The 112,821-nt window shown below is 71.1% G+C and carries 111 protein-coding genes, 3 tRNA genes, 1 rRNA gene and 1 riboswitch (1 of these 116 only partly in view); of the genes, 66 read left to right on the forward strand and 49 right to left on the reverse strand.

From position 1 onward, the window contains the following. Positions 1 to 176 precede the first annotated feature (176 nt). Positions 177 to 293, forward strand: a 5S ribosomal RNA gene (gene rrf, locus H036_RS0111960). 107 nt (positions 294 to 400) lie between these two features. Then, positions 401 to 1,525 (forward strand): tetratricopeptide repeat protein, encoded by a 1,125-nt coding sequence (locus H036_RS0111965; RefSeq protein WP_017935024.1) that lies wholly within the window; start codon positions 401 to 403, stop codon positions 1,523 to 1,525. A 90-nt stretch (positions 1,526 to 1,615) separates the two neighbouring features. Here H036_RS0111965 and H036_RS0111970 read toward each other — a convergent pair whose 3' ends face one another. Further along, the gene (locus tag H036_RS0111970) at positions 1,616 to 1,798 is read right to left on the reverse strand and encodes a hypothetical protein (RefSeq protein ID WP_017935025.1); all 183 of its coding nucleotides are present in this window, start codon (positions 1,796 to 1,798) and stop codon (positions 1,616 to 1,618) included. A 75-nt stretch (positions 1,799 to 1,873) separates the two neighbouring features. Here H036_RS0111970 and H036_RS25390 point away from each other — a divergent pair, with 75 nt between their 5' ends. Both H036_RS25390 and H036_RS0111980 read left to right on the forward strand, forming a co-directional pair. Further along, complete coding sequence (locus H036_RS25390) at positions 1,874 to 2,032, forward strand: hypothetical protein (RefSeq protein ID WP_017935026.1); 159 nt, start codon at positions 1,874 to 1,876, stop codon at positions 2,030 to 2,032. 211 nt (positions 2,033 to 2,243) lie between these two features. Continuing rightward, on the forward strand, positions 2,244 to 2,774 hold the full coding sequence (locus H036_RS0111980; RefSeq protein WP_051068677.1) for a DUF3145 domain-containing protein: 531 nt from the start codon (positions 2,244 to 2,246) through the stop codon (positions 2,772 to 2,774). Between the two features lie 51 nt (positions 2,775 to 2,825). Here H036_RS0111980 and H036_RS0111985 read toward each other — a convergent pair whose 3' ends face one another. The 7 genes from H036_RS0111985 to H036_RS0112015 all read right to left on the reverse strand — a co-directional run bounded on the left by H036_RS0111985 (position 2,826) and on the right by H036_RS0112015 (position 9,966). Then, entirely contained in the window at positions 2,826 to 3,353 is a 528-nt protein-coding gene (locus H036_RS0111985; RefSeq protein ID WP_017935028.1) for a hypothetical protein, read from the reverse strand. Positions 3,354 to 3,444: 91 nt separating this feature from the next. Then, positions 3,445 to 4,929, reverse strand: a complete 1,485-nt coding sequence (locus tag H036_RS0111990) for an acyl-CoA carboxylase subunit beta (RefSeq protein ID WP_081615534.1) — start codon at positions 4,927 to 4,929, stop codon at positions 3,445 to 3,447. Continuing rightward, positions 4,929 to 6,188, reverse strand: coding sequence for a beta-ketoacyl-[acyl-carrier-protein] synthase family protein (locus tag H036_RS0111995; protein WP_017935030.1), 1,260 nt, complete (start codon positions 6,186 to 6,188; stop codon positions 4,929 to 4,931). The genes H036_RS0111990 and H036_RS0111995 overlap by 1 nt, the downstream gene beginning before the upstream one ends. Before the next feature lie 30 nt (positions 6,189 to 6,218). Then, on the reverse strand, positions 6,219 to 6,467 hold the full coding sequence (locus tag H036_RS0112000) for an acyl carrier protein (protein WP_017935031.1): 249 nt from the start codon (positions 6,465 to 6,467) through the stop codon (positions 6,219 to 6,221). Positions 6,468 to 6,528: 61 nt separating this feature from the next. Beyond that, on the reverse strand, positions 6,529 to 7,530 hold the full coding sequence (locus H036_RS0112005) for a beta-ketoacyl-ACP synthase III (RefSeq protein ID WP_017935032.1): 1,002 nt from the start codon (positions 7,528 to 7,530) through the stop codon (positions 6,529 to 6,531). Further along, on the reverse strand, positions 7,530 to 8,714 hold the full coding sequence (locus tag H036_RS0112010; RefSeq protein ID WP_017935033.1) for an acyltransferase domain-containing protein: 1,185 nt from the start codon (positions 8,712 to 8,714) through the stop codon (positions 7,530 to 7,532). Before H036_RS0112010 ends, H036_RS0112005 begins: the two co-directional genes overlap by 1 nt. An 85-nt stretch (positions 8,715 to 8,799) precedes the next feature. Next, entirely contained in the window at positions 8,800 to 9,966 is a 1,167-nt protein-coding gene (locus H036_RS0112015) for a PucR family transcriptional regulator (RefSeq protein WP_017935034.1), read from the reverse strand. A 150-nt stretch (positions 9,967 to 10,116) separates the two neighbouring features. On the opposite strand from H036_RS0112015, the gene H036_RS22670 reads away from it, so the two are divergent. Further along, positions 10,117 to 11,088 carry an alpha/beta fold hydrolase gene (locus H036_RS22670; protein WP_051068678.1) on the forward strand — a complete coding sequence of 324 codons (972 nt, stop codon included), beginning with the start codon at positions 10,117 to 10,119 and terminating at the stop codon, positions 11,086 to 11,088. Between the two features lie 79 nt (positions 11,089 to 11,167). Here H036_RS22670 and aceE read toward each other — a convergent pair whose 3' ends face one another. After that, positions 11,168 to 13,948 carry a pyruvate dehydrogenase (acetyl-transferring), homodimeric type gene (gene aceE, locus H036_RS0112025; protein WP_017935036.1) on the reverse strand — a complete coding sequence of 927 codons (2,781 nt, stop codon included), beginning with the start codon at positions 13,946 to 13,948 and terminating at the stop codon, positions 11,168 to 11,170. Between the two features lie 346 nt (positions 13,949 to 14,294). On the opposite strand from aceE, the gene H036_RS0112030 reads away from it, so the two are divergent. From H036_RS0112030 to H036_RS0112045, 4 genes are all read left to right on the forward strand, one after another. Continuing rightward, entirely contained in the window at positions 14,295 to 14,732 is a 438-nt protein-coding gene (locus H036_RS0112030; RefSeq protein ID WP_026145989.1) for a DUF3052 domain-containing protein, read from the forward strand. Continuing rightward, positions 14,729 to 16,357, forward strand: a complete 1,629-nt coding sequence (locus H036_RS0112035; protein ID WP_017935038.1) for an AMP-binding protein — start codon at positions 14,729 to 14,731, stop codon at positions 16,355 to 16,357. Before H036_RS0112030 ends, H036_RS0112035 begins: the two co-directional genes overlap by 4 nt. After that, positions 16,354 to 16,821 carry a peroxiredoxin gene (locus tag H036_RS0112040; protein ID WP_017935039.1) on the forward strand — a complete coding sequence of 156 codons (468 nt, stop codon included), beginning with the start codon at positions 16,354 to 16,356 and terminating at the stop codon, positions 16,819 to 16,821. Before H036_RS0112035 ends, H036_RS0112040 begins: the two co-directional genes overlap by 4 nt. A gap of 235 nt (positions 16,822 to 17,056) precedes the next feature. Beyond that, positions 17,057 to 17,133: transfer RNA gene (locus H036_RS0112045), tRNA-Val, on the forward strand. Between the two features lie 119 nt (positions 17,134 to 17,252). Here the strand turns inward: H036_RS0112045 and H036_RS0112050 are convergent. Beyond that, positions 17,253 to 18,494, reverse strand: coding sequence for a flavin-containing monooxygenase (locus H036_RS0112050; protein WP_036488315.1), 1,242 nt, complete (start codon positions 18,492 to 18,494; stop codon positions 17,253 to 17,255). A gap of 163 nt (positions 18,495 to 18,657) precedes the next feature. On the opposite strand from H036_RS0112050, the gene H036_RS22675 reads away from it, so the two are divergent. The 4 genes from H036_RS22675 to H036_RS0112070 all read left to right on the forward strand — a co-directional run bounded on the left by H036_RS22675 (position 18,658) and on the right by H036_RS0112070 (position 21,932). Further along, positions 18,658 to 19,587: a LysR family transcriptional regulator gene (locus H036_RS22675; protein WP_017935041.1), complete on the forward strand. Its 930-nt coding sequence runs from the start codon at positions 18,658 to 18,660 to the stop codon at positions 19,585 to 19,587. A 73-nt stretch (positions 19,588 to 19,660) separates the two neighbouring features. Next, on the forward strand, positions 19,661 to 20,110 hold the full coding sequence (locus tag H036_RS0112060; protein WP_017935042.1) for a RidA family protein: 450 nt from the start codon (positions 19,661 to 19,663) through the stop codon (positions 20,108 to 20,110). Then, positions 20,107 to 20,775, forward strand: coding sequence for a DUF1028 domain-containing protein (locus H036_RS0112065; RefSeq protein WP_017935043.1), 669 nt, complete (start codon positions 20,107 to 20,109; stop codon positions 20,773 to 20,775). The genes H036_RS0112060 and H036_RS0112065 overlap by 4 nt, the downstream gene beginning before the upstream one ends. 5 nt (positions 20,776 to 20,780) lie before the next feature. After that, on the forward strand, positions 20,781 to 21,932 hold the full coding sequence (locus H036_RS0112070) for a M20 family metallopeptidase (RefSeq protein WP_017935044.1): 1,152 nt from the start codon (positions 20,781 to 20,783) through the stop codon (positions 21,930 to 21,932). A 45-nt stretch (positions 21,933 to 21,977) separates the two neighbouring features. Here the strand turns inward: H036_RS0112070 and H036_RS0112075 are convergent, their stop codons facing one another. From H036_RS0112075 to H036_RS0112090, 4 genes are read right to left on the reverse strand one after another with little or no spacing between them, the layout of a single operon-like run. Continuing rightward, positions 21,978 to 22,508 (reverse strand): hypothetical protein, encoded by a 531-nt coding sequence (locus H036_RS0112075; protein ID WP_017935045.1) that lies wholly within the window; start codon positions 22,506 to 22,508, stop codon positions 21,978 to 21,980. Further along, positions 22,499 to 24,532: a primary-amine oxidase gene (locus H036_RS0112080; RefSeq protein ID WP_017935046.1), complete on the reverse strand. Its 2,034-nt coding sequence runs from the start codon at positions 24,530 to 24,532 to the stop codon at positions 22,499 to 22,501. The genes H036_RS0112075 and H036_RS0112080 overlap by 10 nt, the downstream gene beginning before the upstream one ends. Beyond that, positions 24,529 to 26,058 (reverse strand): APC family permease, encoded by a 1,530-nt coding sequence (locus H036_RS0112085; protein WP_017935047.1) that lies wholly within the window; start codon positions 26,056 to 26,058, stop codon positions 24,529 to 24,531. The genes H036_RS0112080 and H036_RS0112085 overlap by 4 nt, the downstream gene beginning before the upstream one ends. Positions 26,059 to 26,086: 28 nt before the next feature. Continuing rightward, entirely contained in the window at positions 26,087 to 27,745 is a 1,659-nt protein-coding gene (locus H036_RS0112090; RefSeq protein WP_017935048.1) for an amidohydrolase, read from the reverse strand. Between the two features lie 137 nt (positions 27,746 to 27,882). Between H036_RS0112090 and H036_RS0112095 the strand changes: the two genes are divergently transcribed. The 7 genes from H036_RS0112095 (at position 27,883) to H036_RS24430 (ending at position 35,548) form a co-directional block, all read left to right on the forward strand. After that, entirely contained in the window at positions 27,883 to 28,488 is a 606-nt protein-coding gene (locus tag H036_RS0112095) for a TetR/AcrR family transcriptional regulator (protein ID WP_017935049.1), read from the forward strand. A gap of 140 nt (positions 28,489 to 28,628) precedes the next feature. Next, positions 28,629 to 30,260 carry an MFS transporter gene (locus tag H036_RS0112100; RefSeq protein WP_017935050.1) on the forward strand — a complete coding sequence of 544 codons (1,632 nt, stop codon included), beginning with the start codon at positions 28,629 to 28,631 and terminating at the stop codon, positions 30,258 to 30,260. A 142-nt stretch (positions 30,261 to 30,402) separates the two neighbouring features. Continuing rightward, complete coding sequence (locus H036_RS0112105) at positions 30,403 to 31,839, forward strand: purine-cytosine permease family protein (RefSeq protein ID WP_017935051.1); 1,437 nt, start codon at positions 30,403 to 30,405, stop codon at positions 31,837 to 31,839. Next, positions 31,836 to 32,240, forward strand: coding sequence for an aldehyde dehydrogenase family protein (locus H036_RS26135; RefSeq protein ID WP_332308795.1), 405 nt, complete (start codon positions 31,836 to 31,838; stop codon positions 32,238 to 32,240). Before H036_RS0112105 ends, H036_RS26135 begins: the two co-directional genes overlap by 4 nt. Then, positions 32,191 to 33,324 (forward strand): aldehyde dehydrogenase family protein, encoded by a 1,134-nt coding sequence (locus H036_RS22680; protein WP_332308799.1) that lies wholly within the window; start codon positions 32,191 to 32,193, stop codon positions 33,322 to 33,324. Before H036_RS26135 ends, H036_RS22680 begins: the two co-directional genes overlap by 50 nt. Further along, positions 33,317 to 34,900, forward strand: coding sequence for a GMC family oxidoreductase (locus H036_RS0112115; RefSeq protein WP_017935052.1), 1,584 nt, complete (start codon positions 33,317 to 33,319; stop codon positions 34,898 to 34,900). The genes H036_RS22680 and H036_RS0112115 overlap by 8 nt, the downstream gene beginning before the upstream one ends. A gap of 87 nt (positions 34,901 to 34,987) precedes the next feature. Beyond that, positions 34,988 to 35,548, forward strand: coding sequence for a TetR/AcrR family transcriptional regulator (locus H036_RS24430; protein ID WP_017935053.1), 561 nt, complete (start codon positions 34,988 to 34,990; stop codon positions 35,546 to 35,548). On the opposite strand, the gene H036_RS22690 is transcribed toward H036_RS24430, so the two are convergent. Further along, complete coding sequence (locus H036_RS22690; RefSeq protein WP_157417322.1) at positions 35,522 to 36,298, reverse strand: phosphatase PAP2 family protein; 777 nt, start codon at positions 36,296 to 36,298, stop codon at positions 35,522 to 35,524. The genes H036_RS24430 and H036_RS22690 overlap by 27 nt on opposite strands. Before the next feature lie 126 nt (positions 36,299 to 36,424). On the opposite strand from H036_RS22690, the gene H036_RS0112130 reads away from it, so the two are divergent. Next, entirely contained in the window at positions 36,425 to 37,624 is a 1,200-nt protein-coding gene (locus H036_RS0112130; RefSeq protein WP_026145991.1) for a PQQ-dependent sugar dehydrogenase, read from the forward strand. A gap of 18 nt (positions 37,625 to 37,642) precedes the next feature. Here H036_RS0112130 and H036_RS0112135 read toward each other — a convergent pair whose 3' ends face one another. Genes H036_RS0112135 through H036_RS0112165 form a run of 7 tightly spaced genes read right to left on the reverse strand, consistent with a single transcriptional unit; the run spans position 37,643 to position 43,028 of the window. After that, complete coding sequence (locus H036_RS0112135) at positions 37,643 to 37,858, reverse strand: ferredoxin (protein WP_017935056.1); 216 nt, start codon at positions 37,856 to 37,858, stop codon at positions 37,643 to 37,645. Continuing rightward, positions 37,855 to 39,048, reverse strand: a complete 1,194-nt coding sequence (locus H036_RS0112140) for an NADH-ubiquinone oxidoreductase-F iron-sulfur binding region domain-containing protein (protein WP_017935057.1) — start codon at positions 39,046 to 39,048, stop codon at positions 37,855 to 37,857. Before H036_RS0112140 ends, H036_RS0112135 begins: the two co-directional genes overlap by 4 nt. Then, positions 39,045 to 39,650, reverse strand: coding sequence for a hypothetical protein (locus H036_RS22695; RefSeq protein WP_017935058.1), 606 nt, complete (start codon positions 39,648 to 39,650; stop codon positions 39,045 to 39,047). The genes H036_RS0112140 and H036_RS22695 overlap by 4 nt, the downstream gene beginning before the upstream one ends. Then, positions 39,647 to 40,570, reverse strand: a complete 924-nt coding sequence (locus tag H036_RS22700; RefSeq protein ID WP_017935059.1) for an FAD:protein FMN transferase — start codon at positions 40,568 to 40,570, stop codon at positions 39,647 to 39,649. Before H036_RS22700 ends, H036_RS22695 begins: the two co-directional genes overlap by 4 nt. Then, positions 40,567 to 40,929 (reverse strand): hypothetical protein, encoded by a 363-nt coding sequence (locus tag H036_RS24435; RefSeq protein WP_017935060.1) that lies wholly within the window; start codon positions 40,927 to 40,929, stop codon positions 40,567 to 40,569. The genes H036_RS22700 and H036_RS24435 overlap by 4 nt, the downstream gene beginning before the upstream one ends. 57 nt (positions 40,930 to 40,986) lie before the next feature. After that, positions 40,987 to 42,348: a HAMP domain-containing sensor histidine kinase gene (locus H036_RS0112160; RefSeq protein ID WP_017935061.1), complete on the reverse strand. Its 1,362-nt coding sequence runs from the start codon at positions 42,346 to 42,348 to the stop codon at positions 40,987 to 40,989. Next, a complete protein-coding gene (locus H036_RS0112165; protein ID WP_017935062.1) occupies positions 42,345 to 43,028 on the reverse strand; it encodes a response regulator transcription factor in 684 nt (227 codons plus the stop codon). Before H036_RS0112165 ends, H036_RS0112160 begins: the two co-directional genes overlap by 4 nt. A gap of 125 nt (positions 43,029 to 43,153) precedes the next feature. Here H036_RS0112165 and H036_RS22710 point away from each other — a divergent pair, with 125 nt between their 5' ends. Beyond that, positions 43,154 to 43,870, forward strand: coding sequence for a CHAD domain-containing protein (locus H036_RS22710; RefSeq protein WP_017935063.1), 717 nt, complete (start codon positions 43,154 to 43,156; stop codon positions 43,868 to 43,870). Positions 43,871 to 43,888: 18 nt separating this feature from the next. Here H036_RS22710 and H036_RS0112175 read toward each other — a convergent pair whose 3' ends face one another. After that, positions 43,889 to 44,572 (reverse strand): hypothetical protein, encoded by a 684-nt coding sequence (locus tag H036_RS0112175; RefSeq protein WP_157417324.1) that lies wholly within the window; start codon positions 44,570 to 44,572, stop codon positions 43,889 to 43,891. A gap of 72 nt (positions 44,573 to 44,644) precedes the next feature. On the opposite strand from H036_RS0112175, the gene H036_RS0112180 reads away from it, so the two are divergent. From H036_RS0112180 to H036_RS0112190, 3 genes are read left to right on the forward strand one after another with little or no spacing between them, the layout of a single operon-like run. After that, the gene (locus tag H036_RS0112180; protein WP_017935065.1) at positions 44,645 to 45,781 is read left to right on the forward strand and encodes a Nif3-like dinuclear metal center hexameric protein; all 1,137 of its coding nucleotides are present in this window, start codon (positions 44,645 to 44,647) and stop codon (positions 45,779 to 45,781) included. Between the two features lie 24 nt (positions 45,782 to 45,805). Beyond that, positions 45,806 to 46,546, forward strand: coding sequence for a zinc ribbon domain-containing protein (locus H036_RS0112185; protein WP_017935066.1), 741 nt, complete (start codon positions 45,806 to 45,808; stop codon positions 46,544 to 46,546). Positions 46,547 to 46,554: 8 nt separating this feature from the next. Next, positions 46,555 to 47,724 (forward strand): bifunctional RNase H/acid phosphatase, encoded by a 1,170-nt coding sequence (locus H036_RS0112190; RefSeq protein ID WP_017935067.1) that lies wholly within the window; start codon positions 46,555 to 46,557, stop codon positions 47,722 to 47,724. A gap of 9 nt (positions 47,725 to 47,733) precedes the next feature. On the opposite strand, the gene yaaA is transcribed toward H036_RS0112190, so the two are convergent. Then, positions 47,734 to 48,510: a peroxide stress protein YaaA gene (yaaA, locus tag H036_RS0112195; protein WP_017935068.1), complete on the reverse strand. Its 777-nt coding sequence runs from the start codon at positions 48,508 to 48,510 to the stop codon at positions 47,734 to 47,736. Between the two features lie 19 nt (positions 48,511 to 48,529). Here yaaA and H036_RS0112200 point away from each other — a divergent pair, with 19 nt between their 5' ends. Next, positions 48,530 to 49,978, forward strand: coding sequence for an RNB domain-containing ribonuclease (locus H036_RS0112200; RefSeq protein ID WP_026145993.1), 1,449 nt, complete (start codon positions 48,530 to 48,532; stop codon positions 49,976 to 49,978). Here H036_RS0112200 and H036_RS0112205 read toward each other — a convergent pair. Beyond that, on the reverse strand, positions 49,965 to 50,600 hold the full coding sequence (locus H036_RS0112205) for a hypothetical protein (RefSeq protein WP_017935070.1): 636 nt from the start codon (positions 50,598 to 50,600) through the stop codon (positions 49,965 to 49,967). The genes H036_RS0112200 and H036_RS0112205 overlap by 14 nt on opposite strands. 99 nt (positions 50,601 to 50,699) lie before the next feature. On the opposite strand from H036_RS0112205, the gene H036_RS0112210 reads away from it, so the two are divergent. Both H036_RS0112210 and H036_RS0112220 read left to right on the forward strand, forming a co-directional pair. Then, entirely contained in the window at positions 50,700 to 51,254 is a 555-nt protein-coding gene (locus H036_RS0112210; protein WP_017935071.1) for a sigma-70 family RNA polymerase sigma factor, read from the forward strand. A gap of 113 nt (positions 51,255 to 51,367) precedes the next feature. After that, positions 51,368 to 53,623 (forward strand): copper resistance protein CopC, encoded by a 2,256-nt coding sequence (locus H036_RS0112220; protein WP_198289967.1) that lies wholly within the window; start codon positions 51,368 to 51,370, stop codon positions 53,621 to 53,623. 14 nt (positions 53,624 to 53,637) lie between these two features. Here the strand turns inward: H036_RS0112220 and H036_RS0112225 are convergent, their stop codons facing one another. From H036_RS0112225 to H036_RS25715, 5 genes are all read right to left on the reverse strand, one after another. Beyond that, entirely contained in the window at positions 53,638 to 54,606 is a 969-nt protein-coding gene (locus H036_RS0112225; RefSeq protein WP_232421854.1) for a cytochrome c oxidase assembly protein, read from the reverse strand. 60 nt (positions 54,607 to 54,666) lie between these two features. After that, positions 54,667 to 55,386, reverse strand: a complete 720-nt coding sequence (locus H036_RS0112230) for a YcnI family copper-binding membrane protein (RefSeq protein ID WP_017935074.1) — start codon at positions 55,384 to 55,386, stop codon at positions 54,667 to 54,669. Between the two features lie 104 nt (positions 55,387 to 55,490). Then, positions 55,491 to 56,345 carry a sulfurtransferase gene (locus H036_RS0112235; protein ID WP_017935075.1) on the reverse strand — a complete coding sequence of 285 codons (855 nt, stop codon included), beginning with the start codon at positions 56,343 to 56,345 and terminating at the stop codon, positions 55,491 to 55,493. A 37-nt stretch (positions 56,346 to 56,382) separates the two neighbouring features. After that, complete coding sequence (locus H036_RS0112240) at positions 56,383 to 56,862, reverse strand: DUF421 domain-containing protein (RefSeq protein WP_017935076.1); 480 nt, start codon at positions 56,860 to 56,862, stop codon at positions 56,383 to 56,385. Next, positions 56,862 to 57,380 carry a hypothetical protein gene (locus H036_RS25715; protein WP_017935077.1) on the reverse strand — a complete coding sequence of 173 codons (519 nt, stop codon included), beginning with the start codon at positions 57,378 to 57,380 and terminating at the stop codon, positions 56,862 to 56,864. Before H036_RS25715 ends, H036_RS0112240 begins: the two co-directional genes overlap by 1 nt. A gap of 99 nt (positions 57,381 to 57,479) precedes the next feature. Here H036_RS25715 and H036_RS0112250 point away from each other — a divergent pair, with 99 nt between their 5' ends. The 14 genes from H036_RS0112250 to H036_RS24440 all read left to right on the forward strand — a co-directional run bounded on the left by H036_RS0112250 (position 57,480) and on the right by H036_RS24440 (position 70,823). After that, positions 57,480 to 57,719 (forward strand): hypothetical protein, encoded by a 240-nt coding sequence (locus H036_RS0112250; RefSeq protein ID WP_017935078.1) that lies wholly within the window; start codon positions 57,480 to 57,482, stop codon positions 57,717 to 57,719. Further along, complete coding sequence (locus tag H036_RS0112255) at positions 57,716 to 58,150, forward strand: hypothetical protein (RefSeq protein ID WP_017935079.1); 435 nt, start codon at positions 57,716 to 57,718, stop codon at positions 58,148 to 58,150. The genes H036_RS0112250 and H036_RS0112255 overlap by 4 nt, the downstream gene beginning before the upstream one ends. Positions 58,151 to 58,205: 55 nt before the next feature. Beyond that, a complete protein-coding gene (locus H036_RS22715; protein ID WP_017935080.1) occupies positions 58,206 to 58,445 on the forward strand; it encodes a hypothetical protein in 240 nt (79 codons plus the stop codon). A 72-nt stretch (positions 58,446 to 58,517) separates the two neighbouring features. Continuing rightward, positions 58,518 to 59,543, forward strand: a complete 1,026-nt coding sequence (locus tag H036_RS0112265; RefSeq protein ID WP_017935081.1) for a GGDEF domain-containing protein — start codon at positions 58,518 to 58,520, stop codon at positions 59,541 to 59,543. Then, a complete protein-coding gene (locus tag H036_RS22720) occupies positions 59,540 to 60,901 on the forward strand; it encodes an amidase family protein (protein ID WP_017935082.1) in 1,362 nt (453 codons plus the stop codon). Before H036_RS0112265 ends, H036_RS22720 begins: the two co-directional genes overlap by 4 nt. Before the next feature lie 128 nt (positions 60,902 to 61,029). Further along, the gene (locus H036_RS0112275; protein ID WP_017935083.1) at positions 61,030 to 62,160 is read left to right on the forward strand and encodes an ROK family transcriptional regulator; all 1,131 of its coding nucleotides are present in this window, start codon (positions 61,030 to 61,032) and stop codon (positions 62,158 to 62,160) included. Positions 62,161 to 62,243: 83 nt separating this feature from the next. Next, positions 62,244 to 63,587 carry an extracellular solute-binding protein gene (locus H036_RS0112280; RefSeq protein WP_036488285.1) on the forward strand — a complete coding sequence of 448 codons (1,344 nt, stop codon included), beginning with the start codon at positions 62,244 to 62,246 and terminating at the stop codon, positions 63,585 to 63,587. A gap of 24 nt (positions 63,588 to 63,611) precedes the next feature. Next, positions 63,612 to 64,601: a carbohydrate ABC transporter permease gene (locus H036_RS0112285; protein ID WP_017935085.1), complete on the forward strand. Its 990-nt coding sequence runs from the start codon at positions 63,612 to 63,614 to the stop codon at positions 64,599 to 64,601. Further along, positions 64,598 to 65,482 (forward strand): carbohydrate ABC transporter permease, encoded by an 885-nt coding sequence (locus tag H036_RS0112290; protein ID WP_017935086.1) that lies wholly within the window; start codon positions 64,598 to 64,600, stop codon positions 65,480 to 65,482. Before H036_RS0112285 ends, H036_RS0112290 begins: the two co-directional genes overlap by 4 nt. Further along, the gene (locus H036_RS22725; RefSeq protein ID WP_017935087.1) at positions 65,479 to 66,918 is read left to right on the forward strand and encodes a glycoside hydrolase family 3 N-terminal domain-containing protein; all 1,440 of its coding nucleotides are present in this window, start codon (positions 65,479 to 65,481) and stop codon (positions 66,916 to 66,918) included. The genes H036_RS0112290 and H036_RS22725 overlap by 4 nt, the downstream gene beginning before the upstream one ends. Beyond that, complete coding sequence (locus H036_RS0112300; protein WP_232421855.1) at positions 66,915 to 67,820, forward strand: ROK family protein; 906 nt, start codon at positions 66,915 to 66,917, stop codon at positions 67,818 to 67,820. The genes H036_RS22725 and H036_RS0112300 overlap by 4 nt, the downstream gene beginning before the upstream one ends. Further along, positions 67,820 to 69,055, forward strand: a complete 1,236-nt coding sequence (nagA, locus tag H036_RS22735; RefSeq protein WP_081615539.1) for an N-acetylglucosamine-6-phosphate deacetylase — start codon at positions 67,820 to 67,822, stop codon at positions 69,053 to 69,055. Before H036_RS0112300 ends, nagA begins: the two co-directional genes overlap by 1 nt. Beyond that, positions 69,056 to 69,841 (forward strand): glucosamine-6-phosphate deaminase, encoded by a 786-nt coding sequence (locus H036_RS0112310; protein ID WP_017935091.1) that lies wholly within the window; start codon positions 69,056 to 69,058, stop codon positions 69,839 to 69,841. A gap of 112 nt (positions 69,842 to 69,953) precedes the next feature. Continuing rightward, positions 69,954 to 70,823: a glycosyltransferase family 2 protein gene (locus H036_RS24440; protein ID WP_017935092.1), complete on the forward strand. Its 870-nt coding sequence runs from the start codon at positions 69,954 to 69,956 to the stop codon at positions 70,821 to 70,823. 212 nt (positions 70,824 to 71,035) lie between these two features. On the opposite strand, the gene H036_RS24445 is transcribed toward H036_RS24440, so the two are convergent. After that, positions 71,036 to 71,413 carry a hypothetical protein gene (locus H036_RS24445; RefSeq protein ID WP_157417330.1) on the reverse strand — a complete coding sequence of 126 codons (378 nt, stop codon included), beginning with the start codon at positions 71,411 to 71,413 and terminating at the stop codon, positions 71,036 to 71,038. Positions 71,414 to 71,420: 7 nt separating this feature from the next. Between H036_RS24445 and H036_RS0112325 the strand changes: the two genes are divergently transcribed. Then, complete coding sequence (locus tag H036_RS0112325; protein WP_020485879.1) at positions 71,421 to 74,405, forward strand: right-handed parallel beta-helix repeat-containing protein; 2,985 nt, start codon at positions 71,421 to 71,423, stop codon at positions 74,403 to 74,405. A 26-nt stretch (positions 74,406 to 74,431) separates the two neighbouring features. Here the strand turns inward: H036_RS0112325 and H036_RS0112330 are convergent. The 4 genes from H036_RS0112330 to H036_RS0112345 all read right to left on the reverse strand — a co-directional run bounded on the left by H036_RS0112330 (position 74,432) and on the right by H036_RS0112345 (position 75,782). Then, positions 74,432 to 74,506, reverse strand: a tRNA-Val gene (locus H036_RS0112330). A 29-nt stretch (positions 74,507 to 74,535) separates the two neighbouring features. Continuing rightward, positions 74,536 to 74,611: transfer RNA gene (locus H036_RS0112335), tRNA-Gly, on the reverse strand. 50 nt (positions 74,612 to 74,661) lie between these two features. After that, on the reverse strand, positions 74,662 to 75,099 hold the full coding sequence (locus tag H036_RS0112340; RefSeq protein ID WP_157417332.1) for a hypothetical protein: 438 nt from the start codon (positions 75,097 to 75,099) through the stop codon (positions 74,662 to 74,664). A 95-nt stretch (positions 75,100 to 75,194) separates the two neighbouring features. After that, positions 75,195 to 75,782 carry a TetR/AcrR family transcriptional regulator gene (locus tag H036_RS0112345; protein WP_232421856.1) on the reverse strand — a complete coding sequence of 196 codons (588 nt, stop codon included), beginning with the start codon at positions 75,780 to 75,782 and terminating at the stop codon, positions 75,195 to 75,197. 145 nt (positions 75,783 to 75,927) lie between these two features. Between H036_RS0112345 and H036_RS0112350 the strand changes: the two genes are divergently transcribed. From H036_RS0112350 to H036_RS0112380, 7 genes are all read left to right on the forward strand, one after another. Continuing rightward, the gene (locus H036_RS0112350; RefSeq protein WP_017935096.1) at positions 75,928 to 77,388 is read left to right on the forward strand and encodes an APC family permease; all 1,461 of its coding nucleotides are present in this window, start codon (positions 75,928 to 75,930) and stop codon (positions 77,386 to 77,388) included. 28 nt (positions 77,389 to 77,416) lie between these two features. Continuing rightward, positions 77,417 to 78,514: an agmatinase gene (speB, locus tag H036_RS0112355; protein ID WP_017935097.1), complete on the forward strand. Its 1,098-nt coding sequence runs from the start codon at positions 77,417 to 77,419 to the stop codon at positions 78,512 to 78,514. Then, positions 78,511 to 79,887, forward strand: a complete 1,377-nt coding sequence (locus H036_RS0112360) for a flavin monoamine oxidase family protein (RefSeq protein WP_017935098.1) — start codon at positions 78,511 to 78,513, stop codon at positions 79,885 to 79,887. The genes speB and H036_RS0112360 overlap by 4 nt, the downstream gene beginning before the upstream one ends. 150 nt (positions 79,888 to 80,037) lie before the next feature. After that, entirely contained in the window at positions 80,038 to 80,478 is a 441-nt protein-coding gene (locus H036_RS24450) for a DUF2269 family protein (protein WP_017935099.1), read from the forward strand. Between the two features lie 2 nt (positions 80,479 to 80,480). Further along, on the forward strand, positions 80,481 to 81,866 hold the full coding sequence (locus H036_RS0112370; RefSeq protein ID WP_017935100.1) for an FAD-binding oxidoreductase: 1,386 nt from the start codon (positions 80,481 to 80,483) through the stop codon (positions 81,864 to 81,866). An 82-nt stretch (positions 81,867 to 81,948) separates the two neighbouring features. Then, entirely contained in the window at positions 81,949 to 82,494 is a 546-nt protein-coding gene (locus tag H036_RS0112375) for a hypothetical protein (protein WP_157417334.1), read from the forward strand. 160 nt (positions 82,495 to 82,654) lie between these two features. Next, positions 82,655 to 83,068, forward strand: a complete 414-nt coding sequence (locus H036_RS0112380) for a LapA family protein (protein ID WP_017935102.1) — start codon at positions 82,655 to 82,657, stop codon at positions 83,066 to 83,068. 11 nt (positions 83,069 to 83,079) lie between these two features. On the opposite strand, the gene H036_RS0112385 is transcribed toward H036_RS0112380, so the two are convergent. Continuing rightward, complete coding sequence (locus tag H036_RS0112385) at positions 83,080 to 84,018, reverse strand: S1C family serine protease (RefSeq protein WP_017935103.1); 939 nt, start codon at positions 84,016 to 84,018, stop codon at positions 83,080 to 83,082. A 105-nt stretch (positions 84,019 to 84,123) separates the two neighbouring features. Here H036_RS0112385 and H036_RS0112390 point away from each other — a divergent pair, with 105 nt between their 5' ends. The 3 genes from H036_RS0112390 to H036_RS22750 all read left to right on the forward strand — a co-directional run bounded on the left by H036_RS0112390 (position 84,124) and on the right by H036_RS22750 (position 86,152). Continuing rightward, entirely contained in the window at positions 84,124 to 84,858 is a 735-nt protein-coding gene (locus H036_RS0112390; RefSeq protein WP_017935104.1) for an alpha/beta hydrolase family protein, read from the forward strand. Continuing rightward, positions 84,858 to 85,565 carry an alpha/beta hydrolase gene (locus tag H036_RS0112395; RefSeq protein WP_017935105.1) on the forward strand — a complete coding sequence of 236 codons (708 nt, stop codon included), beginning with the start codon at positions 84,858 to 84,860 and terminating at the stop codon, positions 85,563 to 85,565. Before H036_RS0112390 ends, H036_RS0112395 begins: the two co-directional genes overlap by 1 nt. Positions 85,566 to 85,666: 101 nt before the next feature. Continuing rightward, positions 85,667 to 85,814: riboswitch (cyclic di-AMP (ydaO/yuaA leader) on the forward strand. Further along, positions 85,814 to 86,152, forward strand: coding sequence for a transglycosylase family protein (locus H036_RS22750; protein ID WP_017935106.1), 339 nt, complete (start codon positions 85,814 to 85,816; stop codon positions 86,150 to 86,152). (Overlaps the previous riboswitch by 1 nt.) An 88-nt stretch (positions 86,153 to 86,240) precedes the next feature. On the opposite strand, the gene H036_RS0112405 is transcribed toward H036_RS22750, so the two are convergent. Both H036_RS0112405 and H036_RS0112410 read right to left on the reverse strand, forming a co-directional pair. Next, positions 86,241 to 86,435, reverse strand: coding sequence for a DUF1059 domain-containing protein (locus H036_RS0112405; RefSeq protein ID WP_017935107.1), 195 nt, complete (start codon positions 86,433 to 86,435; stop codon positions 86,241 to 86,243). A gap of 100 nt (positions 86,436 to 86,535) precedes the next feature. Further along, entirely contained in the window at positions 86,536 to 87,951 is a 1,416-nt protein-coding gene (locus H036_RS0112410; RefSeq protein WP_017935108.1) for an MFS transporter, read from the reverse strand. Positions 87,952 to 88,131: 180 nt separating this feature from the next. Between H036_RS0112410 and H036_RS0112415 the strand changes: the two genes are divergently transcribed. The 10 genes from H036_RS0112415 to H036_RS0112465 all read left to right on the forward strand — a co-directional run bounded on the left by H036_RS0112415 (position 88,132) and on the right by H036_RS0112465 (position 96,051). Next, complete coding sequence (locus tag H036_RS0112415; protein ID WP_017935109.1) at positions 88,132 to 88,605, forward strand: MerR family transcriptional regulator; 474 nt, start codon at positions 88,132 to 88,134, stop codon at positions 88,603 to 88,605. Continuing rightward, positions 88,602 to 89,012, forward strand: coding sequence for a (R)-mandelonitrile lyase (locus tag H036_RS0112420; protein ID WP_017935110.1), 411 nt, complete (start codon positions 88,602 to 88,604; stop codon positions 89,010 to 89,012). The genes H036_RS0112415 and H036_RS0112420 overlap by 4 nt, the downstream gene beginning before the upstream one ends. Before the next feature lie 48 nt (positions 89,013 to 89,060). Next, positions 89,061 to 90,101 (forward strand): NAD(P)-dependent alcohol dehydrogenase, encoded by a 1,041-nt coding sequence (locus tag H036_RS0112425; protein WP_017935111.1) that lies wholly within the window; start codon positions 89,061 to 89,063, stop codon positions 90,099 to 90,101. A 79-nt stretch (positions 90,102 to 90,180) separates the two neighbouring features. After that, positions 90,181 to 90,519 carry a TraR/DksA family transcriptional regulator gene (locus H036_RS0112430; RefSeq protein ID WP_017935112.1) on the forward strand — a complete coding sequence of 113 codons (339 nt, stop codon included), beginning with the start codon at positions 90,181 to 90,183 and terminating at the stop codon, positions 90,517 to 90,519. Positions 90,520 to 90,557: 38 nt separating this feature from the next. Next, positions 90,558 to 90,875, forward strand: a complete 318-nt coding sequence (locus H036_RS0112435; RefSeq protein WP_017935113.1) for a hypothetical protein — start codon at positions 90,558 to 90,560, stop codon at positions 90,873 to 90,875. 36 nt (positions 90,876 to 90,911) lie between these two features. Then, positions 90,912 to 91,730: a hypothetical protein gene (locus H036_RS0112440; protein WP_017935114.1), complete on the forward strand. Its 819-nt coding sequence runs from the start codon at positions 90,912 to 90,914 to the stop codon at positions 91,728 to 91,730. Between the two features lie 147 nt (positions 91,731 to 91,877). Next, entirely contained in the window at positions 91,878 to 93,032 is a 1,155-nt protein-coding gene (locus H036_RS0112445; RefSeq protein ID WP_198289968.1) for a class I SAM-dependent methyltransferase, read from the forward strand. A 392-nt stretch (positions 93,033 to 93,424) separates the two neighbouring features. After that, entirely contained in the window at positions 93,425 to 93,655 is a 231-nt protein-coding gene (locus H036_RS0112455) for a hypothetical protein (protein WP_017935116.1), read from the forward strand. Positions 93,656 to 93,718: 63 nt separating this feature from the next. After that, entirely contained in the window at positions 93,719 to 95,272 is a 1,554-nt protein-coding gene (locus H036_RS24920) for an ABC transporter substrate-binding protein/permease (RefSeq protein ID WP_081615541.1), read from the forward strand. Next, on the forward strand, positions 95,269 to 96,051 hold the full coding sequence (locus tag H036_RS0112465) for an amino acid ABC transporter ATP-binding protein (RefSeq protein ID WP_017935118.1): 783 nt from the start codon (positions 95,269 to 95,271) through the stop codon (positions 96,049 to 96,051). Before H036_RS24920 ends, H036_RS0112465 begins: the two co-directional genes overlap by 4 nt. Positions 96,052 to 96,093: 42 nt before the next feature. Here H036_RS0112465 and pip read toward each other — a convergent pair whose 3' ends face one another. The 3 genes from pip to H036_RS0112480 are packed head-to-tail and all read right to left on the reverse strand — an operon-like array spanning position 96,094 to position 98,691. Continuing rightward, entirely contained in the window at positions 96,094 to 97,050 is a 957-nt protein-coding gene (pip, locus tag H036_RS0112470) for a prolyl aminopeptidase (RefSeq protein WP_017935119.1), read from the reverse strand. Between the two features lie 55 nt (positions 97,051 to 97,105). Beyond that, positions 97,106 to 97,897, reverse strand: coding sequence for an SDR family NAD(P)-dependent oxidoreductase (locus H036_RS0112475; RefSeq protein ID WP_017935120.1), 792 nt, complete (start codon positions 97,895 to 97,897; stop codon positions 97,106 to 97,108). Further along, the gene (locus H036_RS0112480) at positions 97,894 to 98,691 is read right to left on the reverse strand and encodes an alpha/beta hydrolase (RefSeq protein ID WP_017935121.1); all 798 of its coding nucleotides are present in this window, start codon (positions 98,689 to 98,691) and stop codon (positions 97,894 to 97,896) included. Before H036_RS0112480 ends, H036_RS0112475 begins: the two co-directional genes overlap by 4 nt. A 218-nt stretch (positions 98,692 to 98,909) precedes the next feature. Here H036_RS0112480 and H036_RS0112485 point away from each other — a divergent pair, with 218 nt between their 5' ends. Then, positions 98,910 to 99,695 (forward strand): SPFH domain-containing protein, encoded by a 786-nt coding sequence (locus H036_RS0112485; protein WP_017935122.1) that lies wholly within the window; start codon positions 98,910 to 98,912, stop codon positions 99,693 to 99,695. On the opposite strand, the gene H036_RS0112490 is transcribed toward H036_RS0112485, so the two are convergent. After that, entirely contained in the window at positions 99,667 to 100,425 is a 759-nt protein-coding gene (locus tag H036_RS0112490) for an SDR family oxidoreductase (protein ID WP_017935123.1), read from the reverse strand. The two genes, H036_RS0112485 and H036_RS0112490, sit on opposite strands and share 29 nt — an antisense overlap. Before the next feature lie 100 nt (positions 100,426 to 100,525). Here H036_RS0112490 and H036_RS0112495 point away from each other — a divergent pair, with 100 nt between their 5' ends. Beyond that, a complete protein-coding gene (locus H036_RS0112495; RefSeq protein WP_017935124.1) occupies positions 100,526 to 101,374 on the forward strand; it encodes a helix-turn-helix transcriptional regulator in 849 nt (282 codons plus the stop codon). 72 nt (positions 101,375 to 101,446) lie between these two features. On the opposite strand, the gene H036_RS0112500 is transcribed toward H036_RS0112495, so the two are convergent. After that, positions 101,447 to 103,159 (reverse strand): cation:proton antiporter, encoded by a 1,713-nt coding sequence (locus tag H036_RS0112500; protein ID WP_017935125.1) that lies wholly within the window; start codon positions 103,157 to 103,159, stop codon positions 101,447 to 101,449. Between the two features lie 31 nt (positions 103,160 to 103,190). Further along, positions 103,191 to 104,111: a LysR family transcriptional regulator gene (locus tag H036_RS0112505; protein WP_157417336.1), complete on the reverse strand. Its 921-nt coding sequence runs from the start codon at positions 104,109 to 104,111 to the stop codon at positions 103,191 to 103,193. 71 nt (positions 104,112 to 104,182) lie between these two features. Here H036_RS0112505 and H036_RS0112510 point away from each other — a divergent pair, with 71 nt between their 5' ends. Next, entirely contained in the window at positions 104,183 to 105,394 is a 1,212-nt protein-coding gene (locus H036_RS0112510) for an MFS transporter (protein WP_017935127.1), read from the forward strand. A 6-nt stretch (positions 105,395 to 105,400) separates the two neighbouring features. Here the strand turns inward: H036_RS0112510 and egtD are convergent, their stop codons facing one another. The 5 genes from egtD to H036_RS0112535 form a co-directional block, all read right to left on the reverse strand. Further along, positions 105,401 to 106,384 (reverse strand): L-histidine N(alpha)-methyltransferase, encoded by a 984-nt coding sequence (gene egtD, locus H036_RS0112515; protein WP_017935128.1) that lies wholly within the window; start codon positions 106,382 to 106,384, stop codon positions 105,401 to 105,403. After that, positions 106,381 to 106,893: a hypothetical protein gene (locus H036_RS0112520; protein ID WP_017935129.1), complete on the reverse strand. Its 513-nt coding sequence runs from the start codon at positions 106,891 to 106,893 to the stop codon at positions 106,381 to 106,383. The genes egtD and H036_RS0112520 overlap by 4 nt, the downstream gene beginning before the upstream one ends. 3 nt (positions 106,894 to 106,896) lie before the next feature. Next, entirely contained in the window at positions 106,897 to 108,189 is a 1,293-nt protein-coding gene (egtB, locus tag H036_RS0112525; protein ID WP_017935130.1) for an ergothioneine biosynthesis protein EgtB, read from the reverse strand. Between the two features lie 52 nt (positions 108,190 to 108,241). Beyond that, entirely contained in the window at positions 108,242 to 109,657 is a 1,416-nt protein-coding gene (locus H036_RS25720; protein WP_232421858.1) for a lytic transglycosylase domain-containing protein, read from the reverse strand. 281 nt (positions 109,658 to 109,938) lie between these two features. Beyond that, positions 109,939 to 112,821, reverse strand: the 3' portion of a protein-coding gene (locus H036_RS0112535) for an EAL domain-containing protein (RefSeq protein WP_017935132.1). The gene runs 150 nt beyond the window's last position; 2,883 of the gene's 3,033 nt are visible here — the last part of the coding sequence; its start codon lies beyond the right edge, outside the window — the gene reads right to left on this strand; its stop codon occupies positions 109,939 to 109,941.

Raw genomic sequence — 112,821 nt, forward strand, 5'->3', positions numbered from 1 at the left:
TACTAATAGGCCGAGGGCTTGCCTTACAAATGCTCAACAAAACTAACAAACACTGCTACGAAGTGTTATTGCGTGTTCGCGTCCACGAACCAACTGTTTCATCGCTCACTGATATGTGAATAGTGGCAGACGATGTAATCCATGTTTTTCCCCCATTGTGTGGGGGTCGATAGGGTTACGGCGGTCATAGCGAAGGGGAAACACCCGGTCCCATCCCGAACCCGGAAGTTAAGCCCTTCAGCGCCGATGGTACTGCAACCGGGAGGTTGTGGGAGAGTAGGACGCCGCCGGACAAACATTCGCGTAGGGGCCACCGTAAGGTGGCCCCTACGCTGCATTTAGGCCCGGTTCGGGCTTGGTGATGATGGCGCGAGGCGCGCCGGTGAGGAAGGCTGTGTCCATGGCAGAGGAGCGACGGGGCGGAGGACGTCCCGCTCAGGGTTCGGGGTCAGGGCGCACGGGCGGCCGCCCGCAGGGCGGTTCCGGCAAGCCACGCTCGGGCGACAAGCCCGGTGCGGGGAAGAGCTATGGCAGCTCGGAGCGTAGCCGGGGCACCACGCCGGGCCGCGATGGTGGCCGCGATGGCGGCGGCCGGGGCGGCTCCCGCGACGGTGGCGGCGACTTCCGGCGGTCCGATCGCGACGGCGCCCGTGACGGAGCGCGCACCGGCGGCTCCCGCGGTGGCGGCCCGCAGGGTGGTTCGAAGTCCGGGCCCAAGGGTCCTGGCAAGGGGCCCGCGAAGGGCGCGAGCAAGAGCTCGTCGTACGCAGGCAAGAGCAGCGCGGGCCGTGGCGGCGAGCGCCGCCCCGTCGAGCGCGAGGTGCGTAGCTCGGACCAGGCTGCCTACGACGGCCCCGACCTGCCGGCGGAGATCACCGGCAAGGAGCTCGATCGTGCCGTGGCCAGCCATCTGAAGGGCCTGCCCGAGAAGTTGGCGGCGCGGATCGCGCGCCACCTGGTCGCGGCCGGTATGTACATCGACGACGACCCGGAGCTGGCCTACCAGCACGCGAAGGCTGCCAAGGCTCGCGCCCAGCGCATCGCGGTGATCCGTGAGGCGCTCGGTGAGGCGGCCTATGCAGCCGGGCACTACGCCGAGGCGCTCTCCGAGCTGCGTGCGGCCAAGCGGATGAACGGCGCGACTGCATACCTGCCGATCATGGCCGACTGCCACCGCGCGCTCGGTCACCCGGAGCAGGCGATCAAGCTCGCCCACAGCCCGTCGGTGGTGAACTTCAAGCCCGAGGCGAAGGCGGAGATCACGCTCGTCGAGGCGGGCGCCCGGCGGGACATGGGACAGCTGGACGCCGCCCTGCGTGTGCTCGAGCTGTCGCCGCTGACCAACAAGACGCGCACGTCCTGGGTAGTACGGCTGCGCTACGCGTACGCCGACACCTTGGAAGCAGCGGGCCGGCTTAACGAGGCGCTGACGTGGTTCCACCGGACCCACGCCATCGACGCCGACGACATCACCGACGCCGCCGACCGGGCCGCCGATCTCGAGCGCCGGGTCGGCGACGAGTAGTCGCAGGAAGCGGACGCGCAGGCGTTCGAGCCACGGGCCGTGGTGTTCGAGGATCCTCGAACACCACGGCCCATGGTGTCTCAGCAGCAATCAGTCACCGGCGATCGACTGGCTGCCGGGCCACCAGGTGGGGAGCAGCGCGATGTAGAGCCGCATGAACTCCTCCCCCTGCGGCTCGGACTGCTGCACCCACCCCTCCAGAGGGCCCACCGTGCCGTCGGCGATGAATCGTGTCACCGCTTCGTCGACCGCCGCCGGGGCCAGGCCCCGCACGGGGCGTCGATGGCCACGTCGGGCTGCTCGAGCAGCAGTCGGCAGCTCTCCCGCAAGTGACGGCTGAGGATCGCGATGGCCCCCGGGTTCGTGAACACCCCGGCGGTCAACGAGAGCCTCGACGAGGCCACTCGCACGGCGCTCGCCGCCAAGCACGCCCTCGATCGGCTGGCTGAGCCCGAGGAGATCGCCGAGCTGGTCGCGTCCTGGCCAGCGACGCCGCGAGCTTCGTGACGGGCAGCTATCACCTGTCGACGGCGGCTACACCGCGAGCTGAGATTTCGACTGGCGCGCGTGAGGGCCGGATGCGCTGGCATTCGGCCCGTACGTGCGTCACAATGGCCCCACAACTACATATGTGTCATTCAGGCACCGTTGGTCGCACTGTTCCGTCGCCAGACCGCTGGGGAAGGCGTTGCTCGCGCCGGAACGAAGGAGAACAACGGTGACTGGATACACGACATCGCACAGCGCCACCCGTACCGCGACGAGGGGTGTGCTCTACGTGCACTCAGCGCCGTCGGCGCTGTGTCCGCACGTCGAGTGGGCCGTCGGCGGGGTTCTGGGTGTCGCTGTGAACCTGGACTGGACTCCGCAAGGAGCCCAGGCCGGTACCTATCGAGCCGAGCTCTCGTGGAGCGGCACGGTGGGATCTGCTGCTGCCGTCACGTCGGCGCTCAAGGGCTGGAACCATCTGCGGTTCGAGATCACCGAGGAGCCGACGTCCGGCTCTGAGGGTGCTCGATTCTCCTACACCCCCGAGCTCGGCGTCTTCCACGCCGTCACGGGGCTGCACGGCGACATCATGATTCCCGAAGACCGGTTGAAGGCAGCAGTGGTGAAGGCAGCACTGGGCGAGACCACCCTCATGCTCGAGATCGACAAGCTCCTCGGCAAGCCGTGGGACGACGAGCTCGAGACCTTCCGGCACGCCGGCGAGGGCGCTCCGGTGCGATGGCTTCACCAGGTCGTCTGAGGGCACGCCCCGAGGACCACACGTAGGAGAGGCACCACCGAGCCGAACGGCTCAGTGGTGCCTCTTCTTGTGCTTGGCGTGCTTGTGCTTGGCGTGCTTCTTGTGGACGGTCAGCGTGAACGTGTCTGACCGCACCGCCGTGGTGGTGGTCGGACCGGCGCCGTCGTCGGTGTAGAGCGTGCCGTGCAAGGTGAAGGTGCCGGGCACGGTGTTCGAGCGGCAGATCGTCAGCTTCTTGGTGCCGGTCTCCGGGTCGGCACCCGACAGGATGACGTCCGAGCCCTGGGAGACTCCGCGCGGGTCGGTCACGAAGATCTCCAGGTCGTACTCCTGGTCGGAGGGGACCGTGAGGGCATAGCCGTAGGAGTAGCGCTTGCAGCCCTTGCGCAGCTTCTGATCGGCCGCGTGCAGGCTTGCGCTGGTCGGCGTCGCGCTCTGGGCGGTCACCGGGCCCCCGCTGCCGAGCAGGCCGTCGAGCAGTGACCCGAGCCCGCCGTCACCGGCGCTCAGGAGACCGCCGAGAAGGGCGACGCTGACCACGCCGTGGTAGATGCGCTGCTGCTTTCCGAGACCGTGCATGAGTCCTCCCTGGACCGGCGACTTTCAGGTCCAACGCGACAACGCGGTACGTGGTTACGCACGTACCGCGCTGCCTGGGAGGGGGAGAGGGTCACAGAGGGATGTTGCCGTGCGCTCCACGGTGTACGCCGTCGGCCTGAATGGCGTCGTGCAGCGCCTGAGCGATGGTGCTCCGGGTCGCAGCGGGCTCCACGACCGCGTCCACGACGCCGATCTCGACGGCCTTGTCGACGCCGCCCGCGATCCGCTCGTGCTCGACGGCCAGCTCCTCCTCGACCTGCGGCCGGATCTCCGGGGAGACCTCGGCCAGCCGGCGCCGGTGAAGGATCCGCACGGCCGCCACGGCGCCCATCACGGCCACCTCGGCACCCGGCCAGGCGAAGACCTTGGTCGCGCCGATGGAGCGGGCGTTCATGGCGATGTAGGCGCCGCCGTACGTCTTGCGGGTGATCAGCGTGATCCGGGGGACCACGCACTCGCCGAAGGCGTGCAGCAGCTTGGCGCCACGGCGTACGACGCCGTCCCACTCCTGGCCGACACCGGGCAGGTAGCCCGGCACGTCGACCAGCACGATGAGCGGTACGCCGAAGGCATCGCACATCCGCACGAACCGCGCGGCCTTCTCCGCCGAGGCGGAGTCGAGGCAGCCGCCCAGGCGCAGCGGGTTGTTGGCGACCACGCCGACGGTCCGCCCGCCGAAGCGGCCCAGGACCGTGGCGATGTTGGGCGCCCAGCGGGCGTGCAACTCCTGGGTGCTGCCCTCGTCGAGCAGCGTCTCGACCAGCGGGTGGACGTCGTATGCGCGCTTCTTGGACTCGGGCAGTACCTGGCTGAGGTCGATGTCCTCGACCTGGTCGACCCGCAGACCGCCCTGGTCGCCGAGCAGCGAGGCCACGGAGCGAGCCCGATCGAGGGCCTCCTGCTCGCTCTCGGTGAGGATGTGCACCACGCCGGAGCGGCGGCCGTGCGGCTCAGGGCCGCCGAGCCGGAGCATGTCGACGTCCTCGCCGGTGACCGAGCGGACCACGTCCGGGCCGGTGACGAAGATGCGTCCCTCGGGGCCGAGGATGACCACGTCGGTCAGCGCCGGGCCGTAGGCGGCGCCGCCGGCAGCGGGCCCGAGCACGACCGAGATCTGCGGGATCTTGCCCGATGCCTGCGTCATGACCTGGAAGATGCGGCCGACGGCGTGCAGCGAGAGCACGCCCTCCGCGAGTCGGGCGCCGCCGGAGTGCCACAGGCCGATGATCGGAACCTGGTCGGTCAGTGCACGGTGATAGGCGTCGACCACCACCCGGCAGCCGACATCACCCATCGCGCCGCCCATCACGGTGGCGTCGGAGCAGAACGCCACCACGGGCGCCCCGTCGACGGTGCCGCGGACCGCGAGCATCCCGGAGTCGTCGATCGCCGAGAGCAGCTCGATCGAATCCTCGTCGAGCAGCGCGGAGAGCCGCGTCAGGGGGTAGCGCGGGTCATCCTCGCGCGGCGGCTTGACCGCTTGCCGGGGGGCGGGGCCGGTGTCGGCCCGGTTGGCCGCGGTCACAGCACCGTCCTGAGCCTGTCCAAGGGACATCAGATGCTCCCGAACGCGACCGCGACGTTGGCGCCGCCGAACCCGAAGGAGTTGTTCAGCGCGACCACGTCCCCGGCCGGCAGGTCGCGTGCCTTGGTCGGGATGTCGAGCTCGACCTGGGGGTCGAGGTTGTCGAGGTTGATCGTGGGCGGCGAGACCCGGTCACGCAGCGCGAGCACGGTGGCGACGGCCTCGAGGGCGCCGGCACCGCCGAGCAGGTGGCCGGTCATGGACTTGGTGCTGGTGACGACCACGTTGGCGACGTGCTCGCCGAGGGTCGCGTGCAGCATGAGCCCCTCGGCGATGTCCCCCTGCGGGGTCGAGGTGGCATGTGCATTGACGTGCACGATGTCGGAGATGCTGATCTCCGACTCAGCGATCGCGCGCAGGATCGCTCGTGCGCCGCCTCGCCCGGCCGGGTCCGGCTGGGCGATGTCGTGCGAGTCGGCGGTGATGCCGGCGCCGAGCACCTCGGCGTAGATCCGGGCACCACGGGCCTGGGCGTGCTCGAGCCGCTCCAGGACGAGTACGCCGGCGCCCTCGCCCAGGACGAAGCCATCCCGGCCGGTGTCCCAGGGGCGACTGACGGTGGTCGGGTCGCCAGGGTTCTTCGAGAGGGCCATCATGTTGGCGAAGGCCGCCATCGGCAGCGGGTGGATGGCCGCCTCGGTGCCGCCGGCCACGACGATGTCTGCCCGGCCGAGCCGGATCTGGTCGACGGCGTGTGCGAGCGCCTCGTTGCCAGAGGCGCACGCCGAGACCGGCGTGATGACCGCGGAACGGGCTCCGACGTACAGGCTGACGTTCGCCGCCGGGGCGTTGGGCATCAGCATGGGCACCGCGAGCGGGGAGACCCGCCGCGGACCCTTCTCCCGGAGAGTGTCGTAGTTCTCCAGCAGCGTGGTGACGCCGCCGATGCCGGAGGCCATGGCCACGCCGACGCGGTCGCTGTCGAGGTCAGGCTCGGCCTCGGAACCGGCCGCGCCCGAGAAGCCGGCGTCACGCCAGGCCTCCATGGCCGCGACCATCGCCAGCTGCGCCGAGCGGTCGAGGCGGCGTGCCTTGACGCGCTCGAGCACCTCGGTGGGCTCGACGGCGATCCGGCCCGCGATCTTGACGGGCAGGTCCTCGACCCAGGGCTCCTCGATGGTGCGGACCCCGGAACGGCCCTCGAGGAGGGCCTCCCAGGTGGACGGAACGTCTCCGCCGACCGGGCTGGTCGTGCCCAGACCGGTGATGACGACTCGGGTGCGGCTCATGTGCTCTCCGGGAGATGGGTGGGGCGGGTGTCAGGCGGCCTGGGCGCGCTCGATGTAGCTCACCGCGTCGCCCACGGTCTTGAGGTTCTTGACCTCGCTGTCGGGGATCGTGACGCTGAACTTCTCCTCGGCGGCGACGACGACCTCGACCATCGAGAGCGAGTCCACGTCGAGGTCGTCCACGAAGGACTTGTCGAGCTGGACGTCGTCGACGTCGACACCGGCGACCTCGTTGACGATCTCGGCGAGCTGGCTGCGGATCTCTTCGGTGGTGGCCATAGGGCGACCTTTCTCTTCAGCGGGTGTGGAAACCCAGGGGTGAACTGTGGGTGGGTGTGGATCAGGGGACGACGACGACCTGGGCTGCGTAGACCAGTCCGGCGCCGAAGGCGATGAGGAGCGCGGTGTCGCCGGACTTGGCGTCGCCCTCCTCGATCAGCCGCTCGAGGGCGAGTGGGATGGAGGCGGCCGACGTGTTGCCCATGGTGGCGATGTCGCGGGCGATGGTGACCGACTCGGGCAGCTTCATCGAGCGGGCCAGAGCATCCACGATGCGCATGTTCGCCTGGTGCGGGACGAAGCAGTCCAGCTCCTCCGGCGTGACGCCGGCCCTGTCGAGCGCCTCGAGGCCGATCTTGGCCATCGCAAACGAGGCCCACCGGAAGACCGGGTTGCCGTCCATCGCGAGGTAGGGCTGCTCCATCGGCTCGGCAGCGTTGCCCCAGGTCAGCCAGTCGACGTTCTGCCGGATCAGGTCCGCCTGCTCGCCGGCAGAGCCCCAGACGACCGGGGCGATGCCCGGCTCGTCGCTGGGACCCACGATGGCGGCGCCGGCGCCGTCGGCGAAGATGAAGGCGGTGCCGCGGTCGTGCAGGTTGGTCAGGTCCGAGAGTCGCTCGACGCCGATCACCAGGACGTGGCGGGCGCTGCCGCCACGCACGAAGTCGTTGGCCATCGCGATGCCGTGGCAGAAGCCGGCACAGGCGGCGGAGATGTCGAACGCTGCGGGATGGTCGGTGCCCAGCTCGTCGGCGATCAGCGCTGCCACCGACGGCGTCTGCAGCATGTGGCTGACGGTGGCGACGATGACGCAGTCGATCTGCTCGGGCTCGAGTCCGGCGGCCGCCAGCGCCTTGCGCGAAGCGGCGACGGCCATCATCTGCACCGTCTCCTCGGGCGTCGCCCAGCGCCGCTCGGTGATGCCGGACCGGGTCCGGATCCACTCGTCGCTGGAGTCGATCGCGTCCACGATCTCGCTGTTCGGCACCACCCGGCTCGGGCGGTAGCCACCGACAGCGAGGATGCGGGCGTGGGGCGCCCCGGCGGCCTCCCGGAGCGCCATCAGAGGACACCCTCCGGGTGCAGGCGCAGCAACGGCTGGCCGGGCGAGACGAGATCGCCGTCCTCGACGAGCCACTCGACGACCTGGCCGCCGTGCGCAGCAGGTACGTCGACGCGGTCACGCAGGCTGGCGATCGCGCCGATCACCGCGCCGGCGGGCAGCAGGTCGCGGTCGCGAGCCTCCTCGGCGAGGTGGAAGGTGCCCTTGGTCGGGGCGACCACCATCCGCCAGGTCGGGCTGGTCTCGATCTGGCTCCGCTCGCCGTGCTTCTCGCAGAAGGCGCGAGCGGCGTCGAGCTGGTCGGGCGTCTTGAGGGCGAAGGTCTCCACGCCCTTGAGCGCACGCTTGGCGATGCCGGTCAGGGTGCCGGCCGGCGGCATCTCGAGGATGCCGGTGACACCGAGATCGGTGAACGTCTCCAGGCACAGGTCCCAGCGGACCGGGCGGGCGATCTGGCCCACGATGCGCTCCAGCACCTGGGAGCCCTCGTGCACGATGCGTCCGTCCCGGTTGCTGACCACCGGGGTGCGGGGGTCGTGCACCGAGACGCTGCGGGCCAGTCGCGAGAGACGGTCCACGGCCGGGGCCATGTGCGAGGTGTGGAACGCGCCGGCGACCTTCAGCGGCATCACGCGTGCCTTGGCGGGCGCGTCGTCAGCGAAGGCGGCGAGCTGCTCGAGGGTGCCGGCCGCGACCACCTGGCCAGGGCCGTTGTCGTTCGCGGCGGTGAGGCCGTGCTCGGCGATCTTGGCCAGCACCTCGTCGCGGTCACCACCGAGTACGGCGGTCATCCCGGTCGGCGTGACGGCGGCGGCCTGGGCCATCGCCCGGCCACGCTCACGCACCAGCACCATCGCCTGCTCGCCGCTGATCGCCCGGGCGCCGGCGGCAGCGGTCAGCTCGCCGACGCTGTGGCCTGCCACGGCGCCGATCATCGCGAACGCGTCGGCCGGGTGCGGGAAGAGCTCGAGCGCGGCGACCAGGCCGGCACCGACCAGCAGCGGCTGCGCGATGGCGGTGTCCCGGATCGTCTCGTCGTCGGCCTCGGTGCCGTAGTGGGCGAGGTCGAGACCGGCCACGGTGGAGAGCCACTCGAGCCGTCCGGCGAAGAGCGGATCCTCGAGCCAAGGGGTGAGGAATCCGGAGGTCTGAGCGCCCTGACCCGGCGCGACAATGACGAGCACGTGTCCACTCTGCCGGTCTACCTGGGGGTAGGCGCGGCTGAAGCAGACGAACTTGTCGCCCGCGATTTTGTAGGTGTCCTACAAATCAAGCGTCTGCTTGGCGCCCGAGGATCAAGGCGATGGTGAGCGCGAAGGCGTCGCGGGGTTGCGACGGTTGCAATCCGGTGATGTCACCGACCTGGCGCAGTCGGTAGCGCACCGTGTTCGGGTGCACGAACAGCACCCGCGCCGCCGCCTCGAGGTTCCCGCCCGCGTCGAAGTACGCCGTCAGCGTCTCGACCAGCGCCGCCCGATCCCGGACCGGCCGGTAGACCTCGTCGACCAGTGCGGCGCGGGCGTCCTCGTCACCGGCCAGCGCGCGCTCGGCGAGGAGCTCGTCGGCGAGCACCGGCCGGGGTGCGGTGGGCCAACCGGGTGAGGCCCGGTGCGCCGCCATCGCGCCGGTGGCGGACGCGTGGGCGCCGGCCATGTCGGGGGCGACCGGACCGGCGACCACCGCACCGGGTCCGAAGACGTCGGCCACCGCGGCCGCGGCAGCGTGCGGATCGGTCACCTCGCCCAGCACGATCACCAGTCGCTCGCCCTGCACGGCGCAGAGCGCGTGCAGCCGTGCGCTGCGGGCGTGACGGCGTACCTCCTCGAAGAGGTCGTTGTCGTCGCGGTCGCTGGGCGCGGTACCGAGCACGACCATGATCGAGCCGCGGGCGCCCCAGCCGAGCGCGCTTGCGCGGCCGAGGACCGCTTCGTCGGGGTCGGCACGCAGCACCGCGTCCACGATCAGGGCCTCGAGCCGCGCGTCCCACGCACCGCGCTGCTCGGCAGCCCGGGCATAGACGGCAGCCGTCGCGAACGCGACCTCACGGGCGTAGTAGCCGATCGCGGTGCGCACCGCAGCGGCCTCGTCAGGGGGCAGTACGTCGTCGATGCTCTGCTCGACCACGTCGATCGAGAGCCGGATCAGGTCGACGGTCTGCTGCAGGGTGATCACCCCGGCCAGCGCGCGCGGTGCGGCACCGAAGACGTTCGCGGCCAGGTCGGCCTTGACGGTGGTGCGGACACCCTCGGCGTACCACTGGACGAAGCCCTGGATGCCGGCCTGAACGATCATGCCGACCCACGAGCGCTCCTGCGCGGACAGCGTCGAGAACCAGGAGAACTCCGTCTCCATCCGCCCGGTCGCCGCCGTCGCCAGGCGCCCGGTGGCGCGCTGCAGAGCGCGGGCTCCGGGGAGGGCGGTGGTGGGTGAGGTCACCCGCAGATCCTCCCACTCGGGTGTGTCGTTTCGCGCTCCGGTCGGGTACCGGGGTGCCGATAAGACTCCCCTCGGGTTCGGAGTAGTGATTGAATCACCGGACTGGACAACTGGTCAGTAATCCTGGTCCGGTGGTGGGAAGGGGAACCCATGGCAGGGACGACGTCGGTGGGGCCGGCGGCGACACGGACGATAACGGTGCACGGGCACCGCCGCGCGTACGCCTTCGGCGGCCAGGAGATCGGTACGGCGCCGGCGCTGCTCCTGCTGCACGGGCTGGGCTGCAACAGGCACACCTGGGACCCGGTGTGGGACAGGCTGGCCGAGAAGTACACCCTGATCGCACCGGACCTCCTCGGCCACGGGGAGTCCGACAAGCCGCGCGGCGACTACAGCCCCGGCGGCTACGCCAACGGCATGCGCGACCTGCTGACCATCCTCGGCATCGACAAGGTGACGGTGATCGGGCACAGCTTCGGCGGCGCGGTGGCGATGCAGTTCGCCTACCAGTTCCCCGAGCGCACCGAGCGCCTGGTGCTGGTCGACGCGGGCGGCCTCGGCCGGGAGGTGACAGCGCTGATCCGAGCGATCGGGCTGCCGGGCTACCAGCTCACCCTCGGCCTGCTCACGCTGCCGGTGGTGCGTCAGGTCAACACCGGCCTCCTGCGGACGCTGAAGGCCACCGGGCTGCGCGACCTGCGCGACCTGGACGAGGTCGCCGCCATCCTGGAGACGTTCCGGGATCCTCGCAGCAGGTACGCCGTGCACAAGCTGGTGACAGGGGTGATGGATTGGCGCGGCCAGAACATCACCATGCGTGACCGCGCCTATCTCACCGAGCTGATGCCGCTGTGCGTCGTCTGGGGCGAGGACGACCGGGTGCTGCCGGCGAGCCACGCGCAGGTCGCGCGGGAGTTCGCCCCGACCGCGCAGGTCACCGTGATGCGCGACGCCGGCCACTTCCCGCACAAGGATCAGCCCGACGCCTTCGCCGGCCTGGTCGAGGACTTCATCGCCTCGACCGTTCCCGCGACGTACTCGCGCGCGCGGTGGCGGCGCCTGCTCAAGGGCGGGGGACCGCCGCATCTATCGTCCGTAGAGCCCGCCTCCGAGCTGGCCTGAGACGTGAGGAAGGGCTCCCCGGGATGTTCTGGGGAGCCCTTCCTCAGTTCCCGCTACCTGACACGCGCCGTCGGGCATGTCAGGCGTCGCCGCCCTCCTGGCGGACGCCTTCCATCGTGGTCGGGTCGTCGATCCGGTAGGTCTCGAACGCCTTCGTGACGACCGAGCGGTCGATCTTGCCGGCATCGGCGAGGGCCTGGAGCGACTGGACGACCACCGACTGGGCGTCGATCTGGAAGAAGCGACGCGCGGCCGGGCGGGTGTCGGCGAAGCCGAAGCCGTCGGCACCGAGGACCCGGTAGTCGGCCGGCACCCACCGTGCGATCTGCAGCGGAACGGCCCGCATGTAGTCCGAGACAGCGACCACCGGGGCGTCCGAGCCGGACAGCTTGTCGGTGACGTAGGCGGACTTGGCCTGCTCGGCCGGGTTGTTGAGGTTCCACTTCTCGGCAGCGATGGCTTCGCGGGCCAGCTCGTTCCAGGAGGTCACCGACCAGGTGTCGGCGATGACGCCCCAGTCCTCGCGCAGGAGCCGCTGTGCCTCGGCCACCCAGGGGAAGCCGACGCCGGAGGCGAGCAGCCGGACCCGCGGGCCCTCACCCCCGCCGACGGAGACCTGGTGGATGCCCTTGAGGATGCCCTCGACGTCGACACCCTCAGGCTCGGCCGGCTGAGCGACCGGCTCGTTGTAGACGGTGAGGTAGAAGATGACGTCCTCGCCCTTGCCGTCACGGCCACCGGTGCCGTACATCCGCTCGAGGCCGCTGCGCATGATGTGCGCGACCTCGTAGGCGAACGCCGGGTCGTAGTGCACGACCGCTGGGTTGGTGGCGGCGAGGAGCGGGCTGTGCCCGTCGGCGTGCTGCAGGCCTTCGCCGGTCAGCGTGGTGCGCCCCGCGGTCGCGCCGACGAGGAAGCCGCGCGCCATCTGGTCAGCCATCGCCCAGATCGAGTCGCCGGTGCGCTGGAAGCCGAACATCGAGTAGAAGATGTAGAACGGGATCATCGTCTCGCCGTGGGTGGCGTAGGAGGAGCCCGCCGCGATCGCCGAGGCCATCGCACCGGCCTCGGAGATGCCCTCGTGGAGCATCTGACCCGAGGTCGACATCTTGTAGGAGAGCAGCATGTTGCGGTCGACGCCCTCGAACTGCTGACCCGCCGGGTCGTAGATCTTGGCCGAGGGGAACATCGCGTCCATGCCGAAGGTGCGGTACTCGTCCGGCGCGATCGGCACGATCCGCTTGCCGATGCCCGGCTCGCGCATCCAGTCCTTGAGCAGCCGCACGGTCGCCATGGTGGTGGCGATCTTGTTGGAGCCCGCGCCCTTCTTGAGATCGGCGTAGACCTTGTCGCCGGGCAGCTCGAGCGCTGCCGCGTCGTTGGTGCGCTTGGGCAGCGAGCCACCGAGGACACGGCGGCGCTCCATCATGTACTTGATCTCCGGCGAGTCCGGACCCGGGTTGTAGAGCGGGAACTTGCCGGTGGCGGCGTACTTCTCCTCGATCTCCTGGTCGGTGACCGGGATCCCGAGGCGGTCGCGGAAGCGCTTGGCGTCCTCGACGGTGAGCTTCTTCATCTGGTGGGTGGCGTTCTTGCCCATCAGGGCGTCGATCGTCCAGCCCTTGATGGTGTGCGCCAGGATCACCGTCGGCTGGCCGACGTGCTTGGTGGCCGAGTCGAAGGCGGCGTACACCTTGCGGTAGTCGTGGCCGCCGCGCGGCAGCTTCTCGATGTCGCGGTCGCTGAGGTGCTCGACCATCTGGCGCAGGCGCGGGTCGGGACCGAAGAAGTGCTCGCGGTTGTAGGCGCCGTTCTCGACCGAGAAGGTCTGGAACGCGCCGTCCGGCGTGCTGTTCATCTTGTTGACCAGGGCGCCATCGACATCGCGAGCGAGCAGGTCGTCCCACTCGCGTCCCCAGATGACCTTGATGACGTTCCAGCCGGCGCCGCGGAAGTTGGCTTCCAGCTCCTGGATGATCTTGCCGTTGCCGGTGACCGGGCCGTCGAGCTGCTGCAGGTTGCAGTTGACCACCCAGACCAGGTTGTCGAGCTCCTCGCGCGCTGCGATGCGCAGCGCGCCCATCGACTCGGGCTCGGCCATCTCGCCGTCGCCGAGGAAGGCCCACACCCGCTGGTCGGAGGTGTCCTTGATGCCGCGGTTCTGCAGGTAGCGGTTGAACCGCGCCTGGTAGATGGAGTTGATGCCGGTCAGGCCCATCGAGACCGTGGGGAACTCCCAGAAGTCCGGCATGAGGCGCGGGTGGGGGTAGGAGGACAGACCCTTCCCGACGCCGTGCTGGACCTCCTGGCGGAAGCGGTAGAGCGCCTCCTCGGAGAGCCGGCCCTCGAGGAACGCACGGGCGTAGATGCCCGGGGAGGCGTGCCCCTGGATGAAGACCTGGTCGCCGCCGCCAGGGTGCTCCTTGCCGCGGAAGAAGTGGTTGAAGCCGACCTCGTAGAGCGAGGCAGAGGACTGGTAGGTGGCGATGTGGCCACCGACCTCCAGGCCCTTGCTGTTCGCGCTGGAGACCAGCATCGCGGCGTTCCAGCGGATCATCGAGCGCACCTTGCGCTCGGTCTCCTCGTCGCCGGGGAACCACGGCTCCCGCTCCGGCGGGATGCTGTTGATGAAGTCCGTGCTCCGCAGGGCAGGTACGCCGATGGCGCGCTCGCGGGCGCGCTCGAGGAGTCGGAGCATGACGTAGCGCGCCCGGTCACGACCGCGCGCGTCGACCATGGAGTCGAAGGAGGCCAGCCAGTCGCCGGTCTCGTCCGGATCGATGTCTGGCAGCTGGGTCGGCAGGCCCTCGTGGATGACGGTGGCCGGCGTGCCGGAAGGAGGGGTGGTTTCTTCGGTCACGTTTGAATCGTGCCACTCGGCGGGGCATCGGAAAATTTACTGATGAGTACGCGGGCCAGGCATGTCATCCCGGCCTGCGGGCACAGGCGGGTTCGCGAGCGTTCCACAGCCTGGAGGTGGGCGTCGAAACGGGCGTGATGATGGGCGTGGAGGCGGGCGTCGAACGGCCGAGACGGCGGCGCCGTACGCACGCGAAGCAAGCCCGCGGCTGACCGGCCGCGGCGGATGGAGGGTCCCGGCGGAATGGACCAGGGTTGCGCCCCCGGCCGTTCTCCGCTGGACTACTCACCACTGCGACCCTTTCGTCGCGGCGAGACAGACGATGGCAACAGATGCGGAGGACGACGTGAGTGCGACCGCGGGTGGAGGATCCACCCAGACAGGCCCTGCGAATCTCGCAGAGCGCCTGGGTATCAAGGCCGGCATGGTCATCCAGGAACTTGGCTGGGACAACGACACCGATCACGAGCTCAGGGTCGCGATCGAGGACGCACTCGACGCCGAGATGGTCGACGGTGACTACGGCAACGTCGTCGACACGGTGCTCCTCTGGTGGCGCGACGACGACGGCGACCTGGTCGACGGCCTGGTGGATGCGCTGACCGACCTCGTCGGTGGGGGCTCGATCTGGCTGTTCACGCCGAAGGTGGGCCGCCCAGGTGCGGTCGACCCGTCGGACATCACCGAGGCTGCGCCGATCGCCGGCCTCTCGCAGACGACCACGGCAGCGGTGAGCAAGGAGTGGGCGGCGACGCGGCTTCTCGCTCCGAAGAACGTCGGATGATCCTGCGCCCTTCCGCGGCACTGGCCAAGGCCGTGTCCGCGGGATCCGGCGTGCGCGTGCTCGCCGGGTCCGGTGTGGTCAAGCCGTTCTCGCCGACGGTGCTGGCCCGCCTGGCGAAGGCGGTGCACGCCTGGGGCCTCGGCCCCGCGGGTGGCTTCACCATGCTGGCCACCCGCTATCCCGACCGCGTCGGCATCGTCGACGAGCTCGGCGAGATCACCTACGGCGAGATCCACCGCCGTACCAACGTCCTGGCCCGCGCCCTCGCGGCGCGCGGCGTCGGCGAGGGTGACGGCGTCGCGGTGATGTGCCGCAACCACCGTGGCTTCGTCGAGGCCACGGTCGCGATCGCCAAGCTCGGCGCCGACGCGCTCTACCTCAACACCGCGTTCGCCGGCCCCCAGCTCGTCGACGTGCTCGCGCGGGAGAAGCCGCGCGTGGTCATCCACGACGAGGAGTTCACCGGGCTGCTGGCCGGCGCCGAGATCGAGCAGCGGGTCATCGCGTGGACCGACAGCGAGGCACCCTCGCTCCAGGCCGAGACCCTCGATGCGCTCGCCACCGACGGCGACGATCGTGACCTGACGTCGCCGTCGCGACACGGTCGGATCATCATCCTCACCTCCGGCACCACCGGTACGCCGAAGGGGGCGCCGCGCAACGAGGCCGGGATCGACGCAGCCATCTCGCTGCTGTCCCGGATGCCGCTCAAGGAGGGCTGGCGCACCCATATCGCAGCGCCGCTGTTCCACACCTGGGGTTTCGCGCACCTGATGCTGGCGATGCTGCTGGGCTCGACGATGGTGCTGCGCCGGCGCTTCGACCCGGCCGAGGCGCTGGAGGTGACGCAGGGCTGCGACTCGCTGGTGGTGATCCCGGTGATGCTGCAGCGGATGCTGACGGTCGAGGGCAGCTTCGACCTCTCCTCGCTGCAGGTCGTCGCCTCCTCGGGCTCGGCGCTGCCCGGCGATCTGGCGCTGGAGTGGATGGACCGGTTCGGCGAGAACCTCTACAACATCTACGGCTCGACCGAGGTCGCCTACGCCTCGATCGCCACGCCGGGGGACCTGCGTAGCGCGCCCACCTCGGCGGGCAAGCCGCCGTGGGGGACCGTCGTACGGATCCTGGACCCGGTCGGCCGGGAGGTCCCGCCGGGCGAGCCGGGCCGGATCTTCGTCGGCAACAGCCTGCTCTTCGAGGGCTACACCGGCGGCGGTGCCAAGGAGGTGGTCGACGGCCTGATGTCCTCGGGCGACGTCGGCCGCTTCGACGCCGAGGGCCGTCTCTACGTCGAGGGCCGCGACGACGAGATGATCGTCTCGGGCGGCGAGAACGTCTTCCCCAAGGAGGTCGAGGACTGCCTCGCACGGCACCCCGACGTCGTCGAGGTCGCTTGCGTCGGCGTGGACGATCCCGAGTTCGGCAAGCGGCTGCGTGCCTTCGTGGTGGTCTCCGGCGAGGCCGGCGAGGACGACCTCAAGGGCTGGGTGAAGGACCACCTGGCGCGCTTCAAGGTGCCTCGTGAGATCGTGGTGCTGCCCGAGCTGCCGCGCAATGCGACCGGCAAGGTGCTCAAGCGGGAGTTGTTGGACTGGCTGGACACGGCAGGGGAGGGCACGGCGTGAGCGGGCTGCAGATCGGTGGACCGGCCCCGGACTTCACCCTGCGCGACCAGTTCGGTCAGGACGTCACGCTCGCCTCCTACCGCGGCAGCAAGGCCGTCGTGATCTTCTTCTACCCCTACGCCTTCTCCGGGGTGTGCACCGGCGAGATGGCCGGCATCCGCGATCGGCTCGACGAGTTCATGACCTTCGAGACCGAGACGCTGGCGATCTCGTGCGACCCGATGTTCGCGCTGCGAGCCTTCGCCGACGCGGACGGGCTCAACTTCCCGTTGCTCTCGGACTTCTGGCCGCACGGGGAGGTCGCTCGTGCCTACGGCGTCCTCGACGAACGGTCGGGTGCGCCCCGGCGCTCTTCGTACGTCATCGACAAGCAGGGCCGGGTGCGCTGGGCGGTGCACAACGCGAATGCCGAGGGTCGTGACCTGGACGAGCACCTGCGCGAGCTCTCCGCGGCGCTGTCCTGACGGTTCTCACGAGGCCGCGAGCACGCGCGCGGTCCCAGAGGTCTAGACAGGTGGGTCCCAATCTTGGCGGGCTTTCGCGTGCGATCAGGGCAGACCTGTTACATTTCAACTGTTGAGCCGGTGGCGACCCGAGACGGCACCGGCTCAACACTCCATTTCGGCCACGTACGGCGGTGGCAACGGGTCCATTTGGCCCTGCACGTCGGTAAGACCGTAGGCTGTGGCGTCGCGTCCGGGACGCATAGCTCAGTTGGTTAGAGCGCTTGCCTTACAAGCAAGATGTCGGGGGTTCGAGTCCCTCTGCGTCCACCAGCGACGAAGCCCGTGACCTGCGTTCGTGCAGGTCACGGGCTTCGTCATTGCTGCCCTGCTCAGGATCAAAGCTTCGGCGCGTGCCATGCACCGACGTCTCGAGCCTGGCGACGCCGCCGCTAGGAGCGGTAGGCCAGGTAGCCGCGCTGGGTGGCGATGTGGTCGGCGACGTACCGAGCGTCGTGCCACACGCCCCAGATGAAGCTCGAGCCGCGTCGGGAGAGCCACGGCAGGCCGAGGAAGTAGACGCCGGGCTCGGTCGAGACGCCGCGACGCTGCTGGGGGCGGCCGCGCTCGTCGAAGGCGTCGACCTGCAGCCAGCTGTAGTCGGTGGCATAGCCCGTCGCCCAGACGATCGCGCCGATGCCGTCGAGGTCGAGGGCGAGCAGCGGGTCGGTGACGCGCTGCGGTGCGGGGCCGAGCACCCGGGCCTCGGGCTCCTCGGGCAGGTCGATGCCGTTGCGCTCGACGTAGGCGTCGGCGGCATCGAGCAGCGCGAGGTAGGTGGCGTCTCCGGCCGCGATGTTCGCGCCGAGGTCATCCACGAAGCGCAGCACGCCGTCGTCGTAGGAGGCGGTCATGCCGACGAGCTCGATGCCACGTGCGGCAAGGTCGCGGAAGTCGACGGTGTGCCCGCCATGGGCGCCGCTCACCGCGATGGTGACGTGCTCAGCGCCCGCCGGGGGCGTCTCCAGGTCCCACAGCCCGAGCACGCCGAGCCACCAGCAGAAGTCGCGGCCGCGGTAGCTCCGCGGCGGCCGGTCGTGCGGCCCCACGGAGAGGTAGACATCCCGTCCCGCCCGGCGCAGCTCGTCGGCGATCTGCACGCCCGACGACCCGGCGCCGACGACGAGGACGGCGCCCTCGGGCAGTTGCTCGGGATTGCGGTAGGCGGCCGAGTGCAGCTGTGCCACCGGGGCACCGGCGGGCACGATCGGGGGCAGGACGGGCCGCTGGAAGGGGCCCGTCGCGGCCACCACGAAGCGAGCATCGATCGTTCCCTCCGAGGTCTCCACGTGGAAGCCCGGCCGGCCGGCGTGCCGGCGCACCGACGTCACCTCGACGCCGCACCGGATCGGTGCGGCGATCTTCTCCGCGTAGGCGACGAAGTAGTCCGCGACCTCGTCCTTGGTGGCGAAGCTGTCGGGGTCGCGGTCGAGGAACTCCAGCCCTGGGAAGCGGTCGTGCCACGCTGGGCCGTTGGCGACCAGCGAGTCCCAGCGGCCGGTGCGCCAGCGCTCCGCGATGCGATCCCGCTCCAGGACGAGGTGGGGCACGCCGAGCTCGCTCAGGTGCTCGCTGATGGCGACACCGGCCTGGCCGGCGCCGACGACGAGGACCTCCACTTGTTGGTTCGACATGCTGACCTCCATGGTGAACGGCAATCTGACGGTGCTGAAGCTCCTCCGGCATCCTCATCGCGTCCCAGGTCGCCTGTCCAACAGATCTTCATGGCGTTCTAGTTCCGTTCTATCGATTCAACTCCTAGACTGCTGCTCCCACGCGAGACGGCAGGAGGTGCCCGTGCCGCAGTACACCCTCAGGCAGCTGGAGTACTTCGTCGCCGTGGCCGAGGCGGGCAGCGTGACGGCCGCTGCACAGTCGATCCACCTGTCCCAGTCCGCGCTGTCGACCGCGCTGGTCGAGCTCGAGCGCGCGCTCAACGTGCAGCTGCTGATGCGACACCACGCTCGCGGCGTCACGCTGACGCCGGCGGGAGAGCAGCTGCTCGCCGCCAGCCGGCGGCTGCTGCGGCAGGCCACCGAGCTGGCCGACGAGGCTCGCGGGCTGGGCAACGAGGTCACAGGCACCCTGCACCTGGCCTGCTTCGGCGTGCTCGCGCCGTACCTCCTGCCCGAGCTGCTCGCGGAGGCGGCGGCCCGGCTGCCGGGGCTCGAGGTCAACACCAGCGAGGTGGACCTCGCCGAGCTCGCCGATGGCGTGGCGAACGGCCGCTTCGAGCTGGCCCTGGGCTATGACATCGTCGGCGACCAGCGTCTGGAGACGTCCCGGCTCTACACGCTGCGACCCTACGTCCTGCTGCCGCGCACGCATCGCCTGGCCAAGCGAGCGAAGGTGGACCTGGCCGAGCTCGCCGATGAGCCGCTGGCACTTCTCGACCTTCCGCACAGCCGCGACTACTTCGCCGGCATGTTCGGCTCCGTCGGGCTCTCGCCGAGGGTGCGATTCCGTACGACGAGCAGCGAGACCTGCCGCGCGATCGTGGCCCGAGGCCTCGCCTACACGGTGCTCAACGCCCGTCCCCGCGACCGCAGTGGCGCCGACGCCCAGGCAGTGGTGGCCGTCGACATCGCGCACGAGGCGCCCTCGCTCGACGTCATGCTGATCAAGGCTGCCGGCGTGCGGCCGACGCGGCGGATGGCGGTGATGGAGGAGCTGATCAACGGGCTCGTCGAGCGTGGATCGATCGAATCGATGTTCGGTGCCAGTTAGATCGTCTCGACAGGACGTGTCGTCGTTCCTACGCTCAGGGTGACCGTCCACCATCCGCGGGAGGCACCAGTCCATGTCGCAACCATCCGAGCCCATCGTCGTCGGTGGCCACACCAGGATCCGGCCGTTCAACACGCGTGACACCTATCCCGAGCAGAAGCTCGAGAACGATCTGTGTCAGGCCGTGGTGGCCGGCAACACGGTCTACGTCCGCGGTCAGATCGGTCAGGACCTCGACACCAGTGAGTCGGTCGGGATCGGCGACGTCGAGGCGCAGACGGAGCGGGCGATGGCCAACATCGACATGTTGCTCAGCGAGGCCGGTGCCCGGATGGAGCACCTGGTGAAGCTGACGATCTACATCGTCGACCCGCGCTACCGGGAGACGGTCTACCGCACCATCGGACGCTGGACGCGCGGCGTCCACCCGATCTCGACCGGCATCGTCGTCTCCGCGCTCGCCCGCCCCGAGTGGCTCGTCGAGGTGGACGCCATCGCCGTGATCCCGGACGAGGCGCGATGACCTTCTCGGTGCTGGCGACGGACGGTAGCGGCGCTGTCGGCATGGCCGTCACGTCCTCCAGCCCCGCTGTGGCCGCACGCTGCGTCCACCTGCGTGCGGGGGTCGGCGGCGCCGCATCCCAGAACGTGACCGATCCGCGGCTCGGCACCGTCCTCCTCGACGCCCTCGAGCGCGGGCTGGGCGCCGAGGCGGCGCTGGCCGACGTCGTCACCGACCGCGAGCTGATCGAGCACCGACAGCTGACGGTGCTCACGGTCGGCGGCGAGGCGGCCGCCTACTCCGGGGCGAAGGCGCTCGGCGTGCATCACCATCGCCTCGGGACCGGTGTGGTCGCCGCCGGCAACATGCTGGCCGGCACCGAGGTGATCGATGCTGTCGTCGAGGCCTTCGAACGCTCGTCCGGCGAGCTCGAGGAGCGGCTCCTGACGGCACTTGAGGCAGGCCTCGCCGCCGGTGGTGAGGCGGGACCCGTCCAGTCGGCCGGGCTTGCGGTGGTGCGGCAGGTGCCGTGGCGGGAGACCGACCTCCGGGTGGACTGGAGCGACCGGCCGCTGCTCGAGCTGCGCGCGCTGCTGGAGCGCTGGCTCCCGCAGCGTGACGACTACGTGACCCGCGGGCTGAACCCGGAGGCGGCGCCGACGTACGGCGTGCCGGGGGACGAGTGAGCGCGATGACCGCCGACCTCAAGCAGCACGCACAGCGGGTCGTGACGGGTGACGCCGAGCGGCTGATCCGGCTCTCGGAGACCCTGCACGCCCACCCCGAGACCGCCTGGGAGGAGCACCGCTCGGCCCGGTGGGTGGCCGACACGCTGGCGGAGGCCGGCTTCGACGTCACCCCGGCCTATCTCGGTCTGGAGACGGCCTTCCTCGCCACCTACGGAAGCGGCCCGTTCCGGCTCGGCCTGTGTGCCGAGTACGACGCCCTGCCGGGGCTCGGGCACGCGTGCGGGCACAACCTCATCTCTGCGATCACCGTCGGCGCGGCCCGCGCGCTCGCACCGCTTGCCGACGCCGCCGGCCTGAGGATCGAGGTCTACGGGACGCCTGCCGAGGAGGGTGGGGGCGGCAAGATCGAGCTGCTCGAGCGGGGTGCCTTCTCCGGGCTGGACCTGGCGATGATGGCCCACCCGGCGCCGGTGGACGTGGCCGAGGCCGAGCCGTTCGCGGTGTCGCACTCGCACATCTCCTACCAGGGTCGCGCCGCCCACGCCGCGGCGTACCCCGAGCAGGGTGTGAACGCCGCCGACGCCTTCACGATCGCCCAGGTGGCGATCGGGCTGCTGCGCCAGCAGCTGCCGCCGACCGTGCGCGTGCACGGGGTGATGACCAACGGGGGAGAGGCGCCCAACGCGATCCCGGCCCGCACCGAGGGCCGCTGGTACGTCCGCGCCGAGAGTCTCGCCCAGCTGGGCGAGACGGAGGCGAAGGTGTGGCGCTGCTTCGAGGCCGGTGCGCTGGCGAGCGGAGCCGCACTCGAGATCATCCCGGAGAGCAAGCCGTACGCCGAGTTCCGCACCTTCCGGCCGGCGCTGGACGCCTACGTGCGCAATGCAACCGAGCTGGGACGCGTCTTCGACAGCGGGACCCCGGCCCGGCGGATGAACCGGGCTTCGACCGACATGGGCAACGTCTCGCAGGTCGTCCCGGCGATCCATCCCTACGTGGGCATCGCGTCGCTCCCCGCGCTCAACCACCAGCCCGAGTTCGCCGCCCACTGCGTGGGCGGCGACGCGGAGCGGGCCGTCCTCGACGCCGCCACCGCGCTGGCCTGGACGGCCCTGGACGTCAGCGCCGGCCGCCAGGCGGACGCCGCACGATGAACGCCGGCGGGGCCGAACGGCCGAGCCCCGCCTCGTCGTGGTGGCTCACACGAGACTCATCGCGCCCATCCCGGCAAGCATCAGCGCCCCGGCACCCCAGCCGAGCGGACTGCGCCGGGGGGTGAGGAACCAGCTGACGAAGATCCAGCCCAGCACGACCGTGACCACGACAAGGAGCGGCGAACCGGTGCCGCCGGCCTGGGCCGACATGTCCATCGCCCCGCTCATGGTGCCGCTCACGGTGTCGCTCACCCCGGCCGACGCGGTGCCACCCCGATGGTCCATGCCGGTCATCGACCACGCTGCAGCGACCAGCATCACCGCACAGGCGACGGAGTCGATGGCCGTCGCTCGACGCGCGTGGTCGCGGTGCCGCAGCACCACGAACCCGACGGCGCACAGCACCGCGGCGATGGCGACGACGGCCACCTGGCTTCCCATCCAGAAGCCGAGGGCGACCATCGCCGCCAGCATCACCAGGTGAGCCGCTCGGCTCGCCCGGTCGCGCGCGTGCACCAGCATGACCGCGGCAGCGAGCAGGCAGGTCGCCGTCGGCAACAGGTGCGTCAGTGGCATGTCCCGCTCTCCCCGTGGGCGCCCTGCGACTCGGACGCGCAGTGGGCACCGCGCGGGCGAGGCGCGTCGAGGGCCGGGTTGCGGTCGAAGAATCCGGCAGGCTTGAGGGTGAAGCCGGTGTAGTCGACCGGCATGATCGGCCAGTCCTCCGGTCGCGGGAAGTGCGTGAGCCCGAAGGTGTGCCACACCACGATGTCGGTGCCGTCGATGTCGCGGTCGGCCTGCGACCAGGTGTCGATGCCGGTGGTGCCGGCGTTCTGGTTGACGAAGCGGCCGGAGGGATAGCGCTCGGACTCGTCCTGCGCCGTGACCCACAGGTGCTTGGTGGTGAAGGCGGCGCGCCGGGCGATGGAGGAGGTGGGGTCGGCGAGCAGCGTCGGCTGCCCCTCGGGGTGCAGGGTGTAGCCGACCGGCTGCCCGAGCGCGTTCGCGACGCGTGGGTTGACCAGGTGCCAGGTACGGCCGACCGACCCGTCCGCGAGCCGAGCACCCTCGGCCTCGGTGCGCAGCCGGGTCGCCTTGCGGGTGAAGGCGTTGCCGTACGGGTTCTCCGAGGAGATCGGCACGCGGACGGCGTCCACCTCGTCGACGGCGTTGCCGACGCCGTCGATCATCAGGTCCAGGCGGGCGGAGAACAGGTGCTGGTGGTACGGCGCCCCCACGCCCGGAGCGATCTCGCTCGCCCAGGGGTATCCCTCGCCCGGGTAGGCGGAGGCGAACACGACACCGGTGGCCTTGCACTCGAGCTCGATGGTGCCGTCGAGGTAGAGGTACCAGTAGAAGCCGTAGTCGTAGTTGCCCACGGTGATGAAGAACGAGATCACCAGCCGGCGCTGACGGCGGGTGGAGCTGGTGCCGTTGTAGGCGTCGGTGTGCTTCCACAGCACGCCGAAGTCCTCCTCGTGCATGCAGATCGCGTTCTCGATCCGCCGAGGACGGCCGTCGTCATCGGCGAGCACGGCGTCGAAGTAGTGGATCTCGCCGAGGCAGTCGCAGCCGAGCGCAAGGGAGTTGGCCTCCTTGCCCAGCGAGTACTCGCCGGCGTCGAAGTAGTTCTGCCAGAAGCGGACCGGCGAGGGATCGCCGTACGGCACGACCATCTCGGCCACCGAGGCCCGGTAGACGATCGGGCGCACCCGGCCACCCTGGCTGAGGTCACGGAAGCCGAGCTGGTGCAGCGTCAGGCCCTCGACCTGGTCGAAGCCGACCCGGAACTCCCAGTTCTCCCAGCGGACCAGGTCACCCTCGAGGGTGAAGCTGGCGCCCTCGGGCTGGGTGATGTGGATCGGCCGCTGTGACTCGCGCTGGGGCGAGATGCCCGGGCCGGCCTCGAAGTCGGCCCGCTCCATCGGGATCGGGAAGTCCCCCTCGTCGATCAGCTCGACGACCTCGGCGGTGTTGAGGTCGACGTAGGCCACGATCCCGTCGATCGGGTGCGCCCAGACGTTGTCGTCGTCGTCGAGCTGCAGGAACGACAGGCATCGGACCAGTCGTCGGCCCTCCTCGCCGGGGAGCTCGAAGTGCCCGGCGCTGAGCGCGGAGATGCGGATCCGTTCGGGAGCGGTCAGACCGCGCCGTGCCATCGCCTCGCACCAGGCCGGGTCGTTCCACAGGATCCGCTCGACCAGCTCGAACTCCTCGCTCATGATCGGCGGCTGGCCCTCGGTGAGGAGGTCCACGGCGCGTCGCTCGACCACCCGTTGCTCGCTGAGGGAGGTGACGACCTCGGTCACCCCGCCGTCGGCGCGGTCGAGCAGCACCGAGCGCACCCGCCGGTCCCACTGCTGGCCGGGCTGCCAGGCCAGCACGTCGGCCTTGCTCGGCTCGTCGAGCTGGACCAGCGGGAACCGGGTGGCCGCGCCGATCAGGCCGGCCTGCTCCAGGATGCTGCGGTTGAGCTCGATCTCCTCCGCGCCGAGCCGGTCGAGTGGGTGCGTCGGGTGGCCGCCGGCAGCAGGCGTCCCGGGGGTCGGGGCCGTCGTGCCGATGTCGGCACCGGTCTCGGTGTGGGCGATGGTGCTCATGCCAGGGCACTCCTGTCGTCGGTGGCGTCGGGTGCAGCGCCTGAGGTCGGGTGGTCGTGGGGTACGGCGCGGCGCACCGGGGCGCCGAGGATGTAGCCGACGATGCCGAGGACCAGCAGCGCCACCAGGGTGCCGATGGTGAAGAGCTCGAACGTGGTGCGGCTGACGCCCCAGGTGCCGGTGAAGTCGTAGTCGGTGCCGAAGAGCGGCTCGAGGGTGCCGGGGAAGACAGCGACCCAGGAGCCGAGCAGGATCCAGGCGAAGCAGAGCCAGCCCATCAGGCTGAATCCGCGGTCGGAGACCGGCACCCGGAAGGGGCGTGGGCGCTGCGGGTCGACGCGTCGCAGCTTGATCGCCGCCGGGATCACCAGCAGGTAGGAGAGCAGGAACGTGGTGATCGCGATGGTCAGGACGACCGCGAAGATGGAGCCGGCGTGCCCGGTCAACTGCATCGCGACGAGCATGAAGACCGTGGCGACCACGCCGGAGAGGAAGTTCACCCGGACCGGAGTGCTGAGCTTGCGGTTGAAGACGCCGAAGAAGCCGCCGAAGAAGGCACCGTCGGCTGCTGCGATGGCCTGCATGCGGTCCGAGATGATCATCCAGGACGCGCCCTGGGTCATCAGCACGAAGACGAGCAGCACCGAGAGCACCTTGAGCATCGCGTCGGCGGCTCCGCCGTACACGCTGAAGACGGTCGCGGTGGCGTCGAAGAACCCGCCGATGCCGCTGATCTGCGACTTCGGGACCACCAGCAGGATCGCGAAGATCGGCAGCAGGTAGCAGGCGGCCGCGGTGCCGCTCGAGCGCAGGATGCCGAAGGGCACGTCGCGGGCCGGGTTCTTCATCTCGCCGGCGGCGCTGTTGCCCGACTCGAAGCCGAGGTAGGCGAAGAGGAGCAGGGGCGTCGCGCCGAACAGGCCCGCCCAGGTGGGGGAGAAGTCGCCGAGCGAGAGGTCCACGACGCCGTTCTTCATCGCGTAGACAACCGTGGTCAGCACGAAGATCACCAGGATCGCGACCTTCATGATGGCGCCCACGGTGGGCAGCCACTTGCCGTAGCGCAGGCTGACGATGGCGGCCAGCACGGTGAGCCACACGAAGACGAGCTTGAACGTGTAGTCGGCGAACGAGCCGTCGGAGATGTGGCTGAGGTTGACGTTCCAGCCCTCGGTGGCCAGGAACGCCATCGAGCCGCCCACCCAGACCGGCTGTGTGACCCACGTGAGGATCGCGGCGAGCGCCCCGGCCTTGCGGCCGAACGCGTCGCGCACCCAGGTGTAGGCGCCGCCCTCCTCGGTGAAGGCGGCTCCGGTCTCGGCGAAGATGAGGCCGTAGGGGATCAGGAAGAAGAGCGCCAGGACGAGGGTCCAGGTGAAGGCCTCGGCGCCGTAGGAGGAGACCGCGCCGAGGGTCTCGAGGCCGACCACGGCGGCGATCAGTAGGAACACCAGGTCGAAGCGGCCCAGGGTCTTGAGGAGCTTGGACTCCTGTTCCTGGGCGAGTGCGGTGGGTGTCGCGGACATCTGCTTCCTCCGGGTCGGGCGGGGCGGGTCAGCCGTGGACGGCGACTCCGTCGACGTAGGTCGCAAGGACCGAGATCGACGAGAGTGCAGTGGTGGGGACGGTGAAGGGATCCTGGTCGAGGACCACGAGGTCGGCAGCGGCCCCGAGGGACAGTCTCCCCGTCTCGAGCCGCGCGGCGCGGGCAGCGCCGGCGGTGGCGGCATGGAAGGCCGTCGCCACGTCGATCCCCTCCTCGGCGAGGAGGGGGACGGTGCGGGCGTGCTCGTCCTGCGCGTGGGGGTCCGCAGCCGGTGCGGTCCGGTTGACCGCCACGTGGATGCCCCACAGGGGGTCGGGGCTCGACACCGGCCAGTCCGAGCCCATCGCCAGCGCCGCGCCCGCGTGGTGCAGGCTGCCGAAGGCGAAGTGGTGCTCGCGCTGCGCCGGGGTCAGGTAGGGCAGCTTGGTCTCGACCAGGACCCTGTCCTCGCGCGCCCACAGCGGCGAGACGTTGGCCATCACACCGAGCTCGGCGAAGCGGGGTACGTCGGTCGGGTCGATGAGGTCGATGTGGGCGATCTGGTGGCGGGCGTCATGGCGCGGCTCCGCTGCCGCGATCGCGTCGAGGCACTCCCGAACGGCGCGATCGCCGACCGCGTGCAGGTGCAGGTCGAAGCCGCCGCCGATGAGTGCGACAGCGACCTCGCGGAGGGTGTCGGGGTCGACGAAGCTCAGGCCGCGTTCGCCGGGGCGGCCGTGGTAGTGGTCGATGACAGCGGCCGTGAGGTTCTCGCAGACGCCGTCCTGCATGATCTTGACCGCGCTGGCCCGGAAGTTGGACCAGGTGCGGCTCTCGGCACGCCGCGCCCGCAGGCGGTCGATCTGCCCGAGGTCCTCGTCGAGGGCCCACCACAGGGCGCCGGTCACCTTGCCGGTCAGGAGGCCGGCTTCGCAGACGGCCCGATAGACCGGATACAGGTCCGGCATACCGAGCATCTCGCCGACCGCGGCGTCCTGCCAGCCGACGATGCCGAGCGAGTGCAGGTGGCGCTGCGCCTCCAGCAGGGCGGCGACGAGCTCGTCGCCGCTGGGCTTGGGCACCAGGTCGGTCACCAGATCGGCGGCCGACTCCATCAGGAAGCCGGTGGCCCGGCCGTCGTGATCGCGGTGGATCCGGCCGCCGGCCGGGTCGGGGGTGGAGTCGTCGATGCCGGCGCGGCGCAGTGCGGCGGTGCTGACCCAGACGCCGTGGGCGTCGTGGCTGACGAGCACTGCCGGCCGGTCACCGACGAGGGCGTCCAGCTCACTCGCGGTGGGGAACCCGCCGGGGAAGACGTCGCCGTACCAGCCGGAGCCGATGAACCACTCGCTGTGCCCGGCGTCGGGTCCGGCGCTGGGTCGAGCGCTGTGCTCGGCGATCCGGCGGCGGTAGGCGTCCAGGTCGTGGAGGTCGTCGAGGTCGCAGCGGATCCGGTTGAGCCCGGCCATCACCGGGTGGACGTGGGCGTCGACGAAGCCGGGCGTGACAGCGCCGGTGAGGGCGATGACCTCGGTCGCGGGGCCCACGAGCGCGTCACAGGCAGGGCCTCCCAGGCCGACGACGATCCCGTCGCGCACCGCGATGGCGTCCGTGGGTGCGGTGTACGCATCGGGCCGGACGACGCCACGCAGGACGAGGTCGGCCGGGCGTTCGTGGTCGCCTGTCACTGCTGACTCCTCACCTAGTTCTTTGATGCCGATCGCAACGAATGTGATCAAGGCCATGTCATCGCAGCGCAAATTCGGTGTTAGGGCAATGTTTCGTAAGCGCTGATTCTTTGATGCGGGTCATAGATAATTCCGGCATGGCACGACCGAAGGACCAACGTGAGCGTCGCGGCGACCTCGTCCGAGCGGCGACGCGGGCGATCGCCGAGACCGGTGTTGCCGGCCTGCGCGTCCGTGACGTGGCTGCCCAGGCAGGGCTCTCGCCGGGCCTGGTCTCCTACTACTACCGCACGCTGGACACGCTCGTCCTCGACGTGCACGCCGACGCCGTACGCCGCTTCTACTCGGCCCGCCGTGAGGCCATCGACCAGCTCGACGACCCCCTCGCGCAGCTCGCCGAGCTGGTCCGGCGCGGCACTCCCGACGGGCCCGACGACCTGCTGTGCCGGGTGCTCTACGAGCTCCACGTCCACGCGGCGCGCAGCATGCCGCACGCGGCGCTGATGAGCTCGCTGTGGGAGCAGGAGGTCTCCCTCTACGAGCTGGTGCTCGCCCGCGGCGTGGAGAGGGGCGACCTCGCGCTGCGCAGCACGCCGCGGGAGATCGCCGAGGCGGTGGTGGCGCTGGAGGACGCCGTGGGCCTGCACGTGGTCGCGCACAACCCGGCGATGACGGCTGACCGGGCACGCACGCTGGTCCAGCATCTGGTGGAGCGCGAGATCGGTCGTCCGCTGGGCTGTTGAGGGCGGGCTCGCCACCACTGCGACCTGCCCCGCCCGCTCCTGGCCCACCCGGCCCACCCCGTCGAGGGTGAGGCCGCGCCACCCCTCTGCCCGCCATCGTGGGGTGACGTGCCGTGCCTGCCGGCGCGGGAGGAGGTGTCATGGCGAGGGGTAACGCCGACGCCGCTGCCACCGCGGTGGCAGCCGGATCGGGGATGGTGCTGCTGACCCTCGCGTCCGGGCAGTTCCTGATGACGCTCGACAGCTCGGTCATGAACGTCTCGATCGCGCAGGTCGCCGCCGACGTCGGTACGACGGTGACAGGTGTGCAGACCGCGATCACGCTCTACACGCTGGTGATGGCCACCACCATGATCACGGGCGGCAAGGTCGGCACGATGATCGGGCGGCGAAAGGCCTTCGCCATCGGCTGCGTCATCTACGGCGCCGGCTCGCTGACGACCGCCCTGGCTCCGAACCTCGGTGTGCTGATCCTCGGCTGGTCGGTGCTCGAGGGGCTCGGGGCCGCGCTGATCATGCCCGCGATCGTGGCCCTCGTCGCGTCGAACTTCGCCCCCGAGGGGCGCCCGCGCGCCTACGGGCTGGTGGCCTCGGCCGGTGCCATCGCGGTCGCGGCCGGGCCCCTGATCGGTGGCCTGGTGACGACGTACTGGACGTGGCGTCTGGTGTTCGTCGGCGAGGTCGTCGTCGTGATCGTGATCCTGGGTCTGACCCGGAGGATCCGGGACGACGGCGTGATCGGTGAGCGGGCGCGCCTCGACGTCGTCGGCATCCTGCTCTCGGCCGCCGGGCTCGGGCTCGCGGTCTTCGGGGTGCTCCGCTCCGGGGACTGGGGCTGGGTTCGGCCCAAGGCGGGTGCCCCCGACCTGTGGGGCGTCTCCCTCACCCTCTGGATGATCGCCGGCGGTCTTCTCGTGGTCAGGCTCTTCACCTGGTGGGAGTCGTGGATGAGCGCCCACGGCCGTGAGCCCCTGATCGACCTGGCGCGGCTCCGCAACGCCCAGCTCGTCGGCGGCCTCACGATGTTCCTGTTCCAGTTCCTGCTGCAGGCGGGCCTGTTCTTCACCATCCCGCTCTACCTCTCCGTCGCGCTGGGGCTCAGCGCCCTCGACACCGGGATCCGCCTCCTTCCCCTGTCGATCACCCTCCTCCTGGCCGCGCTGGGCATCCCGCGGCTGTGGCCGCAGGCGTCGCCGCGCCGGGTGGTCGCCCTGGGGCTGGCGGCGTTGCTCGTCGGGATCCTGTCCCTCATCGCCGCGCTCGACGCCGGGGCTGGGCCCGAGGTGGTCACCGTCCCGCTGCTCTTCGCCGGACTCGGTGTCGGCGCGCTCGCCTCCCAGCTCGGCGCCGTCACGGTCTCGGCGGTCCCGGACAACCTCAGCGGCGAGGTCGGCGGCCTGCAGAACACCTTCACCAACCTGGGCGCCTCCCTCGGGACCGCGCTCGCGGGATCGGTGCTCATCGGCGCGCTGACGACGAGCTTCCTGCAGGGCATCGAGGCGAACCCGGACATCCCGAAGAGCGTGGTCGAGGGTGCGAACACCGAGCTGGTCGGCGGCATCCCGTTCGTCTCGGACGCCGATCTGCGCGCCGGTCTCGCCGACGCGGGCATGCCCAAGGACGAGACGAACGCGATCGTCGAGGAGAACTCCTCGGCACGCCTCGACGGCCTGCGGACGAGCCTGGCGGTTCTCGCGCTGATCGCGGCGCTCGCCATCTTCCTCACCCGGCTGCTCCCGACGCGGCCCGCCGGCCGCTCCTCGCAGGCCTGAGGCCGCCGACACCATCGACTCACTCGATGTAGACCGTGGATTTTCTGTGATGGACAGATAGCTGTGCTCCGCCCGAGGGTGGGGGAACTCACAGGCGACAACGACGTGGCCCCCGATGATCGCTCACCTTCGAGGAGCACCCATGGACACGACCACCACCTCCGGCCCGACGGCCGCGCGCAGCGAGGCGCTCGAGCAACGGACGATCGAGCACATCCCCGTCGACGAGCGACACGGGCGGGCACGTCAGCTGTTCACCATCTGGTTCGGCTCGAACATCATGCTGCTGACCATCGCCACCGGCGTGATCGCGACGGTCGGCTACGGCCTGCCGGTCTGGGCGGCGGCCCTGGCGCTGGTGATCGGCAACGTCGTCGGCGGCGTGGTGATGGCGCTGCACGCCGCCCAGGGCCCGCAGATGGGCGTCCCGCAGATGCTGCAGACCCGCGCACAGTTCGGCGCCTACGGCAGCCTGCTCGTGGTCACCATCGTGGTGGTCATGTACACCGCCTTCTTCGCCTCCAACATGGTGCTCGGCGGCCAGGCGCTCGCCGACCTGACCTCGATCGGGGAGACGCCGGGAATCGTGCTGGTGGGCGTGCTCGGGGTGATCGGAGCCATCTACGGCTATCGCGTCATCCACGCGATGGCGGGCCTCTTGAGCGCCCTCGCCGGGCTGGCCCTGGTGCTCGCGTTCATCATGCTCTTCGTCGTCGTGGGCATGCCGTCCGGCGCGATGTCGGCCGGCTCGTTCGGCTGGGCCGGCTTCATGGGGACCATCTCGCTGGCGGCACTGTGGCAGATCGCGTACGCGCCGTACGTCTCGGACTACACCCGCTACATGCCCAAGGACACCGGTGTGCGCTCGGCCTTCTGGGCGACGTACTCCGGTTGCGTGCTCGGATCGCTGTTCCCGATGCTGCTCGGTGCTCTGGTCGGCGTCGCCTGGCCGACGGTCGACACCGTCACCGAGGTGCACCGCGCCGGCGGTGACATCGGCGGAGTGATCCTGGCCGTCTTCGCACTCGGCATCGCCGCGACCAACGCGATGAACCTCTACTGCGGTGCGCTCTCCACGTTGACCATCGGCCAGACGCTGCGGCCGCGCTGGCAGCCGCGTGCCGGGACCCGCACGGTGGTGTGCGTGGTGATCTTCGCGGTCGCGCTGGTGATCGCGATCGCCGGCAAGGGCGACTTCCTCGACAACTTCGAGAACTTCATGCTCCTGCTGCTGTGCGTGCTGATCCCCTGGACGGCCGTCAACCTGGTCGACTACTACCTGATCCGGCGCGGCGAGTACGACATCCCCTCGCTCTTCGAGCCCGACGGCGGCATCTACGGCCGGATCAACGTGCCAGCGGTCGGCTGCTACCTGCTCGGCATCCTGATCCAGATCCCCTTCCTCTCCAACGCGCTCTACACCGGTCCGGTCGCCAAGGCACTCGACGGCGTGGACATCTCCTGGATCGTCGGCCTGGCCGTGATCTGCCCCGTCTACTACTTCTGGGCGCGCGCCACCACGGCCTCCCGGGAGCGGATCGCGGCGGAGCCGGTGACCACGGTGGGGGAGCAGGCGTGAGCGAGCGGAGTCATCGGGACTGGGCGGCCCTGGCCGAGCGGATCGAGGTCCCGGCGCTCGCCTGGATCGAGGGCCCGGTCGCGGCGCTGTCCGGCGAGACCCGACCCTCGGTCGACCCGGCGACGGGACGTGTGCTGGCCGACGTCGCGGAGTGCGGCGTGGCGGACGTGGACCTGGCGGTCGCATCGGCCCGCCGGGCCTTCGACGACGGCCGATGGTCGCACGCGCACCCGCGCGAGCGCGCCGCCGTACTGACGCGGTGGGCCGAGCTCGTGCTTGCCAACGCCGACCAGCTGGCTGCTGGACAGCCTGGACGCGGGCAAGCGGATCGTGGACACCGCGACGATCGACGTGCCCGGCTCCGCCGCCATCCTGCGCGGGTACGCCGAGAGCCTGGATAAGGTGTACGGCGAGGTCGCTCCGACCGGACCCGGCGACCTGGCCGTGGTGACCCGCGAGCCGCTCGGCGTCGTCGCGGCGGTGGTGCCGTGGAACTACCCGCTCGAGATGGCGGTCTGGAAGCTGGCCCCGGCCCTCGCGGCGGGCAACAGCGTGGTGTTGAAGCCGGCCGAGGAGTCGCCGTTGTCGGTGCTGCGACTGGCGGAGCTGGCAGCCGAGGCCGGGCTGCCCGCGGGCGTGCTCTCGGTCGTGCCGGGCAGCGGTCCGGTGGTCGGTGCGGCGCTCGGCAGGCATCTGGACGTCGATGCCGTCACCTTCACCGGGTCCACCGACATCGGACGGATGTTCCAGGGCTACGCCGCCGCCTCGAACATGAAGCAGGTGTGGATCGAGGCGGGCGGCAAGAGCGCCGTCGTCGTCCTCGACGACGTCCACGACCTCGACGCGGTCGCCGCCGGCGTCTGCGCCGGCATCTTCACCAACGCCGGCCAGGTCTGCTCGGCGACGTCGCGGCTGGTGATCCAGCGGGGGGTCGCCGACGAGGTGATCGACCGCGTGGTCAAGCGGGCGGCCGCCGTGGCGGTGGGCGATCCGCTCGACCCGGCCACCGAGATGGGGCCGCTCGTCAGCGAGCGCCATGCCGAACGCGTCCTCGCGCTGATGCGGCGAGGCGCGCAAGAGGCCGGCGAGACGGTCGGCGGCGGCCCCCTCGAGGGTGCACCGACAGGCAGCTTCGTCCGACCTCAGGTGCTGATCGGCGTCGGTCCGGAGACGGACATCGCCCGGACCGAGGTGTTCGGCCCGGTGCTGGCGGTGCAGGTGGTCGAGGGCGAGCAGGAGGCGGTCGCGGTGGCGAACGGGACGCCGTATGCCCTGGCCGCAGGGCTGTGGACCGACGACCTGCGCCGTGCCCACCGGGTGGCGCGCCGCCTGCGTGCCGGGACGGTATCGGTCAACTGCGTCGACGCGCTCGACGTGGCCACGCCGTTCGGGGGCTTCGGGCACTCCGGGTACGGGCGCGACCTGTCGCTGCACGCGCTGGACAAGTTCACCGGTCTTAAGACGACCTGGTTCCACCATGGCTGAGCCGGATGCGCTCGGCCGCCACGCCCACGACTACCTCGTCATCGGCGGCGGTACGGCAGGCGCCCTGCTCGCCACCCGCCTCGCGGAGGGCGGTCTCGACGTCGCCCTGGTCGAGTGGGGGCCTGACGACGAGCACGAGCCGAGGGCCCGGGAGCTGCGCCGCTGGGACGAGATGCTCGAGGGTGAGTACGACCTCGACTACCGCTCGAAGCCCAACCTGCGCGGCAACTCCGACATCCGCCTGGCCCGGCTGCGCATCCTCGGCGGCTGCTCGACGGCGAACACGATGATCACCTGGCGCCCGCTCCGCGAGGATCTCGAGGAGTGGGTGCGGCTCGGCGCCGTCGGGTGGGACCCGGGGACGGTGCTGCCCTACTACGAGCGGCTGCGGACGCCGATCCATCCGGTGGCGCGCGAGGACCGCAACCCCTTCGTCGCGGACGTGATCACCAGCGCCGCCACCGCACTCGACCTGCCGGTGCGGGAGCGGTGGAATGACGGCCGCCTCGAAGAGTCCGCCAACGGCGTCGGGTTCTTCGAGGTCGGCTACACCCCGGAGACGAACCTGCGGTCCTCCACCTCCATCCACTACCTGCACCCGGCACGGGCGGCGGGGACGGGTCCGGAGGTCCTGACCGGGCTGCGGGCTGTCGGTCTGCTGCTCGCCGGTGAGACACCGCGGGCGGTCGGCGTGCGGGTGCAGGACGAGCACGGCCTCGAGTTCGAGATCGATGCTCGCGCCGAGGTCATCCTGTGCTGCGGTGCCATCGACACCCCGAGACTGCTGCAGCTGTCCGGGATCGGGCCGCGCGCCGTCCTCGAGGCGGCCGGTGTGCCGGTGCGCATCGAGCTGCCGGGCGTCGGGGAGAACCTCCAGGACCACGTCGAGGGTCTCGTGCTGTGGGAGGCGAAGCAGACGCCGCCGCCGGTCCGCGCCAGCGGTTGGGACGCCGGCGCGATGGTCAGCCTCGGTCCGGAGAACCGACCCGACGTGATGATGCACTTCCCTGTCGAGCCCTGGGCCGTGCAGGCCGAGCGCTACCTCGAGGAGCAGGGTGCGCCGGCCCTGCCGGAGCGGCTCCTCGCGATCGCGCCCAACGTCGCCAGGCCGCGCAGTCGCGGACGGACGTGGATCGAGTCGTCCGACCCGCACGCCGCGCCGGCCATCGACTACCGCTCGTTCACCGACGAGGAGGGGTACGACGAGCGGACGCTGCTCGAGGGCGTCCGCCTGGCCAGGCGGATCGCTCAGGAGGAGCCGATGCGCTCCTGGGTCGGCGAGGAGGTCTTCCCCGGAGCCACCGTGGTGGCGGACGAGGAGCTGTCGGCGATGGAGCGGGCGATCCACCAGACCGTTTACCACGTGAGCGGGACCTGCCGGATCGGCCGCAGCGACGACCCCGGAGCGGTCGTCGACAGCGAGCTTCGCGTCCACGGTGTCGCCGGGCTGCGGGTGGTGGATGCGTCGGTCCTGCCCACCCTCACTGCGGTCAATCCGGTCGGGACGGTGATGGTGGTGGCCGAGCGCGCGGCGGACCTCGTGCTGGCGGAGGCCTCGGTGCTCGAGGGGATCTGACGGCCCGCGCACGCTCGTCGGGGCGGCGGTCGCACAGCACGCGGGCTACCGTGCACCTTCTCAGCACCCCGCCGATGAGGAGACGCCGTGACCCGCGACCGCACCGTCCGCGCCGACGCCCGCGCCAACCGGCAGCGGATCGTCGAGGCGGCCGCGATGCTGTACGCCGAGGTGGGACCCGACGTCTCGTTCAACGCGATAGCGCAGCGCGCTGGCATCGGCAACGCGACGCTCTACCGCCACTTCGCCAGCCACGACGAGCTGCGTCAGGCCGTCTACCTCGCCCGCGTGCACGAGTCGGCCGTGCTCCTCACCGAGCTGGCTGCGACCGACGACCCGGCCGCCGAGCTGTCCCGCTACCTGACCTGGACGTTCGAGACCGCCGACCTCTCGCTGATCGGCCTCGGCATGGCCCACGGCGTGCGCTCGGAGGAGGTCGAGGAGGAGGTCGCCCGGGTCAAGGGCCTGTTCGACGACCTCGTACGCCGCGCGCACGACGCCGGCGTACTGGGCGAGGGGTTGTCGCGCACGGACGTGCTGGTGGCAGCGGCCGCGCTGATCCACGTGGCGCGGCACGAGGAGGTGCCCGTCGAGCGCGGCGCGACCTTCCTCGAGGTGGTGCTACGCGGCCTCGGCCTCACCGAGTGAGGAGCGCGGTGTGCGCGCCACCATCCGCGTCGCAGGCGCGGGGCGACGGCGACGATGGGTCACCAGCCACGAGCCCAGCACGATCGCCTGGCCGATGATGACGTCGATCGCCCAGTGGTTGGCGGTGGCGACGACGACCACCGCGGTTCCCAGCGCGTAGACGACGCCGAGGGTGCGCAGCACCCGGGACCGAGTAGCACTCCAGATCGCGAGCGCCACCCACAGCGCCCAGCCGGCGTGCATGGAGGGGAAGGCGGCCAGCTCGTTGGTCAGGCCGCCCAGTCCCTTGGGCGCGGAGGCGTCGGCACCCCACCAGCCGGAGTTGGCGTGCAGCGCCATCACGTCGGTGAAGCCGATGATCATCCGCGGCGGCGCCGTCGGCATGGTGAGGTAGAACCCCAGCGCGATCGTGGTGGCGAGCGCCAGGGCGCGGCGTGCGGGCACGTAGACGTCGCGACTGCGGCGGAACAGCCAGAGCAGGACGCCCGCGGTGACGACGTAGTGCAGGCTCGCGTACCAGTAGTCGGCCATCAGGCCCAGCCAGCCGTGCATCGTCGCTATCCGGTTGAGCCACTGCTCGCCCGGCAGGTGCAGGGAGCGCTCGATGCGTTCGAGATCGGTGGCCCGGGTCAACGCCTTGGGCAGGTTGCCGTCGGCCAGCGTGCGCGCCGCCGAGTAGCCGACGTACAGCAGGCCGATGATGGTCAGCTCGCGCAGCGCAGGCGCGAGCCGGGTTCGGAGCCGATCCATCGTGTGCCCTTCCTGCCGCCAGTCCATGGGGACAAACGGGGATGTTATCCCCGGATATTCCTCGGATGGGGTATCCGGGCCCTTCGTACCCGTTTGACGCTGATCACATCGCGTAGGCTCGCAAGCATGGGTCGCCAGCTTCGACCCCTTGGGGCCGTCATCGCGTTGACGTCGTCAGCGCTCCTCCTCGGCGCGTGCGGGGGCGACGTCGATAGCGGCCAGCCTGCAGCGACGAACGCCTCGACAGGCTCGGCGAACGAAGGGTCGCCGACGGCAGCAGTGTCGACGGCCTCCTCCGGTCCGACAGCACCGCCGGCGAGCGCACCCCAGGCCCGCAAGGCGAAGTCTCGGGTGAAGGTGCTGCACACGATCGCCCACGGCATCCAGGTGCCCTGGGGCATCGCCGAGCTGCCGAGCGGCCGGGTCCTGGTGGGTTCGCGTGACAACGGCCGGATCTACCGCCTCGACGTCAAGGCACGCACGCGTACGCCGGTCGGCACCGTCACGGCGTCCGTCTCCAACGTCGACGTCGGCGGCGAGGCGGGGCTGCTCGGACTCGCTGTCTCGCCGAGGTTCTCGACCGATCACCGGGTCTACGTCTACTACTCCACCCACCGTGACAACCGGATCGGCTGGATGACCTATCGGGGCGGCCGGCTCGGCCAGCCGCACCTCATCCTGACCGGCATCCCGCACGGCGTGCACCACAACGGCGGCCGGATCGCGTTCGGCCCGGACGGCATGCTCTATGCCGGCACCGGCGAGACCATGGTCCCCTCGCTGGCGCAGAAGAAGTCTTCCCTCGGCGGGAAGGTGCTGCGGATGACGCCGTCGGGCAAGCCGGCGCCGGGCAACCCGTTCGGCACGCTGGTCTACACCTACGGCCATCGCAACGTCGAGGGGCTCGCCTTCGACCCGCACGGGCGGTTGTGGGCCTCGGAGTTCGGCGACCACACCGCCGACGAGCTCAACCTGATCCGCGCCGGGCACAACTACGGCTGGCCCGCCACCCAGGGCAAGACGTCGAACCCGAAGTACACCAGCCCGGTCGCGCAGTGGGGGACCAGCGTGGACTCGCCCAGCGGCATCGCCTACGCGAACGGTGCCATCTGGATGGCTGCGCTCAAGGGCGAGCGACTGTGGCGGATCCCGCTCCACGGCACCAAGGCAGGCAAGCCGCGCGCCTTCCTGGTGGGCAGGTATGGGCGACTGCGCAGCGTGCTGGCGCTCGGGCCGCACCGGTTGCTGGTGACCACCAGCAACCGCGACGGACGTGCCACGGCGCGCCGGGGCGATGACCGGGTGCTGCTGCTGAAGGTGCGCTGAGCAGCGCCCTCTGCGTCCTCAGCGCGATGCCGGTGTCACGGTGGGCTCCAGCGTGAGAGCCAGGCGAGGGCACGACCGGACGGCCAACCGGGCCGAGGACAGCTCCCGCACGGTGAGATCGCGGCCGTCGATGATGGGGAAGCCCCACTCGTCGAGTGTGATGCGCTCGGAGAGGAGCCGCGCGCACAGCCCGTGCCCGTCGCAGCGGGTCCAGTCCACCTGCAGGTGCTTCACCGTGGTCCTCCCAGCGGAAGCGCACTGAGCACGGGACGGCCGCAGCCGCCGCCGCGCTCGTGTCGGGAGAGGTCCTCGGCATACGCCTGCAGGCCCGAGGCGACGAATCGCGCGGCACCGTCGGGGTGGCTGCAGGCTCCGCGTCCCGGCACCAGGCCGAGTCGGCGGCGGAGCCCGGCGGTGTCGGCGCGCTGGCCCCTGGCCAGGGCGGTGAGGTCGCCGGCGATGGCGGCCAGGCCGAAGACGCACGGTCCGCACTGGCCGACCGACTCGCCCGCCAGCCACGCGGCCACCCGCGCGATCTCCCCGATCGGACAGGTCGTCTCGGGGAGGGTCGCGACGACGCCCGCTCCCCAGCCGATCCCCGCGGCCCGTAGGGCCGGCCGCTCGATGCGCAGGTCCGTGGCAGCGGTCCAGCTGCCGTGGTAGCCGCCGATCAGCAGCGGCCGCGAGGTGCCGACGAGGCTGGCCAGGGTGGTTCCGTGCGGGACCTCGACGACGCTGGTGCCGTGATCGGGCGTGTGCACGCTCACGAGCGTGGTGCCCGGCTCCGCTGCGGTGCCGACGCTGGCGAATCCCTCGGGACCGTGCGCGGCCAGCAGCGCCAGCTGGGCGAAGGTCTCCACGTTGGAGGCGAAGGTCGGCCGTCCACCGACGCCGCGGACGGTGGGGAGCACGCGCCGCCCGTTCGGTACGGCGGGGCGTTGGTCGAGCCCGTTGACCAGAGCCTGCACCTCGCCACCGACGAACCCGTTCTCCGTGTGCACGACCCGCACCCGGCCACCGGCACCGCGCTGGTGGCTCGCGGCCTGGAGCGCCGCGACGCTGCTTGCGTCGGCCACGGCGAGCACGACCTCGCGGCTGTGCAGCGCACCGGCGACGAGCAACGCACCGTCGAGGACCAGACCGGGGACGCAACGCATCAGCACCCGGTCCTTCCAGCTCGCCGGCTCACTCTCGCTGCCGTTGACCAGGACCGTCGCGCCACGCCCGACCGATGCCAGCTTGGCGGCGACGGGGAAGGCGGCGCCGCCCCTGCCGAGCAGCCCGGCAGCGCGGGCCGCCTCCACCAGCCAGCGCTGATCGCGGGCGGGCACGGCAGGGGTGTCGCCGGCCAGCAGTCGAGCGGTGCCCACGACGTAGACCGGCGGCGTCGCCTGGGCGGAGGGCGTGATCGTGGCGGTGCTCATCGGCGGACTCCTGGGGTTGAGGTGATGGCGGTGAGGCGACGGTGGCCACGAGGGTCGAGGACGCGCCGTGGTCGTACGGCAAGGCGTTGGGTGAGCGTCGCTGCCACGGCGACGGCACAGACGGCGTAGACGGCGATCGCCCACGCCTGTCGGGTGTCGCTGCCGCCGAGGACGCCGTGCAGCATCGCCAGCCCCCAACCCACGTAGGCCGAGCTGTGCACCGCGCGCCAGGCCCGGTCCGTGTGCGGGAATCTGGCGAGCGCCCCGCGAGCGGCTCCCGAGACGGAGGTGAGCGCGACGGCATAGAGAGCGAGCGTCCCCAGTGCCATCGCAACCGCGCGGTAGCCCGCCGTGAACGGGAGCAGGGCGCCACCGAGCGAGACAGGCACGTAGGCGTCGAGGACCACGCAGGCGAGGTGCAGGACCAGCAGCACCAGTCCGACCAGGGCGGTGGAGCGGTGCAGCAGCTGGCGCACCATCCGTCGGTCGAGGCCCTGGGCCGTTGCCGTCCCGTGCGTGCTCAGCGCCCCCAGCGCCGTGGCGGCGGTGAGGACGACCAGCGCGCTGAAGCCGAGACCGCGCATCAGGTACCAGAGAGTCACGATGCCACCGCCGGCGCGGCGCCGGGCCAGGCACCGCAGGTGGTGAGCGTGCCGTCCTGTGCGACCAGGCGCGCGCCGTACCGGTGCGAGGCGAGGGCGGCCTCGGCACCGTCAGCGTCGACGAGCATCCAGGTGGAGACGACGTTCGCGGACAGTGCGGTGGGCGCCCAGACCGTCGCGGTCCGCCAACGGGTCCGGGCCGGTTGACCGGTGTGAGGGTCGAGCACGTGGTGGCACTCGCCACCGGCCGTGTCGCGCCAGCGTCGGCCGAGGATCGAGGAGGTGGTCAGGGCACCGTCGCGCGGTACGACGCTCTCGCTGGGGCCGTCCTCGGTCTCGGCCACCTCGACCTGCCAGCCGCCGGCCGGCGTGCCCAGCACGGCCAGGTCGCCGCCGAGGGAGACCAGCGCAGGTCCGGTGAGCCGACGACGGAGCCGGCGGATCGCCTCGTCGACGGTCCAGGCCTTCGCTGTCGCGCCGAGGTCGAGGCCGACGCCTGCCGGTAAGCCGACAAGGGAGAACGCTCGATCGATCCGCACATCGCGCCACGAGTGCCGGCGTACTCGGGGCACGGCGGGGGAGGCCGGGCGCCGGCGGACGTCGGCGATGTCCGCGTCGTACCCGTTGGCGACCAGGTCGGCGGCCAGGGTGGGATCGATCGCACCCCCGGTGTCGCGGGCCACCTGGCGGCCGAGCGTGATCAGACGCAGCGCCAAGGGTGACACGGCGGTCATCCGTCCGGCGCGGTCGTTGATCCGGGCGAGGTCCGAATCCTCGCGGAACCGGCTGACGGCGGCGTCCACCTCGGCGATGACGTGATCCACGATCGTGACCGCCAGGTCGAGGTCTCGCCTCGCCGCGGTCACGCGCATCGTGCAGGACCAGTCCTGCCAGGTCATCGTGTCGATGTCGGAGGTCATGACGCGTGGCTCGAGCCGTGCGAGGACTGACCGGTCGACTGGCTGGTGGACTGGCTGTTCGACTGTGTGGAGTCGGAGCTGCTGCCCGTGTCGCTGCTGCCCGTGTCGCTCGAGCCGTCGGTGGAGCTGAAGGTCTGGTCCTGGGAGGTCTGGTCCTGCGTCGTGGTCTGGCTGCTCGACGTGGACGGCGTATCCGTCGTGGTGGTGCCGGTGGTGTTGGTGGTCATAGCGGCGGCGCCGTGCCCGGCCGTCACGGCGACCACCGCGGCGGTGGCACCGGCGCCACCGGCGATGATGCCGGCCAGGTAGCGCCGGGAGCGGCTGAGGATCCGGGTGCGAGGGTTGGTCTCGGTGCTCATGGAACGAGCCTCGCTCGCCGTGCGCTAGGCCTTCCTCAGCGGAGGTTCAAATCAACGTCAAGAGTTGGTGAGAGCCGGCTGAGGGTCGGTCTTGAGGACGAGCCTGACACCGTGGGCGACCGGGTCCTGGAGCAGGTGGAGGGATCCCCCCGACGCCTCGGCGGCCGCCCGCGCGATGTCCAGGCCGAGGCCCGTGGAACCGCGGTCGCTGCGGCCCCGCTGCAGCGCTGTCGCGGGGATGCCGGGACCTTCGTCGAGTACGTCGAGGTAGGCGCCGTCGGTCGTCTGGGTCAGGCGGACGGTGAAGGCAGTGCCCTCCGGGGTGTGGGCCACGACGTTCTCCAGCAGGGCGTCGAGTGCCGCGGAGAGGTCCTCCTCGGCCGTCCGCACCCAGACCGGCTGGTCGGGCACGCTGAGCGTCACCGGGCGGCCCTGGTCCTCGGCCAGCGGAGTCCAGAACGTGGCCCGCTCGCGCACCACGGCGCCCGCCTCGCAGCGTGGGTGCAGCCCCTCGCGGACCGGCCGCCGCGCGGCCTTGATGAGCTGGGTCAGGGAGCGTTCGAGCAGGGCGACCTGCTCCTCGAGGTCGTGGGTCCTGGCTCCGGGCGGCAACGCCTCGACGGCCAGGCGTACGGCGGTGAGCGGTGTGCGCAACCGGTGGGAGAGGTCCGCCGCCGCCTCCCGCTCCTGCAGCAGCAGCTCGTCGATCCGGTCCGCGAGGGCGTTGAGCTCGATGGCGACCCGGGCGACCTCGTCCGGACCTCCGACCGGCGCACGGGCCTCGAGGCGACCACTGCTGAGCGCGACGGCCGTCTCGGCGGTGCGCTGCAGGGGTCGTACGAGGCGCCGCGCGGTCAGGTCGGCGGCGAGCCAGGCCAGCATGATGAGCACCAGGGAGCTGCCACCGACGATCAGGTAGCGCTCCCTGATCGTGTCGGCGACCGAGTCGTCGGTGACCAGGGAGAGCACCTGTGCCACGCCCTGATCGTTCTGGGCGAGCACCTGGACCACCCGGCCGCCGTCGACGTCGAAGGTGCGAGCGGTGGAGACCTGGCCGAGGTTGTCCTGATCGTGGTCGCCGTGCACATCCGGAGCGCGCTGCTGGGGCAGCTGGCCCAGGACGCTGGAGTCGAGACCGGCGCCGAGCACGTCGCCGTCACCCATGATCACGGTGACGGGGGTGTTCCCGCGCTCGTTCAGGCGGGTGAGGTAGGACTTGAGGAGGTCGTCGTCGACCTTGCCGGTGCTGATGTAGTCGGCAGCGCTCTGCGCCGCGTCGGTCGCATGGCGGGCCGCGTCGCCGTACGCGCTGGACCTCAGCAGCAGGGCGATCGGGACCGCAGCCAGGACGACGACGAGCGTGGCGACCCCCACGGCGAGCGCGATCACGCGCGAGCGCAGGGTGCCGAACAGTCTCATGCCGGCTCGACCAGCTTGACCCCGACGCCGCGCACGCTGATCAGGAACCGAGGCTCGGCGGCGGTCTCGCCGAGCTTGCGACGCAGCCACGACAGGTGGACGTCGACGGTGCGATCGGCTCCGCCCCACGGCTGCTGCCACACCTCGGTGAGCAGGGCCTGCTTGCTGACCACCTCGCCGCGTCGCTGCATGAGCAGATGCAGGAGGTCGAACTCCTTGCGGGTGAGCTCGAGAGGAGTGCCGTCCAGCACGACGGTCCGCCCGACCGGGTCGAGCACCAGGCCGCCGACCACGAGGCGCTGGTCCTCGTCGACGGGGACGCGGGTCCGTCGGAGCACGGCCCGGATCCGGGCGTCCATCTGCGCCGCGGAGAACGGCTTGACGAGGTAGTCGTCGGCGCCGGCGTCGAGGAGCCGGATGACCTCGGTCTCGTCGTCACGGGCCGTGGCGACGATGACCGGCGCGGCCTTGAGCGCGCGCGTCACCTCGAGCACGCGTGAGCCGTCGATGTCGGGGAGTCCGAGGTCGAGCAGGACCACCTCGTGGTTGTGCGAGGTGATGGCGGCCATCGCCTCGGCACCGGTCGCCACCGGCGTCACGACATGTCCCAGCTGGGTCAGGGCGCGACTCAGTGCGATCCGGATGGCGCTGTCATCCTCCACCAGCAATACGTCGGCCATGCCCGAAGGCTACTGACCGACTGCGGCGACAACGTGCGGCTTGAGCCGGATTTGAGGCTGCCTTGCACCGTGGCTGAGGCTTCGGGACCGGCCGAGCGGCTGACGGCTCGGCTACGGTGGCAAGCATGGGAGTGCGGAGCTATCTCGTCGCCCAGGTGGCCACGGTGGTCGCGACCGATCGTGCTCTGCGCACCGAGGCGCCGGGAACGATCGACTCGGTGCACGACGCCCGCGTCGCCGTACGCCGGGTCCGCAGCGTGCTCCGGGTCTTTCCCGAGCTGTCCGACGATGCCATTGTCGAGACGCTGTCGTCCTGGTCGGACCGACTGGGTGCCGTGCGCGAGGCCGAGGTGCTGGCACAGACCCTGACGCCGGCGTGCTCGCCCGCCCTGTGGGAGTGGGTGGCGCCGCAGGTCGCGGCCGAGCGAGCCGCGGCCCTGACGGCGTTGGGCACGGAGCTGAACACTGCCGAGCACCGCGAGCTCCTCGACGCCCTGGAGGCGCTCGCCCTGCGCCCGAAGGAGCACAGGCTGCACAAGAGCCGCCGGGTCCGGCACGCCGACAAGGTGGCCGACAAGCGGCTGCGCGCAGCCGGTGAGGACCCCGAGCAGCTGCACCGCGCCCGCAAGGCGGCCAAGCGGGCGAGGTACGCCGCGGAGGCGGTCGGGGATGCCGAGACCGCCAGCCGGTGGGAGGACGTGCAGGACGCCTTGGGTGAGCATCATGACTGCGTGATCGCGCTGCGACGGCTGGACGGCGTACCGGCGGGGTTGGCGGGCGACGCGGAGGACGCGCGGAGCTCGCTGCGCGACCGCGCCGCCGCCGCGCTGGGTCGGCTCTGAGGCTGACGTGCCCGTCGGCTAGTCCCGCCGACCCTGGCGCGAACCGCGGTAGGCCGCCTCGCGCAGCGCCGACAGCGGCCGGACCGGCCGCAGCCCGGGCGCGGCGTGCAGCATCGGATCGAAGGCGATCGACTCGTCGGCACCCACCTCGTCGACGACGAGTCGCCCGACCTCGTGCCACCGGGGGTGCGATTCGAGGACGTCGAAGGCGAGCGGGCGGCTCTCGCTCACCGCGCTGAGGGCTGCGGGCGAGGCGTCCGCGGTCCAGTCGGTGACCGGCCGGAGCACGATCAGGGTGCTGCCGCCGTCGGCGGTGGCGTAGGGCAGCACCGTGCTGAAGGCGCGCGAGGTCCAGCGCCGGGCGGGGAGCACCAGCCAACGCGCCCACGTCGGTTGCGCGGTGGTGGTGAGAAGCAGGTCGATCGGTTGCGCGTCAGCACCTGCGTCGGTGGCGTCGGTGGTGGCGTTGGCGGCGTGCGCCGGCGCGACCCGAACGGCCAGACCGAGCAGGTCGGGGGACCGGTCCGGGAGCCCGATGCCCCGGGAGAGTCGGACGGTGACGGAGTGCTCGCCCCGGCCCAGCGCCCCGCCCAGCGCGGAGTCACCGCCGTCGATCAGCAGCCGGCCGTGGCCGACGCGTCCGACCGGGTGGAACGCTCGCGCGTCGCGCAGTCGCGCCAGTCGTCGGAATCCCGCGGTCACCGGTGGTAGCTGCATGAGGCTCGGTACCCTCGACCGCCACAGGCTGACGTCTCGACCTACTAGCCTGACGCCATGCCAGCCCCACGCCTCGGTGACGTCGTCGATCTGCTGCACGGGTGGTACCCGCCGGACACGGCGGCGGGGTGGGACGCGGTCGGGTTGGTCAACGGCGACCCGGAGGCGCCCTGCGAGAGGGTGCTGTTCGCGGTCGATCCGACGCTGCCGGTGGCACAGGAGGCGGCGCAGTGGGGGGCCCAGCTGCTGGTCACGCACCACCCACTGTTCCTCAAGCCCGTGCACGGGTTCGCGCCGACGACACCGAAGGGGCGCACGCTGTGGGCGCTCTCGCAGGCCGGCTGCGGGCTGCTGGCCGCGCACACCAACGCCGACCAGGCCGAAGCCGGGGTCAGTGAGGCGATGGCGCTCGCGCTCGGACTGCAGGACATCCGCCCCCTCGAGCCGGCCGCACCCGCCGCGGCCGAGCAGCTGGACAAGCTGACCACCTACGTACCCGCGGCGGACGCCGACCGCCTTCGCCGGGCCCTTGCCGACGCCGGCGCAGGTCGGCTCGGCGACTACGACAACGCCAGCTTCTCGACCCCGGGCGAGGGCCGGTTCCGCCCGCTGGACGGCGCAGCCCCGCACATCGGGGCCGTCGGCGAGCTCAGCGTGGTCGACGAGGTCAGGATCGAGGCCGTCCTGCCGCGCGTACGTCGCAGCGCGGTCATCGAGGCACTGCTGGTGGCACATCCCTACGAGGTCCCGGCGTACGACGTCGTCGAGCTGGCCCCGACCGTGCCCGCGCAGACCGGCTTCGGCAGGATCGGCACCTTGCCGACGCCGATGACGCTGGCCGACTTCGCCGCCCACGTCGCCGGCAGCGTGCCGCGGACGACGGCAGGAATCAGGGCCGGTGGACGAGCGGACCGAACGATCCGGACGGTCGCGCTGTGCGGGGGCGCCGGCGACTCGCTGCTGCCGGTGGTCCGTTCTTCGGGTGCCGACGTCTACGTCACCAGCGATCTCCGGCACCACCTGAGCAGCGAGTTCCTGGAGCAGGACGGGGCCGCACTGGTCGACGTACCGCACTGGGCGGCTGAGTGGACCTGGCTCCCGCTGGTGGCAGGGCGGCTGCGGGCCGCTCTGGGGGATAGGGTGGAGGCGCGCGTCTCGGAGATCGTCACCGACCCGTGGACAGTGCGCATCTGATCTCACATCTCAAGAGGAGCACTGGTGAAGGCCGACCCGTTCGCCCAGTTGAAGCTGCTGGACATCGCCGAGATCGACGCACGGATCCTGCAGCTGCGCCACCAGCTCAAGAACCTCCCGGAGACCCAGCAGATCCGCGACCTGCAGGTCGAGCGGAAGAAGATCGACGACGTCGCCATCGACGTACGCACGCGACGTGACGACCTCGCGCTGGCGCAGACCAAGGCCGAGAAGGACGTCGAGTCGGTCCGGGTGCGGCGTGCCAAGGAGCAGCAGCGCATCGACGCGGGCCAGGTCACCAACCCCAAGGATCTCGAGCGTCTCCAGGCCGAGCTGGCCAACATCGACCGCCGGATCGGCGTCCTGGAGGACGAGGAGCTCGAGGTGATGGAGCAGCTCGAGTCCGCCACCACCGAGGCCGTCGGCTTCGACTCCCAGGTCGCCGAGATCGAGGCGAAGGTCGCCGAGCTCACCGCGGCTCGTGCCGAGCGCGGTGCCGAGATCGAGCGCAAGCTGGCCGACGTCATCGCCGAGCGCGAGCCAGCGATCGAGGGACTGCCCGCCGACCTGCTGGCCCTCTACGACAGGCTGCGCGAGCAGCACGGTGTCGGCGCCGCCGAGCTGCGTGCCCGTCAGTGCGGCGGCTGCCGGCTCAGCGTCGAGCCCGCCGAGCTGTCCCGGATCCGCACCGCTCAGAGCAACGAGGTCATCCGGCACGAGGAGTGCGGCGTGATCATGATCCGCACGGCCGAGTCCGGTCTGTGACAGGTGTTGTGACCTCTCGGGTCCTGATCGAGGCGGACGGCGGCTCGCGGGGCAACCCCGGGCCTGCGGCGTACGGCGCCGTCCTCAAGGATGCTGCCACCGGTGAAGTGCTGGCCGAGGACGGCACCCCGATCGGGATCGCGACCAACAACGTCGCCGAGTACTCCGGCCTCATCGCCGGCCTGCGACTCGCCGCCGAGTTCGCGCCCGACGCCGAGGTCGAGGTCCGGATGGACTCGAAGCTGGTCGTGGAGCAGATGAGCGGCCGCTGGCAGGTCAAGCACCCCGCGATGAAGCCGCTCGCCGCCGAGGCGAAGGCGCTGGCGCCGGCGGGCACCGTCTACACCTGGGTGCGGCGCGAGCTGAACAAGCACGCCGACCGGCTCGCCAACGAGGCCCTGGACGGCCTGCGACACGGCGTGAGCGTCGCGGAGCGCGAGGACACCAGCCTGGTCGCCGAGGTCGAGTCGGTCCGTGCCGAGGTGCCGGCCCGCGGCTGGTCCCGCCCGGGCGCCGCCACCACCCTGATCCTGCTGCGTCACGGTGTCACGCCGCACACCCTGGAGAAGCGTTTCTCCGGCGGCCTGGCCTCGGCCAACCCGCCGCTGTCGGACGACGGCCGGGCCCAGGTCCGCGCGTCGGCCGAGTGGCTGATGCCGCTCAAGGAGCGGATCAGCGCCATCATCGCCTCACCCGTACGGCGAACCCGTGAGTCGGCGCAGATCGCTGCCGACGTACTCGGCAAGCAGGTGAGCGAGGAGCCAGGCTTCGCCGAGATGGAGTTCGGCGAGTGGGACGGGCTGACCTTCGCCGAAGTGGGGGAGCGGTATCCCGGCGAGCTGGAGCGCTGGCTGCGGTCGTTGGAGGAGGCACCGCGCGGCGGTGAGTCGTTCCGGGCCGTGGAGAAGCGGGTCCTGGACGGGCTGGACCGGTTGCTGGAGCGCCACCACGGCGAGACGGTGCTGGTGGTCAGTCACGTGACCCCGATCAAGACGTTGGTCGCACGAGCGCTCGAGGCCGAGCTGGACGCGGTCTACCGGATGGAGCTGGCGCCGGCGTCGATCAGCGTGATCACGTTCTACGACGACGGCAACGACGGGTCGACGCGCGGCTCGCTGCGGCTGTTCAACGCGCTGCCGCCGTCGCGGGATCCGATCGCGACCGTCTCGACCTGGTAGCGGGTCTCCTCAGAGCTCGCCGACCACCACGTCGAGCTGCACGCCCGTCTTCCCGGGTGCTGACGTCTCGACGGTCCAGCCCAGGTCGCGCAGCGCGTCGGCGAGCGCCGCAGGAGTGCGAGGAGCGGCACCCGACTCCATCAGGGCGCGCACGATCCGGCCCTTGGTGGCCTTGTTGAAGTGGCTCACCACCTTCCGCGCACCGCCGACCTCGTGCAGCACCCGCACCGTCGCGGTCCGCGCGGCCACCTCGTCGGGCCGCCAGAACGCCGCGTAGGTGCCGCTGCGCAGGTCGACCAGCAGGCCGTTGCCCAGTGCCTCGAGCACGCCGTCACCGAGGTGGCGACGCCAGTGCGCCTGCACCCCGCCGAGACCGGGCAGGGTGGTGTCGCCGGAGAGCCGGTACGCGGGGATCCGGTCGCCCATGCCGACCAGCCCGAAGACGGACGAGGTCACCATCACCCGGGACGCGGCCCGGCGCTTCGCGGCGGTGGAGAGCGTCGAGGCATCGAGGGCGTCGTACAGGACGCCCGTGTAGATCGTGTCGGCCCGCGCCGTGGCCGCCTCGTGCAGGGAGGCGTTGAGCGCGACCAGTTCCGGCTGGGTCTTGGGTACGCCGAGGACATCCATGGCGACCGCCGGATCCCCCGAGCACAGTGTCACCAGCGCCTCGATCACCGTCGAGCGCGCCGACGTCAGCGACGGCAGTGAGAGGGAGGACAGATCGAGCGGGGCACCGCGACGCGGAGCCGATTTTCCCTCGGACGGCGGCAACAGGATCAGCACGAGCGGCTATCTTTCCAAGGTGCCCAGCAATCAAGTGATCCGGGTCGCCCAGGCCGACGACGGAGTCGCCGCGCAGACACTGCGTGACGGCATCCACCAGCTCCAGCAGGAGCTCGACGTGACAGCGGGGTTCCCGCCGGAGGTCGAAGCAGCAGCAGCGGCGGCTGCGCGGAGTCCACGGCTGCCCAACCTCGATCGGACCGATCTGCCGTTCATCACCATCGACCCGCCGACGTCGATGGACCTGGACCAGGCGATGCACCTGGCGCGCCACGGCGACGGCTACACGGTGCATTACGCGATCGCCGACGTGGCCGCCTTCGTCAGTCCGGGCGGACCCATCGACGTCGAGGCGCACAAGCGCGGCGAGTCGCTCTACGGCGCCGACTCGTTGATCCCGCTGCATCCGAAGGTCATCTCCGAGGACGCCGCCAGCCTGCTGCCCGGCGAGGTCCGGCCGGCATTGCTGTGGACGATCGAGCTCGACGCCGACGGCGAGGGCATCTCGGCGCACGTCGAGCGAGCGCGGGTGCGCTCCACGGCCAAGCTCGACTACGCCGGCGTGCAGCAGCAACTCGACGACGGCACCGCGTCGGAGATGCTGCAGCTGCTGCGTGAGATCGGCCAGCTGCGTCAGCACATCGAGGCCAAGCGCGGCGGCGTCAACCTCACGCTGCCGGACCAGGAGATCGAGGTGACCGGCGACCAGTGGCGACTGGCGTTCCGCAGCCAGCTGCCGGTCGAGGAGTGGAACGCCCAGATCTCGCTGCTGACCGGGTTCGGTGCTGCCTCCCTGATGGTCTACGCGCGCGTCGGCGTGCTGCGCACGCTGCCGCCGCCGGACCCGCACGACGTGCAGCGGCTGCACCGCACGGCCACGGCGCTCGGGATCGACTGGCCGGCCGAGATGCTCTACGGGGACTTCATCCGCACGCTGGACCCGACCAACTCCAAGCACGCGGCCATGACGGTGGCGTGCACCCGGCTGCTGCGCGGCAGTGGCTACGCCACCTTCGACGGCGAGCTGCCGGAGCTGAGCGAGCACGCCGCGCTGGCCTCGGAGTATGCGCACGTGACCGCGCCGCTGCGCCGCCTCGTCGATCGCTACGCCGGTGAGATCTGCGTGGCGCTGTGCGCCGATCAGCCGGTGCCGGACTGGGTGCACCACGCGTTGCCGAACCTGCCTGACGAGATGCGGAGCTCGGGCCGCCGTGCCGCGACGTACGAGCGTGGTGTCACCGACCTGGTGGAGGCGGGCGTGCTGGCGCCGCACGTCGGCAAGACCTTCGAGGGTGTCATCGTCGAGGTCGACGAGAAGGCCGGGACGCGGGGCAGCGTCACGCTGCGCGAGCCGGCCGTCGAGGCCGGCGTGAGTGGCGAGGAGCCGCTGCCGCTGGGCACCGACGTCACCGTCACCCTCGTCACCGCCGACGTGGCGACGCGGAAGGTGGCTTTCAGGCTGGCGTAGCTGCGCCGGCGCGCCGCCGGCGCAGGATCACCACCTGCAGCCCGATGATGACCACGATCGCCGCACCGATCGCGCCGTAGGTGAGGTAGGTGCCGGTGTGGCTGCCGGGCACGTAGGTCAGCGTGCCGGTGATGCTCGCCGCGGTGGCGCCGTAGTGGATCGGGATCGTCCAGTCCTTGATCAGGTGCTGGTGCTTCGGGTCCTTCTCGACGTTCGGCGGGTTGATCGTGCCCATCCAGTGGATGCGGTGGTCGTGCCACTGGGCGTGGTTGGTCGAGTTGAGCTTCACCCACACCGGTGCCGCGCTCGCGTTGGCGTCCTTGGGCACCTCGATGACGTTCAGCTTGTTGAGGGCGACCGCCGGCGAGAGCTTGTTCTCCCACACGCCGTCAGCGGTCACCTTGAGGTACTGGTCGTGCTGGTAGCCCTCGATGATCAGCGGCGTCGAGCTGGTGTTGGTGACGGTGATCTGCTCGCCGTTGCCGGGTGCGCGGACGATCACGCCGGCGATCGCCGGCGTGATGCCGGTCACCTTGGTGACGTAGGTGGAGAAGCCGTCGGCGTACGCCGGGACGGGCAGCAACAGCATCAGCACGCTCAGCAGCGCGGCGCAGCGGCGCACAGCAGGGTTCCTCTCGACAGGGGTGTTCCGGGGTACAGGTCGGCGTGGAGGCCCCGTCGGTTCCCGCAGGTCTCGAAGGGCTGGCTACAGTCGCTCCCCGTGACCGCTGCGACCGACCCTCGTGCGGACGCGTGGACGCTGCTCGCCTGCGCCGCTCGGGACGCCGCACCTGAGGACCGACCCCGGGCCACCGAGGCCTTCGCCGCCGCGACCTGGCAGGACGTGTGGCGGCTCTGCGCCCACCTCGGCGATCGGGACCGTGCCGACGACCTGACCCAGGAGACCTACCTCCGGGTGCTGCGCTCGCTGGGCTCCTACCGGGGCGAGTCGCCGGTGCGGCCGTGGCTGTTCAGCATCGTGCGCCGGGTCGTGGCGGACGACATCGCCGCGCGCCAGCGGCGCCGCCGCGAGCCGGTCGGCGCGATCCGCGACGTACCCGACCACCAGGGGAGCGTGGTGCTGGAGTCACTGCTGGAGTCCCTCGATCCCGACCGGCGGCTCGCGTTCGTGCTCACCCAGGTGCTCGGCTACTCCTATGTCGACGCCGCCGAGGCGTGCGAGTGTCCGGTCGGCACCATCCGCTCGCGGGTCGCGAGGGCCCGCGAGGATCTGGTCGCCATGATGGACGGCGCCCGCGACCGCAGGCTCGCCTGACCCTCTGGTCCGGAGATGGGCAAAGGGGCACGGGCGTGCCCCTTTGCCCATGTCGTCGGCTACGGCTCCCGAACGGCGGGAACCAGAACGGCGCCGGCGCCGACCTGTCCAGCGTGAGGTGTTCTGATGCCCGGGAGGCCCTCTCGGCCCGGTACGACGGCGAAGCCGTCCCGGTCGAGGAGGCAGCGCTGCGCGCCCATGTCGTGGGGTGTGCCGAGTGTGCGGCGTTCGAGGGTTCGCTCGCGCCCGCCGACCAGCTCGTCCGCCGCGAGGTCGCCGAGCCAGCGCCCGACCTCGGACGGCGGATCGTGACCACGGCTGCCGCGCAGGCGAGCCGGCGGCGTACGGCTGTTCGGACGGCGTTGCGTCTCGGCGTTGCGCTGCTGGGTGTCTTCGAGCTGGTCACCGCGGCCGTGGAGATGCTCGACAGCCACGACCACGAGTCGCACGAGTCCTCCTCCTTCACGGTCGCGCTGTGCGTGGCGATGATCTACGCGGCGCTGCGCCCGCGCCTGGCCCGTGGCTACGTCCCGGTGCTCGCCAGCGCGTCGGTGCTGCTGCTGCTCACCTCCGTCGAGGACGTCGACCACGGCGCCATCGGATTCACCCACGAGCTGCCGCACCTGGGGATCCTGCTCGGCACCTTCCTGCTGTGGCTGCTCGCCATCGAGGACTCGGGCGGACCACAGCTGCACCGGTCCGGCGCGCGCCGGACGACCCGGACGGCGCGGCCAGCGCCACCGCCACGGTTGCGCGCTGTCGGTCGGACCGCGGGCAGGACCGTGGGCAGGACCGTCGGTCGCGGCCTCGCCGCTGTCGGGCTGAGCCTGTTCATGGCACTCTCGCTGGTGCTGCTCGCCGGGCCGGCCTCGGCCCACGCGGTGCTGGAGTCCAGCGACCCGCGCCCGGACGCGGTCCTGGCGGCTCCGCCCGGCAGCGTGACCCTCAGCTTCGACGAGCCGGTCAGCCTGCTGCCCGGCTCGCTTCGCGTCTACGACCCGGAGGGTCAGCGGATCGACCGCGGCGATGTCGGCCACCCCGACGGTCACGGCGAGCGGGTCAGCGTGCAGCTGCGCACGGCCGACGCCCAGGGCAGCTACCTGGTCTCCTGGCGGGTCGTCTCCGCGGACTCCCACCCTGTCTCCGGCGCCTTCACCTTCGCGGTCGGCAAGGCCGGCGCCGCGCCGCCCACACCCCATGACACCAGCTCGACCGGCATCTCCGTCGGTCTGGCGATCGCCCGATGGCTCGGGTACGCCGGCTCGGCGCTGCTGGTCGGCATCTCGCTGGTCGTCGCGTGGTGCTGGGCCGAGGGCTGGCGACAGCGCCGGGTGCGTCGCCTCGTCCTCGCCGGGGGCACCCTGCTCGCCGTCGGTGCGGTGGCGGACCTCCTCCTCAAGGGCCCGTACGACGCGGCCCTGGGCCTCGGCAGCGTCACCGATGGCGCGCTGCTGCGCGAGGTGCTGGGGTCGACCTACGGTCATGCAACGGTGGCTCGGCTGGTCCTCGTCGCGCTCGCGCTCGTCCTGCTCAGGCTGCGGCCGCCGAGCCGGCTGATCGCCTCGGTGCTCGCGGTGGCCTTCGGGCTGAGCTTCGCCTTCGCCGGCCATGCTGCCGCGGGCAGCGGACGCACCCTGGCCGCGATCAACGACACCGTGCACGTCGTCTCCGCCAGTGCCTGGCTGGGCGGGCTGGTGCTGGTCCTGGTCGCGATCGACTCGGTCGCGGTGGTGCAGCGGTTCTCCCGGCTTGCCGTGGGCGCCGTGCTGCTGCTCGTCGCCACCGGCCTGTGGCAGGCCGCCCGGCAGGTCGGCTCGTGGGCGGCGCTGCGGCACACCACCTACGGCCACGAGCTGCTGGTCAAGCTCCTAGTGATCGCGCTGGTGCTCGGCATCGCGGCCGGGTCACGCGCACTGGTCTGGCGCGCCGAGGCCGGCCAGCCGGCCAGGATCCGCTCGCTCGTGCTTGCCGAGACCGTCGGGCTGGGCATCGTGCTCGGCATCACCTCGGCCCTGGTCGCCACCGAGCCGGCCAAGACCGCCTACCACCCGAGTGCCTCGGGCCAGCTGACCCTGGTCGGCGACACGGTGCAGGTCTCGGCGGTCCCCGTCGGCGACCGGCAGATGGATCTGCACGTCTACGTCTTCGACAAGGCCGGCCAGCCGTCGGATCCCAAGGAGATCACGGCGGCGGTCTCGCTGCCGAGCAAGCTGCTCGGGCCGCTCCCGGTCACGCTGGCCGTGGCCGGGCCGGGACACCGACAGGGCACCGTCGCCGTACCGGTGGCGGGGCAGTGGCGCCTGGCCGTGACCGTGCGGACCACCGCGATCGACGAGGCGACCGGCTACGTCACCCTGCCCATCCGCTGACTCGGGCCGGGAGATCAGCCGTTGTCGCGCAGCCGCGCCAGCATCCGGTTGTAGGCAGCCAGTGCTTCCTCGCCGTCGGGGTCATTGATCCCCTCGACGTCCTCGCCGGTGTGCTCGGCCAGCGCGGAGCGTCGAGCGCCTTCCAGCCAGGAGCCGGTCATCTTGTCGCGGCGATCGACCGAGGTGATCACGCTGATCATCAGGCCGATGCCGATCGCCATCATCAAACCGTCGCCGGCCGCCCACATCAGGCCGCCCGCGGCGTGTACGTCGGACAGCGGCTGCGGTGCCCATGCTGGGTGCATCCGCATCATCTCGGGGAACGGCACGGTGTTGGTCTGCAGCAGCACGATGCCGACGATCGTGTCCGGGATCATCGCGGCGACCAGCAGCCCGATCCGCAGCAGGTACGGCGGGTTGGGCTTGGTCGGCTCCTCGCCCAGCAACGGCTGCAGGAACAGGTAGCCCGCCACGATGTAGAGCACCTGCTCACCGGCCATCAGCCAGGTGTGCTGGGCCATCGTGTCCATGAAGTTGGTCAGGTGGGTGCCGATGATCGTGGCGGTGTAGATGAGCACACCGGTGGCTGGGTGGCTCAGCACCGTGACCGGCCACGAGTGCAGGATGCCCTGGACTCGCTCGCGCGCAGGGCCGTGGAACGCCTCCAGCAGCACCGTCAGCGGATGGCCGAGCACGAGCAGCGCCGGGATCACCATGATCAGCAGCAGGTGCAGCACCATGTGCATCCAGAAGACCGACATCGCATAGGTCCCGATCGCCGAGGCGACGAAGACCCACATCAGCACCACGCCGCTGATCCAGCTCGCCACCCGCCAGGGTCGCACCGTCGACTCAGCGCCGGCCGAGCGCCTGGCGAGCAGGTAGGCGCCGATCATCAGCACGGCCGCCTCGAGCCAGCCGGCCTGGAGCCGCCACGTGCCGAAGAACGTCGACCAGGTCAACGGCGAGAGATCCGTACCCATGCCGGGCATCCCGGACAATTCACACCTCCTGCAGCGGCCGGGGTTCCGGCCGCGCCAAGCCTACGACCGCTTGCGGCGGACCACGGAAAGGGCGAGGCTGCCGGCCGCCAGCACCACGGCGAGGATCGAGAGCACCAGCGGTGCCTTCGAGTCGCCGTCGTCGTCGGTGGTCGCGGACATGGGAGTGGCATCGGCCGTTGCGCCCGACCCCGACGTGGCGTCGGCACTCGGAGCGGCGGTCGCGGCCGTGATCGAGAGCACCGGGGCCGGGTGCTCCGGCTCGTCCTGACCTGCGACGGAGGGCTCGATCCACCGCACCACGGAGCCGTCGGTGTAGTACTGCAGCGCCTTGAAGACCACCGTGCCGGAGTTGGGCAGCGGACCGACCGAGACATCGAACTCGTCGAACTCGCCCGGCTTGATCTGGCTCGCCGCCGATGTCGCGGTCCAGACGATCTTCTGCACCGCCTCGGTGACCTGGCCGTCGTCGCTGGTGATCGGCGTGCTCAGCTTGTGGTCCTTGACGGTGAAGCTCCAGCCCGGGTGCGGCTTGACGCTGGCCGAGGCGAACGGGTGGTCCTCGGGGAAGTAGACGACGACCTTCTTGGTCGAGGCGGTGTCCGACTCGGTGGGCACCCGAAAGGTGAGCTTGGAGTAGGAGCCACCCGTCGCCATGTTCGGGTTCACCGTCACGTGGGCGCTGGCGGCGCCTGCGAGGGCGAACGTGGCCGTCAGCGCAGCGGCAGCGACGGCAGGTACGGCGAAGGTGCGGTTCATCATGTCCCCGATCGGGAGTGAGCGAGCATTCGTCCGAACAGTCAGGTGCGATGACGTTCTGGTTCCCGGCGGTTCGGTGCGACCCGCGTCACGTCGGGTCCGGAGGCTCAGCCGGCCGACGGCCCGGTGGCGACCGGCCGGTCCTGGTTGCTCCACTGTGACCACGAACCGGGGTAGAGCGCGGCCTCGAAGCCGGCGATGGCCAGCGCCGCCACCTCGTGGGCGGCGGTGACGCCGGAGCCGCAGTAGGCCGCCACCCGGGTCTGGTCGGTGACCCCCAGCGCGGTGAAGCGAGCCAGCAGGTCGGCCGGTGACCGGAACCTGCCGTCGTCGGCGAGGTTGCCACCGGTCGGGGCGTTCAGAGCTCCGGGGACGTGACCGGCCTTGGGGTCGATCGGCTCGGTCTCCCCGCGGTAGCGCTCGGCGGCTCGGGCATCGATCAGCACGCCGCCCTGCGAGGCCCACGTCGCCGCGGTGTCGGCATCGATGGTCGGCACGCTGCCCGGCGTGACGGTGAAGGACCCGGGCGCCGGCACCACCTCGCCGTTGTCCAACGGGCGGCCCTCGGCGACCCAGGCGGGGAGCGCCCCGTCGAGCAGTCGTACGTCGGACAGCCCGGCCCAGCGCAGCAGCCACCAGGCGCGTGCCGCGGCGAGGTTCCCCTCGCCGTCGTGGACGACCACGGCGGAGTCGGCCTCGACGCCCCAGCGCCGTGCAGCCGCTTGGAAGTCCGTCGGCGTCGGGAGCGGGTGCCGGCCCTCGGTCGCCGGGCCGTGGCCGGCGAGCTCGGTGTCGAGGTCCACGAAGACGGCGCCCGGGATGTGCCCGGACAGGTAGTCCGCGTGCCCGTCGTACCGGGCGCCGCCGGCGACCGTGAGCCGCCAGCGCACGTCGAGGACGACCGGCGGGGTCGAGGAGTCGAGGGCGGCGGCGAGCTCGGTCGCGGTGATCAGGACGGCCACGCCACCGAGCCTAGGCGGTGCGGTCGTCGGCCGGGCATCACGTCTGGGGCGCGGTCTCGGGGGAGCCGCTGTCCTGACCGCTGTAGGTGAAGAACGAGATCCTGCCGTCGGCCTCGAGCACCGCGTACTCGATCTCGCGTGTCGTCCGGATGCCCTGCTCGCGGGCCGCGACCAGGACGTCGGCGAGGGCGAGCGTCTCGTCGCGCATGGTCTCCTCGAGGGGGTGGCCGTCCTGCCAGACCAGCACCGGCCGCCCCGAGGTCACCGGCCGGATCCGAGGGAAGCGCCACTGCGCCCACCCGATCGCGACGGTGAGCAGCGCGAAGGTGCTGATCGCCAGGACGCCGCCCGTCACCGAGTAGTCCTGCTGGGTGACGGCCTGCTGGACCAGGTCGCCCATGGTGACGTAGACGAGCAGCTGGAAGGTGCTCAGCTCACCCAGGGTGGCACGTCCGAGGGCCCGGGTGACGAGCCAGAGGAAGCAGTAGATGACAAGCGCGCGCAGCACGATCTCCATCAGGGCACCAGCCTCGTCGTGAAGTCGACGCTCGCCGCAGGCGAGCCGTGGTCGAGGACGCGCGCCGTACCGCTGCGTCCGACCTGGCTGGCGGGCTGGACGTAGATGTCGAACGCGACGACCAGGGTGTCACCCTGGGGCTTGTCGAAGGTCATCTGCCACCACTGCCCGTCCCGGGTCTCCTTCGACGGCTCCGGCGAGACGCCCTGGGACTCGAAGATGTCGAAGTAGCTCGCGGTCGCCTCCACCACCACCGGTCCGTCGAAGCCGCCCCGGCGGGTGATGGTCAGCTGCCAGGGCACGTCGAGTCCGCTGCGGGCGATGTGCGGGTAGGTCAGCTCGAGGTGATAGCCACCGCCGCTCGCCGATGTCGTGCGCTTCTGCATCCCGAGGAAGCCGCACAGCCCGGCGATGACGATGAGCAGCAGGACAAGGACGAAGCCGCGGCGGCCCCAGGCCGCGAGCCTGGCGCGCGCCTCGCTGGCGATGCCGTCGAGGGTCGAGTTCGGTACTTCCACGGCACGGCAGGTACCCCCTCGGGCATTTTGCACGTACGTCGCTGTGGGTACTTGCAAGGGGAGGCACACCGCCGACCCACCCGAGAGGCAGGACAAGCAGTGACCGAGCGACCCACCAACGAGGCAAACGGCACCGAGAAGCTCGAGGCGATCCAGGCGGTCGTCGACCGGGTGACGTCCTGGCAGGACGGTGCCACCGAGGGCACCGTCGCCGACGAGCTACGCAAGGGCTTCGGCGAGGTGGGCGTCGACGTGCCGGGTGAGGACGTGGCCAGGCTCGCCGATGCGATCGAGTCGCGGCACGGCGCAGTCTCTGCGGCAGACGTGCTCTCGGCATGAGCGGACCCGACGCGGCGCACCGCCGCCCCGAAGGACTCGACGACGCCACCGTCGACGCGCTCGGCAAGCTCTCCGAGGCGCTGGAGGCGGTGGAGGTGGCGCGCGGGCACCTCTACGCCTTCCACCGCCTGTCCGGGACCGCCGACCTCACCCTCGGCGAGGCGGTGGACATGCTGCGTGCCGCCGGCCGGACGGAGCTGGCCGAGAGAATCGCGACCGAGCTGGTCGGCCGCAACGTCGTCCCGGGCCGCTGGAGCTTCCAGATCGTCGAGGAGTACGACGACGGCTATTACGCGACCTTCAAAGACCTCGAGCGGGCGGCCCGCGATCAGCTCGCCGAGGGTCGCCGCCACCTGTACGAGGCGCAGATGAAGGAGGACCGGCGTACCCACGGCCGGGGCGGGCACGAAGCCACACCGGACGAGCTGTAGCCCAAGCGGCCCTCGCGGCCGCAGACGTCATCGTCGAGATCACGAGGAGCAAGACATGTCAGGAAAGCTCACCCTGCTGGCCGGGATCGGCATCGGGTACGTCATCGGCGCCCGCGCCGGCCGCGAACGCTACGACCAGATGGTGGAGAAGGCGCAGTCGCTGTGGCGCGACCCCCGGACGCAGCGGAAGGTGAACCAGGCCCGCGACGTCGCCGAGGCCAAGGTCGGCCAGGCGGCACACGGTCTGCAGGACACCGTGCAGGACACCGTCCAGCGCGCCACCGGGAAGGGCTGAGGTCCTCCCCGCGCGCAGCGTTTCACAGCTCTGCGCCACCGCGCGGTCATGGCCCTGCGGCAGGATGGCGGCGTGGACGACGTGAAGCGCTGGCCCCGCCCTGCCGATGATGCGGAGCGCGTCGCCGCGCTGCGGGCACTTGGCGTCCTCGACAGCCCCGAGGACGAGGACCTCGAAGCGGTGATCCGCGTCGCCACCTACGTCTGCGGCGTGCCCTCTGCGGCGGTCAACCTGATCGACGAGGACCGCCAGTGGCAGGCTGCGGCGTACGGGGTGAAGCGCGGGGAGGCGTCTCGCGACGACTCGATGTGCGGCTGGAGCATCCTCCAGCCCGGGGTCACCTACACGCCGGACGCCTCGCACGATGCCGTCTTCTCCGAGAACCCGTTCGTCACCGGGCAGCTGGCCTCGGTCAGGCTCTATGCCTCGGCGCCGGTCGTGATCGCCTCGGGGTACGTCGTCGGCTCGCTGTGCGCCTTCGCCGAGGAGCCCGGCCAGCTCTCGAAGACCCAGATGGATCGCCTGGCCGACCTGGCCGCCACGACCGCGCGGATCCTGGAGCTGCGCCAGACCATCGGCACCGTCGCGCAGGCGGCGGTGACGGACCCGCTGACGTCGCTGCGCAATCGAGCGGCGTTCGCCGAGGCGCTGCGGCGCGCGCTGGGCCTCTACGGTCAGGGCGTGGGTCGCCCCGGTGTGCTCTACCTCGACCTCAACGGCTTCAAGCCGGTCAACGACACCTACGGCCACCACGCCGGTGATGCGGTCCTGCGTGCCGTCGCGGGGCGGCTTTTGGGCAGCGTCCGCGAGACCGAGCTGGTGGCCCGGTTGGGCGGCGACGAGTTCGCTGTGCTGGTGCAGGAGCCCACCGCCGCGCACATCCACGATCGACTCAGCGCCATCGCCGCGCGGATCACCGAGCGGCTCGCGCCGCCGATCGTGCTGGACGACGGCGTCGCGGTCTCGGTCGGCGCCGCGATCGGGCTGGCGCTCGCCGAGCCTTCCGACACGCCGGATGGGCTCTTGGACCGAGCCGACGCGGCGATGTATGCCGTCAAGGTGCCCGGCCACCGTGTGGCGCAGGGAGGAAGGCGATGAGCCTGGTCGCGCGCGGCCGCACCGCGACCGACATCGCCGCCGAGGTGCGTGCGGGCCGTGGCACCGCCCGCGCCGCGGTGGCGGCGGCGCTGACCAGGATCGCCGAGGTCGAGCCGAGGCTCAACGCCTTCACGCTGGTGCTCGCCGAGGAGGCCCTGGCCGCCGCCGAGGCGATCGATGCCCTGCCGCTGGAGCAGCGCGGGCCGCTCGCCGGCGTACCGGTCGCCGTCAAGGCCGAGCTGGACGTGGCAGGCTTCGTCACGACCTTCGGCGGCCGCGGCAACAGCACACCGGTCCAGTCGGATGCCGAGCTCGTGCGGCGGCTGCGCGCCGCCGGCGCGGTGATCGTGGGCATCACGGCGATGCCCGAGTTCGGCCAGTTCCCGTTCACCGAGTCGGTCGCGTACGGCGCGACCCGCAACCCGTGGGACCCCGACCGCAGCACCGGCGGCAGCAGCGGCGGCTCGGCGGCAGCGGTCGCGTCCGGCTGCGTGCCTGTCGCGATCGGCGGCGACGGCGGTGGCTCGATCCGGATCCCCTCCGCTTGCTGCGGCCTGATCGGGCTCAAGCCCGCCCGCGGCCGGGTGAGTCAGGCCCCGCACGCCGCGCTGTGGGGCACGCTCGGCACCGGCGGACCCTTGACCCGCACGGTGGCAGACAGTGCGCTGGTCTACGACGTGATCAGCGGCGTCACCGCCGTGGACCGCTGGTCGGCGCCGCCGCCGGCGCGGCCCTACGCCACGGCCGCGGCAGACATCGGTCCTCGCCGCATCGCATGGCTCACCAGACCGGCGCTCGGCCCGGTCCGGGTGGACCCCCAGGTGGTGGCAGCTGTCGAGCGCACGGCCGCACGGCTCGCCGCGGCGGGTCACGAGGTTGTCCCGGTCGACGGCCGCTGGCCGGACGTGCAGGCGGCGTTCGTGCCGCAGTTCTTCGCCGCGATCCGCGAGTGCGTCGGCTTGGTCGAGCACCCCGACCGGCTCGAGCTGCGCACCCGGCACACCGCTCGGCTCGGCGCCTGGGCCGGCGGTCCGATCCTGCGCAAGGCGGTCGAGCTTGGCGAGGCGGCACGTCGTTCGTTCCAGGACCGCTTCGGCGAGTACGACGCGGTCCTCAGCCCGACCCTGGCATGTCTGCCACCCGCCCTCGGGCAGCTGGACGGCGCCGGCAGCATCCGCGCGCTGCTGCGCTCCCTGCCGATGATCGCCTTCACCACGCTCGCGAACACCACCGGACTGCCGGCGATGTCGGTGCCCGCGGGCGAGTCCGCCGACGGACTGCCGATCGGCGTACAGCTCTCGGGGGTCGGCGACGACGAGGGTCCGCTGCTCGGGATCGCTGCCTCGCTGGGGCTGTGAGGCACCGGCAACCGGCTTGCCGCCTGGGCAGCGCCGCCACCTGAACGCTCTGTTTCGGCAGCGTCACGGGCACGTATCCACCATGTGACACTTGACACATCATTAGTAAGTACGCTGAACTAACAAACGTGAGCACCGATACCTCCCGCCGACGCGCCCTGCGCCCCAGCGGCAAGCTCCTCCAGGAGGACGCCCGTCGGCACCACCGCGCGCTGATCCTCCAGGAGCTCTTCGCCGAGGGCCCGCGCAGCCGTGCCGACCTGGCACGAAGCTCGGGACTGACGCGCGTGACGGTCTCGGACCTGGTCGCCGAACTGATCGACGGTGGGCTGGTCGCCGAGCTCGGTGCGCCGGTCGAGAGCCGCATCGGCAAGCCGCCGATCCTGGTCGGCCTGCGCGGCGACGCGCTGCAGATCGTGGTCCTCGACCTCAGCGTCGACGACCAGGTCACCGGCGCCGTGCTCACCCTCAGCGGCGAGGTCTGCAGCCGCGACCAGCAGTCGCTGGGAGGCGCCAAGGGCGACGCGGCCCTCGCGCTGGTGCACACCCTCGCCCGTCGCCTGCTCGACCGGGCCGAGCGCCGGGTGCTCGGCATCGGCGTCGGCAGCCCCGGCATCGTCGACCCCTCGGGCACCGTCGTCGACGCGCCCAACCTGGGCTGGCACCACGTGCCGCTCGCCGAGGGGCTGCACGAGGCCTTCGGCCTCCCGGTCTACGTCGCCAACGACGCCAACACGGCCGTGCTCGGCGAGCACACCTACGGCCATGCCGGTGAGGGCGGCCTCATGCTGCTGCGGGTCGGGACCGGTGTCGGTGCAGGCCTGGTGCTCGACGGTGCCCTGCTGCACGGTCACCGCAACGCGGCCGGCGAGATCGGCCACGTCGTGGTCGACCCCGACGGCGCACCGTGCGCGTGCGGCCGCACGGGCTGCCTGGAGACGGTCGTCGCCGTACCACACCTGCGACCACGCCTGGCGGAGGCCGCGGACCCGGACGCGGTGCGCACGGCCGTGGGAGAGCAGCTCGGCCGGGTCCTGGCGCCCGTCGTCGGCGCGCTCAACCTCCACGAGCTGGTCCTCTCCGGCCCGAGCGAGCTGCTCGACGGCGCGCTGCTGGCCGCCACCGACCGGGTCATCCGTGAGTACACCATGCCGGTCTCCGGCGAGGGCCTCGTCGTCCGCACCAGCACGCTCGGCGACGACGTCGTCCTGCTCGGCGCTGCGGTCCTCGTCCTCGCCGGTGAGCTGGGGGTGTCCTGATGGGACGCCGCCACCACGAGTTCCCCGGGGCGACCGCCCCGGGCCCCACGCGGGCACCCCGCGAAAACACCCAAGGAGACACGTTGCGTAAGACACGCACCCTCGTGGCCGGTGCCCTCGGCATCGCGACCGCAGTTGCCCTCACCGCCTGTGGCAGTGGGAGCTCCTCCGACGCCTCCGACAGCGGCAAGTCGAATGACTTGTCCGCCGTCAAGGGCGCCGGCAAGACGATCACCGTGTGGAACATGCAGGGTGACCTGAGCGACGACACCATGAAGGCGATCAACGACGAGTTCACCAAGGAGACCGGCGCCCAGGTGAAGGTGCAGACCCAGCAGTGGGCCGACATCGCCACCAAGGTGACCACCGCGCTGGCGACCGATGGCACGCCGGACGTGGTCGAACTCGGCAACACCGACGTCCCGCTCTTCGCCAACAGCGGCGGCCTCGCGGACCTCACCGACGCGAAGAGCCAGCTGCAGCAGGGCGGCACCTGGCTCGACGGCCTCGCCGGCCCGGCCACCGTGGACGGCAAGCTGTACGGCGTCCCGGCCTTCGCCGCGACCCGCACCGTCATCTACAACAAGTCGATGTGGGACCAGGCGGGCATCACCGCCGCGCCGACGACGTACGACGAGCTCACCGCCGACCTCGACAAGGTCAAGGCGAAGTTCGGCAGCCAGAAGGACTTCTCGCCGTTCTACCTGCCGGGGCGCTACTGGTACGACGGCCTGCAGTGGGTCTGGGACGCGGGCGGCGACATCGCCACCAAGGACGGCGACACCTGGAAGGGCGGCCTGGAGAGCAGCGAGGCGCAGCAGGGCCTCAACGACTTCAAGACCTTCCAGAACGCCTACTCCACCAAGGCCTCGGCCACGATCAACACTACCGGCACCGGTCAGCCCGACCAGGACAAGGACATCTTCGCCGCGGGCAAGACCTCCGCGGTCGTCGGCAACGCCTGGGAGATCGGCGTGATCGAGCAGGACAACCCCAAGATCACCGACGCCGACCTCGGCACCTTCCCGTTCCCGGGCAAGTCCGGCAAGGCCCAGCCGGTGATGCTGGCGGGCTCCGACTGGGGCGTCGCCGCCAAGAGCAAGAACCAGGACCTGGCCGAGGTCTGGGTGAAGATCGCCGCCAGCGAGGCGATGCAGACCGGCCCGATCGCCAAGCAGGGCTGGATCCCGGTCACCACCGAGGAGATCGGCACCGTCAAGGGCACGGCCGACGCCCTTCACCAGGCCTACTTCGACGCCGCCATGAACTCGAAGTCCACCCCTGCGGCCGCCAACTGGGCCACCATCGAGGGTGACGGTGCCGTCGAGCAGTTCTTCGCCGACGTCGCGTCGGGCGCCAAGAGCCCGGCCGATGCCGCCAAGGGCTTCGACGATCACCTCAACCAGGTGCTCAACAACAACGGCTGATCAGAACGGATCGACTCTCTCGCTATGAGCTCACCCACCGCGACCACCGTCGCGGTCGGAGAGCCCGTGGCCGCCGCGGCACCACCGCGGCGGCCACGGCGGCAGCGGGGCGGCCGGGGCGTCAAGCGCTCGGGCCTGGCCCCTCTGCTCCTGCTCTCGCCGGCCGGACTGGTCATCATCGCCCTCACCATCGTCCCCATCGGCTACCTGATCTGGATGTCGTTCACCGACGCCGGTCAGCGGATGCTGTTCACCGGCGAGTACGACGTCGTCGGGCTGCAGCAGTACCGCGACATCCTCACCGACCCCAGCTTCTGGAAGTCCTTCGCCCGCACCGTCGGCTTCACGGCGGCCATGGTGGGTGGCAGCGTCCTGCTCGGCATGGGCGTGGCTCAGCTGATCGGCAAGGTCGGCCGCGTGATGCGGCTGGCCCTCACGTTCGTGCTCATCTGTGCCTGGGCGATGCCCAACGTCGCCTCGTCGATGGTCTGGGGCTGGCTCTTCCAGCCGGGCTACGGCGTCGGCAACTGGCTGCTCACCCAGACCCATCTCTTCGGCGACGTCACCGACACCAACTGGGCCGACCGGCCCGGGCTCGCGTTCGTCTGCATCTGGATGCTGATCGTGTGGCAGGCGGTGCCGTTCGTGGCGCTGACGCTGCACGCCGCGCAGAGCCAGGTGGACCCGGCCTACTACGAGGCCGCCCGCATGGACGGCGCCAGTGAGTGGCGGGTCTACTGGACGATCACCGTGCACTTCCTGCGCCCGACGCTGCTGCTCGTCACCATCTTGTCGATCATCTGGGACTTCAACGTGTTCAACCAGATCTGGCTCATCTCCAAGGGCGGCCCGGACGGCGCCACCTCGACGCTGGGGGTCTACGCCTACCGCAACGCCTTCGTGAGCTTCCACTTCGGCGTCGGCTCGGCTATCGCCGTCGTGACGACGCTGCTGCTGCTGGGGCTGACCGCGTTCTACGTGCGCAGCCTGGTCCGGACGGGGGAGGAGCTGTGAGCCGGACCCGCGCCGCCCGCGCGCCCCACGCCAACCGCGTCAACCGCGCCCCTCGTCCGACCAGCGGCCGGATCGTCGCCAACACCTTGGCGGTGCTGTTCTGCCTGGTGTGGATCTTCCCGGTCTACTGGATGGTGAACACGGCGTTCAAGCCGCCGTACGACGTCACCACGCCGACCCCGCAGTTCCTGCCGCGGCACTTCACCCTGACGAATTTCAAGGCCGCGATCACCCAGTCGCACTTCCTGGGCGACCTGCGCAACAGCCTGATCGTCGTCTCCGGCACCCTCGTGGTGGCGATCGCGCTTGGCATCTTCGCCGCGGCGGCGCTCTCCCGTTTCCGCTTCCGCGGGCGGCGCGCCATCCTGGTCGTGATCCTTGCGGTCCAGATGCTGCCCAGCGCCGCGCTGCTGATCCCGATGTTCCTGGTCTTCAACAAGATGGGTCTGCTCGACCACTACCTGGGCCTGGTGCTCGCCTACGTGGCCGCCGTACTGCCGTTCTCGATCTGGGTGATGCGCGGCTTCTTCCTGGCGCTGCCCTACGAGCTCGAGGAGGCCGCCATGGTCGACGGCGCCTCGACCGCCAACATCCTGTTCCGCATCCTCTTCCCCCTGGTCGCCCCGGGCGTGATCGCGACGAGCATCTTCGCGTTCGTCTACGCCTGGAACGACTACCTCATCGCCTACACGTTCATGAAGGACCAATCGATGTACACCCTCCCGGTCTGGCTGGCGTCCTTCTCGACGCCTGCCACGGGCACCAACTACGGCGGGCAGATGGCGGCATCGGTGCTGTTCTCGCTGCCGGTCGTGATCTTCTTCCTCGCGATCCAGCGCAACCTGGTGGCGGGTCTGTCCTCGGGGGCGGTGAAGGGATGAGTACGACGACCCCCGCGTCGCCGGCCTCGCCGACGGCGCTGGAGCGGCTCGCCCTCGGCGTGCTGATGGCCTCCTTCGAGGGCCCCACGCTGCCCGACGACTACGCCACGCTGCTGGCCGAGGGCCTGGGCGGGATCTGCTTGTTCGGCTCCAACATCGGCGCCGCCCCGATCGCCGAGGTGCGCACCCTGACCGACGCGATCCGTGCCGCCGGTCCGCAGGTGGTGATCAGCACCGACGAGGAGGGCGGTGACGTCACCCGGCTGCACGCGCTGACCGGGTCCCCGGTGCTCGGTGCCGCTGCACTCGGCGCCGCCGGATCGCTGGACCTGACGCGTGCCACCGGCGCCGCTGTGGCCGGCGACCTGGTCGCGGCGGGCATCGACCTCGACCTGGGCCCGATCGCGGACGTGAACTCCAACCCCGACAACCCGGTGATCGGCACCCGCTCCTTCGCCGCCGAGCCGCATCGCGCCGCCGAGCACGTGGTGGCATGGGTCGAGGGCCTGCAGGACGGTGGTATCGGCGCCTGCGTGAAGCACTTCCCGGGTCACGGTGACACCGGCGAGGACAGCCATCTCGCGCTGCCGGTTCTGGACGCCCCGCTGGAGGTGATCGGCGCTCGTGAGCTGGTGCCGTTCGAGGCCGCGGTCAAGGCGGGCACCGCTGCGGTGATGACCTCGCACATCGTCGTGCCCTCGCTCGACCCGACCCTGCCGGGCACGCTGTCGGCGCCGGTGCTGGCGCTGCTACGCGAGCGCCTGTGCTTCGACGGCGTGATCGTCTCGGACGCGCTCGACATGGCCGGTGCGTCAGCGACCCGCGGGATCCCTGCCGCCGCCGTACTGTCGCTGGCGGCCGGAGCGGACTTCCTCTGCATCGGCCCGGACAAGCCGGCCGCGCTGATCCACGAGATCCGCGATGCCATCGTGGCGGCCGTCGAGGACGGCCAGCTGGCGCAGGCGGACCTGGAGCAGGCCGTACGCCGGATCGGCGCGCTGCCGCGGGCCGCGGCGGCCGGTGCCGATGCCTCTCGTGCTCCATCTCGGGATGAGGCCGCGCAGGTCGACGGCGCCCGGGCCGCGCTGATCGTCGAGGGCGAGCTGCCCGACCTGGCCGGCGCACGGGTGATCAGCATCAGCACGCCGGCGAACATCGCTGTCGGCGAGGTGCCATGGGGTCTGGAGCCCGATGCGATCCTCCGACCGACCGACGCCGTCCCGGCCGGACCGCTGGTGGTGCAGGTGCGGGACGCGCACCGCCGACCGGACGTGCTCGCGTTCCTGTCGACGATCGACGCCCCGGCGGTGCTGGTCGAGTGGGGCTGGCCCGGCCCGTACGACGGGACGCTGCCGCGGATCTGCCCGCGTGGCTACTCGCTCCCCGGTGCTCAGGCCGTCGCGGCGCTGCTGCGCGAGGCGGGGTGGCGCCGGTGAGCGCCACTGAGCTGATCTCGGTGGGTCTGGACATCGGCGCGACCAAGGTGCACGGCGTGGCCGTCGACGCCGACGGCGCGATCCTGGCCGAGCACCGTGAGCCGACCCAGCTCGGGCCGGACGGCGTGGTGCGCAGTGCTGCGGCCGTCGTCGCGGCACTGGCCTCGGCCGGCGTGCCCGGCCCGGTGGGCGTCGGCGTACCTGGGCTGGTGGATCCGGACCGAGGCACGGTCAAGTACGCCGTCAACCTCGGTTTGAACGGTGACTGGGTGCCGCTGGGCGAGATGCTCGCCGACCGGCTCGGGACCTCGGTGATGGTGGAGAACGACGTCAACGCCGCCACCCTCGGCGCCCACCTGATCGCGGGCGCTGACGACGTCGCCTACGTGTCCCTCGGGACCGGGCTGGCGGCCGGCATGGTGCTCGGCGGGGTGCTGCGCCGGGGCTTCCACGGTGCCGCCGGCGAGATCGGGCACCTGCCCGTCGACCCGAACGGAGCCCAGTGCTCCTGCGGCCAGCGCGGCTGCCTGGAGCTGGTCGCCTCCGGGTCGGCGCTGGCCGCCGCCTGGCCGTCGGCCGACCAGCCGCCGGCGCAGGCGCTGTTCGCGGCAGCCGCGGGCGGGGACGAGTGCGCGATCCAGGTGCGCGACAGGTTCGCCGCCGGTGTGGCCGACGCTGTCCGGGTCATCGCACTGGCCGTCGACCCGCGGGCGATCGTGATCGGCGGCGGGGTGGCGGCACTCGGCGAGCCGCTGCGGTTGGCGGTCTCGGCCGCGCTGGCCCGACAGGCGGAGAGCTCGCCGTTCCTGGCCTCCCTCGACCTGCCCGGCAGGGTGCAGGTGGTGCCCACCGGTGTGCCGATCGCGGCGCTCGGTGCTGCGCTGCTGGGGCGGAAGTCGTGATGGGCTCTGGTGGGGTAGTCCGGGGCGTAAATCAGGGGTTACTGGCTGGTAGGCCTGATCTGCGCCCCGGACTACCCCGGCAGGGGTCGCTTCGGATCACGGGCGCCCGCGACGCGGCCGGCGAGCCGGTCGAGCTGGTCATCGCCGACGGTGTCATCGTCGACGGTGTCGTCGCCGAAGGCCCCGGTCCGGCGGGCCGCGACGAGCCGGAGACGCTCGACGCGACCGGCCTGACGGTGCTGCCGGGGCTCATCGATGCCCAGGTCAACGGCGCCGTCGGGCACGACCTGACGGCCGACCCCACTCGACTGTGGGACGTCGCCGCAGGCCTTGCTCGGTACGGCGTGACGGCCTTCGTGCCGACGATCATCACCTCCGCGCCCCCGGCCCGCGAGCAAGCCCTGGCCGTGCTGGCGGCCGGACCGCCCAGCGGGTGGTGCGGCGCCGTACCGCTCGGGCTGCACTTCGAGGGCCCGATGATCGCCGAGCCGCGCAAGGGCGCGCACCCGCCCCAGTGGCTGGCGGCGCCGTCGCTCGACCTGGTCGAGTGCTGGTCGCGGGAGGCCGGGGTTCTGATGGTGACCATCGCGCCGGAGCTCCCGGGTGCGCTGCGGGTGATCGAGGCGCTCGTCGCGCGTGGTGTGGTGGTGAGCGTCGGGCACACCGAGGCGACCACGGCGCAGGTGACGGCGGCCGTCGTCGCCGGCGCGCGCGTAGTGACCCACCTGGGCAACGCGATGCCGCCGCTGCTCGCCCGCGAGGCCGGCCCGGTCGGACACGCTCTGGGCGGAGACGCGCTGACCGCGGGCGTGATCGCGGACGGGCACCACCTCGACCCGTTCATGATCCGTACGGCGTGGCGCGCGCTGCAGCCCAGCGGTCGCTTCCTGACGGTGACCGACACGACGGCCGCGCTGGGCATGCCGGACGGCGCCGCCGTGCTGGGCGAGCAGGACGTGGTGGTGGCGGACGGCACGGTGCGGCTCGGCGACGGGACGCTGGCGGGTTCGGCCGCAAGCCTGCCGCAGTGCCTGCGGGTGATCCGTGCGGCTACCGACGCGTCGCTGGCACAGGTGGTGGCGACGTGCACCGCCGTACCCGCGGCGCTGCTCGGCTGGCCCGACCGCGGCCACCTCGCGCCGGGCGCCCGCGGAGACGTGACTCTGGTCGACGACGATCTCGAGGTGGTGGCGACCGTCGTCGCCGGGCGCCTCGTCCACCTCAGGGAGCAGTGAATGGAGCTCGTACCGCTGACCTCGGCCGACGAGGTCGCCCGTGTCGGTGCCGACATCGTCGAGGAGCTGGTCCGGCGCCGACCGGACGCTGTCCTCGGCCTGGCGACGGGATCGACGCCGCTAGCGACCTACCAGGAGCTCATCGCTCGCCACCAGCGCGGTGAGGGCCCGGCGTGGGGCGGGGTGACGACGTTCAACCTGGACGAGTACGTCGGCCTGCCTGCGGGTCATGAGCAGAGCTATCTGGCCACCATCCGCCGCGAGCTGACCGACCCGCTCGGGATCGACCCGGCGCGGGTGCACGGACCCGACCCGGCCGAGGCGGGTCTGCCGACCGCGGGGGAGCGCTACGAGGCGGCGATCGCCGCGACGGGCGGTGTCGCCCTGCAGGTCCTCGGCATCGGGACCAACGGCCACCTGGCGTTCAACGAGCAGGGCTCCTCGCTCGGCTCGCCGACCCGGATCAAGACGCTGACCGAGCAGACCCGGCGCGACAACGCGCGCTTCTTCGGCTCACCCGACGAGGTGCCGATGCACGTCCTCACCCAGGGCATCGGCACGATCCTGCGAGCTCGGCACCTGGTCCTGATCGCCACCGGCGCGGGCAAGGCCGCCGCTGTCGCCGCCGCCGTCGAGGGGCCTGTCTCGGCCTCCTGCCCGGCCTCGGTGCTGCAGCTGCACCCGCACGCGACCGTTCTCGTCGATGCGGCTGCCGCGGCTCGGCTGGAGAGGCTGGACTACTACGCGGAGGTGTACGCCGCCAAGCCGGTGTGGCAGCGGCACTGAACGAGGTGAAGGGGTAGTCCGGGGCGGAAATCAGGCGTTACTGGTGGGTAGGCCTGATTTCCGCCCCGGACTACCCCTTCGCTGCCATCGCTCGCCCACTACCGTTCGCATCATGGCCGCTCCGCTCTCCGCCTGTCTGATCGTGCGGGACGAGGCTGTCGAGATCGCGGCGTGCATCACCGCGATCGCGCCGTACGTCGACGAGGTGGTGGTGGCCGACACCGGCTCCACCGACGGGACCGCCCAGCTGGCCCGGCGGGCCGGCGCGCGGGTCGTCGAGGTGCCGTGGAGTGACGACTTCGCCGCAGCCCGCAACGCTGCGACGGCGGCGTGCGAGCACGACTGGATCCTCAGCCTCGACGCCGACGAGCGGCCCGAGGGAGATCCGACGGCACTGCGCGAGCTCCTGACAGAGATCACCGCGCAAGCGGTCGGGGTGGCCTTCCGCATCGAGGGACCCAACCCGCGCGGCGCGATGCCGCACCGGGCGCTGCGCCTGTTCCGCCGCAGCGCGGCGCAGTGGCAGGGCCGGGTGCACGAGGAGGTGGTCGCACGCGAGGGTGCCCGGCTCGAGGTCGCGCAGCTTCCCGAGCGTGCGTTGACGCTGGTGCACACCGGGTACGTCGACCCTGCGGCCTTCGCCCGGAAGGTCGAGCGGAACCTGGCCCTGGCCCGCGCCGAGGTGGCCGAGCTGACAGCGCAGGACGAGCCCGCCGATCGCCGGATCGCCGCCCTGCTCGATCTCGGCCGGACCGAGCTCGCGGCCGGGCTGCGGGCCGATGGCGCCGCGACGCTGAGCCGGGTGCGTGACCTGGCCGGGCCGGGTGCCGCAGCCTGGGTCTGGGCCACCGACTTCCTGGCCTGGGACGGCTTGCGTCACGGCCAGGTCGACGAGGTCTGGGACCTGGTCGCCGAGCTGGTCGAGCAGGGCGCGGGGGAGCAGCACGTCCGCCCGTTGACCGAGCGGCTGCTAGCGGACTGAGCGGGGGAGCACCGGGCCCAGGAGCCCACCAGTGCGGCGGCCCGAACGCTACGGTCAGCGAGCCGTCGGCCGGTGTGGCTCTGGCGGGTGGCGTTGCGCTGAGGCATAGTGACGAGTGGCGTTGCCTCGAGGCCGGTTCCGAGTTTCGGGCACGCCCGCTCGGGAGGCGGTGTGCTGCCACTTGTCAGATTCGTCCGCGTTGCGACTCGCGATCATCGGGTCGCGGTAGGCAGTGCCGCCCTGGCGGTGGTCGGGTTGGTGGCCCTCACGGCTCCTGCATACGCGACCGCCGCGACCGAACAGACCACCGCAGCCCAGCCCAGCACGTCACCGAGCACCTCACCGAGCACCTCGCCGAGTACGTCACCGAGCACCTCGCCGAGTGCTTCAGCCTCTCGCAGCACATCACCCAGTGCATCAGCGTCGGAGTCGCCAGCGGTTCCGTCGACCTCGCCGTACCAGCCGTCGCCGTCGCCCTCACCGTCCTCCGCGGCGACGAACGTCCCGACCCCACTCGTGCAGCAAGCGAAGGGCCCGGCGGTAGCGGCAGCGGTCGCGTCTCCGAACGCCCTCGTGCCAGCGGCGGACACCGTCCGGATGGCGTGGGTCGGGACCCCGGCCGCCCGGCCGCCCGACACCGGACTGCTGACGCTGCAGGCGGCCCTGAATGCCGCGCCAGCCAACCAGACGGTGTCCTTCGACCCCAACGACTACGTGTTCTCCACGCGGCTGACAGTGCCTCGCAACGTTCAGCTCGCGACCACCGCACCTTCGACGTTGTTCGGCCAGTTCACCGTGTCCGGCGCCGGCCTGTCCGCGACCGGAGACGTCACCTTCGGCGTCTCGGCCACCGGTGCGGTCGTGACCGTGAACACCGCCGGCTCGAGCATCGCCGGCCTGAAGGTCGTCAACCCCAACGGAGTCCTGCGACCCACCGGCATCCAGCTCGCCGCGGCCGCCACCGGGGTGACCATCAGCGACTTCACCATGGACGGCGGCGACCAGGCCTCGTCGTTCGGCATCAACATGACGACGGGGTCGGCCACCATCACCAACCCCGTCATCTCCGGCGTCGCCACCGGTGTGGGCGTGACCGCGACATCGACCGCTGCGGGCATCTCGGTCACGGATGGTTCGATCTCCGCGGCGTTGGCCGGCATCGGTCTCGGCGCGACCACGTCGCCGGTCGTCTCCCGGGTCACCGTTTTCGGCGGCGCCACCGGCACCGGTGTGGACCTGGCGAACTCGAGTGCCGCCACGCTCACCTCCGTGCATGTCAGTGGGTTCACCCGCAGCATCGGCGCCACCCTCACCAGCACGGCTGCAGGCCCGAGCATCACCGACGCCGTCATCACCGGCGCGCGGAGCGAAGGCATCTCCCTGGGCTCCACCACCGGGGCCACCGTCACGACCCCGACGGTCTCGGGTACCGACCTGGCGCAGTCGACGGGTATCAACCTGTACAAGTCCGCTTCGGTGATCCTGGACCGGATCCACGTCAGCCACTTCGCCACCGGTGTGGCCGCGAACGTCGCCGGCACCGGTCAGGGGCCACGCATCATCAGTCCGGTCGTCACCGACGTGTCCCTCGGGGGCATCACCCTCGGCTCCACCCAGGGGTCCGTCGTCACCGACCCCCAGGTCACCGGCACCGGCGTGGCCGGCAGCACCGGCATCAACACGGTGAACGCCGGCCGGGTCTCGGTGTCCGACGCGACCATCCGCGGGTTCGGGTACGGCATCGGCTCGCAGTCCTCGATACCAGCGGGTTCGTTGCCGCGAGCCGACTTCGTGCTGACGAACATCGACGTGACAGGTGTCGCGAACTCCTCGACCGGCATCTACCTGCTCGGCACCACGAACGCCCACATCACCCACGTCGATGCAGACGTCACCGGTCCCGGCGTCGTCGTGCACCAGTCGTCCGGTACTCGTGTCACCGACCTCCGCGTCACAGGGCACGAGGGTCCGAGCTCGACGTCCGGCTCGTCCATCTTCCGCGCCTACGACTCCACCGATGCCACCGTCGACCACTCGACCCTGAGAGGCGGCTCGTACGGGTTCTACCTCTCCTCGTCCGACGGTGTGACCATCACCGATGCTCAGGTCGCCGATGTCGTCGAGTTCGGCGTGTACGCACGCAGCTCCGGCGACGTCGAGGTCACCGACTCGGTCTTCACCGACAACGCCGGCGCAGGATCCTTCAGCGTCCACCCCAGCGGTGGCGGCCCGAGCCACGACATCACGCTGAGCGACAACACCATGACAGGCAACACCCTCGGGGTGAACCTGAATACCGGCACCACCGATGTCACCTTCACCCGCAACACCGTCGCCGGTCAGCGGTACGCCGTCTCGATGGCCCCGGCGCACGACGTCACCATCGCCCACAACACCGTTCGCCAGGCCGACTCCGAACCGGGTGAGGCCGCCATCATGGTGCGACCCCTGCACGAGGACGCGGCGGTGCCCGGCTCCTACTCCTCATCCGGGGTCGTCGTCCGTGACAACGTCTTCCGTGGAGGCGGCACGTGGATCAAGGTCGGCTCGCCTGACGACTCGACCCCGGATGCGACCCGCCGTACCCTCCAGGACGCCGTGCTGGTCGTCGGAAACACCTTCCCGGCCGATTCGGTCGCGATCCGCACCTTCCCGAACGCCCTGGTCGGCTCGGAGGGGGCGGCCCGAGCAGTCCGGGGAGCCCCCGTCGGGCCGTCCGTCGCTGTGGACGCCCGCAACTACGACGACCCCAACGACTGGGGCTCACCGTGCCTGCCGACCGGCTACCGCGACGGCGACCTCGTCTACGACGGCGGCGGTGCCCGCATCGACGCGCTCACCGTCGCCAGGGTCCTCTACCCCACCAACTGCATCGAGCTCGCGCTCGCCGAGCAGATGAACGTGGCACTCTCGGCCGGCGACACGCTCACCTGGACCCTCATCCCTCGCAACGACGGGCTGCGGTCAGCGCCAGCGGGATGGACTGTCACGCAGTTGCTCCCTCAGGGAGCCGAGCTGGTGTCGGTGAGCGGAGCCGGCTACCGCTTCAACGGCCGTGTCGCGACCGCCACCGACGCGTTGGGCAAGGGCCGAAGTGGCCCGCGCATCACGGTGCGCGTGCGGATCTCTGGCGGCGTAGCGCCCGGGACGGTGATGAAGAACGTCGCCTACGTCGCCCCGCTCGGCCGCAGTCACGCGACAGACCTCGACGGCGACGGGTACGTCGACGTCATCGTCGAGCACCGCAGCCCGCTCGTGGTGCCCACCCTCGACACGGACACCGACGAGTCACCCACGGACAACGACGCCCAGGGGTTCTGGTCCATCTCCGCGAGCGGCGACGTCGTTCCTCTTCCGCCGTCGACGCTGCCGCCGGGCGGAGCGCATCCGTCTCCGGGGGTGTGGGTGCCTTCGGGGACGCCATCCGCCGACGAGTTGTCCGGTGAGAGCGACGGAATACTCCCCGGGACCGGTGCTCCGGCGGGCCTGCTCACCTGGACGATCCTGGGATTCTGCATGGTCTGCGGCGGGGTGGGCGCGACGGCATGGGGTCTGCGACGCCAGCGCGGTGGCCGCAGCTGACCGAAGCCATGTGTCGGCGCGACCGCTGGTGGACGATACTGGGTTTGAACCAGTGACCTCTTCCGTGTCAAGGAAGCGCGCTACCGCTGCGCCAATCGTCCTGGCACGGCCCGAGGGCCGGGCTGAGATATGGAGCGGACGACGAGGCTCGAACTCGCGACCTCAACCTTGGCAAGGTTGCGCTCTACCAACTGAGCTACGTCCGCATGACTCCGCAGCGCCGGTTTCAACCGGTGCCGTGGCGACGACGAGAACGTTAGCGGAGGCCCGAACGCCCGCCAACTCCGGGGGCGTCGTGACGAGCGACCAGGTCGCGGTTGAACTGGATGACCGCCTCCCGCAAGGCGGGCATGACCCGGGGGAGGACGTCGAGCTCGGGGCAAGGGTCGAGGGCGAGCACCGCGTCGACGTAGGCCTCCAGGGCGAAGGTGAGCAGCGCGGGGTCGTCGGCCGCCTGCGGATGCTGGTGCCGGTGGAGCGCGGTGACGATCGCGAGGGCGTCCTCGGCGTTGAGCGCGGCGACCTCGCCCAGGACCGTACGGCGAAGGTCCGGGTCGAGTGTGGCGGCCGCGAGGTCCAAGAGGCTCCGGGTCGCGTCGAGGCGCTCCGCATGGGAGAGATCGCCGTGGGTGGATCCGACAACGGCCATGGGCGTCCACTTCGAGATGAGGAGGCGCTGCACGAACACCACCACGCTAATCGTCTTTCGGAGGCGCCTCAAGGGCATCGGCTCACTGCTCCTGCCCGCCGCTCCCGCCCGGTCGCAGGGGGAGCGCCGGCAGGGGAGTGCTAGTGGCCGAGCAGTGCGACGGTGTGGTCGAGCGCTGCCGAGCGGAGCGTGGTGCCACCGCCGGTGACGATGCCGACACTCAGGCCGTCCCACATCGCGCGCAGCCGCTCGGAGGTGCCTTCGACGTCGGCGAGTCCGGGCATCGCGTGCCGCAGCAACTGCATGAGGTCGGTGTGCCAGTCGGCGTCGATCTCGCGCTGGGCCGCGGCCAGCTCGGGATGGTACGGCGCCCTCGCCCACAGCTCGAGCCACAGCTGCCAGCGCGGGTCCTTCTGGTCGATCGCCAGATAGACGTCGGCGAAGGCTGCGACGGCTCCTGGATCGGCCTGGTCGCTCCCCGTGGCTGCTGCCTTCTCGAGCACCGGGGCGCGCTGCTCGGCGTATGCGGCCTCGCTCCAGCGCAACATCTCCAGGAGCAGCCCGTCGCGGGTCTTGAAGTAGTAGAGCAGGTGTCCGCCGCTGGTCTCCAGGCGTGCGGCCAGTGCGGCGATCGTGAGCTTGCCCAGGCCGTGCTCGGCCACCATCTCCAGCGCGGTGGTGAGGACCTGCTCGCGCGGGCGCTCCATCCGTCGGTTGTGGCGTGGCACCGGCCCGCCTTTCTGGGTCATCTTCTGGGTGATCGCCGAAGTTTTTTCGTCCGAGGCCTTGACTCTAACCGGTGACGTGAGTCACTTTGAATACCGTTCAAAAGTTTGAATGACGTTCAAACGTCTGTTGAGGAGGCCCCGGTCCATGACCGATTCCACCATCCTGTCCGCCGACGAGGCGGTCGCGCCGATCGAGGCCGAGCGCAGGCTCGCCCGCGTGCTCGGCCCCGGCACGGCGGTGCTCCTGGTGCTCTCGTGCATCACACCCGCCTCCAGTCTCTTCATCATCGTTCCGCAGGTGCTCAACACGCAGGGCAGCGGCGCGGTCCTCACCATCGTCGCCGGCATCCTGGTCTCGGTGGCCGTCGGCGCCTGCTACGCCGAGCTCGGCACCCGCACCGCCAGCTCCGGCGGCGAGTACGCGATGGTCACCCAGACCCTCGGCAAGGCGGCTGGCTGGCTGACCTTCGCCCTCGCGGCGATCCAGCTGTGGGTGATCCCGCCGATCATCGCGCTGGGCACCGCCGACTACCTGAGCGACATCGTGCACCTGCCGCGCGCCGCCACCGGCGCGGTCGTGATGCTGATCGCCACCGCCACCGCGATCCTGGACGTCAAGTCCAACGCGTTCGTCACCGGCATCTTCCTGGGCCTGGAGATCCTGGCCGCCATCGTGGTCACGGTGCTCGGTCTGACCCACCTCCACCGGGGTCCCGGCGAGCTGATCGCCCCGCACGTCGTGGGTGCGCACGGACTGGAGCCGTTCACGGTCGCGATGCTGATCTCGGGTCTGGCCGTCGGCACCTTCGTGGTCAGCGGGTTCAACACCGCCGCCTACCTCGCCGAGGAGGTCATCGACCCGCGGCGCAACGTTGCGCGGGTGGTCTTCGCCTCTCTCGGCCTGGGCGCGCTGGTGATCCTGGTCCCCACCATCACCACCGTGCTGGCCGTCGGCAACGTGAGCGACCTCGCGACCGGCAACTTCTCGGAGTTCGTGCACGAGTGGGGCGGTCAGGGCATCGGCGTGGCGATCAACGTGACCATCGCGATCGCGATCCTCAACGCCGTCATCGTGATGGTGCTGCAGAACGGCCGCGTCGTCTTCGCCTCCGCCCGCGACCGCTGCTGGCCGGCCGTGGTCAACGAGACCCTCACCCGCCTGCACCCGCGGTTCGGCACCCCCTGGCTGGCGACCCTGGCCGTCGGCGTACCGGGTGCCGTGCTCGCCTACGCGGTCAACGTCGAGTCCCTGCTGGGCATCACCGCCGTCGTCCTGGCGATCATGTACGTCGTCGTCGCGGTGGCATCGCTGCGGGTACGGCTGACGCCGTCGACGGTGGCCAGCTGGCGGATGCCGCTGTGGCCGGTCGCGCCGCTGCTCGTGATCATCGCCGTCGGGTACGCCGTGTTCGGGTCCTCGCGCTCGGACCTGCTCGCCACGGCAGTCCTCGTCGTGGTCGCGATGACCTACTACGCCTTCTACCTCGCCCGGCGGCCGCACGACCGCTTCGTGGTGCTCGACCCGTCGGACGGCACCACCGATCCTTCCGACGCATCCTCCGGCGCATCCTCAGACATGGCCGGCCCGGCCACCGTCGGCGCCTGACCCGCACTCCCAGCGAAGGAGCACACCCATGGTCCGCTACGGCCCCCAGTTCGGCCCGGACATCACCTTCCTCGGCGTCGAGCGGTGCGACTGGAGCGACCCGTCGACGTACGCCGAGGCCGACGTGGTCATCCTGGGCGCTCCGTTCGACGGCGGCGCCTCGCACCGCGCCGGCACCCGGTTCGGCCCGCAGTTCATCCGGCAGACCTGCTACCTGGCCCACGACGGCTCGCGCCCCTCGCTGGCGATGCGGGTCGACGCACTCCAGGACCTGCGGGTGCTGGATGCCGGCGACGTCGAGATGTTCTCCGGCGACGCGGAGCGCTCGGTGCGCGACCTCCAGGAGGCGGTTCACGCCGTCGCCAGCAACGGCGCCATCCCGCTGATCCTCGGCGGTGATCACACCATCGCCTGGCCCGACGCCGCCGGTGTGGCCCAGCACTACGGCCAGGGCCGGGTCTCGATGATCCACTTCGACGCCCACGCCGACACCGGCGACATCGAGTTCGGCGCGCTGGTCGGGCACGGTCAGCCGATGCGTCGGCTGATCGAGTCCGGTGCGCTGCGGGGGGATCGCTTCCTGCAGATGGGCCTGCGTGGGTACTGGCCAGGTCCGGAGACGCTGGACTGGATGGCGGAGCAGGGCATGAGGTCCTATGAGATGACCGAGATCGTGCACCGCGGCCTCGACGACTGCCTGACCGAGGCCTTCGAGATCGCCACCGACGAGTGCGACGGCGTCTTCCTCTCCGTCGACATCGACGTCTGCGACCCGGGGCACGCCCCCGGCACCGGTACGCCGGAGCCCGGCGGCCTCACCGCCCGTCAGCTCCTCGACTCCGTCCGCCGGATCGCCTACGAGCTCCCCGTCGTCGGCATCGACGTTGTCGAGGTCTCACCGCCCTACGACCACGCCGACATCACCTCGTTCCTGGCGAACCGGGTGGTGCTGGAGGCGCTGTCGGGCATCGCCCGGCGCAAGCGCGACCAGCGCGACGGCACCCGCTGGGATCCCAGCCTTCCCCTTCTCGCCGGGCGCACCACGTCTCGGCGCGGCCTGGCCACGGCCGCCGCACCAGCAACCAGCACGACGACGAGCACAGCAACGAACGGAGCATCCCGATGACCACCCCCACGAGCACCCATGACGTGATCGTCGTCGGAGCCGGCGTGACCGGCCTGACCGCGGCGTACCGACTGACCCAGGCCGGACGCGACGTACTCGTCCTCGAGGCGCGCGACCGGATCGGCGGGCGCCTGCTCAACGAGGTGCACACCCAGGGCGAGGCGGTCCAGCACGAGGCTGAGTTCGAGGTCGGCGGTCAGTGGGTCTCTCCGGACCAGACCGCGCTGCTCGGGATGATCGAGGAGCTCGGGCTGGAGATGTTCTCCCGCTACCGCGCCGGCGAGTCGCTCTACGTCGATCGTCGCGGCGAGGCCCGTCGGTTCACCGAGGACCTGCCGGTCTCCGAGGAGACCAACGCGGCGATCGAGCAGCTGACCAAGACCCTCGACGGGCTGGTCGCGGAGATGGACCCGGACCGGCCCTGGGAGCACCCCGACGCCGCCCACCTGGACAGCGTCTCGTTCAGCGCCTGGCTGCGTGAGCAGTGCGACGACGAGGAGGCCTGCGACAACGTCGCCCTCTACGTCGGCCCGGCGATGCTGACCAAGCCGTCGCACGCGTTCTCCGCGCTGCAGGCGATCCTGATGGCCGCCAGCGCCGGATCGTTCAGCAACCTGGTCGACGCCGACTTCATCCTCGACCGACGTGTCGCCGGTGGTCTGGCGACCGTCCCGCGGACGCTGGCCGAGCGGCTCGGCGACCGGGTCAGGGTCGACGCCGACGTGACCCGCATCGAGTGGCGCGAGGACGGTGCGGTCGTGCACGTGGACGGCGAGACCTTCGAGGCGCGCCACGTCATCCTGGCGGTGCCGCCGACGGTCGTACGCCGGATCCGGTTCACCCCGGAGCTCCCCGCCGAGCACCGGATGGCACGCGAGCACCAGTCGTTCGGTCTGGTGCTCAAGGTGCAGATCGTCTACCCGACGCCGTTCTGGCGCGAGCAGGGGCTCAGCGGCACCGGCTTCGGTCCCTACCAGCTGATGCACGAGGTCTACGACAACACGCCCGACGGCGACGAGCGCGGCTTCCTGGTCGGCTTCGTCGCTGGGCTCAACGCCGACGAGGTCGGCCGGCTCAGTGCCGAGGAGCGTCGCGAGCGCATCCTCGTCTCGGTTGCCTCCTACTTCGGCGAGCAGGCGCTGGCGCCGCTGGTCTTCCACGAGAGTGACTGGCAGCACCAGGAGCTGACCGGTGGCGCGTACGGCACCAGCTTCGACCTGGGTGGCCTCAGCCGGTACGGCGCGAAGCTCCGCGAGCCGCTCGGCGCGCTCGACTTCGGCAGCAGCGACGTCGCAGGGCTCGGCTTCCAGCACGTCGACGGCGCGATCCGGGTCGGCGGCGAGATCGCGGCACGCCTTCTCGCGGAGGCCTGATCACGGTCTGATCGCTCCGTCCCGACAGCCGCACCCGACAGCGGCATCCCGGCTCGGCCGGGGTGCCGCTGTCGGCGTTCCGGGGGAGTGCCGCACGCGGCGGTGGGGCCCTCGCACACCGCCCGGACCCGGGCGCGTAGCCTCACCCGCATGTACAAGGTGCTGCTCGCCCTCCACCTGGTCGCGGCTGTCTTCGCGATCGGCCCTCTCGTCCACGCCGCCACCACCGCCTCGCGCGGCCTGCGGCAGAAGGACGCCGCCGCGATCAAGCTGACCTCGCGGATGTGCACGATCTACGGATTCGCCTCGGTGGCGGTGGTCGTCCTGGGCTTCGGCCTGATGTCCGCCAAGTCGCCCTACACCCACGAGAAGGTCGCCAGCTTCGGCGAGGTCTGGATCTGGCTCTCGCTGCTGCTGTGGCTGGTCGCTGCGGTGCTGGCCCTGTTCGTCGTCGTCCCGACCCTGGACAAGGCCGCGACGGACGTCGAGTCCGCGCCCGCGCTGGTCGGCAAGGTCGCGGCCGCCGGCGGCATCACTGGCATCCTGTTCGTCGTGATCGTCTTCCTGATGGTGTACCAGCCCGGTCACTGAGCATGACCGCCCTGGCCGCGGAGGACTTCCTCGCACAGCTGCACGAGCGCCTGGGCGAGGTGGTCCTCACCGATCCCGCCGCGATGGAGCGGTACGCGCACGACGAGGCCGAGTGGGCGGCGTACGCGCTGCCGCTGGCAGTGGTGCGCGCCCGCTCCACCGAGGACGTCCGCGTGCTCGTCGAGCTCTGCATCGCCCATCGGGTGGCGATCGTGCCGCGTGGCTCGGGCACCGGTCTGTCCGGCGGCGCGAACGCACTGAGCGGCTCGGTGGTGCTCTCCCTGGAGCGGATGGACCGCGTCCTGGAGATCGACCAGCAGGAGAAGCTGGCGGTCGTGCAGCCGGGCGTCATCAACGACCACCTGCGGGAGGCCGTGGCCGAGCGCGGCCTCTGGTATCCGCCCGATCCGGCCAGCGCCCCGTGGTCGAGCATCGGCGGCAACGTCGCCACCAACGCCGGCGGCCTGTGCTGCGTGAAGTACGGCGTCACAGGCGACTACGTTCGCGAGCTCGAGGTCGTCACGGGCACCGGTGAGGTCGTCCGGCTCGGCCGGCGTACGGCGAAGGGCGTCGGCGGCTACGACCTCAGGTCGCTGCTGGTCGGCTCGGAGGGCACGCTCGGCATCGTCACCGAGGTGACGGTGCGGCTGCGGCCGGCCCGCCCCGAGGAGCGCACCATTGCGGGCTACTTCTCCTCGATCACGGCCGCGGGTGAGGCGGTGGCGGCCACGCTGGCCTCCGGCGTCGTGCCGTCGGCACTGGAGCTGGTGGATCGCACCTGCCTCGAGGCAGTCGATGCCTGGAAGCAGATGGGCCTGAGCACCGAGGCCGAGATGGTGCTGCTGGGACGGACGGACACGCCGGGTGCGGACGGTGCAGCGGAGGCGGCGCTGATGCAGCGGTGCTTCGAGGAGAGTGGCGCGAGCTTCGTGGCCGTCTCGGCCGACGCCCAGGAGTCGGAGGCGCTCTTCGCCGCCCGGCGGCTGGCCTATCCGGCACTGGAGCGGCTCGGGCCCGTCCTCACCGAGGACGTGTGCGTGCCGGTCGGTGCGGTGCCCGAGATGCTGGCCCGGATCCAGGCGAGTGCCGCGTCCTTCGACGTACGGATCGCCAACATCGCGCACGCCGGCGACGGCAACCTGCACCCGCTGCTCATCACCGCGCCGGGCGACGAAGCCGAGCGGGAGCGTGCGCAGGAGGCGTTCGAGGTGATCCTCGCCGATGCCCTGGACCTGGGAGGCACGGTGACGGGGGAGCACGGCGTCGGCCTGCTCAAGCGCGCCGGTCTGGGGCGTGAGCTCTCCGCACCGGTGGTGGCGATGCAGCGTGCCGTGAAGGACGCGCTCGATCCGCACGGCATCCTCAACCCCGGCAAGGCGATCGTCTGACGCAGGCCTCGTCGCGGGATCGGGAGCCGAAGAATCGGGGAATCCGGGGCGAGCGGCGCAGCCCGCCGCCATACTGCCTGCTGTGCCGGACTCACTCGCCCCGAAGCCGCGGATGTCGCCCGAGGCGGCGACGGTCGCGCTGGTCCTGATCGGGTCGTGGGCACTGATCGCCGCGCTCTCTGGCGGCACCGAGCTGTGGCAGGCCTGGCTGAACTACCGGGACCTTCAGCACTGGAGCCGCGACGGCGCTCTGAGTGCACCGGTCCCCGAGTGGCTCGGGGTCATCGTTTTCCTGCTCTGGATCTACGCGGTCCCCGCGGTGCTCGTGGGAGCCGTGCTTGGGTCCGTGTACCTCGCGCTCGGACGGCGCAGCTGGTGGCGAGCGTTGGCCTTCGGCCTGACGAGCCTAGGCGGCCCGATCGCGTCGTTCGGCGTCGGTCTGGTGGGGGTGGTGGACACCTCGATGGGGACGCCGGACTCGAACGGCCTCGGTGGCGTGGGCTGGTCGCTCCTCGAGACCGCGTTGCCGATCGCGGTGATGGTGGTGAGCTGGCTGCTGGTGCGCTCGGACCTGCGGGCCGCGTGTCGACTGCGCCGACCGGTGGATGTCGGTGCCACGGCGGACTGAGAGCTGGATGTCCCACGCCTCGGCGTACGCCGAGGCGTGAGACGACCGCGGTGTTCCGCCGTACAGATTTCGCCTGGTCGATCCGGACTGACACGAGGCGCCGAGGAATCCGAGGCCGCAGGAACACTCGCTCAGTGGCCCCGCTGGGTACTTCATCCTTATGACCGAGCCGCCGTTACGACCCACCGAGCAGCCGCCCGAGCCCGGAACGACCCTGCCGAGCAGCACTTCGCCGCTCGACACCCCGCCGCTCGACACCCCGCCGCTCGAGCCTCCGCCGGGCGCCGACCTGACAGAGGAGCGCGGACCTGACCCGCTGCGCTCCTCGCGGACGGGCCGCGCGTGGGTCTCGGTGGTCGCGCTGGGCGTGGTGCTGGTGCTGCTCATCATCTTCATCGCGCAGAACACCCATCGGGTGACCGTCTCCTTCCTCGGGTGGCAGGGCGAGACGCCGCTCGCCGTCGCGCTGCTGATCGCCACCGTCGCCGGGCTGCTGCTCGCCGCGATCGCCGGCACGCTGCGGATCTGGCAGCTGCGCCGACGCGTGAAGCGGGAGGCCAAGCGCGCTCGCTGATCAGGGGCAGGTCAGTCCGCCAGCTCGGCGGGCAGCGCCACCGCGTCCACCAGCGCGCCGTTGCGCAGCACGGTGATCTCGAGCCGCTGCCCGATCGCGTCGGCGAACAGCCGCCGCTGCAAGGACTGCGCGTCGCCGAGGGGGTCGCCGTCGACCGCGAGGACCAGGTCGCCGGCATGCAGACCGGCGGCGGCCGCGGGGCTGGATTCGATGACCTCGACGACGCGCAGCGCGTACCGCTGGCCGAACCGCTCGGACTGCGCGGGCGTGAGCGGGGCGGGCGTGCTGACCAGACCGAGGTAGGCACGGCGTACCCGCCCGTCGTGGACGAGGGCGTGGATGATCCGGTGCGTCGTCGCATTGATCGGTACGGCGAGGCCGAGGCCGACTCCGGCCACGGCGGTGCTGATGCCGACGACCCGGCCGCGACTGTCGGCGAGCGCTCCGCCGGAGTTGCCCGGGTTGAGCGCGGCGTCGGTCTGGATGACGTCCTCGATCAACCGTGCCGAGGTGCGGGAGCGGGCGGGCATGCTGCGGCCGAGCGCGCTGACCACGCCCGCCGTGACGGTGCCAGCCAGCCCGAGCGGGTTGCCCACGGCCACCACCAGCGAGCCGACGAGAAGCCGGTCGGCGTCGCCGTATTCCGGCGGTCCGATGACCTGGCGGTCCGTGCGCACGACCGCCAGGTCCGAGAGCGGGTCCCTGCCGATGACGTCGAAGCGGGCGATGGTTCCGTCGCCGAACTCCGCGTTGCCGCCGTCGGCGTCGCCCACCACGTGCGCATTGGTGAGCAGGTGGCCCTCACCGGTCAGGACGACCGCCGATCCGGCGGCCTCTCCGCGACAGGAGCGGATGCGCAGCGCGGCGACCCGTGGCGTGAGCTGCGCCGCCACGGAGGTGACGATGGACGAGTAGGCGTCGAGTGCGCCGTCGCCGGGACCGGTCGACATGCCGGGTCAACGACCAGGGGCGGGTGCGGATTCCGCGGTTCTCTCACGGCGAACGGGCGCGGGCGCACGCGGGGTGCCGCGCCGGCACGTGACAGATTGGGACCCATGAGCGCCGATCCTGCGATCCTCACCGAGCCCGGTCCCGAACCCGATGCCCAGGGTGCCTACGGCACCGATCCCGATCAGGTGGCGGACCTGTGGCTCGCGGCCGGCGCGGACGACCGGCCGCTGCTGGTGATGCTGCACGGTGGCTTCTGGCGCCCGCGCACCGACAGGACGCACACCCGGCAGCTCGCGGCCGCGCTGCGGGACGCCGGCTGGTCGGTGGTCGTGCCGGAATATCGCCGGCTGCCCGGCCGCCCCGACGTGACGACCGGTGACGTACGGGCCGCGCTGGCGGCGCTGCCCGAGCTGGTCGGCCGTCGGCCCTCGGGTGTCATCGTGCTCGGCCACTCCGCCGGCGGTCACCTGGCGCTCTGGTCAGCCGCGGTCGCGCCCGTCGCCGACCTGCGGCTGACCCTCGCGCTGGCGCCTGTCGCCGACCTGGTGCTCGCGCACCGCGACGGCCTCGGGACGGGCGCGGTGGAGGCGTTCCTCGGCGTCGGCCCCGAGGAGCGCGCCGATCTCGACCCGGTCCGGCTCGAAGCGCCGAGCACCCAGGTCGAGATCCTGCACGGTGCGCTTGACGACGTCGTACCGCCTGCGGTGAGCGTCTCCTACGCCACCGCCAACCCGCGAGCCGGGCTCCAGGTGCTCGCAGAGGCCGACCACTACGACCTGATCGACCCGGCGTCCGCCGCCTTCGGGCGTCTTCTCGACGTGCTCTCCCAGGTGGCCTGATGGCGGGCTTCGCGCTGATCCACGGCGCGGGTGATGTCGGCTGGTACTGGCACCTCGTCGAGGCCGAGCTGCGGGCGAGGGGGCACGACACGGTCGCGCCGGACCTGCCCTGCGAGGACGACGCGGCGGATCTGGGCGACTACGCCGATGCCGTCGTCGCGGCGACCGTCGCCACCCTGGGGCAGAGCACCGAGCTGGTCGTGGTCGGCCAGTCACTCGGCGGATTCGTCGCGCCGCTGGTCTGCGAGCGGCTGCCCGCGCAGCTGCCCGCGCGGCTGATGGTGCTGGTCGCGCCCATGATCCCCGCACCCGGCGAGGCGCCGGCGGACTACTGGGCTGACACCGGGTATGAGGACGAGCCGCGCGAGCGGTACGACGACCCCGTCGAGCTGTTCTGCCACGACGTGGCGCCGGAGCTGACCGCCGAGGCGTTCCGCCGCTCGCGGGTCCAGTCCGGCGCCCGGCTGGGGGAACCGTCGCCCCTGCAGGCCTGGCCGGACATGCCCACACGGGTGCTGCTGGCTCGCGAGGACCGCTTGGTGCCCGCTGCGTTCGTACGTCGGGTGGCCCGCGACCGCCTGGGCATCACCCCCGACGAGATCGACGGCGGCCACACGCCGGCGCTGAGTCGTCCGGGTGCGCTCGCCGAGCGGCTGGCGGCGTACGCGGGAGAGGTCGGGACCGCACCGGATCCGGCGCGCGGCTGACGCTCCCGAATTGACCTCCGCCCACCGGGTCTGCCTACGCTCGGGGGGTCCTGGGACCTCCGGGGCGGCTGCCGCGCGACGCCGAGTCCTGTCCCGTGCGGTGGTGGACACCGACCTGTTCGGGCAGGAGCGGGGGACCCAGGAATTGCGGGTCTGACGACCCTTGGGGTGAAGCCGCGCGCACTGCGCGGCCGGGCATCTTGCGCCCGAACCCGACAGCTAACTCCGCAGGCGCGCAGGAGATATCCATGCGCATGCGCACCCTTGCGTCCGCGGCTGCCCTGACGGCGGCCACCATCGTTCCGATCGTCGCCACCGCCGCGCCCAGCTCCGCCGTCACGGCGCACACCTGGCAGCGGCTCGCCAACTGCGAGTCCAGCGGCCGCTGGCACGTCAACACCGGCAACGGCTACTACGGCGGCCTGCAGATCAGCGCCGGCACCTGGCGCGCCTACGGCGGCCGGCACTTCGCCTCGCTGCCGCACCGGGCGAGCAAGCACCAGCAGATCAAGATCGCCAACCGGATCAAGGCCCACCAGGGCTGGGGAGCCTGGCCGGCCTGCTCGGCGCGCATCGGCGTGCGCTGAGGCTCAGCCGGAGGCCCGCCGACGGCGTGGTGGGTGGTGTTGGGTCGGCGGAGTCCGCCGGCCCAACGCCGCTGCCCGGGCGGTCTGCTCAGGCCAGTGCCACCTCCGCATCCTGCAGCGCCCCGCGCAGCTGCTCGCGCAGGTCCGGGTCGGGCGCGTGTCCGTGCTTGGCGATGGCGTGGTCGACGGCGGCGTCGAGGACTTCCTCTTCCTCGCCGGCGATCGTGAGGGTGCAACCGACCTCGTTGGGTACGGCGCGACAGTCGATCATCTTGCGACTCATGACTTCCTCCTGCGTCGCCTGAGCGACAGGCGACGCGCCAAATCTACGCTCGTGCACCGGCTGATGCAGCCGGCCGGAGCGTCAGGCGAGCATGCGCCGCTCAGGCCGCGACCGGCTCCTCGAGGAGCAGGCTCACCTGCTCGGTGGAGCGGTGCGCCCAGCGTGTGCTGGCGACGATGCCGAGCACCAGCACGCCGATGCCGACGCCGGTGACCATCCACCACAGCGGGTGGGTGGCGGTGGCGAAGGACGGCCCCAGGTTCGACGCGGCGCCGGCTCCGGTCAGGGTGCCGGCCAGGGCGACGCCGATCGCCGTACCGGTCTGGCGGCAGGTGGAGGCGACGCCAGCCGCGACACCGGCCTGGGAGATCGGCATTCCGGAGACGGCGGTGTTCGTGATCGGTGCGTTGATGGCGCCGAAGCCGAGCCCGAAGAGCACGTAGGCCGCCGCGATCAGGGCCCACGAGGTGTCCGCCGTCAGGAAGCTCAGGCTGATGCCGCTCAGGGCGAGCATCGCGCCGGAGAACACCAGCGACGGACGGGTGCCGAAGCGCGAGACCAGCCGGCCGGACGCGAGCGAGGCGACCAGGATGGTCAGGGCGAGTGGCAGCATCCGCAGGCCGGCCTCGAAGGGCGAGAGGCCACGGACCTGCTGGAGGTAGAGCGCGTTGACGAAGAGGAACGCGCCGTAGGCCGCGAAGGCGATCAGCGCGGTCAGCGTGGCCGAGGAGAACGGCACGCTACGGAAGAACCGGATGTCCAGGAACGGCTCGGCGACGCGGCGCTCGACGACGACCAGGCTGATCGCGGCGAGTACGGCGACTACCAGCAGCACCACGATCCGCGGCGAGCCCCAGCCTGCCTCGGGCGCCTCGATGAGTGCGTAGACGAGGCTGGCGAGCAGCACGATCGTGAGGGTCTGGCCGAACGGGTCGATCCGGCGCGGACGTGCTGCGCGGGACTCCGGCACGAAGAACTGGCACAGGATCACCGCCACCAGGGCGATCGGCACGTTGATCCAGAAGATGGCGCGCCAGCTGACGTGCTCGGTGAGCAGGCCGCCGACCAGCGGTCCGAAGCCCATCGAGACGCCGACCACGGCGCCCCAGACGCCCACGGCGCGGGCGCGTTCGCGCCGGTCGGTGTAGGTGTTGGTGATGATCGACATCGCCACCGGGTTCAGCATCGAGCCGCCGATGCCCTGGATGATGCGGGCCACGATCAGCGTCTCGACGTTGGGCGCGAGGCTGCACAGCAGCGAGGCCAGACCGAAGACCGTCAGGCCGACCTGGAAGATCCGGCGTCGCCCGACCCGGTCTGCCGTCGCGCCGCCGAGCAGCAGGAAGCTCGCGATCGCCAGGGTGTAGCCGTCGATCGTCCACTGCAGCGTGGAGACGGTGGTGTCGAGGTCGGCGCGGATGGCCGGCAGGGCCACGTTCACCGCCGTCGCGTCCATCGAGACGATCAGCAGGCTGCAGCAGCAGATGGCCAAGACGAGGCCCTTGGGCGTTCTCATCTGGCGGCTCCTGCGACGGGCGCCTGCTGCGTCGTTCTTCGGGGCAGTCAGGTTCGTCATCATCGTTAGCAATGCTAACTGACCGGGTGAGGCGACGGCCGCGTCGCCGGAGTGCGCTTGCCCACACCACGTCCTTGAGCCCTTTGACTTCAAGTACTTGAAGTTCCTACGGTCGATGACGTGAGCACCAGGACCACCCAGCACAGCTACACGATCAAGGAGACGGCCGCCCTCATCGGCCTCCCGGCCAGCACGCTGCGCTACTACGAGTCGATCGGCGTGATCGCCCCGATCAGCCGGGGCGCGAGCAGCGGGCACCGGGTCTACGGCGAGGATGACCTCGACCAGCTGATGTGGGTGGCCTGCCTGGCGGCGACCGGCATGTCGGTCAGCGACATGCGCACCTACATCTCGAACGGCGGCCACGGCGCGGCCAAGGCCCGCGAGCAGGTCGAGCTGCTGGAGCAGCAGGAGCGGCGGCTCGCGATCGAGGCCGAGCAGGTCGCACTGCGGCAGCGCTACGTCCAGCTCAAGATCGGTTACTGGAACGCGATCGACGCCGGCGACCAGGCTCATGCGGCGGCGCTGTCGGACGAGGCTTACGCGCTCGCCGACCAGCTGAAGCAGACCAAGAGGAACGAGGAGAGACGTTGAAGCTCACCAAGAGCGGAGGCCAGACCGCCACAGGACCCGCGGACTGGTTCACCGGCACCGTCTACATCGACGGGATCCGCAACCCGGACGGGCAGTCCTCGGTCGGCTGCGCCCACGTGCGGTTCACCCCCGGCGCACGCACGGCCTGGCACCACCACCCCAAGGGCCAGACCCTCTACGTCACCGACGGCATCGGGTACGTCGCACGGCGAGGCGGCGCGTCCGGGGAGACCACCGTGCAGGAGATCCGCCCCGGCGACATCGTCTACATCGAGCCGAACGAGGAGCACTGGCACGGCGCCACCGCGGACCGCTTCATGGCCCACGTGGCGATCCAGGAGGCCGACCAGGACGGCCAGGTCGTGACCTGGCTCGAGCACGTGACCGACCAGGAGTACGGCGCCTGAGCGTCGTACGCCTCTGACCACCACCACAAACGAAGGAAGACCCTGTTGATGCGCGTGAACGCCTATGCAGCGCCCGCGGCCGGAGAGCCGCTGGCCCCGACCACCATCGAGCGCCGCGACGTCGGCCCCAACGACGTCCTGATCGAGATCGAGTACGCCGGAATCTGCCACTCCGACATCCACACCGTGAACGGCGACTGGGGCCCGCAGCCGTTCCCGGTCGTCCCTGGCCACGAGATCGTCGGAAGGGTGACCCAGGTGGGCGCCGACGTCGACCGGCACCATGTCGGTGACCGGGTCGGGGTCGGCTGCATGGTCAACTCCTGCGGCACCTGCGCCAGCTGCCGTCGCGGCGAGGAGCAGTACTGCTTGAGCGGCATGACGCCGACCTACGCCGGCACCGACCGCGACGGCACCACCACGCAGGGCGGCTACTCGACCCACGTCGTGGTCGACGCCGACTTCGTGCTCTCGGTGCCCGACGGCCTCGACCCGGCGGCCGCCGCACCGCTGCTGTGCGCCGGCATCACCACCTACTCGCCGCTGCGTCACTGGGGCGCCGGCCCGGGCAAGAAGGTGGCCATCGTCGGGCTCGGCGGCCTCGGCCACATGGGCGTCAAGCTCGCCCACGCCCTGGGCGCCGAGGTGACGGTGCTCTCCCAGTCGCTTAAGAAGCAGGAGGACGGCCTCCGCCTCGGCGCGGACCACTACTACGCGACGTCCGACCCCGACACGTTCGAGCAGCTCGCCGGTCGGTTCGACCTGATCGTCAACACCGTCAGCGCGAGCATCGACCTCAACGCCTACCTGCGGCTGCTCGCCGTCGACGGCACCATGGTGAACGTCGGTGCGCCGCCGGAGGCGCTCGGCGTACGCGTCGGCACCCTCATCGGTGGTCGGCGCTCCTTCGCCGGGTCGGCGATCGGCGGGATCGCGCAGACCCAGGAGATGCTCGACTTCTGTGCCGAGCACGGCATCGGGGCGGAGGTCGAGGTCATCGGGGCGGAGAAGATCAACGATGCCTATGAGCGGGTCCTCGCCTCCGACGTCCGATACCGCTTCGTGATCGACGCCAGCACGCTGCGATGAGCTCGAATCAGTAGGAATGGGCGCCGAGTCCACACCCTCGGTCGCCGGGCTCCCTTCCGGTCCGCGTCACCATGGACCCATGGAGGGAGCCCGCGACCGGCTCGAGGCCGAGCGAGCGCAGACGCTGCGCCGGCTGGCGAACCTGACCAGCGACTTCGACGCCGTCGTCGCGGCCTCTCGCGATACCAACGCCGATGACGAGCACGATCCTGAGGGCGCGACCATCGCGTTCGAGCGCTCGCAGGTCGATGCGCTGGTCAGGCAGGCGCGGCGGAACCTCGTCGAGATCGACGCCGCGCTCGACCGGCTCAGCGCGGGCACGTACGGCGTCTGCGAGGTCTGCGGCGGTCCGATCGGCGAGGGCCGGCTGGAGGCTCGGCCCGCTGCCCGCAGGTGCATCATCTGTGCGTCCACGTAGGATCCAACCTCTCCGACGACCACGAACAGAGGTGCAGCATGGTGGCGAGCCGATCCGCTCGGGAACGGAAGGCGGCGGCCGAGGCCGGCCCGCTGGCGAGGGTCAAGATCGACCTGGGCGCCGACGAGCAGTTCGTCTACAAGATCAGCTGCGCCGAGTGCACCGTGAAGGGTGACCGCGCCTGGTCGGCCTACCGGCCCGGCGAGGACAACGGCTACATGGCGTCGATGGACCGGTGGATCTTCCACCTCAAGCAGAAGCACCCCGATGCCGACGCACCGTGCCTGGCCTACACCGACGCGGCCGAGCAGCGGCTGCAGGAGCGGCGTCAGGGCCTCGAGGCCCGGCGCGACTAGCACGTCCCCGAGGCGGCCAGCCGCTACGGTCGGACCATGTCGGCCGAGGTCACGACGTACCGCTATGTCCGGTCCGCGCTGCTCGCCCTGTTGCTCGCGCTGACGACCTCGGTCGGTGCCGAGACGGTGCGGACGGGCTGGCAGACCTCGATCAGCGGCTACTACTACACCGCCGCCGGCCCGGTGTTCATCGCCGTGCTCGCCTCGATCGGGGTCTGTCTGATCGCGCTGCGAGGCTTCACCGATGCCGAGGACGTCCTGCTCAACCTGGCCGGGATCTCGGCCCCCATGGTCGCCTTCGTGCCGACGCCGGAGGCAGGCCGCCCATCCGACGTACCCGCGATCGAGAACAACGCCCTGACCTTCCTGGCCGTCCTCGCCGTCGGGTACGTCGTCGTCCTCGTGGCGATCCTGCGACGGCGACCGGGCGGCCGACCCAGCCGGCCCGGCCGGTGGGGTCAGTTCGGGCTGATCGCGACAGCGATCGCCTGGGTGGTCGGGCTGGCGTGGATCCTGATCGACAAGCAGTCCTTCGCCGCGCACGCCCACGCGCTCGCGGCAGGGGCCACCTTCGTGCCGTTCGCGGGAGTCGTGGTGCTGAACACCGACTGGGGCGTGCGACGGATCGCCCGCGAGCAGGAGCCGAGTCGCACGCGGTTCGACGCGGCGTACTGGGCGATCGTGGTGGGCATGGCGGTGGCGGTGGTGGTCTTCGCCGCGCTGCACGCCTGGACCTATGCGCTGCTCGGGCTGGAGATCTCGCTGCTGGCCCTGTTCGCGGTGTTCTGGATCCTGCAGACGATCGACCTCTTCGACCCCGAGCGCGACCTCGCCCGATGCGAGCAGCGGCGCTGACGATCCGCCGGGACGCGTGCGTCTCCCCCCGATGAGGGATTCTCACCGGGCTGGTCCGCGGGCACTTCTGGCCCATCGGCGATCGGCGTAGCGTGCTGTGAACTCCACGACCGAACCGCCGTGGCGCCCCGGAGCGAGGAGACTTCCATGTCATCGACCACCCCAGCGGCCGGTCAAGCACCGACCGCAGCACCCACCGCAGCACCCACCGAAGCAGCGTCCGGCCCACCGCCAGCCGGACTCGACATGGAGCGTCTGCAGGCGCTCGTCTTTCAGGCGGTCACCGACATCGGCGCGGCCCTCAACGGCGCACTGGTCATCCTCGGCACCGATCTCGGCTTCTGGTCGGCGCTGGCCGACGGCCAGCCGATCACGGCGGCCGAGCTCGCCGCCAGGTGCGGCGTACCCACGCCGTACGCCGACCAGTGGCTCTCGGCGCAGGCCGCGAGCGGCAACATCGACACCGAGACCGACTCCACCGGTGCCGTCACCTTCCGGCTCTCGCCCGAGCAGGCGATGATCTTCGCCGACCAGGACAGCCCGGCCTACCTCGCCGGCGGCTACCACATCGTGCGCTCGGTCTATGAGGACCTGCCGCAGATCGAGGAGCGGATGGAGGCCGGGCAGGGGTTCGGCTGGCACGAGCACGACCCCGAGCTCTTCCTCGGCACCGAGCAGTTCTTCCGGCCCGGTTACCGCACCCACCTGGTCGACGAGTGGCTGCCGGCGCTGGAGGGTGTCCACGATGCGCTGACGGCGGGTGCTCGGGTCGCCGACGTCGGGTGCGGCCACGGCGTCTCGACAGCGGTGATGGCCGCGCGCTATCCGGCATCGTCGTTCTTCGGCTTCGACTACCACGAGGCTTCCGTGGAGCGGGCGACGGCGCATGCTGCGGAGCAGGGCGTGGCCGGCAACACCGCCTTCATCCGCGCGGCGGCCGACTCCTATCCAGGGTCCGACTACGACCTGATCTGCTTCTTCGACTGCCTGCACGACATGGGTGACCCCGTCGGTGCGCTCAAGCACGCCCGCGAGGCGCTCTCGCCGGACGGCACCGTGATGCTGGTCGAGCCGATCGCCGGCGATGCCCTGGCGGACAACCTCAACCCTGTCGGCCGGATCTTCTACGCCGCCTCGACCATGATCTGCACGCCCTCCTCGCTCGCGCAGGACGTGGGCGCGGCGCTGGGTGCTCAAGCAGGCCCGGGGCGGCTGCAGAAGGCCGCGGAGCTCGCCGGATTCACCCGGTTCCGCCGTGCCACCGAGACGCCGGTGAACATGGTGCTCGAGCTGCGCCCCTGACGGGTGACCGGTGCCGCCTCGTCGACCGAGCCGCGACTCAGTCGACGAGGTGGCGCAGGTAGCGGCGGGGATCGTCCAAGTAGGCGCGCCAGTGCCGCACCAGCGCGATGTGCCACCCGTGCATCGTCTCGGCGCGCAGGAAGAATCCCCAGCGGGAGGACCCGATCCCGCGCCTGAGCTCGAGGCGCGTGCCAACGGCGACTCCGAGCGCCGGATCGCGTACCGGCTCTGCACGCTGCCGCCCTCCGGGTTGAGGCCGTACGCCGTTGCTACCGCCTCCACGATCGTGGACTTGCCCGACCCGTTCTCACGGGCGCGGACGAGCCGCACGGGGTGGCACGGTCCGCCCGAGCGATATGCCCCTGCGGCCGCGAGCGCCGTAGGGTGCAGGAATGAGGTTCGAGGTGGATCCGGAGGCCGGCGAGCCCGGCGAGGGCGCTGCGGTTCTGGCACAGCAGGCGATCGACGCGACGGCGACGGCGTACACCGACGATGCCCGGATCGACGTCGAGGAGCGACTGCGGGCCGAGCTGCGCGAGCGCGGGCTGCTCGCACCCGACGAGGCGTCGATCGAGGAGCTGGCGCGTGACATCCGCTCCGGCCATCACGTGTCGGTCCTCTGAGAGCCGGCTGACGCGCCGAGACAGAGGCGGTTCGGTGTCGGCCAAGCGGGGTACCACCCGGTGATGCAAGCCCATCCCACCCGCGGGGACGGCACGGGTGCGAGGGCGAGAGCGCTCCGGCCCGTGCTGCTCCTCCTGCTGCTCCTCGGCGCCCTGGCGATCCCGCTCGCGGGCCCGGCGTCCGCGGCCCCGAAGCCTGCGCATGCACAGGCTGCGCCGGCGAAGGCGGCCTCGCACCCCACCGTCCGGGTCGGCACCGAGGGCACCTACCCGCCCTTCTCCTACGTCGATCCCAAGACCGGTCAGCTCACCGGCTTCGACATCGAGGTGGTCCGGGCGGTGGCGGCGAAGGCCGGCTGGCACCTGACCTTCACCAAGGGCACCTTCGACTCGCTCTTCCCGGCGCTCGACACCGGCCGCGTCGACCTGCTCGCGGACCAGATCACGATCAACCCCGACCGCCAGGCGCACTACCTCTTCAGCAGCCCCTACACCTACTCCCACGGTGTCATCGTCACGGCCGCCGACAACAACGACATCCACTCGCTCGCCGACCTCAAGGGCCGCACCGCCGCCCAGTCCCAGACCAGCAACTGGACCCAGGTGGCCAAGGACGCCGGCGCCAAGATCCAGTACGTCGACGGGCTCGACCAGGCGGCTGCGCTGATCGCCCAGGGCCGGGTCGACGCGACCGTGAACGACAACATCGCGGTGCTCGACTACCTGGCCAGCTCGGGTTCGAAGAAGATCAAGGTCGCCGGCAACGCCGGCGACGAGGTCAGCAAGCAGGCGCTGGTCTTCCGCAAGTCCAGCGCGACCCTGCGCGACCAGGCCGACCAGGCCCTCGCCGCACTTGCCAAGGACGGCACCCTGGCGAAGATCTCGCAGAAGTACTTCGGTGCCGACGTCACCGTGCCCAACTCCGGCAAGGTCGACGTCAAGGCGTCCGACACCGGTCGAAGCACCTGGCAGGTCCTGCAGGACACGGCCTGGCCGATGCTGCGCGGCATGCTGAAGGACACCATCCCGCTGACGATCATCAGCTTCGTGTTCGGGCTCGCGATCGCGTTGGCGGTGGCGCTCGCGCGTCTCTCGACGTACCGGATCCTCGATGTGCCCGCTCGGATCTACATCTCGATCATCCGCGGCACACCTCTGCTGGTGCAGCTGTTCATCGTCTTCTACGGACTGCCCGAGGTCGGCGTGAAGCTCCCCAGCTTCCTGGCGGCGTGCCTGGCGCTGAGCCTCAACGTCGGCGGCTATGCCGCTGAGATCATCCGGGCGGCGATCCTGTCGGTGCCGCGCGGTCAGTTCGAGGCCGCGACCACGATCGGCATGGACCCCTGGCAGAGCATGCGCCGCATCGTGCTGCCGCAGGCTGCTCGGATCGCGGTGCCGCCGTTGTCGAACACGCTGCTCTCGCTGGTCAAGGACACGTCCCTGGCCTCGGTGGTGCTCGTCACGGAGCTGTTCCGCGTGGCGCAGGTCGCGGCAGCCGTGAGCACCCGCACGATGGCTCTCTACTGCCTGGCCGCCCTCTACTACTGGGTGGTCTGCTACGTCATATCGATCGGTCAGGGCCTGCTGGAGAAGCGAGTCGGGAGGTACGCCGCATGACAGGGACGGCAGCGACAACGGGCCTGGTCGAGGTCGCCGGGTTGGAGAAGTCGTTCGGTGACCGGCAGGTGCTGCGCGGCGTCGACCTCACCGTCGAGAGGGGTACGGCGACGGTCCTGCTCGGACCGTCTGGCTCCGGCAAGACGACAGTGCTCCGCTCGCTCAACGTCCTGGAGGCCCCTGACCGGGGCAGCGTCAGGATCGGCGATGCGGCGGTCGACTTCTCCGCGATGCCGAAGGAGAAGGGTGAGCGACGCCGCCGGATCAAGGCCCTGCGTGCTCGCAGCGGGATGGTGTTCCAAGCACACAACCTCTTTCCCCACATGACGGTGCTGGGCAACCTGATCGAGGGTCCGGTCCAGGTGCAGGGGCGTCCACGCGATGAGGCAGTGGCCGAGGCGAGGGCGCTGCTCGAGCAGGTCGGCCTCGCCGGCCGCGAGGACGCCTACCCGAGCCAGCTCTCGGGCGGCCAGCAGCAGCGCGTGGGCATCGCCCGCGCGCTCGCGCTCAAGCCCGAGGTGCTGCTGCTCGACGAGCCCACCTCCGCACTTGACCCGGAGCTGGTCGGCGAGGTGCTCGGCGTGATCCGCGCGTTGGCGGGCGAGGGCTGGACGCTGATCATCGTCACCCACGAGGTGCGTTTCGCCCGCGACGTCGCCGACCAGGTGCTCTTCCTCGACGGGGGAGTGATCGCCGAGCGCGGCGGTGGTGAGGTGCTCACCGAACCGCGCGAGGAGCGGACCAAGCGCTTCCTGGCCCGGGTGCTGGAAGCGGGCTGAGCAGCGCCGAGTCGCGATGTGAGTGTCAGAGTGATCGACAGGTCACGCTGAGCCACCCGCGGCGAGCTGCTCCAGCGCTCGGCGCAGCACCGCGGCGGCCCCGGTCAGCCGATGGCCCTCGTCGTCGAGCAGGTGCAGGACGGAGCCGGGCCACTCCCGGTGCAGTCGCCAGGCAGTGGCCGGCGGCGTACAGAGGTCGTAGCGGCCCTGGATGAGCGTGGCCGGGAGGTGCCCGAGGGTGGGGATCGTCGACCACAGCCGCTCCTGGTCGACGAAGCCGCGATGCGCGGCGTAGTGCGTGCTGATCCGAGCGAACGCGGTCGCGAACCGCGACTCGGTGAAGATCGCCTCCAGCTCCGAGCCGGGCTCGGCGCGCATGCCGTCGAGCTCCCAGCGGCACCAGGCGAGCGCGGCTTCGAGCCGACGGGCGTCGTCGGGCCCCTCGACCGCGCTGCGATAGCTGGCAACCAGGTCGGCGGCGTCCCCGAGGGTCGCGGTGAAGGCCTCCCAAGCCTCTGGCAGCAGTCGGCCGGCGCCGTCGCGGTAGGTCCAGTCCAGCTCGGACTGGCTGTAGGTCGTGATGCCGCGCAGCAGCACCGCACGGGCCCGGTCCGGATGCGCACAGACGTAGGCCAGCCCGAGCGTGGCACCCCACGACGAACCGGAGACCACCCAGCGCTCGATGCCCCGGTGCTCGCGGAGGCGCTCGATGTCGCCGATGAGGTGATCGAGCGTGTTCGTGGCCAGGGACGTCGACGGGTCGCTCGCATGCGGCAGACTCCTGCCGCAGCCGCGCTGGTCGAACATCACCACCCGGAACACCCTCGGGTCGTACGGCGCAGCCATCCCCGGGACCGTGCCGCCTCCTGGGCCGCCGTGCAGGTGGACCAGCGGGACGCCGCCAGGGTCGCCGAGCTCGCACCACCAGACCCGCTGGCCGTCGCCGACGTCCAGCAGCCCCTCCACGCGGTCGGCCCAGGCCTGCTCGAACACGCTCACCCGGCCATGATCGCAACGCCGTCCAACCGCCGGAGGGGCCGACCGGCGGCGGAGCTCACAGCGTCGTGACGAGGCCGCCGTCGATGACGAAGTCGCTGCCGGTGATGTTCCCCGCCCGGTCGCTGGCGAGGAAGATGACCAGGTCGGCGATCTCCTCCGCTCGCGTGAACCGGCCCGTGGCCGCGGCAGCCTGCTGCTGCCGGACCACCTCGCCCGGGTCGATCCCGTTGGCCGTCCCGACGGTGGCAGCCACGCCGGCATCACCGAGCCAAAGGTCGGTCTGCACCGGACCCGGACTGATCGTGTTCACCCGGATGCTCGGCCCGAGCTCCTTCGAGAGCGACTTGCACAGGTTGGTCAGAGCGCCCTTGGCGGCGCCGTAGTCGATCACGCCCGGATCGGGCAGGAACGCGTTGACCGAGCTGATCGTGGTGATGCTGGCGCCGGTCCGCTCCGCCATCGCCGGGATGGCGGCACGCATCGTGCGTACGGCGGCCAGGAAGTTGATGTTCAGCGCCCAGGCCCACTCGTCGTCGGTGATGGCCGCGAAGCCTGACAGGCGCGGCCTGACGCCGCCGACGTTGTTCACCAGGATGTCCACGCCGCCGTGGAGCTCGGTCGCTGCCGCGATCAGCTCGCTGGGTCCGTCGGGCGTCGAGAGGTCGACGGCGACCGGGTGGACCCGGCCCTCGTCACGGAGCGCGTCGAGATCGTCGCCGCTGTGCCGCGCCCCCGCCACCACCGACGCGCCCTGGGCCGCGAGCGCTCGGGTGATCGCGAGCCCGATGCCCTTGCTCGCACCGGTGACGACGGCGACCCGTCCCTCCAGGGCGAGGTCGAGTGTCACAGACCCTGCTCCTTGAGCCAGGAGAGGCTCTTGTCAGCCACCTCCTGCCAACCGTGGTCGATCGTCAGCGAGTGACCGCGGTCGGCGAACTCGACGATGTCGGTGACGGCGTCGCTGTGCCGGTACTGCTTGAGGGTCGCCTTGGTCACGGACTCGGGCACGGTGTTGTCCTTACCGCCCATGACGAGCAGCAGCGGGCCGCGGTTCTGGTTCTTGGTGTCGACCTTGGCGGGCGAGTGCGGGTTGAAGTTGGCTGCGGCAGCCTCGAACAGAGGCTTGCCGGGTGCGGGGATCGCCCAGCGCTCGAAGAGCTCGTCGGACTCCTCGGCGGGCACGGCGTTGCCGAAGGCGAAGCGGAACTGCTCGGCCGTCAACGAGACGGCCCGGTGCTTGTTGGCCGGGTTCTTGAACACTGGCAGCGTCGCCTTGAGGGCCGAGAGCGGGACCGGAAGCACGCCCTTGATCTGGGCGGCGTCGATCGCCACCGCGGCTGCGGCGAGATCCTCGCCCAGCAGCCGCTGGGCGATCATCCCGCCGAAGGAGTGCCCGACCAGGATCGGCTTGGCCGGCAAGTCGGCGATGATCCCCGCGAAGTGCGCCACCACGTCGTCGATGCCGTGGTCGGCGATGTCGTCGGGGCGCTGCCGCGCCTCGGCCACGGTGGTGGGGTCACCGGGCCAGCCCGGCGCGCTCGCGTCGTAGCCGGCTTCGGTGAAGCGATGGATCCAGGCTTCCCAGGAGGTGGCATGGAGCCACAGGCCGTGGATGAACAGGACGGGTGTGCTCTCGGACATGGGCGCTTCCTCCGTTGAGGCCTGTGACACCGATGATCTACCTACCTACTAGTCAAACTAGTGCTCTGCGAGGGCAGAAGTCATCTAGTTGCCAGGAAGAAGTGACACGGAGGCGATGGCCGGACCTCGGCGCTGCCCTCGGGAGGGCTCGCGAGGAAGGCACCGGTTCCGGCCCGCGGCGTACGCTCGAAGCATTCTCTTCCCGCTAGGGAGGCGCCATGGGCGTGCTGCTGTTCATCGTGGTGGTGCTGGTCGTGCTCGGGGGACTCTCGTCCGCGATCAGCGCGCGTGTGGTCAAGCAGATCGAGCGTGGGGTGGTGTTCCGCCTGGGTCGGGTCCTGCCGGAGCCGCGCCCGCCCGGCCTGACGGCCCTGATCCCGATCGTGGATCAGATGAAGCGGGTCAACATGCAGGTCGTGACGATGACGGTGCCGGCGCAGGACGGCATCACGCGCGACAACGTCACCGTCCGGGTGGACGCGGTCGTCTACTACCGGGTGATCGACCCGATCAAGGCGGTGGTCCAGGTGCAGGACTACGCCTACGCGATCGCCCAGGTGGCGCAGACCTCGCTGCGCTCGATCATCGGCAAGAGCGAGCTCGACGACCTGCTCTGCAACCGCGAGCACCTCAACGAAGGCCTGGAGGTGATGCTCGACAGCCCGGCGGTCCCGTGGGGCATCGAGATCGACCGGGTGGAGATCAAGGACGTCGAGCTGCCCGAGTCGATGAAGCGGTCGATGTCACGCCAGGCGGAGGCCGAACGCGAGCGCCGGGCTCGGATCATCACCGCGGACGGTGAGTTCCAGGCGTCCAAGCGTCTCTCGGAGGCAGCGAGCGCCATGGCGGCCACACCCGCCGCCCTCCAGCTGCGACTGCTCCAGACGATGGTCGAGGTGGCGGCCGAGAAGAACTCCACGCTGGTGCTCCCGTTCCCGGTGGAGCTGCTGCGCTACTTCGACGCGGTCGCCGGGGCTACTTCCCGTGCGGATCCGCCTGATTGAGCGTCGCGACGACCTGGTCGTAGTCGCCGCGTGCCTCGCCGTACCGGAGGAACTTGACCCGCTCGACCTGGATCTCGGTGGCATCGGGCTGGGCCTCGATCAGTCCCATTACCTCGCCGACGAAGGCGTCGAGCGGCATGGCGAACGCGCTCTCCCGCTGGCCGGGCATCAGGTCGGTCTGCACGGCCGGTGGCTCAAGCTCGACCACGTCGACGCTGGTCCCGGCGAGCTGGAGCCGGATCGACTCGCTGAGCAGGTGGATGGCGGCCTTGGTCGCGTTGTAGGTCGGCGTGACCTTCAGCGGCGCGAACGCGAGCCCCGACGAGACGGTCATGATGGTGGCGTCCGGCTGGGCGAGCAGCTGGTCCAGGAACGCGTCGATCAGCCGGATCGGGCCGAGCAGGTTGGTGGTGACGATCTCCGCGGCACCCTCGGCGAAGCCGCTCCGCGTCCAGTCCTCGACGCGCATGATGCCTGCCATGGTGACCAGCACGTTGAGGTTCGGGTGCTCCGCACTCACCTGCCGTGCGGCGGCGCTGATGCTCGCCGGGTCGGCCGTGTCGATCGCGATGGTGGCCAGGTCGTGATCGGCGGCGATCTGGTCGAGCAGGTGCTGGCGCCGGCCGCCGACGATGACGGTGTTGCCCTTGTCCCGCAGCGCCATCGCGAGGGCGAGGCCGATGCCGCTGGTGGCTCCGGGGATGAAGATGGTGTTTCCACTGATTCGCATGTGTCCAGCAAAGCGCGCGCGTCTGCCCGGTGGCAGAGAGCCCTCATCGTGGGATCGGCGATCCCTGTCTCGCCGTGGTGCGGTGCGGGATCATCGAGCCATGGACCGCGCCGCACTCGCCGACTTCCTCCTGCGCCGCCGGCAGCAGCTCCAGCCGACCGATGTCGGCCTGCCGGCCGGTGCCCGTCGGCGTACGCCTGGGCTGCGCCGCGAGGAGGTCGCCGCGCTGGCCGCGATGTCGACCGACTACTACACCCGTCTGGAGCAGCAGCGCGGCCCGCAGCCGAGTGTGCAGATGCTCGCCGCACTGGCACGTGCGCTCCGCCTCACGCCGGACGAGCGCGACTATCTCTACCGGGTCGCGGGGCACAGCGCACCGGACCGGCTGGCAGCAGGGGAGTACGTCGCGCCGGCACTTCTGCGCGTCCTCGATCGACTCTCGGACACGCCGGCGATGGTGATCAACGCGGTCGGGGAGACGCTCGTCCAGAACGACCCCGCCCGGGCACTCTTCGGTGACCAGACGTCGTATGCCGGCCTCGAGCGCAGCGAGGTCTACCGCTGGTTCGTCCATCCCGACACGGAGCGGATCCGCTATCCCGAGGAGGACCGGCCGCGGCACAGCCGGTCCCAGGTCGCGGCGATGCGCGCCGCGTACGGCTCGATGGGCCCGCGCTCGCGTGCCGGCGAGCTGGTCGGTGAGCTGCAGCGGGTGAGTGAGGAGTTCGCCGAGCTGTGGGACCGCCACGAGGTCGCGCGGCGGTTCGAGGATCACAAGGTGCTGATCCACCCCGAGGTCGGTGCGATCGAGCTGGACTGCCAGGTGCTCTTCACCGAGGACCAGTCCCAAGCACTGCTGGTGCTCACCGCCGCGCCGCGGACCGAGGACGACGACAAGCTGCGGCTGCTGGCGGTGCTGGGGACCCAGGAGTTCAGTCAGCGAGCCTGACAAGCACTGGTGCTCCAGGCACCTCAACCGGCGAAATGTGACCTCTCAACCCGCAGAAGGTGACCTCTCGACCTACGCCGGCCGCATCCGGTACTCCAACGTGTCGAGCATGCTCTCCACCTGGCGGTAGGTCTCGGAGCTGTCCGCGCCGATGGCGCGTTCGCTGATGAGCGCGTCCCGCATCGCGTCGAGGTAGCGCACCTGCACGGTCGCCAGCTGGTCGCGAGGCACGGGCGGAGCCTCGCGCGTGTCCTTGGTGGCGGAGATCAGTCGCGGCAGGATCCCCTCCTCCATCGTCCGCACGAGCTCCGGATCGAGCGGCTCGCCGTCGATGGTCTGCTCGCTGAGCGGTCCGAGCGTGTCGATCGCCGTCTCGCCCACCCGCCGCAACAGGCCCTGTACAGCGTCGTGCCGCTCCTCCTCGCTGTCGGGCGTGAACCGCATCCGCGCGATCAGCGCCGGCAGGGTCAGCCCGAAGAGCACCAGCGTGATCAGGGCGACGAAGAACGCTGCCAGGATCACACTGGCGCGGTGCGGAGTGCCGACCGGGATCGTCTGGGCGGCGGCCACCGTGACGACGCCGCGCATGCCGGCCCAGGCGAGCACCAGCATGCCCCGGGCGGTGATCGGCTCGCGTTCCTCGAACGCGGCGTCGGCGCGGCCGCGGGCGAGCCGGTGCCGCGCCCACGCGAGCCGGCTCTCCTCGCGCTCGTCGGCAGGCGTCATCGCATCGAGCTTCTCCTCGAACGAGCTCAACCGGGCCTGGACCTGGTCGCCGCGGTCGTCGGGCCCGAGGCGATCGGCCAGAGCCGGCCAGGCCAGCCCCAGGAACCGGAGCGCGATCAGCAACCCGACCACGATCAGCACCAGGCCGGTGATCTCGCCGGTGTCGGTCTCGGTGCGGGCCGCGTCGACGAGCTCGGGCAGCTCGTAGCCCATCGCCAGGAAGACGGCACTCTCCAAGATGAAGTTGATCGTGGTCCAGGTGGTCGTCTGGGTCTGCCGGTCGCGTGCGCTGAAGCGCCGGCTGCCCATCGTGCCCGTCGCCAGGCCGGCCACCACCACGGCGAGCACGCCGGAGGAATGGGCCTCCTCGGCCGGGAAGTAGGCCAGGAACGGCACGGCGAAGGAGATCGTGGTGTTGAGCACGGGATCATCGAGCCGTTGCCGCAGCAGCACGGTGAGCACGCCGACCGCGAGCCCGATGACCACGCCGCCGACGACCGCCCAACCGAAGTCGAGCACGGTGTGGCCCAGGCTGAAGCCGCTCGCCGTCAGCCCGGCGACGGCGGTCCGGAGCACCACCAGCGCCGACGCGTCGTTGACCAGGCTCTCGCCCTCCAGCACCGTCATCAGCCGTGGTGGCAGCCCGACCCGATGACCGATCGCCGATGCGGCGACAGCATCGGTCGGGCTGACCACGGCGCCCAGCGCGGTGGCCAGGGCGAACGGGATCCCCGGGAAGACCGCGTGCACGACGGCGCCGATGACCAGCGCCGAGACGATCACCATCACCACCGACAGCCACGCGATCAGGGAGAGGTTCCGGCGCATGTCCAGCACCGGCAGCTGCACGGCAGATGCGTAGAGCAGCGGCGGCAGCACGCCGGCCAGCACCAGCTCGGGCTCGACGTGGATCTCCGGGGTCGGTGGCAGGTAGCTGGCACCGATGCCGAGCGCCACCAGCAGCAGCGGGGTGGCGATGCCGGTGCGCCGGGAGAACACCGAGGCGGCGATCATGATCGCCAGCGCCGCGCCGGCGATGAGCACGAACTGGTGGTCCATGTGCCGGAGTCTAGGGACCGGCGTAGGCCGATCAGTGACGTCGAGGCAGCCAGTCTCCGCGCTGCACCACGTCGTACAACGCCTGGGCGGCGGCGCTCGGCCGACGGTCGGTGCGCCAGGACAGTCCGATGCGCCGGACCGCGTGCGCATCGCTGATCGGCACCTCGACCACGTCGGTTGGGCGCGGGATGGCGGGCGGGAGTACGGCGACGCCCAGCCCGGCGGCGACCAGGCCACGCAGCGTCTGCACGTCCTCTCCCTCGAACGCGATCGTCGGCGTGATGCCGGCCTCGGAGAGGAGGTCGTCGACCTGGATCCGCAGGCCGAACGCCGCGCGCATCACCAACAGCGGCTCGGACGCGACGTCGTGGAGGCGCACCCGGCGACGTTGGGCGAGCCGGTGCTCGGGTGGCACCGCCAGGACCAGTGGCTCGTCGTAGAGGTGGACCGTGCGCACCTGCGTGGACGCGGGGTAGGCGGGGGAGACGATGACGGCATCGGCCGCGCCCGACTCCAGTGCCTCGAGGCAGCCGTCGCGGGCGCCCTGACGCAGGTCGAACCGGGCAGCCGGATAGTCGGCACGCAGTGCCCTGACCAGCGCCGGCACCACGATCCGGCCCTGGGTGTGCTGGAACGCCAGCGACACCGCGTCGGCCCGCTCACCCGTGAGACGGCGTACGGCGTCGAGGCCGTCGTCGACGGCAGCCAAGGCCCGCTCGGCGTGCGGCAGCAGCGCCTGGGCCTCCTCGGTCAGTCGTACGCCGCGGCCGTCCCGCTCCAGCACCGGTGCGCCGAGCCGCTCGGCCAGCCGGGCAAGGCCGCGGCTGACGGTGGGTTGGGGCACCGCGAGCTCCTCGGCGGCGGCGGTGACTCCGCCGGTACTAGCGATGGCGAGCAGGTAGGGGAGGTCGGAGAGAACCTCGCGCAGCTCCGGCGTCCGCATCTGTGGCATGCAGAAACGATATCGATAGTCCACGATTCATGCATTGGTGCGATCAAAGAACTGCTCCTACCGTCGAAGTCGTGACCTTGACGACCGCACCCCTCGATACCCGGTGGGAGGGGCACGCACGGGACTCGGCGGAATATCGCCGCATCCTGATCGCGCTGGCGTGTGCCGGCGTGGCGACGTTCGCCCAGCTCTACTCGCCGCAGGGCATCCTGCCGCTGGTCTCCCGCTCGCTGGACGTGAGCGCCGATCGCGCCGCACTGCTGATCTCCGCCGCGACCCTCGGCCTGGCCGCCGGCGTGCTGCCGTGGTCCTGGGTGGCCGACCGGATCGGACGACTCGCAGCCATGCGGCTCTCCCTCGTCGCCGCCACCGTGCTCGGCTTCGCGGTCGTGCTGTGCCCGGACTTCGCCTGGATCCTGGTGCTGCGCACTGCCGAGGGCGCGGCGCTCGGCGGCCTGCCGGCGCTCGCGGTGACCTACCTGCAGGAGGAGATCCACCCCTCGCACACCGTCATCGCGGCGGGCACCTACGTCTCCGGTACGACGATCGGCGGCCTTCTCGGCCGTGTGGTCGCGGCACCCATCGCTGCCGCGCTCGGCTGGCGCTGGGGCGTGGCAGCCGTGGTGGTGCTCTCGGGCGTAGCCGCAGTGGGGTTCATGCTGGCTGCCCCGGCCCCGCGCGGCTTCCTGCGTACGGCCACTGCGGGCTCGGGACCCCTCTTCCGCGCCATCGCGGCGAACCTGCGCGACCCGCGGATGCTGGTGCTCTACGGTCAGGGCTTCTTGTTGATGGGCGGCTTCGTCACCATCTACAACTACCTGGCGTTCCGGCTGCAGCGCGAGCCGTTCCACCTCAGCGCCACGGTCACCTCGCTGCTGTTCTTCGCCTACCTCGCAGGCACGTGGTCCTCGCGCCGGGCCGGGATCGCGGCCACCAGGTTGGGCCGTCGGCGGGTGCTGGTCGGCAGCGTCGCGGTCATGGTCGCCGGGGTCCTGCTGACGCTGATGTCATGGCTGCCGGGAGTGCTGGTCGGGTTGGTGGTGCTGACGGTCGGCTTCTTCGGTGCGCACTCGATCGCGTCCGGGTGGACCGGCGCGCGGGCACGCGTCGGCCGGGCGCAGGCGACCTCGCTCTACAACCTCTTCTACTACCTGGGCTCGAGCGTGGTCGGCTGGGTCGGCGGCGTGGTGTTCACGCGCTGGGGCTGGGGTGCGATAGCGGCGCTGGTCGTCGTCGCGGCGCTGGCCGCCGGGGTGTGGGCGCTGAGCACGCCCGACGACTGATGCGGGTCAGCGGCGGGCGAGCAACAGCCCGAAGTCGGCCATCGGGTCGGTCCACCACCGCTCGACGGTGAGCCCGACCTCGGCGAGCTCCGGCTCGATCCGCTCGCGACGGAACTTCGCCGAGATCTCGGTCCGGATCTCCTCATCCCGGGCGAGCTCCACCGGGAGGTCGAGAGCAGCGAGCCGGCCCGACACCGGCCGTGAGGCGCGTAGCCGCATCTCGATCCACTCGTTCTCGGCGTCCCACAGCGCCACGTGCACGAAGTCCTCCGGGTCGAGGTCGCCGTCGAGTTCGCGGTCCAGGACCGCGATCACGTTGCGGTTGAACGCGGCGGTCACGCCGGCAGCATCGTCGTAAGCGGCGACCAGCCGCTCGGGGTCCTTGACCAGGTCGACGCCCAGCAACAGCGCTTCACCGGGCCGCATCGCGTCGGCCAGTCCGGAAAGGAACGTGCGCCGCTCGGCGGTGGGGTAGTTGCCGATGGTGCTGCCCAACAGCACCCACAGTCGACGTCCGGGTGCCGGGAGCGCTCCGAGGTGGCGATCGAAGTCGGCGACGGCGCCGAGCAGCGGCAGGTGCGGATAGTCGGCGCGCAGGGCCGCCATCGCGTCGCGCAGGGCGCCGGCGCTGACGTCGACGGGGACGTAGGCGGCCAGCTCGGCCCGCCGGGCCATCGCGTCGAGCAGCAGCCGGGTCTTCTGGCTCGACCCCGAGCCCAGCTCGAGCAGCACCTCGGCGCCGGCGGCCGCGGCGATGTCGTCGGCGTACGCGGAGAGGATCGCGTGTTCGGTGCGAGTCGGGTAGTACTCCGGCAGCCGGGTGATCTCCTCGAAGAGCCGGCTGCCGCGGTCGTCGTAGAAGTACTTCGGCGGCAGCCACTTCGGCGTGGCGGTGAGCCCGGCGCGGGCATCGGACTCCAGTGCTGCGCGCAGGTCCTGCGGGGTGAGCAGCACGTCGAGACTCGCGCCCGGCGTGGAGATGGTGGTCACCGTGACTCCTCGGTATCGACGGGCGGATGCAGCGGGAAGATCGTCGGACCGCAAGGATCCAGTGCCGCTACGGTGCCCGGTGCCAGGGGTGACCATGCGAGGTCGTCAGCCGGCGGAGTGCTGGTGACGGCGTACTCCCAGCCGCCGAGCTCGACGATGCCGAGCCGCCGGCCCCAGGTCAGCGCTGCCAGCTGATCGCCGTCGGCGATCAGGACCGAGCACTGCGGGAGTCGGGCGCGGGTCGCCACCCGGACGAGCAGACTCGCCACCGGGAGCCCGGGACCGTCAGCCGTCCCACGCGCGGTGGCCACGGCCGCGAGCACCGCCTCCACCTCGGTCTGGGTGGCAGCGGAGACGCCGACCTGCCAGCCGCCCGGCGCGCTCGGCTCGCAGTCGTCGTCGGCCGCCCATGCGGTCAGCGTCTCGGGGCGGCCGAGGGCTCCGCGGTGGCCGCATACGACCCGTGCGGCCCAGACCGGTTGGGCGGCCAGCTCGATCGCGTCGGTCAACCCTCAGCCCGCCCGCACGACGCCGTCGTCGGCGAGCCGTACGCCGGTCAGCGGCCACCGCGCGCCCGGCGGGAAGAAGTTGCGGTAGGACGCCCGTGCGTGCCCGGGCGGTGTGAGTGCACAGCCCCCGCGCAATACCATCTGGCTGGACATGAACTTGCCGTTGTACTCGCCGATCGCGCCGGCCGCCGGGTGGAACCCGGGATAGGGCAGGTACGCCGAGGACGTCCACTCCCAGCAGTCGCCGAAGAGCTGGCGCAGCCCGCCGGTCGGCGGTCCGGCAGCACGTGGGTGCCAGGTGCTCGCCTCCGGAGGCTGACCGTCCGCCGAGCCTGTCGGAGCGTCTTCGGACCGAGCCGCATGCTCCCACTCGGCCTCGGTCGGCAGCCGCTTGCCCGCCCAGGTGGCATAGGCATCGGCCTCGTAGTGACTGAGGTGGCAGGCCGGCAGCTCCGGGTCGACCGGCCAGGTGCCGCTGAGGGTGTGCTCGAACCAGACCCCGTCCTGCTCGATCCAGTAGAACGGAGCCTGCCAGCCCTCGGCGTTGATCCGCGCCCAGCCGTCACTGAGCCACAGCTCCGGGCGCCGGTAGCCGCCGTCGGCCATGAACGCCTGCCACTCGCCGTTGGTGACCAGCCGGTCGGCCAGCCGGAAGGGCGCGAGGAACTGCTGGTGGAGCGGCAGCTCGTTGTCGAAGCAGAACGACCCGTCGCGGTCGCTGTCGTGGCCGATCTCGACCAGCCCTCCGTCGTACTCGTGCCAGCCGAGCGGCCCTGAGACGCCGCTGGTGGCAGGACAGCCGGCATAGACCGGTCGGAGCGGGTTGAGCGAGAGCACGTGCTTGATGTCCATCAGCAGCAGCTCCTGGTGCTGCTGCTCATGGTGGAAGCCGAGCTCGATGGTCGGCGCGAGCTTGGTCAGCGTGCCCTCGTCGAGGCTGTCGAGCAGGCCGCGCATCCGGTCGTCGACGTTGCCGCGATACATCCCCACGTCGTGCGCGCCCGGGCGGCTGATCACGCCGCGCAGCGGACGCGCGTAGCGTGGGCCGATCGCCTCGTAGTAGGAGTTGAACAGGAACCAGTACTGATCCTGGTAGGGAGCGAAGCGCTGCTCGTTCTCCGCCAGCACGAACGTCTCGAAGAACCAGGTGACGTGGGCGCGATGCCACTTGGTGGGCGAGACGTCGGGCATCGACTGGACCGTCTGGTCCTCCGGCGACAGCGGCGCGGCGAGCTGCTCGGTGTAGGCCCGAACCTCGTCGTACCGGGTCTGGAGGGTGGTGACGTCGGTACTCATGTCATCGACGATGGCACGAGTATGCGGCGCTCGAAAGGGGGCCCGCGCGAACTCAGTCGGTCGTGGCGGCGCTCGGTGATGGGCTCGCGGACGGGTCCGAGGAGCCCGACGGGCCGTCCGACGGAGTGTCCGAGGAGGTGTCGGCAGGACCGAGGCCGGTGATCGGACCGTCGGTGGTGTCGGCGTCGGTGAACGCCTCGACCACGTCCTCCACCTGAGCCTTCGCCTTCGCCACGGTGAGACCGTCGAGCAGCTTCAGGCAGCGGGTGAGCGCCGCCTGGCTCGCGTCCTCGGTGGCGTCGGGATAGGTGGTGGTGATCTGCTGCTGGCAGACGTCGGTCAGCTCCGCCACGGTCGCGGCCGCCGTGGTCGGGTCAGTGGTGGGTCCGGTCGTAGGTCCGGTCGTAGGTCCGGTCGTAGGTCCGGTCGTCGGGCCTGTGGTTGGACCTGTCGTCGGGTCCTGGGTCGGCGTGGTGCTCGGCGTCGGCGTGGTGCTCCCGCTCTGCGAGCCGCTGCTCACGGCGGTCTGGCCGCCCTTGTGGTGCTTGTTCTTGGTGTGCTTGGTCTGCTTGGCGTGCGCCTGGTGCTTCTTGGTCTTGGCGGACTTCGCGGTGCTGTCCTCCGTGCTGGCCGGGCCCTGGACCAGGTACGTCGCGGGCACCACACCGGTGAGGCTGCTGTCGGCGGCGTACGACGTGGCGAGCGCCTGGACCCGCGTCGCGTAGGCGTCGCTGTGGTTGTAGCGCAGCAGTGCGGCGTGCTGGGCGTTCGGCGTGGAGAGGTCGGTGCCACCCGAGCAGAGGTAGACCGCCGAGGCCAGCGCAGCGTCGTTGATGTCCTGGGGGTCACGCCGCCCGTCGCCGTCGCCGTCGACAGCGACCATCACCCAGGTCGAGGGCAGGAACTGCATCGGGCCCACCGCCCGGTCCGAGGTCTTGTCTCCGTCGAGCTGACCGCCGTCGGTGTCGGCGATCTGCTGGGTGTGGTGGGTGCCGTCGAGCGCCGGGCCGTAGATGCCGGGTGTGGCGACGCCGGCCGGGTCGAGCTGGCTGCCGCCGGCGGTGCCGTTCCCGGACTCCACGGTGCCGATCGCTGCCAGCAGCTGCCAACTGAGGTTGCACGTGGTGTCGGCCTGGTCGATCACCGACGAGGCACGCTGGTAGGCGGACAGTGCCGTCGTGGAGATCGCCGAGGTCGTGCCGCTGACGGCGACGGTGCTGAGCCGGGCGAGCAGGGGGCCGCTACCGGCGCCGGCGAGCGTCGCAGCGCCAGGCAGCTGGCCCGCCTTGGTGACGCTGGCCGGCGGGGCGACCGAGGTGCTGGCCGCGTCGAGCTGCGGGGTGAGGGTCGGTGTGCTCGTCGGTGTGATGGCGGCCGGCAGGCCGGAGGAGATGGTGGCAGCGGTGCTGCGCGGACTGTCGGTGGCTGCCGTCGCATCGTGCTGGTAGGCCTCTACGGTCGCGACCACGGCGGTGAGGGCGGCGACGGGAACGAGGACAACTGCCTTGGTACGGAGAAGGTTCCGCGACATCATCACTACTTCTGCAAATCGGGAAGCCCAGCTCAACGCCGGACCCGGGAACGGGCGTTGGATCCATCCTGCGCCGGAACCATAGGTAAGTCATGTGAACGGAGGAGGTTTCTCAGGAGAATGTCCAGATCCACTCATCTGGATGACAAGATCCGCGCCCGTCCGCCCGCGAATCGTCGGCGGGCCGACACCCGCAGCCTCCCCGATCAGGGCGGCGATCAGTGCGGCCAGTGCCGGGTGAGGAACTCGACCAGCTCCTCGGCCGGCTTGGGCCTGCTCAGGTAGTAGCCCTGGGCGTAGTCGACGCCGATGTCGCGCACGATCTGCAGGGTCTCGGCGTCCTCGATGCCCTCGGCGGTGACGAGCATCGAGTAGGCCTTGCCCACATCGACGATCGCCCTGAGCACCGCGCGTGCGGTGTGGTCGCCGGCGAGACGCTTGATCAGCATCTTGTCGACCTTGATGCCGCCCACCGGCAGCTGGTCGAGACGGGCCAGCGAGGAGTGGCCGGTGCCGAAGTCGTCGATGACGACCCGGAACTCGGCATCGCGCAGCTGCTGCAGCGCGGCCCGACTCAGCTCGAGGTTCTCCATCAGTGCAGACTCGGTCACCTCGAAGGTGATCGGCCAGTTGCTCAGACCGGCGCCGGTGATCCGCGCGATGACACGTTCGGCGAAGCCCGGCATGCCGAGCTGTACGGCGGACAGGTTCACCGGGATGCGGACGTGCGGCAGCGCCGTGGCCCAGGCCAGTGCCTGCTCGATCGCGAGGTCCAGGATGAGATCGCCGAGCGGCACGATCAGGCCGGTCGCCTCGGCCAGCGGGATGAACTGGTCCGGGCCGACGACGCCGCCGTCCGGTGGATACCACCGCACCAGCGACTCGGCGCGGTTGAAGATGCCGGTGGACAGCTCGAGCGCGGGTTGGAAGACCAGGCCGAACTCGCGGTTGGCGATCGCGCGGCGCAGGGCGGCGTGCCGTGCGAGCCGGGCAGTGGCACGAGCGCGGAGTGCGCGGTCGTAGTGCCGGAACCCGTCGGGGGTGTCGGTGCGCGCCACCGCAGCGGCGATCGACGCGTTCTGGAACAGCGTGTAGGCGTCGTCGCCGGGTGCGCTGGTGGCCACCCCGACCGCCGCTACCAGCGCGAACTCGCTGCCCTCGACGGCGAACGGCTCGTCCAGGCAGGTGAGCAGTCGCTGGGCGACCGACTCGCGGAACTCGACGGTCCGGGCCGGCAGGAAGATGCCGAACTCGGTGTCGTCGAGCAGACCGATCAGAGCGCCGACGTCGTTGCACTGCTCGAGACGCGCGGCCACCGCCGCCAGAAGCTCGTCACGGGCCGTCCGCTCCATGCTGTCGTCGAGCAGGTCGATCCCGCCGAGGTGGACGACGTACGCCGCCTGCACGTCCTCGCTGTCGGTGAGGCGCTGCTCGACCAGGCCGAGGAAGCGGTGCCGGCCCGGGAGTCCGGTCGCCGCGTCCAAGGTCAGGTCCCGGAGCAGCTCGCGCCGTGCCGACGTGCGGGAGATGGCGAGGGAGGCCAGCCGCTTGAGCCGGTTCACGGCGACCTCTTTGAGGTCGACCGGGGGATTTCTGGCCTCGCCCGGCTGCTCGTTCCAGTGTGCCCACTGCATCCCGCCGTTGCTCTTGGCGGCGTACATGGCCTCGTCGGCACGACGCAGCACCGATGCCGGTTCGACGGCGTCGGTGAACCCGGCGATGCCGATGCTGGCGGTGACCGGGTGGATGGGATCCGGGGACGCCTCGCGGGCCGCGTCGGCGACCACGGCGAGCAGGAGGCCGGCGACCTCGGCGGCGTGCTCGCTGCTGGCCTCAGGCAGGAAGACCACGAACTCGTCGCCGCCGATCCGGCCCAGCGCCGCCTGCGGTGGCAACCGGGCGCTGACCGCGGTGGCGATACCCGCCAGGATCGCGTCGCCGATGGCGTGGCCGTAGGTGTCGTTGTGGTGCTTGAACCCGTCGAGGTCGATCATCAGCAGTGCGCTGGCCTGCTGGGTGCCGCGTCGCTTGCTGACCTGCTGCGCCAGCAGTCCCTCGAAGGCGCGCCGGTTGAGGGCGCCGGTGAGCGGGTCGTGGTTGGCCAGGAAGCGCATCTGCTCCTCCTGGGCGCGTTGCTCGGTCACGTCGCGCTCGATGCCGACGAAGTAGCCGGCATGGTCGGGCGTGTCTCCGGGGAGCCAGCGTCCGGAGATCTCGAGGAGTCGCGGATCCGTGCCGTCGGGGCCGCGGTAGCGGTAGTCGATGGTGGAGGCGCCGCGGCTCTCCTGCAGCGCGAGCAGCAGGCCGCGGTCCTCGCGATGGACGCTGCGCAGCAGCTCGTCGATCGAGAGCACGAGATGGTCGGGGTGGCGGTAGTGCAACCGGGCCAGCTCGCGCGAGATGACGATCTGCATCGTCTCCAGGTTCACCTCGAAGGCACCGACGTGCGCGGCCTCCTCGGCGACCTCCTGGCGCTTCAGCGTGCGCTCGAGGCGCTGCCTTGCCGCGACGGTCTCGCTGATGTCGTGCACGATCGCGCAGGCGCCGATGACGGCACCGTCGTCCCCTGTCACCGGCAGGCAGGTCAGCGAGATGTGTGCGGTGGTGCCGTCGGGCAGTCGGCGCTCGGTCTCGGCGATCGTCGCCGGTATGCCGGACAGCGCACGGGTCAGCGCGGTGCGCTGCGCGTGTTGCTCCTCGGGCGGTGCGAGCTCGTCGATCGAACGGCCCAGCATGTCGTCGGACTCGATCTGGAAGAACCGCTCCGCGGTGGCGTTGGCCTGTCGCACCAGCAGATCCTGGTCGACGGTGACGACCACGTCGGGGGAGTTGTCGAGGATGGTGCGCAAGTAGCGGGCCGGGTTGCTGCGGTGTCGTGCCACCGACGCGCGAGCGACCTTGCACAGCGCCCGGGCGACGGTCGCGTCGTCCATCTCGAGGTAGTCCTCGGCGCCGAGCTGGATCGCGTCCAGCCCACGCTGCTCCTCGGTCGGCGGCACGAGCGCCACCACAGCGGTGTCGCGTTGTGCCGAGCTGTGCAGCAGCTGGCGCAGCTCGGTGGGGGAGCAGGCCGTGATGTCGGCCAGGACGAGGTCGGGGCC

The organism is Nocardioides sp. Iso805N (genome assembly GCF_000364605.1).
Classification (GTDB): Bacteria; Actinomycetota; Actinomycetes; order Propionibacteriales; family Nocardioidaceae; genus Nocardioides.

Coding starts and splice junctions, on each gene's coding strand:
- H036_RS0112440 (WP_017935114.1), top strand. CDS start 90,912: ATGTCGGCCGAGGTCACGACGTACCGCTATGTCCGGTCCGCGCTGCTC.
- H036_RS0112480 (WP_017935121.1), bottom strand. CDS start 98,691: ATGTCCGAGAGCACACCCGTCCTGTTCATCCACGGCCTGTGGCTCCAT.
- H036_RS0112380 (WP_017935102.1), top strand. CDS start 82,655: ATGACCGAGCCGCCGTTACGACCCACCGAGCAGCCGCCCGAGCCCGGA.
- H036_RS0112240 (WP_017935076.1), bottom strand. CDS start 56,862: ATGGAGATCGTGCTGCGCGCGCTTGTCATCTACTGCTTCCTCTGGCTC.
- H036_RS22715 (WP_017935080.1), top strand. CDS start 58,206: ATGTCAGGAAAGCTCACCCTGCTGGCCGGGATCGGCATCGGGTACGTC.
- H036_RS0112310 (WP_017935091.1), top strand. CDS start 69,056: ATGGAGCTCGTACCGCTGACCTCGGCCGACGAGGTCGCCCGTGTCGGT.
- H036_RS0112395 (WP_017935105.1), top strand. CDS start 84,858: ATGGCGGGCTTCGCGCTGATCCACGGCGCGGGTGATGTCGGCTGGTAC.
- H036_RS0112060 (WP_017935042.1), top strand. CDS start 19,661: ATGTCGCAACCATCCGAGCCCATCGTCGTCGGTGGCCACACCAGGATC.
- H036_RS22690 (WP_157417322.1), bottom strand. CDS start 36,298: ATGGATCGGCTCCGAACCCGGCTCGCGCCTGCGCTGCGCGAGCTGACC.
- H036_RS0112465 (WP_017935118.1), top strand. CDS start 95,269: ATGACAGGGACGGCAGCGACAACGGGCCTGGTCGAGGTCGCCGGGTTG.
- H036_RS24450 (WP_017935099.1), top strand. CDS start 80,038: ATGTACAAGGTGCTGCTCGCCCTCCACCTGGTCGCGGCTGTCTTCGCG.
- H036_RS0112445 (WP_198289968.1), top strand. CDS start 91,878: ATGTCATCGACCACCCCAGCGGCCGGTCAAGCACCGACCGCAGCACCC.
- H036_RS0112325 (WP_020485879.1), top strand. CDS start 71,421: ATGGCGTGGGTCGGGACCCCGGCCGCCCGGCCGCCCGACACCGGACTG.
- H036_RS0112105 (WP_017935051.1), top strand. CDS start 30,403: ATGGACACGACCACCACCTCCGGCCCGACGGCCGCGCGCAGCGAGGCG.
- H036_RS0112165 (WP_017935062.1), bottom strand. CDS start 43,028: ATGGCCGACGTATTGCTGGTGGAGGATGACAGCGCCATCCGGATCGCA.
- speB (WP_017935097.1), top strand. CDS start 77,417: ATGGTCCGCTACGGCCCCCAGTTCGGCCCGGACATCACCTTCCTCGGC.
- H036_RS0112390 (WP_017935104.1), top strand. CDS start 84,124: ATGAGCGCCGATCCTGCGATCCTCACCGAGCCCGGTCCCGAACCCGAT.
- H036_RS0112005 (WP_017935032.1), bottom strand. CDS start 7,530: ATGGCGCTCCGGGAGGCCGCCGGGGCGCCCCACGCCCGCATCCTCGCT.
- H036_RS0112485 (WP_017935122.1), top strand. CDS start 98,910: ATGGGCGTGCTGCTGTTCATCGTGGTGGTGCTGGTCGTGCTCGGGGGA.
- H036_RS0112115 (WP_017935052.1), top strand. CDS start 33,317: ATGGCTGAGCCGGATGCGCTCGGCCGCCACGCCCACGACTACCTCGTC.
- H036_RS22700 (WP_017935059.1), bottom strand. CDS start 40,570: ATGACCTCCGACATCGACACGATGACCTGGCAGGACTGGTCCTGCACG.
- egtB (WP_017935130.1), bottom strand. CDS start 108,189: ATGAGTACCGACGTCACCACCCTCCAGACCCGGTACGACGAGGTTCGG.
- H036_RS0112425 (WP_017935111.1), top strand. CDS start 89,061: ATGCGCGTGAACGCCTATGCAGCGCCCGCGGCCGGAGAGCCGCTGGCC.
- H036_RS0112140 (WP_017935057.1), bottom strand. CDS start 39,048: ATGAGCACCGCCACGATCACGCCCTCCGCCCAGGCGACGCCGCCGGTC.
- H036_RS0112230 (WP_017935074.1), bottom strand. CDS start 55,386: ATGATGAACCGCACCTTCGCCGTACCTGCCGTCGCTGCCGCTGCGCTG.
- H036_RS0111995 (WP_017935030.1), bottom strand. CDS start 6,188: ATGAGCCGCACCCGAGTCGTCATCACCGGTCTGGGCACGACCAGCCCG.
- H036_RS25390 (WP_017935026.1), top strand. CDS start 1,874: ATGGCCCCCGGGTTCGTGAACACCCCGGCGGTCAACGAGAGCCTCGAC.
- H036_RS0112455 (WP_017935116.1), top strand. CDS start 93,425: ATGAGGTTCGAGGTGGATCCGGAGGCCGGCGAGCCCGGCGAGGGCGCT.
- H036_RS22725 (WP_017935087.1), top strand. CDS start 65,479: ATGAGTACGACGACCCCCGCGTCGCCGGCCTCGCCGACGGCGCTGGAG.
- H036_RS0112050 (WP_036488315.1), bottom strand. CDS start 18,494: ATGTCGAACCAACAAGTGGAGGTCCTCGTCGTCGGCGCCGGCCAGGCC.
- H036_RS0112360 (WP_017935098.1), top strand. CDS start 78,511: ATGACCACCCCCACGAGCACCCATGACGTGATCGTCGTCGGAGCCGGC.
- nagA (WP_081615539.1), top strand. CDS start 67,820: ATGGGCTCTGGTGGGGTAGTCCGGGGCGTAAATCAGGGGTTACTGGCT.
- H036_RS0112505 (WP_157417336.1), bottom strand. CDS start 104,111: ATGCCACAGATGCGGACGCCGGAGCTGCGCGAGGTTCTCTCCGACCTC.
- H036_RS0112130 (WP_026145991.1), top strand. CDS start 36,425: ATGGGTCGCCAGCTTCGACCCCTTGGGGCCGTCATCGCGTTGACGTCG.
- H036_RS0112500 (WP_017935125.1), bottom strand. CDS start 103,159: ATGGACCACCAGTTCGTGCTCATCGCCGGCGCGGCGCTGGCGATCATG.
- H036_RS0112070 (WP_017935044.1), top strand. CDS start 20,781: ATGACCGCCGACCTCAAGCAGCACGCACAGCGGGTCGTGACGGGTGAC.
- H036_RS0112160 (WP_017935061.1), bottom strand. CDS start 42,348: ATGAGACTGTTCGGCACCCTGCGCTCGCGCGTGATCGCGCTCGCCGTG.
- H036_RS0112255 (WP_017935079.1), top strand. CDS start 57,716: ATGAGCGGACCCGACGCGGCGCACCGCCGCCCCGAAGGACTCGACGAC.
- H036_RS0112085 (WP_017935047.1), bottom strand. CDS start 26,058: ATGTCCGCGACACCCACCGCACTCGCCCAGGAACAGGAGTCCAAGCTC.
- H036_RS24920 (WP_081615541.1), top strand. CDS start 93,719: ATGCAAGCCCATCCCACCCGCGGGGACGGCACGGGTGCGAGGGCGAGA.
- H036_RS0112035 (WP_017935038.1), top strand. CDS start 14,729: ATGATCCTGCGCCCTTCCGCGGCACTGGCCAAGGCCGTGTCCGCGGGA.
- H036_RS22710 (WP_017935063.1), top strand. CDS start 43,154: ATGGGAGTGCGGAGCTATCTCGTCGCCCAGGTGGCCACGGTGGTCGCG.
- H036_RS0112000 (WP_017935031.1), bottom strand. CDS start 6,467: ATGGCCACCACCGAAGAGATCCGCAGCCAGCTCGCCGAGATCGTCAAC.
- H036_RS0111990 (WP_081615534.1), bottom strand. CDS start 4,929: ATGTCCCTTGGACAGGCTCAGGACGGTGCTGTGACCGCGGCCAACCGG.
- H036_RS0112405 (WP_017935107.1), bottom strand. CDS start 86,435: ATGAGTCGCAAGATGATCGACTGTCGCGCCGTACCCAACGAGGTCGGT.
- H036_RS0112080 (WP_017935046.1), bottom strand. CDS start 24,532: ATGAGCACCATCGCCCACACCGAGACCGGTGCCGACATCGGCACGACG.
- H036_RS0112225 (WP_232421854.1), bottom strand. CDS start 54,606: ATGGGTACGGATCTCTCGCCGTTGACCTGGTCGACGTTCTTCGGCACG.
- H036_RS0112490 (WP_017935123.1), bottom strand. CDS start 100,425: ATGCGAATCAGTGGAAACACCATCTTCATCCCCGGAGCCACCAGCGGC.
- H036_RS0112385 (WP_017935103.1), bottom strand. CDS start 84,018: ATGTCGACCGGTCCCGGCGACGGCGCACTCGACGCCTACTCGTCCATC.
- H036_RS0112065 (WP_017935043.1), top strand. CDS start 20,107: ATGACCTTCTCGGTGCTGGCGACGGACGGTAGCGGCGCTGTCGGCATG.
- H036_RS24440 (WP_017935092.1), top strand. CDS start 69,954: ATGGCCGCTCCGCTCTCCGCCTGTCTGATCGTGCGGGACGAGGCTGTC.
- H036_RS0111965 (WP_017935024.1), top strand. CDS start 401: ATGGCAGAGGAGCGACGGGGCGGAGGACGTCCCGCTCAGGGTTCGGGG.
- H036_RS0112435 (WP_017935113.1), top strand. CDS start 90,558: ATGGTGGCGAGCCGATCCGCTCGGGAACGGAAGGCGGCGGCCGAGGCC.
- H036_RS22750 (WP_017935106.1), top strand. CDS start 85,814: ATGCGCATGCGCACCCTTGCGTCCGCGGCTGCCCTGACGGCGGCCACC.
- H036_RS22670 (WP_051068678.1), top strand. CDS start 10,117: ATGGCAGGGACGACGTCGGTGGGGCCGGCGGCGACACGGACGATAACG.
- H036_RS24435 (WP_017935060.1), bottom strand. CDS start 40,929: ATGAGCACCGAGACCAACCCTCGCACCCGGATCCTCAGCCGCTCCCGG.
- H036_RS0112100 (WP_017935050.1), top strand. CDS start 28,629: ATGGCGAGGGGTAACGCCGACGCCGCTGCCACCGCGGTGGCAGCCGGA.
- H036_RS0112410 (WP_017935108.1), bottom strand. CDS start 87,951: ATGAGAACGCCCAAGGGCCTCGTCTTGGCCATCTGCTGCTGCAGCCTG.
- H036_RS22720 (WP_017935082.1), top strand. CDS start 59,540: ATGAGCCTGGTCGCGCGCGGCCGCACCGCGACCGACATCGCCGCCGAG.
- H036_RS0112350 (WP_017935096.1), top strand. CDS start 75,928: ATGACCGATTCCACCATCCTGTCCGCCGACGAGGCGGTCGCGCCGATC.
- H036_RS0112180 (WP_017935065.1), top strand. CDS start 44,645: ATGCCAGCCCCACGCCTCGGTGACGTCGTCGATCTGCTGCACGGGTGG.
- H036_RS0112370 (WP_017935100.1), top strand. CDS start 80,481: ATGACCGCCCTGGCCGCGGAGGACTTCCTCGCACAGCTGCACGAGCGC.
- H036_RS0112495 (WP_017935124.1), top strand. CDS start 100,526: ATGGACCGCGCCGCACTCGCCGACTTCCTCCTGCGCCGCCGGCAGCAG.
- H036_RS0111985 (WP_017935028.1), bottom strand. CDS start 3,353: ATGCACGGTCTCGGAAAGCAGCAGCGCATCTACCACGGCGTGGTCAGC.
- H036_RS0112285 (WP_017935085.1), top strand. CDS start 63,612: ATGAGCTCACCCACCGCGACCACCGTCGCGGTCGGAGAGCCCGTGGCC.
- H036_RS0112430 (WP_017935112.1), top strand. CDS start 90,181: ATGGAGGGAGCCCGCGACCGGCTCGAGGCCGAGCGAGCGCAGACGCTG.
- H036_RS0112075 (WP_017935045.1), bottom strand. CDS start 22,508: ATGCCACTGACGCACCTGTTGCCGACGGCGACCTGCCTGCTCGCTGCC.
- H036_RS0112095 (WP_017935049.1), top strand. CDS start 27,883: ATGGCACGACCGAAGGACCAACGTGAGCGTCGCGGCGACCTCGTCCGA.